Origin of the sequence: Rhizobium johnstonii 3841, from assembly GCF_000009265.1 — a bacterium.
In the GTDB taxonomy this organism is placed as follows: domain Bacteria; phylum Pseudomonadota; class Alphaproteobacteria; order Rhizobiales; family Rhizobiaceae; genus Rhizobium; species Rhizobium acaciae.
Genome location: NC_008381.1, coordinates 230,058 through 344,039, shown reverse-complemented (window position 1 = coordinate 344,039; position 113,982 = coordinate 230,058). Strand labels below are relative to the sequence as shown.

107 protein-coding genes and 8 pseudogenes (2 of these 115 running past the window's edge) are annotated in these 113,982 nt (G+C 61.0%); 36 read left to right on the top strand and 79 right to left on the bottom strand.

Annotation, left to right across the window (positions count from 1 at the left end; genetic code table 11):
- The 3 genes from RL_RS29070 to RL_RS29060 all read right to left on the bottom strand — a co-directional run.
- Positions 1 to 393: the 5' portion of a Rieske 2Fe-2S domain-containing protein gene (locus tag RL_RS29070; protein WP_041936834.1), read on the bottom strand. The gene continues 258 nt to the left of window position 1, outside the view; only the first 393 of its 651 coding nucleotides appear in the window; its start codon is at positions 391 to 393; its stop codon lies off the left edge, out of view.
- Between the two features lie 156 nt (positions 394 to 549).
- Positions 550 to 816 (bottom strand): acylphosphatase, encoded by a 267-nt coding sequence (locus tag RL_RS29065; RefSeq protein ID WP_041936852.1) that lies wholly within the window; start codon positions 814 to 816, stop codon positions 550 to 552.
- 161 nt (positions 817 to 977) lie between these two features.
- A complete protein-coding gene (locus tag RL_RS29060; RefSeq protein ID WP_011654358.1) occupies positions 978 to 1,862 on the bottom strand; it encodes a LysR family transcriptional regulator in 885 nt (294 codons plus the stop codon).
- A 114-nt stretch (positions 1,863 to 1,976) separates the two neighbouring features.
- On the opposite strand from RL_RS29060, the gene RL_RS29055 reads away from it, so the two are divergent.
- The 5 genes from RL_RS29055 (at position 1,977) to fhuB (ending at position 7,723) form a co-directional block, all read left to right on the top strand.
- Positions 1,977 to 2,609 carry a DsbA family protein gene (locus RL_RS29055; RefSeq protein WP_011654357.1) on the top strand — a complete coding sequence of 211 codons (633 nt, stop codon included), beginning with the start codon at positions 1,977 to 1,979 and terminating at the stop codon, positions 2,607 to 2,609.
- 85 nt (positions 2,610 to 2,694) lie between these two features.
- Complete coding sequence (locus RL_RS29050) at positions 2,695 to 3,597, top strand: MBL fold metallo-hydrolase (RefSeq protein WP_011654356.1); 903 nt, start codon at positions 2,695 to 2,697, stop codon at positions 3,595 to 3,597.
- A 469-nt stretch (positions 3,598 to 4,066) separates the two neighbouring features.
- Positions 4,067 to 4,861, top strand: a complete 795-nt coding sequence (locus tag RL_RS29045) for an ABC transporter ATP-binding protein (protein ID WP_041936833.1) — start codon at positions 4,067 to 4,069, stop codon at positions 4,859 to 4,861.
- 13 nt (positions 4,862 to 4,874) lie between these two features.
- Positions 4,875 to 5,753: an iron-siderophore ABC transporter substrate-binding protein gene (locus RL_RS29040; protein WP_011654354.1), complete on the top strand. Its 879-nt coding sequence runs from the start codon at positions 4,875 to 4,877 to the stop codon at positions 5,751 to 5,753.
- Entirely contained in the window at positions 5,753 to 7,723 is a 1,971-nt protein-coding gene (gene fhuB / locus RL_RS29035; protein ID WP_011654353.1) for a Fe(3+)-hydroxamate ABC transporter permease FhuB, read from the top strand. Before RL_RS29040 ends, fhuB begins: the two co-directional genes overlap by 1 nt.
- Before the next feature lie 225 nt (positions 7,724 to 7,948).
- Here fhuB and RL_RS29030 read toward each other — a convergent pair whose 3' ends face one another.
- The 3 genes from RL_RS29030 to RL_RS40875 all read right to left on the bottom strand — a co-directional run bounded on the left by RL_RS29030 (position 7,949) and on the right by RL_RS40875 (position 12,248).
- Complete coding sequence (locus RL_RS29030; RefSeq protein ID WP_011654352.1) at positions 7,949 to 10,093, bottom strand: TonB-dependent siderophore receptor; 2,145 nt, start codon at positions 10,091 to 10,093, stop codon at positions 7,949 to 7,951.
- Positions 10,094 to 10,383: 290 nt separating this feature from the next.
- Entirely contained in the window at positions 10,384 to 11,265 is an 882-nt protein-coding gene (locus tag RL_RS29025) for an alpha/beta hydrolase (protein ID WP_041936832.1), read from the bottom strand.
- 635 nt (positions 11,266 to 11,900) lie between these two features.
- Positions 11,901 to 12,248, bottom strand: coding sequence for a hypothetical protein (locus RL_RS40875; RefSeq protein WP_244432408.1), 348 nt, complete (start codon positions 12,246 to 12,248; stop codon positions 11,901 to 11,903).
- Between RL_RS40875 and RL_RS29020 the strand changes: the two genes are divergently transcribed.
- The 3 genes and pseudogenes from RL_RS29020 (at position 12,150) to RL_RS29010 (ending at position 13,113) form a co-directional block, all read left to right on the top strand.
- Complete coding sequence (locus RL_RS29020) at positions 12,150 to 12,356, top strand: ribbon-helix-helix domain-containing protein (RefSeq protein ID WP_244432407.1); 207 nt, start codon at positions 12,150 to 12,152, stop codon at positions 12,354 to 12,356. The two genes, RL_RS40875 and RL_RS29020, sit on opposite strands and share 99 nt — an antisense overlap.
- Positions 12,353 to 12,580, top strand: a pseudogene (locus RL_RS29015) (type II toxin-antitoxin system RelE/ParE family toxin); the annotation flags it as partial. The gene RL_RS29020 and the pseudogene RL_RS29015, both read left to right, overlap by 4 nt.
- A gap of 227 nt (positions 12,581 to 12,807) precedes the next feature.
- Positions 12,808 to 13,113, top strand: coding sequence for an alkylphosphonate utilization protein (locus RL_RS29010; RefSeq protein ID WP_011654347.1), 306 nt, complete (start codon positions 12,808 to 12,810; stop codon positions 13,111 to 13,113).
- A gap of 20 nt (positions 13,114 to 13,133) precedes the next feature.
- On the opposite strand, the gene RL_RS29005 is transcribed toward RL_RS29010, so the two are convergent.
- From RL_RS29005 to RL_RS40865, 5 genes and pseudogenes are all read right to left on the bottom strand, one after another.
- A complete protein-coding gene (locus tag RL_RS29005; protein WP_011654346.1) occupies positions 13,134 to 13,547 on the bottom strand; it encodes a hypothetical protein in 414 nt (137 codons plus the stop codon).
- Entirely contained in the window at positions 13,547 to 13,813 is a 267-nt protein-coding gene (locus RL_RS29000; RefSeq protein WP_011654345.1) for a type II toxin-antitoxin system prevent-host-death family antitoxin, read from the bottom strand. The genes RL_RS29005 and RL_RS29000 overlap by 1 nt, the downstream gene beginning before the upstream one ends.
- Before the next feature lie 209 nt (positions 13,814 to 14,022).
- Positions 14,023 to 14,492, bottom strand: a pseudogene (locus RL_RS40870) (hypothetical protein).
- 302 nt (positions 14,493 to 14,794) lie between these two features.
- Complete coding sequence (locus RL_RS28990; protein WP_011654343.1) at positions 14,795 to 15,046, bottom strand: hypothetical protein; 252 nt, start codon at positions 15,044 to 15,046, stop codon at positions 14,795 to 14,797.
- 41 nt (positions 15,047 to 15,087) lie between these two features.
- Positions 15,088 to 15,879 (bottom strand): hypothetical protein, encoded by a 792-nt coding sequence (locus tag RL_RS40865; RefSeq protein WP_041936831.1) that lies wholly within the window; start codon positions 15,877 to 15,879, stop codon positions 15,088 to 15,090.
- Positions 15,880 to 15,970: 91 nt separating this feature from the next.
- On the opposite strand from RL_RS40865, the gene RL_RS28980 reads away from it, so the two are divergent.
- The 6 genes and pseudogenes from RL_RS28980 to RL_RS38485 all read left to right on the top strand — a co-directional run.
- Entirely contained in the window at positions 15,971 to 16,327 is a 357-nt protein-coding gene (locus tag RL_RS28980; protein ID WP_011654341.1) for a hypothetical protein, read from the top strand.
- A gap of 377 nt (positions 16,328 to 16,704) precedes the next feature.
- Positions 16,705 to 16,854 carry a hypothetical protein gene (locus RL_RS40860; protein WP_244432397.1) on the top strand — a complete coding sequence of 50 codons (150 nt, stop codon included), beginning with the start codon at positions 16,705 to 16,707 and terminating at the stop codon, positions 16,852 to 16,854.
- Positions 16,855 to 16,883: 29 nt separating this feature from the next.
- Entirely contained in the window at positions 16,884 to 17,870 is a 987-nt protein-coding gene (locus tag RL_RS28975) for a UbiA prenyltransferase family protein (RefSeq protein ID WP_011654339.1), read from the top strand.
- Positions 17,867 to 18,571, top strand: a complete 705-nt coding sequence (locus RL_RS28970; RefSeq protein WP_011654338.1) for an HAD family hydrolase — start codon at positions 17,867 to 17,869, stop codon at positions 18,569 to 18,571. Before RL_RS28975 ends, RL_RS28970 begins: the two co-directional genes overlap by 4 nt.
- Positions 18,568 to 18,933 (top strand): GtrA family protein, encoded by a 366-nt coding sequence (locus RL_RS28965; protein ID WP_011654337.1) that lies wholly within the window; start codon positions 18,568 to 18,570, stop codon positions 18,931 to 18,933. The genes RL_RS28970 and RL_RS28965 overlap by 4 nt, the downstream gene beginning before the upstream one ends.
- Positions 18,934 to 19,090: 157 nt before the next feature.
- A pseudogene (locus RL_RS38485) lies at positions 19,091 to 19,592 on the top strand (transposase); the annotation flags it as partial.
- 200 nt (positions 19,593 to 19,792) lie between these two features.
- Here the strand turns inward: RL_RS38485 and RL_RS28950 are convergent.
- From RL_RS28950 to RL_RS28900, 10 genes and pseudogenes are all read right to left on the bottom strand, one after another.
- The gene (locus RL_RS28950) at positions 19,793 to 21,562 is read right to left on the bottom strand and encodes a cadherin domain-containing protein (protein WP_011654336.1); all 1,770 of its coding nucleotides are present in this window, start codon (positions 21,560 to 21,562) and stop codon (positions 19,793 to 19,795) included.
- Between the two features lie 381 nt (positions 21,563 to 21,943).
- A pseudogene (locus RL_RS28945) lies at positions 21,944 to 22,102 on the bottom strand (GNAT family N-acetyltransferase); the annotation flags it as partial.
- A gap of 435 nt (positions 22,103 to 22,537) precedes the next feature.
- Positions 22,538 to 22,837 (bottom strand): annotated as a pseudogene (locus RL_RS38480) (IS6 family transposase); the annotation flags it as partial.
- 181 nt (positions 22,838 to 23,018) lie between these two features.
- Entirely contained in the window at positions 23,019 to 24,416 is a 1,398-nt protein-coding gene (gene lpdA / locus RL_RS28930) for a dihydrolipoyl dehydrogenase (protein ID WP_011654335.1), read from the bottom strand.
- 5 nt (positions 24,417 to 24,421) lie between these two features.
- A complete protein-coding gene (locus RL_RS28925) occupies positions 24,422 to 25,651 on the bottom strand; it encodes a dihydrolipoamide acetyltransferase family protein (RefSeq protein ID WP_011654334.1) in 1,230 nt (409 codons plus the stop codon).
- Between the two features lie 3 nt (positions 25,652 to 25,654).
- Positions 25,655 to 26,668 carry an alpha-ketoacid dehydrogenase subunit beta gene (locus tag RL_RS28920; protein WP_011654333.1) on the bottom strand — a complete coding sequence of 338 codons (1,014 nt, stop codon included), beginning with the start codon at positions 26,666 to 26,668 and terminating at the stop codon, positions 25,655 to 25,657.
- 1 nt (position 26,669) lies between these two features.
- Positions 26,670 to 27,902: a thiamine pyrophosphate-dependent enzyme gene (locus RL_RS28915; RefSeq protein WP_011654332.1), complete on the bottom strand. Its 1,233-nt coding sequence runs from the start codon at positions 27,900 to 27,902 to the stop codon at positions 26,670 to 26,672.
- Between the two features lie 65 nt (positions 27,903 to 27,967).
- Positions 27,968 to 29,095 carry an acyl-CoA dehydrogenase family protein gene (locus tag RL_RS28910; RefSeq protein ID WP_011654331.1) on the bottom strand — a complete coding sequence of 376 codons (1,128 nt, stop codon included), beginning with the start codon at positions 29,093 to 29,095 and terminating at the stop codon, positions 27,968 to 27,970.
- A 16-nt stretch (positions 29,096 to 29,111) separates the two neighbouring features.
- Positions 29,112 to 30,299: an acetyl-CoA C-acyltransferase gene (locus RL_RS28905; RefSeq protein ID WP_011654330.1), complete on the bottom strand. Its 1,188-nt coding sequence runs from the start codon at positions 30,297 to 30,299 to the stop codon at positions 29,112 to 29,114.
- Positions 30,300 to 30,322: 23 nt separating this feature from the next.
- Positions 30,323 to 31,090 carry a 3-hydroxyacyl-CoA dehydrogenase gene (locus RL_RS28900; protein WP_011654329.1) on the bottom strand — a complete coding sequence of 256 codons (768 nt, stop codon included), beginning with the start codon at positions 31,088 to 31,090 and terminating at the stop codon, positions 30,323 to 30,325.
- 82 nt (positions 31,091 to 31,172) lie between these two features.
- On the opposite strand from RL_RS28900, the gene RL_RS28895 reads away from it, so the two are divergent.
- Positions 31,173 to 32,258 (top strand): AraC family transcriptional regulator, encoded by a 1,086-nt coding sequence (locus tag RL_RS28895; protein ID WP_011654328.1) that lies wholly within the window; start codon positions 31,173 to 31,175, stop codon positions 32,256 to 32,258.
- Here RL_RS28895 and RL_RS28890 read toward each other — a convergent pair.
- Positions 32,232 to 32,651, bottom strand: a complete 420-nt coding sequence (locus RL_RS28890) for a hypothetical protein (RefSeq protein WP_011654327.1) — start codon at positions 32,649 to 32,651, stop codon at positions 32,232 to 32,234. The genes RL_RS28895 and RL_RS28890 overlap by 27 nt on opposite strands.
- Positions 32,641 to 32,901 (bottom strand): type II toxin-antitoxin system Phd/YefM family antitoxin, encoded by a 261-nt coding sequence (locus RL_RS28885; RefSeq protein ID WP_011654326.1) that lies wholly within the window; start codon positions 32,899 to 32,901, stop codon positions 32,641 to 32,643. The genes RL_RS28890 and RL_RS28885 overlap by 11 nt, the downstream gene beginning before the upstream one ends.
- Positions 32,902 to 33,068: 167 nt before the next feature.
- Here RL_RS28885 and RL_RS28880 point away from each other — a divergent pair, with 167 nt between their 5' ends.
- Genes RL_RS28880 through RL_RS28860 form a run of 5 tightly spaced genes read left to right on the top strand, consistent with a single transcriptional unit; the run spans position 33,069 to position 38,980 of the window.
- Positions 33,069 to 34,214: an isovaleryl-CoA dehydrogenase gene (locus RL_RS28880; protein ID WP_011654325.1), complete on the top strand. Its 1,146-nt coding sequence runs from the start codon at positions 33,069 to 33,071 to the stop codon at positions 34,212 to 34,214.
- Positions 34,211 to 35,821 carry a carboxyl transferase domain-containing protein gene (locus tag RL_RS28875; protein ID WP_011654324.1) on the top strand — a complete coding sequence of 537 codons (1,611 nt, stop codon included), beginning with the start codon at positions 34,211 to 34,213 and terminating at the stop codon, positions 35,819 to 35,821. The genes RL_RS28880 and RL_RS28875 overlap by 4 nt, the downstream gene beginning before the upstream one ends.
- A gap of 8 nt (positions 35,822 to 35,829) precedes the next feature.
- Positions 35,830 to 37,695, top strand: a complete 1,866-nt coding sequence (locus tag RL_RS28870; protein WP_041936827.1) for an acetyl/propionyl/methylcrotonyl-CoA carboxylase subunit alpha — start codon at positions 35,830 to 35,832, stop codon at positions 37,693 to 37,695.
- Positions 37,695 to 38,147: a MaoC family dehydratase gene (locus tag RL_RS28865; protein WP_011654322.1), complete on the top strand. Its 453-nt coding sequence runs from the start codon at positions 37,695 to 37,697 to the stop codon at positions 38,145 to 38,147. The genes RL_RS28870 and RL_RS28865 overlap by 1 nt, the downstream gene beginning before the upstream one ends.
- Entirely contained in the window at positions 38,144 to 38,980 is an 837-nt protein-coding gene (locus RL_RS28860) for an HpcH/HpaI aldolase/citrate lyase family protein (RefSeq protein ID WP_011654321.1), read from the top strand. Before RL_RS28865 ends, RL_RS28860 begins: the two co-directional genes overlap by 4 nt.
- 34 nt (positions 38,981 to 39,014) lie before the next feature.
- On the opposite strand, the gene RL_RS28855 is transcribed toward RL_RS28860, so the two are convergent.
- The 5 genes from RL_RS28855 to RL_RS28840 all read right to left on the bottom strand — a co-directional run bounded on the left by RL_RS28855 (position 39,015) and on the right by RL_RS28840 (position 43,675).
- Complete coding sequence (locus tag RL_RS28855) at positions 39,015 to 40,469, bottom strand: efflux transporter outer membrane subunit (protein ID WP_011654320.1); 1,455 nt, start codon at positions 40,467 to 40,469, stop codon at positions 39,015 to 39,017.
- Between the two features lie 195 nt (positions 40,470 to 40,664).
- Complete coding sequence (locus RL_RS40290; RefSeq protein ID WP_165424025.1) at positions 40,665 to 40,841, bottom strand: hypothetical protein; 177 nt, start codon at positions 40,839 to 40,841, stop codon at positions 40,665 to 40,667.
- A 97-nt stretch (positions 40,842 to 40,938) separates the two neighbouring features.
- Positions 40,939 to 41,421, bottom strand: a complete 483-nt coding sequence (locus RL_RS28850) for a CBS domain-containing protein (protein WP_011654319.1) — start codon at positions 41,419 to 41,421, stop codon at positions 40,939 to 40,941.
- A 275-nt stretch (positions 41,422 to 41,696) separates the two neighbouring features.
- A complete protein-coding gene (locus RL_RS28845; RefSeq protein ID WP_011654318.1) occupies positions 41,697 to 42,986 on the bottom strand; it encodes a HAMP domain-containing sensor histidine kinase in 1,290 nt (429 codons plus the stop codon).
- Positions 42,987 to 42,988: 2 nt separating this feature from the next.
- Positions 42,989 to 43,675: a response regulator gene (locus tag RL_RS28840; protein ID WP_011654317.1), complete on the bottom strand. Its 687-nt coding sequence runs from the start codon at positions 43,673 to 43,675 to the stop codon at positions 42,989 to 42,991.
- Positions 43,676 to 43,883: 208 nt separating this feature from the next.
- Here RL_RS28840 and RL_RS28835 point away from each other — a divergent pair, with 208 nt between their 5' ends.
- Positions 43,884 to 44,984 (top strand): efflux RND transporter periplasmic adaptor subunit, encoded by a 1,101-nt coding sequence (locus RL_RS28835; RefSeq protein WP_011654316.1) that lies wholly within the window; start codon positions 43,884 to 43,886, stop codon positions 44,982 to 44,984.
- Positions 44,984 to 48,130 carry an efflux RND transporter permease subunit gene (locus RL_RS28830; RefSeq protein WP_011654315.1) on the top strand — a complete coding sequence of 1,049 codons (3,147 nt, stop codon included), beginning with the start codon at positions 44,984 to 44,986 and terminating at the stop codon, positions 48,128 to 48,130. Before RL_RS28835 ends, RL_RS28830 begins: the two co-directional genes overlap by 1 nt.
- A 660-nt stretch (positions 48,131 to 48,790) precedes the next feature.
- Here RL_RS28830 and RL_RS28825 read toward each other — a convergent pair.
- From RL_RS28825 to RL_RS28780, 10 genes are all read right to left on the bottom strand, one after another.
- Positions 48,791 to 50,212: a mandelate racemase gene (locus RL_RS28825; RefSeq protein WP_011654314.1), complete on the bottom strand. Its 1,422-nt coding sequence runs from the start codon at positions 50,210 to 50,212 to the stop codon at positions 48,791 to 48,793.
- Positions 50,209 to 51,225, bottom strand: coding sequence for a hydroxyacid dehydrogenase (locus tag RL_RS28820; RefSeq protein WP_011654313.1), 1,017 nt, complete (start codon positions 51,223 to 51,225; stop codon positions 50,209 to 50,211). The genes RL_RS28825 and RL_RS28820 overlap by 4 nt, the downstream gene beginning before the upstream one ends.
- A gap of 4 nt (positions 51,226 to 51,229) precedes the next feature.
- A complete protein-coding gene (locus tag RL_RS28815) occupies positions 51,230 to 52,048 on the bottom strand; it encodes a sugar phosphate isomerase/epimerase family protein (protein ID WP_041936825.1) in 819 nt (272 codons plus the stop codon).
- Positions 52,049 to 52,079: 31 nt separating this feature from the next.
- Complete coding sequence (locus RL_RS28810; RefSeq protein ID WP_011654311.1) at positions 52,080 to 53,942, bottom strand: GH39 family glycosyl hydrolase; 1,863 nt, start codon at positions 53,940 to 53,942, stop codon at positions 52,080 to 52,082.
- Between the two features lie 69 nt (positions 53,943 to 54,011).
- Positions 54,012 to 54,845 carry a 5-deoxy-glucuronate isomerase gene (locus RL_RS28805; protein ID WP_011654310.1) on the bottom strand — a complete coding sequence of 278 codons (834 nt, stop codon included), beginning with the start codon at positions 54,843 to 54,845 and terminating at the stop codon, positions 54,012 to 54,014.
- Entirely contained in the window at positions 54,845 to 55,903 is a 1,059-nt protein-coding gene (locus RL_RS28800; RefSeq protein WP_011654309.1) for an ABC transporter ATP-binding protein, read from the bottom strand. The genes RL_RS28805 and RL_RS28800 overlap by 1 nt, the downstream gene beginning before the upstream one ends.
- Complete coding sequence (locus RL_RS28795) at positions 55,903 to 56,952, bottom strand: ABC transporter ATP-binding protein (RefSeq protein WP_011654308.1); 1,050 nt, start codon at positions 56,950 to 56,952, stop codon at positions 55,903 to 55,905. Before RL_RS28795 ends, RL_RS28800 begins: the two co-directional genes overlap by 1 nt.
- Positions 56,942 to 58,075 carry an ABC transporter permease gene (locus tag RL_RS28790; RefSeq protein ID WP_011654307.1) on the bottom strand — a complete coding sequence of 378 codons (1,134 nt, stop codon included), beginning with the start codon at positions 58,073 to 58,075 and terminating at the stop codon, positions 56,942 to 56,944. Before RL_RS28790 ends, RL_RS28795 begins: the two co-directional genes overlap by 11 nt.
- 12 nt (positions 58,076 to 58,087) lie before the next feature.
- Positions 58,088 to 59,074 carry an ABC transporter permease gene (locus tag RL_RS28785; protein WP_011654306.1) on the bottom strand — a complete coding sequence of 329 codons (987 nt, stop codon included), beginning with the start codon at positions 59,072 to 59,074 and terminating at the stop codon, positions 58,088 to 58,090.
- A 102-nt stretch (positions 59,075 to 59,176) separates the two neighbouring features.
- Entirely contained in the window at positions 59,177 to 61,102 is a 1,926-nt protein-coding gene (locus RL_RS28780) for an ABC transporter substrate-binding protein (protein ID WP_011654305.1), read from the bottom strand.
- 192 nt (positions 61,103 to 61,294) lie between these two features.
- Here RL_RS28780 and RL_RS28775 point away from each other — a divergent pair, with 192 nt between their 5' ends.
- Positions 61,295 to 62,302, top strand: a complete 1,008-nt coding sequence (locus RL_RS28775) for a LacI family DNA-binding transcriptional regulator (RefSeq protein ID WP_003538646.1) — start codon at positions 61,295 to 61,297, stop codon at positions 62,300 to 62,302.
- A 90-nt stretch (positions 62,303 to 62,392) separates the two neighbouring features.
- A complete protein-coding gene (locus RL_RS28770) occupies positions 62,393 to 63,730 on the top strand; it encodes an alpha-L-fucosidase (protein WP_011654304.1) in 1,338 nt (445 codons plus the stop codon).
- A gap of 102 nt (positions 63,731 to 63,832) precedes the next feature.
- Here RL_RS28770 and RL_RS28765 read toward each other — a convergent pair whose 3' ends face one another.
- From RL_RS28765 to RL_RS28755, 3 genes and pseudogenes are all read right to left on the bottom strand, one after another.
- Positions 63,833 to 64,573: a hypothetical protein gene (locus RL_RS28765; protein WP_011654303.1), complete on the bottom strand. Its 741-nt coding sequence runs from the start codon at positions 64,571 to 64,573 to the stop codon at positions 63,833 to 63,835.
- Between the two features lie 215 nt (positions 64,574 to 64,788).
- Positions 64,789 to 64,884, bottom strand: a pseudogene (locus RL_RS39455) (hypothetical protein); the annotation flags it as partial.
- 49 nt (positions 64,885 to 64,933) lie between these two features.
- Positions 64,934 to 66,076, bottom strand: coding sequence for a M24 family metallopeptidase (locus RL_RS28755; protein WP_011654302.1), 1,143 nt, complete (start codon positions 66,074 to 66,076; stop codon positions 64,934 to 64,936).
- A gap of 121 nt (positions 66,077 to 66,197) precedes the next feature.
- Between RL_RS28755 and RL_RS28750 the strand changes: the two genes are divergently transcribed.
- Entirely contained in the window at positions 66,198 to 67,496 is a 1,299-nt protein-coding gene (locus tag RL_RS28750) for an alpha/beta fold hydrolase (RefSeq protein WP_011654301.1), read from the top strand.
- A 30-nt stretch (positions 67,497 to 67,526) separates the two neighbouring features.
- On the opposite strand, the gene RL_RS28745 is transcribed toward RL_RS28750, so the two are convergent.
- A complete protein-coding gene (locus RL_RS28745; protein ID WP_011654300.1) occupies positions 67,527 to 68,231 on the bottom strand; it encodes a GntR family transcriptional regulator in 705 nt (234 codons plus the stop codon).
- Positions 68,232 to 68,381: 150 nt separating this feature from the next.
- Here RL_RS28745 and RL_RS28740 point away from each other — a divergent pair, with 150 nt between their 5' ends.
- Positions 68,382 to 69,293, top strand: coding sequence for a dihydrodipicolinate synthase family protein (locus RL_RS28740; protein ID WP_003538660.1), 912 nt, complete (start codon positions 68,382 to 68,384; stop codon positions 69,291 to 69,293).
- 49 nt (positions 69,294 to 69,342) lie between these two features.
- Here RL_RS28740 and RL_RS28735 read toward each other — a convergent pair whose 3' ends face one another.
- The 5 genes from RL_RS28735 to RL_RS28715 form a co-directional block, all read right to left on the bottom strand.
- Positions 69,343 to 70,443, bottom strand: coding sequence for an ABC transporter ATP-binding protein (locus tag RL_RS28735; RefSeq protein WP_011654299.1), 1,101 nt, complete (start codon positions 70,441 to 70,443; stop codon positions 69,343 to 69,345).
- A gap of 9 nt (positions 70,444 to 70,452) precedes the next feature.
- Complete coding sequence (locus RL_RS28730) at positions 70,453 to 72,396, bottom strand: glycoside hydrolase family 127 protein (protein ID WP_011654298.1); 1,944 nt, start codon at positions 72,394 to 72,396, stop codon at positions 70,453 to 70,455.
- A gap of 26 nt (positions 72,397 to 72,422) precedes the next feature.
- On the bottom strand, positions 72,423 to 73,292 hold the full coding sequence (locus RL_RS28725; protein ID WP_011654297.1) for a carbohydrate ABC transporter permease: 870 nt from the start codon (positions 73,290 to 73,292) through the stop codon (positions 72,423 to 72,425).
- Positions 73,292 to 74,215 (bottom strand): carbohydrate ABC transporter permease, encoded by a 924-nt coding sequence (locus RL_RS28720; protein ID WP_011654296.1) that lies wholly within the window; start codon positions 74,213 to 74,215, stop codon positions 73,292 to 73,294. The genes RL_RS28725 and RL_RS28720 overlap by 1 nt, the downstream gene beginning before the upstream one ends.
- A gap of 84 nt (positions 74,216 to 74,299) precedes the next feature.
- Positions 74,300 to 75,547, bottom strand: coding sequence for an ABC transporter substrate-binding protein (locus RL_RS28715; protein ID WP_011654295.1), 1,248 nt, complete (start codon positions 75,545 to 75,547; stop codon positions 74,300 to 74,302).
- Positions 75,548 to 75,726: 179 nt separating this feature from the next.
- Here RL_RS28715 and RL_RS28710 point away from each other — a divergent pair, with 179 nt between their 5' ends.
- A complete protein-coding gene (locus tag RL_RS28710) occupies positions 75,727 to 76,743 on the top strand; it encodes a LacI family DNA-binding transcriptional regulator (protein WP_011654294.1) in 1,017 nt (338 codons plus the stop codon).
- A gap of 42 nt (positions 76,744 to 76,785) precedes the next feature.
- On the opposite strand, the gene RL_RS28705 is transcribed toward RL_RS28710, so the two are convergent.
- Positions 76,786 to 77,844, bottom strand: a complete 1,059-nt coding sequence (locus tag RL_RS28705; protein ID WP_011654293.1) for a LacI family DNA-binding transcriptional regulator — start codon at positions 77,842 to 77,844, stop codon at positions 76,786 to 76,788.
- 139 nt (positions 77,845 to 77,983) lie between these two features.
- Between RL_RS28705 and RL_RS28700 the strand changes: the two genes are divergently transcribed.
- The 5 genes from RL_RS28700 (at position 77,984) to RL_RS28680 (ending at position 84,385) form a co-directional block, all read left to right on the top strand.
- On the top strand, positions 77,984 to 80,305 hold the full coding sequence (locus RL_RS28700) for an alpha-L-rhamnosidase (protein WP_011654292.1): 2,322 nt from the start codon (positions 77,984 to 77,986) through the stop codon (positions 80,303 to 80,305).
- A 37-nt stretch (positions 80,306 to 80,342) separates the two neighbouring features.
- The gene (locus tag RL_RS28695; RefSeq protein WP_011654291.1) at positions 80,343 to 81,626 is read left to right on the top strand and encodes an ABC transporter substrate-binding protein; all 1,284 of its coding nucleotides are present in this window, start codon (positions 80,343 to 80,345) and stop codon (positions 81,624 to 81,626) included.
- A gap of 74 nt (positions 81,627 to 81,700) precedes the next feature.
- On the top strand, positions 81,701 to 82,579 hold the full coding sequence (locus tag RL_RS28690; protein WP_011654290.1) for a carbohydrate ABC transporter permease: 879 nt from the start codon (positions 81,701 to 81,703) through the stop codon (positions 82,577 to 82,579).
- Positions 82,576 to 83,403, top strand: coding sequence for a carbohydrate ABC transporter permease (locus tag RL_RS28685; protein WP_011654289.1), 828 nt, complete (start codon positions 82,576 to 82,578; stop codon positions 83,401 to 83,403). Before RL_RS28690 ends, RL_RS28685 begins: the two co-directional genes overlap by 4 nt.
- A 4-nt stretch (positions 83,404 to 83,407) precedes the next feature.
- Complete coding sequence (locus RL_RS28680; RefSeq protein WP_011654288.1) at positions 83,408 to 84,385, top strand: ABC transporter ATP-binding protein; 978 nt, start codon at positions 83,408 to 83,410, stop codon at positions 84,383 to 84,385.
- A gap of 125 nt (positions 84,386 to 84,510) precedes the next feature.
- On the opposite strand, the gene RL_RS28675 is transcribed toward RL_RS28680, so the two are convergent.
- The 3 genes and pseudogenes from RL_RS28675 to RL_RS41195 all read right to left on the bottom strand — a co-directional run.
- Positions 84,511 to 84,909, bottom strand: a complete 399-nt coding sequence (locus RL_RS28675) for a type II toxin-antitoxin system VapC family toxin (RefSeq protein ID WP_011654287.1) — start codon at positions 84,907 to 84,909, stop codon at positions 84,511 to 84,513.
- On the bottom strand, positions 84,906 to 85,157 hold the full coding sequence (locus tag RL_RS28670; RefSeq protein ID WP_041936822.1) for an AbrB/MazE/SpoVT family DNA-binding domain-containing protein: 252 nt from the start codon (positions 85,155 to 85,157) through the stop codon (positions 84,906 to 84,908). The genes RL_RS28675 and RL_RS28670 overlap by 4 nt, the downstream gene beginning before the upstream one ends.
- A gap of 183 nt (positions 85,158 to 85,340) precedes the next feature.
- A pseudogene (locus RL_RS41195) lies at positions 85,341 to 85,995 on the bottom strand (NAD(P)/FAD-dependent oxidoreductase); the annotation flags it as partial.
- Between RL_RS41195 and RL_RS40850 the strand changes: the two are divergent.
- Positions 85,995 to 86,081, top strand: a pseudogene (locus RL_RS40850) (RidA family protein); the annotation flags it as partial. The pseudogenes RL_RS41195 and RL_RS40850 overlap by 1 nt on opposite strands.
- 57 nt (positions 86,082 to 86,138) lie before the next feature.
- Here the strand turns inward: RL_RS40850 and RL_RS28660 are convergent.
- The 13 genes from RL_RS28660 to RL_RS28600 form a co-directional block, all read right to left on the bottom strand.
- On the bottom strand, positions 86,139 to 87,593 hold the full coding sequence (locus RL_RS28660) for an NAD-dependent succinate-semialdehyde dehydrogenase (RefSeq protein ID WP_011654285.1): 1,455 nt from the start codon (positions 87,591 to 87,593) through the stop codon (positions 86,139 to 86,141).
- A gap of 10 nt (positions 87,594 to 87,603) precedes the next feature.
- Positions 87,604 to 88,683 carry an ABC transporter ATP-binding protein gene (locus RL_RS28655; protein WP_011654284.1) on the bottom strand — a complete coding sequence of 360 codons (1,080 nt, stop codon included), beginning with the start codon at positions 88,681 to 88,683 and terminating at the stop codon, positions 87,604 to 87,606.
- Positions 88,680 to 89,480 carry an ABC transporter permease gene (locus RL_RS28650; RefSeq protein WP_011654283.1) on the bottom strand — a complete coding sequence of 267 codons (801 nt, stop codon included), beginning with the start codon at positions 89,478 to 89,480 and terminating at the stop codon, positions 88,680 to 88,682. Before RL_RS28650 ends, RL_RS28655 begins: the two co-directional genes overlap by 4 nt.
- A gap of 1 nt (position 89,481) precedes the next feature.
- Entirely contained in the window at positions 89,482 to 90,354 is an 873-nt protein-coding gene (locus RL_RS28645; protein WP_011654282.1) for an ABC transporter permease, read from the bottom strand.
- Positions 90,355 to 90,467: 113 nt separating this feature from the next.
- Entirely contained in the window at positions 90,468 to 91,478 is a 1,011-nt protein-coding gene (locus RL_RS28640) for an ABC transporter substrate-binding protein (protein WP_011654281.1), read from the bottom strand.
- A 44-nt stretch (positions 91,479 to 91,522) separates the two neighbouring features.
- A complete protein-coding gene (locus RL_RS28635; RefSeq protein ID WP_003538302.1) occupies positions 91,523 to 91,846 on the bottom strand; it encodes an NIPSNAP family protein in 324 nt (107 codons plus the stop codon).
- Between the two features lie 5 nt (positions 91,847 to 91,851).
- Entirely contained in the window at positions 91,852 to 93,315 is a 1,464-nt protein-coding gene (locus RL_RS28630) for an aldehyde dehydrogenase (RefSeq protein WP_011654280.1), read from the bottom strand.
- A gap of 4 nt (positions 93,316 to 93,319) precedes the next feature.
- On the bottom strand, positions 93,320 to 94,360 hold the full coding sequence (locus tag RL_RS28625) for an LLM class flavin-dependent oxidoreductase (protein ID WP_011654279.1): 1,041 nt from the start codon (positions 94,358 to 94,360) through the stop codon (positions 93,320 to 93,322).
- Positions 94,357 to 95,292 (bottom strand): flavin reductase family protein, encoded by a 936-nt coding sequence (locus tag RL_RS28620; protein WP_011654278.1) that lies wholly within the window; start codon positions 95,290 to 95,292, stop codon positions 94,357 to 94,359. Before RL_RS28620 ends, RL_RS28625 begins: the two co-directional genes overlap by 4 nt.
- A complete protein-coding gene (locus RL_RS28615) occupies positions 95,289 to 96,134 on the bottom strand; it encodes an alpha/beta fold hydrolase (RefSeq protein ID WP_011654277.1) in 846 nt (281 codons plus the stop codon). Before RL_RS28615 ends, RL_RS28620 begins: the two co-directional genes overlap by 4 nt.
- A 15-nt stretch (positions 96,135 to 96,149) precedes the next feature.
- Positions 96,150 to 96,752 carry an amino acid synthesis family protein gene (locus RL_RS28610; protein ID WP_011654276.1) on the bottom strand — a complete coding sequence of 201 codons (603 nt, stop codon included), beginning with the start codon at positions 96,750 to 96,752 and terminating at the stop codon, positions 96,150 to 96,152.
- Positions 96,753 to 97,168: 416 nt separating this feature from the next.
- On the bottom strand, positions 97,169 to 97,861 hold the full coding sequence (locus tag RL_RS28605) for a GntR family transcriptional regulator (RefSeq protein ID WP_011654275.1): 693 nt from the start codon (positions 97,859 to 97,861) through the stop codon (positions 97,169 to 97,171).
- A 197-nt stretch (positions 97,862 to 98,058) separates the two neighbouring features.
- On the bottom strand, positions 98,059 to 99,420 hold the full coding sequence (locus RL_RS28600) for an FAD/NAD(P)-binding protein (protein WP_011654274.1): 1,362 nt from the start codon (positions 99,418 to 99,420) through the stop codon (positions 98,059 to 98,061).
- 216 nt (positions 99,421 to 99,636) lie between these two features.
- Between RL_RS28600 and tauA the strand changes: the two genes are divergently transcribed.
- Genes tauA through RL_RS28585 form a run of 3 tightly spaced genes read left to right on the top strand, consistent with a single transcriptional unit; the run spans position 99,637 to position 102,346 of the window.
- Complete coding sequence (gene tauA / locus RL_RS28595) at positions 99,637 to 100,650, top strand: taurine ABC transporter substrate-binding protein (protein WP_028743212.1); 1,014 nt, start codon at positions 99,637 to 99,639, stop codon at positions 100,648 to 100,650.
- A gap of 56 nt (positions 100,651 to 100,706) precedes the next feature.
- On the top strand, positions 100,707 to 101,495 hold the full coding sequence (locus RL_RS28590; protein ID WP_011654272.1) for a taurine ABC transporter ATP-binding protein: 789 nt from the start codon (positions 100,707 to 100,709) through the stop codon (positions 101,493 to 101,495).
- Positions 101,492 to 102,346, top strand: a complete 855-nt coding sequence (locus RL_RS28585; protein WP_011654271.1) for an ABC transporter permease subunit — start codon at positions 101,492 to 101,494, stop codon at positions 102,344 to 102,346. The genes RL_RS28590 and RL_RS28585 overlap by 4 nt, the downstream gene beginning before the upstream one ends.
- Positions 102,347 to 102,370: 24 nt before the next feature.
- Here RL_RS28585 and RL_RS28580 read toward each other — a convergent pair whose 3' ends face one another.
- From RL_RS28580 to RL_RS28515, 15 genes are all read right to left on the bottom strand, one after another.
- Positions 102,371 to 103,138: a gamma-glutamylcyclotransferase gene (locus tag RL_RS28580; RefSeq protein WP_011654270.1), complete on the bottom strand. Its 768-nt coding sequence runs from the start codon at positions 103,136 to 103,138 to the stop codon at positions 102,371 to 102,373.
- 3 nt (positions 103,139 to 103,141) lie between these two features.
- Positions 103,142 to 103,450, bottom strand: a complete 309-nt coding sequence (locus RL_RS28575; RefSeq protein WP_028743214.1) for a hypothetical protein — start codon at positions 103,448 to 103,450, stop codon at positions 103,142 to 103,144.
- 11 nt (positions 103,451 to 103,461) lie between these two features.
- A complete protein-coding gene (locus tag RL_RS28570; RefSeq protein ID WP_011654268.1) occupies positions 103,462 to 104,043 on the bottom strand; it encodes an RBBP9/YdeN family alpha/beta hydrolase in 582 nt (193 codons plus the stop codon).
- Positions 104,044 to 104,113: 70 nt separating this feature from the next.
- Positions 104,114 to 104,263, bottom strand: a complete 150-nt coding sequence (locus tag RL_RS40285) for a hypothetical protein (RefSeq protein ID WP_003555674.1) — start codon at positions 104,261 to 104,263, stop codon at positions 104,114 to 104,116.
- A gap of 13 nt (positions 104,264 to 104,276) precedes the next feature.
- A complete protein-coding gene (locus RL_RS40280) occupies positions 104,277 to 104,453 on the bottom strand; it encodes a hypothetical protein (protein WP_003555675.1) in 177 nt (58 codons plus the stop codon).
- Between the two features lie 33 nt (positions 104,454 to 104,486).
- Positions 104,487 to 104,684 (bottom strand): hypothetical protein, encoded by a 198-nt coding sequence (locus RL_RS28565; RefSeq protein ID WP_028743215.1) that lies wholly within the window; start codon positions 104,682 to 104,684, stop codon positions 104,487 to 104,489.
- A gap of 11 nt (positions 104,685 to 104,695) precedes the next feature.
- Positions 104,696 to 105,256 (bottom strand): FMN reductase, encoded by a 561-nt coding sequence (gene msuE, locus RL_RS28560; RefSeq protein ID WP_011654266.1) that lies wholly within the window; start codon positions 105,254 to 105,256, stop codon positions 104,696 to 104,698.
- A gap of 177 nt (positions 105,257 to 105,433) precedes the next feature.
- On the bottom strand, positions 105,434 to 106,030 hold the full coding sequence (locus RL_RS28555) for a 2-hydroxychromene-2-carboxylate isomerase (RefSeq protein WP_011654265.1): 597 nt from the start codon (positions 106,028 to 106,030) through the stop codon (positions 105,434 to 105,436).
- Positions 106,031 to 106,085: 55 nt separating this feature from the next.
- The gene (locus RL_RS28550) at positions 106,086 to 107,123 is read right to left on the bottom strand and encodes an LLM class flavin-dependent oxidoreductase (RefSeq protein ID WP_032993185.1); all 1,038 of its coding nucleotides are present in this window, start codon (positions 107,121 to 107,123) and stop codon (positions 106,086 to 106,088) included.
- A gap of 7 nt (positions 107,124 to 107,130) precedes the next feature.
- Positions 107,131 to 108,066: an ABC transporter substrate-binding protein gene (locus tag RL_RS28545; RefSeq protein WP_011654263.1), complete on the bottom strand. Its 936-nt coding sequence runs from the start codon at positions 108,064 to 108,066 to the stop codon at positions 107,131 to 107,133.
- 67 nt (positions 108,067 to 108,133) lie between these two features.
- Positions 108,134 to 109,078 (bottom strand): ABC transporter substrate-binding protein, encoded by a 945-nt coding sequence (locus RL_RS28540; RefSeq protein ID WP_011654262.1) that lies wholly within the window; start codon positions 109,076 to 109,078, stop codon positions 108,134 to 108,136.
- Positions 109,079 to 109,170: 92 nt separating this feature from the next.
- Positions 109,171 to 110,946: an amino acid ABC transporter permease/ATP-binding protein gene (locus RL_RS41060; protein ID WP_011654261.1), complete on the bottom strand. Its 1,776-nt coding sequence runs from the start codon at positions 110,944 to 110,946 to the stop codon at positions 109,171 to 109,173.
- A gap of 37 nt (positions 110,947 to 110,983) precedes the next feature.
- A complete protein-coding gene (locus RL_RS28525) occupies positions 110,984 to 111,541 on the bottom strand; it encodes a GNAT family N-acetyltransferase (RefSeq protein ID WP_011654260.1) in 558 nt (185 codons plus the stop codon).
- Positions 111,538 to 112,737 (bottom strand): M20 aminoacylase family protein, encoded by a 1,200-nt coding sequence (locus RL_RS28520; RefSeq protein WP_011654259.1) that lies wholly within the window; start codon positions 112,735 to 112,737, stop codon positions 111,538 to 111,540. The genes RL_RS28525 and RL_RS28520 overlap by 4 nt, the downstream gene beginning before the upstream one ends.
- A gap of 17 nt (positions 112,738 to 112,754) precedes the next feature.
- Positions 112,755 to 113,982 carry the 3' portion of an LLM class flavin-dependent oxidoreductase gene (locus RL_RS28515; RefSeq protein ID WP_011654258.1) on the bottom strand. 122 nt of this gene lie beyond the right edge of the window, so 1,228 of the gene's 1,350 nt are visible here — the last part of the coding sequence; its start codon lies off the right edge, out of view; its stop codon occupies positions 112,755 to 112,757.

Sequence of the window (113,982 nt, the reverse complement as noted above, 5' to 3'; positions counted from 1 at the left end):
CAGGGGAACGAGGCCCTCAAGCCCCGGCGGCTTCGATGCGGGCGTGCCCACCGCCACCCAGATCACGCTGCCCGCTTCCTCGACGTCATGGGTGGCGACGCGGATAGTTTCCGGCGGCGTCAGCCCCGGATGGGCCGGAATGCGAAGACAGTTTCCGGCCTGGCCATAGCTCCAGCCGTGATAAATACAAGAAAGCGCCTCGCCACGCACGAAGCCGTGAGACAGGCGCATGCCGCGGTGCGGACAGCGATCCGCCGATGCCGATATGCGCCCCGAAGCGCTCCGCCACAGGGCAATCGATCCGGCTGCCGTCCAAGCCGGCATGACGGTTCCGACCGGCAAATCCCGGGAAAGGGCGACTGGCGTCCAAAAGCCCGTCGTATCGGAAGGCATGACTAGAATTCCCAAACAAAACCAAAAGCTTGCCGATCAAGTCCCGCGTCGGCGCCGCGGCAATTCCGCCGCAACCCTATCAGGTTTGCATAATTATTTCGCATTGGCAACATTGAGTAAATAATATGCACGGGTGAAAATACGTCACAGCCCGGACTAGGTCCTTTCGCCGCTGATCGCCGCTCGATCTATCCTCTCGACCCATACGTCGATAGGCCCGAGAGAGCATCCCATCTCCATCATGTCGATCAACTCCTCCGGCCCAGCAACCTCAAGTTCGATCCGCATGGAACTCATATGAGATATAGTGTGCGAGAGCCCAAGCTTGGCAGCGTGGCGCCGGATCCAGGGAACGAAGGAGGCAACCTCGAGATCCCCGACAATCGTCATCCGCTCCAGAAGGTGGCTTGTCTCTTGTCCCATGCTCGCCCTTGTTTTCCTACACCACAGCGCCTGAAGGAACTTGGGGAAGGGGTCATCGTCAAAAACGAGAATATGGCGTCGGAATTTCCTTTGCAAATCCCTGCGGCAACATACCAATTCCTGCCACCGTATACCTGCGCGTTGGCGCAGTCTGAGCCACGCTAGCAACTACCAGTCAGCATTGCGACAAAAGCCGTGACCTTGGGCGGACGAAACCGAGCTGCCGGATAGACGACATAAATTCCTCCGGCAGGCAGGGTCCAGTCCGGCAACAATCTTATCAGTCGGCCAGCCTCTATATGCTCTCCAGCCAGAAAATCCGGCAGGACGGATATGCCTGCCCCCGCAAGCGTGGCCGCGAGAACCGCAGGCGTCGAATTGCTCATGAGGCTCTGTTGCATCCGCACGGTTCGCCGGTCGAAATCGCCCTGAATAAACCTCCAGACCACCGGCTCCTTGAGGGCCAGGTTGGCGATAAACGGCTGGCCCGCCACATCCTCTGGGCTGTTCAAACTGAGCGTGGCGGAGAAGCTCGGAGACGCAACAAGAAACTGCCGGAACGAACCGATCCGTCTCGCTTGATAACTGGAGTCATCGAGCCAACCAACGCGGATTGACAGATCGATCTGATTGGCGAGCAGATCCATCTTCGTATCGGCGAGCAGAAGCTCGACCCTGCAAGCGGGGTACTTCTGGATAAAGGCCGCAGCAATCGGAGCGATCGTGCTCGCACCATAATCATTGGGCGCAGCAATGCGTAGCATGCCTGTCGGCTCAGAATTTGCGCGGGTGATTTCATCGACCGCGTCTCCGGCTTCGCGGAAAATTAAGACGCAGCGCGCGTAGAGAAGCTTGCCGGCCTCAGTCGGCTCGACGCGTCGTGTTGTCCGAAGAAGCAAGCTGGTTTTCAACTCAGCTTCCAGCCGCGCAACCTGCTGGCTGACGACCGTCTTCGTGATCGCGAGGCGCTCGGCAGCTTTGGTGAACGAGCCGGTATCTACGACGGCTGCAAAATAGGCCAGCCGATTTAGGTTGACAGCCTCCATAGCGTTCTTCCATTTGATTGTACGTTTTTGACATACATTCTGTCACATTTAACAATATTTATCACTCAATAGAAGTGCACTATCTGTTGTCCATCGCTTCAAGGATGGTCCGACATGCATCTTACCTATCTCTACGATCCGCTTTGCGGCTGGTGCTATGGTGCGGCGCCCGTGCTCGCCAAATTGGCCATGCTCGACAACCTCACCGTCGAGCTTGCGCCGAGCGGCCTCTTCGCGGGCGAAGGCGCCCGTCCGCTGGATGAACGCTTTGCTGCCTATGCCTGGCACAATGACCAGCGGATCAACCGGCTCACGGGGCAGGTCTTCAGCCAGCTCTATCGCGATCAGGTTCTCGGGGGCGCAGACGGTATGTTCGACTCAGCCCCTGCGACGCTTGGGATCATAGCCGTCGGGCTGACGCAACTCGACAGGGAAGGCGATGCCCTGAAGGCACTTCAAAGCGCTCGCTATGTTGACGGCCGCAATACCTCGGAGATCGCTGTCGTGGCCAACGTTCTCGATCAGGCCGAGTTTCCCGATGCCGCCGCTCGTGTCCGGGCTCCGGACGAGGCTCTGCTCGATATCTATCGCAAAAGGATCGGGAAGTCCCGCCAACTCATGGCTGCATTCCGGATGGATGGTGTCCCCGCACTTTTTATTGGCGAGGGCGATAGGCGCCGCATGCTGCCCAGCGATGCCCTATTCGGCGGCTTTGACCGACTTGCTGCCGAGCTTCAGGCGGCGTGATCGTTCATTTTCAGCAGACCATTCCATGAACCTACCGACAAACACTCGCAGCAGAAATCGAAACTGAAGATCATCGGAGACAACCATGTACTCAAGGAGAGAAATCATGAAAGCCACGCTCGCAGCCGGCGCGGTTGCCGTTTTTGCGCCTGCCGGCCTCGGCAACGCGACCGGATCAAAACTGGCGTGGAAGCACTTCCCCGCCGGTCAGAATGGCTTCTTTCGCGCTCCGACGCTGCTTACCGGCCCCAGCGAAGCATTGCTGATCGATGGCGGGTTCAGCTATCCCGACGGCCGTGCGCTGGCGGAAGCCATCAAGGCCACGGGAAAGACGCTGAACGCGATTTATGTCAGCCAGTCCGATCCGGACTATTACTTCAGCCTGAAGCCGGTCCTCGAAGCCTTCCCCGGCACAAAAGTGCTGGCAGCTTCCGATACGATTGCAGCGATCAAGGGCAATGTCGAGAAAAAGCTTGCCGTTTGGGGGCCGCAGCTCAAGGAGAACGGCCCGCAGACCCTTGCAGACATCGTCATGCCTGAAGCCTTCGACGCTTCAAGCCTCACAGTCGATGGTGAGACCGTCGAGATTGTCGCGGCCGAGGCAGGGTTAAGCAATCGCCGGTACCTATTCGTGCTGTCGCTGAATGCTGTTTTCGGGGGCGTCATGATCTTCTCGGGCGTTCATGTGTGGACGGCCGACACCCAGGCATCGGAGCAGCGTGCCGCTTGGGTGGCCACCCTCGACAAAATCAGCGCGCGCAAGCCGACGGTTGTCGTTCCCGGTCACATGATGCCAGAAGCGGCAACCGATCTGTCCGCTGTCGAACACACGAGGAGCTATCTGCTCGCTTTCGAGGAAGAAATCGCCAAGGCAGCCGATTCCGCCGCGCTGAAGGCCGCCATGGAAGCCCGCTTCCCCGGTCTTGGCATGAGCGTTGCGCTCGACATAGGCTCCAAAGTTGCCAAGGGAGAAATGAAGTGGGGCTGAACGGCCGATCTTCAAACTGATCCGAAGGGCCTGGGAGGGCCCTTCACCTCCAGAAAGGCCGCAAAAGTGGTGACGCAGTCTTCAGCACTTAAGTAGAGCTTACCCTCTGTCGTCGAAGTTCGACTGAAAGCCGATAGCGTGGTTCCATAATTCAGCTTATGCCATTTTACACAATCTATAATTGCCGCACCCTTCACTGGCCCGCCGCGAGAAATCCAGCAAATGACTACGAAATAACGATAATATCAAAACTTTCTTCAGGAAGATACACGCATGAGAGGATTCCAGGCTTTCCTCCTCCCCTTAGTCGCTTACAGAAGCCGGCACTGCCGGCCGAAAGCCGGGGCCGCCTGCACGAGGATGACGAGGAGCTAGTAGCCTGAGGACCAACAAAAATAGTTGATTGCCGCTCTCATCTTTAGTACCGACCTATCACCCGGTTAAAGGATGTCACGTGGCTATACTCCCGATGCAAGATCCGCCTCGAACGGCTGAAACTTTTGTCGCCGAAAATATCAGTCTTTTGATCGAGCGGAACGAAATTCTCTGCGACGTCAGCCTTAAGTTTCCGGCAGGAGAAGTTGTCGCGCTGGTCGGCCACAACGGTTCCGGCAAATCCAGTCTTCTCAAAATGTTAGCTCGCCAGCTTGTGCCGAGCACTGGATCGATCTCTTACGGGAACCAGGATCTGAGGATGTATAGCGAACGCGCCTTTGCGCGTTCGGTCGCATATCTGCCCCAGGACGTCACGACCGGAGCGGAAATGACGGTCCGCGAGCTTGTGGGATGCGGTCGTTATCCGTGGCACGGAGCGCTCGGCCGCTTCACCAAGAACGATGAAGAGAAAGTCGAAGACGCCCTTCGAGCCACGCATATCGAGACGTTCGCCGACCGTATCATAGGAACGCTATCGGGCGGCGAGCGGCAACGTGCCTGGATTGCGATGCTGATCGCTCAGGATGCTCGCTGCCTGTTGCTCGATGAACCGACTGCGGCACTCGACGTTGCTCATCAGGTCGAGGTGCTCTCACTTGTGCGACGCTTGGCGCATGAAGGTGGAAGGAGTGTCATCATCGTTCTCCACGACATCAACATGGCCGCTCGCTTTTGCGATCGGATCCATGCATTGAAACGCGGTCGCGTGGTTGCCAGCGGAACATCGAGCGCGATCCTTGCGCCGAACACGCTGCAAGAGATCTATGGGATCGACATGGATGTGATCTCCGCGCCCAACCTGCCCTATCCGCTCGCCTATGTTTGCTGAGGCCGGTTGTTCAATGGGGGTTTCGAGGCGCACCTTTTTGCAGTTCGCGGCGGCCTCGGTCATTCCAGCTCCGCTGTTTGCACAGTCGATGGGCCCAAGGATCGTCAGCCTCGACTACGGTCTTGCGTCCACTCTTTTATCCCTCGGATTGCCTCCAGTCGGGATTTCGGACCTCGCCGATTGGGACAGATGGGTTGTCGAGCCGCCGATGCCAAAATCCGTCGTCGATATCGGCAGTTCGTTCGAGGTCAATTTTGAAATTCTCGTCACGCTGAAGCCCGACATTATCTTGACCACACCTTACCTGGATGAGCTATTGCCCAAGCTTCAGTCGGTGGCGAAAGTCGTTCGGCTGGAAATCTTTACGCCGGGCATTGGACCTATTCTTCCCGCTGCCATCGCGGCGACGCGTAAATTGGCCGTTGAGCTTGGCCGTGAGAATGAAGCAGAGCAATTCCTCGCGCGCGCCGACGTCTTCTTTGCGCAATGCCGCAGTCGCCTCGTGGGCAAGAACCTGCCGCCGGTCGCCCTGGTGAATTTCATGGATGCCCGCCATGCCCGCATCTACTCGAGTCCCGGACTGTTCCACAATGTGCTCGAGCGCATCGGTGTCCGGAATGCCTGGACCAGAGCGTCGAATTACTGGGGCTTTGAAACGATCGGGATTGAAGATCTCTCCAAGGTCACCGATCCGGACGCGCGTCTGATCGCCTTTGACCCCCTTCCTCCGGACGTTCTTCCGAAACTCGCTCAGAGCCCGCTGTGGAACAGGCTTTCGTTTGCGCGTCCAGGCCATCTGTCGATTCTGCCGCCAGCCCTGATGTTCGGGATGGTGAACGAAGCCATGCGTTTCGCAGGCCTTTTGACAGATCTTCTGGAGAAGGACGCTTGATGGTTTCCCGCCGCGACAATATCGGGCCAGCAATAGTCTTCCTCCTCCTGTTGTGCGGTGGAGGCGTGGCATCGTGGTTTCTTGCCGCTCCTGCGCTGTCAGAAATCGCTCGACCGGATTACGATGTCACGCGAATGGTGTTCACCTATTCGACGCTTCCCCGTCTTGCGACGGCGCTGATTGCCGGAGCCGCGCTTGCCTTGTCCGGCGCGCTGTTTCAGCAGGTTTTGCGAAACCCGCTCGCCGATCCTACCACCCTTGGCGTGTCGGCGGGAGCAAATCTGGCGTTGGTGGTAACATCGCTGTTTCTCCCCGACTTGCTTGGCGCCGGCCGCGATCTTGTCGCTCTGATCGGCAGTGCGACCGCTGCTGCGATCGTCGTCAGCCTGGGGGCGCGCCGCGGTTTTTCGCCTTATTCGCTTGTTCTGTCGGGGCTGGTTCTCAGTCTTTGGTGCGGCGGCCTCGCTGCCATCCTGACCTATTTGAACCAGCGCTACCTCTCCAGCCTGTTCATCTGGGGCGCCGGCTCGCTGGCACAGCAAAGCTGGGTCATTCCCTTGTCGCTTCTTTGGAAGTTGGCTGTCATCGCCATCGGCTGCGCTTTCGTGATGAGACCGCTTTCGCTGCTCGATCTTGGCGAGAGCAGCTCCACGGCACTCGGCGTCAGATTGGTCCGGCTGCGTTTCGTTGTCCTCGCCCTTGCCGTAGCACTTGCTGCATTTGTCACGAGCGCCGTTGGGGTGATTGGTTTCATTGGGCTGGTCGCGCCGACGATTGCGCGATTGTCCGGAGCACGGCGTCCCGCGCAGCTCATCCTCTGGTCTCCCCTGATCGGCGCCGGACTGCTGTTCTTCGCCGACTCTATCCTGCAACTCGTCGCCGGCGGACTTGGTGATTTCTTGCCGACGGGGGCGGTAACAGCCATCTTCGGTTCGCCGCTGCTTCTCGCGCTCCTGCCGCGGCTGAAGATCCGTCATAGACTACAGCAATCGCCGGCGTTCAGACGGCCACGTCGATGGGATGGAACCCGATCGGTCATCATCGCGGCCGCCGGCCTGCTCGTACTGTTGATGGTCAGCGCTTTTCTCGGACGCGACATCAATGGCGGCTGGGCTTTTACATCAGGCGAATTTTCGGTCGATGTCCTTGCTATCAGGATACCTAAAATCCTCGCCGCCCTGACATCGGGCGCCATGCTTGCGGTCGCGGGCTCGATCCTTCAGCGGCTGACCGGAAACGAAATGGCAAGTCCCGAAGTTCTGGGAATCAGTGCCGGCGCGACCTTCGGTGTTGCAATTGCCCTGTTTGCCGTTGCTCCAGGGTTTTCCGGGCAATTTGGATTTGCCGTGGTCGGTGCGATCAGCGTTCTTGTTGTCATCTTCGTCAGCTCCCGGCGATCGGCGTTCGCGCCTGAACGAGTCCTGCTGGCGGGCATTGCTTTAAGCGCGATGGTCGATGCCGTCGTCGGCGTGTTGAGCTCGACGGGAGATCCGAGAGCAGTTCTGCTGATGCGGTGGATGAGCGGGTCCACCTATCTTATCGAGGGGTCGACCGCCGCAATGGAGGTGGCGCTCGGCGCCGTGCTGATTACCGTATCTTTCGCCGCTCGCCGCTGGCTTGACATCCTTCCGCTTGGGCCGTCGCCTTCGGCGGCGGTCGGTATACCCTTGGCGAAATCGCGATGTGCGCTTTTTGGCCTCGCAGGATTGTTGACGGCTGCCGCGACGCTCACGGTTGGCCCATTGTCATTCATCGGCCTCATGGGACCTCACCTTGCGCGGGAAGCGGGATTGGCGCGCGCGCTGCCGCAGATGGTCGGCGCCGCTCTGATCGGAGGGGGGCTTATGGTTGGAGCTGATTTCGTCGGCCGCACGATCGTATCGCCCTACCAGATCCCCGCCGGTCTCGTTTCCGCGCTCATCGGAGCGCCGTTCTTGATGCTGATGATGCGGAAGCGCGGTGCCAGCTGAGGGTTGCGCGCGCAGGGCCGTGGGTGTCATCGCGGTGATGAAAACCCGCCATTAATAGGAGCGTTTTTGCTCCGTCAGCCAAGATCCGCAGACAAGCGGTCATCCACGACGCCGACAACGGCAGGGACACCGGCGCGATAGTTCGGCTTCTTCGTGGACAACTGCTTCTTTCGACGCTCAGATTGCGGGCGCCGCCTTGATCGGACAAAGGCGGCGCCCGCCACTTTACCAGGAATACTTCAGCGTGCCGACGACCTTACGCCGATCGCCGTAGAACTCAGTTCCGTAATAGCTGGTGGCGAGATACTTATGGTCAAATAGGTTCGTTGCATTGACGGCCAGCGTCACGCCCTCGGTCACCTTGTAGCTGACCGCGGCATCAACCAGCGTATAGCTGGCAAGCGACACCCTATTTGCATCGTCTCCGTAGGTTTGACCGATATATCGGACACCTCCCCCGATCGTCAGGTCACCGCGCCATCCATCTCCCGGAATCGTATAATCGAGCCAGGCCGATGCCAGATGTCGCGGCACGCGGGAAGGCCGGTTACCGACATTGCCGCCTGTCCCGTCTTCGCGGATTTCAGCATCCCAATAGGAATAGGCAAGCGTCAGATTGAGCCTGTCGTTGATTGCGGCTTTCCCTTCAAGTTCGATGCCGCGCACACCAACCTTGCCAATCTGCTCCTGCACCAGAGGGCTGACATAGCTCGGCACATTGGTTTGGGTAAGATCAAACAGCGCCAAGGTGAAGAGGCCGTCAAACCCATCCGGCTGATATTTGAGGCCAACCTCGTATTGTTCACCCTGCTGTGGTTTCAACGATCCCGTCACAGCGTAGCCGTTTGCGGTCTGCGCGACGAGCGGTTGGAAGCTTTCCGAATAGTTCGCATAAGCTGCGAGATTCGGCGTAAATTTATACGTCAGTCCGGCCCGCTTGGTGAAAGCTGACGCCGTGTCGTCGTCACTTGTCCCGCTATCGAGGTAATCCGCAGTCGTGTGAACCTGGTCCCATCGTCCGCCCAGGGTAACGATCCATCGATCGTCGAACGTCAATTGCTCCTGAGCATAGATCCCGAGCGCCTGCTGCTTGACGCGCCAGTTCACGTAAGGCCCAAGGTTAATGCAGGAAAGACCGCAATAGACCGGATTATCAATATCGATCGGCCCCGCCGTGCCGAACAGGATGTTTTCGCGCGTATTGTCACTGGTGTAGTCGACGCCGACCAGCGTCTTGCTGTCGATCCCGTCCCATCCGGTATCGTACTGCAGCTGATTGTCGAAGGCGTAGCGGTTGGACATGCCGTCGACCGAGAACGCCGTTCGATTGGCCGTCGGATCCAGCGATGCGCCATAGACTTCGGCATAGTCGAGCTCGAGATGCGTATAGCGGGCATTCGAGCGGAAGGTCAGGTTGTCGTTGATCTCGTGCTCGAACTGATAGCCGATGTCGGTCTGCTCCGTATTGAAGCGATTGAAGTCCGGTTCGCCGAGGAAAGTGTCGATATCGATATTTGCGCCGGTCGGAACACCCCGCGCGCCCGTTCCATCGCGTTTATAATAATCGGTCAGAATGGTGAGCGAGGTGCCCTCTTCCGGCTTGATCGTCAGTGCCGGTGCAATGTAGGTGCGGTCGTCGTTCGAATAATCCAAGCCTTGGTCACCGTCCTTCGCAAGTCCGGTAAGCCGGTAGGTCCATACGCCATCGGCATCGATCGGGCCGCCGAAATCCGCACCCACCTCCTTGGTACCATCCCCATACGACGTGTAAACTTCACCATGCTTCTCATCCAAGGGACGCTTGGTGATTGCATTGACGAGTCCTCCCGGCCCGTTAAGGCCAAAGAGGGTCGACGTCGACCCTTTCAGGACCTCGACGCGCTGAAGACCATAGGGTTCGAGGCGGCTGGCGGTGAACCAGGCGGGAATACGCGCCGCCAGTCCATCCCGGTAGGTGCCAAGCGCCGTCTGATCAAAGCCGCGAATTCTTATATAATCGTAGCGATCGTCGTTACCGAACTCATCTGAAAAGACGCCGGCGGTATAAGCGACCGCCTGCTGAAGATTGTCCACATGACGCTCTTCCAACTCTTTTTGCGTCACCACCGACACTGACGCCGGTACATCGAAGACCGGAGTATCTGTTTTGGTGCCTGTGGCGGTATCCTTGGCAACGATGGTGCGATCAGGGCCAACCACACGATCCGACTTGCCGGTTATGACGATCGGGGCCAATTGCGTCGCCTCTTCCGCCGAATTGTCTTGTGCCCAGCCAATGCCCACCGATCCGAACGACACTGTCATCAAAGCGCTGCTCGCAATCAATCGGCTTGTGAACACACGCAACTTTCCCTGTAGTCCTACTGTCATATTATCCCCTGTCAGAGCATATCGAGCAGTGTGACGGCCGCCCCTCCGGCCACTGCAGCGATTCCGTTTACTAAAACAGGAGAATTGGAGTCAACTTAATAGTCACGCTTTTGTGACTATATTTGCTCCTGGTCGGGACCGTGAGGTTTGGGGACAACACGGAGAGAGGATGTAATCCTGAACGCCCCATCTGGCACTGACCTTGACGAGTGCACGCGCGAGGACGTTCGTCTCAAGGACGATCGTCCAACCGCCGGGTCTATTCACCGATGAAGCACTTGCAGAGAGCGTCACATGTCGGTCAAACTCTGGACAGCGAATGCGATGCCAACCGCGCGATTCACGGCCGCCGCAAGAACGGACATGTGGGTCTCGCCGGCATAAAGCTCGAATTCGGTACGCAATCCGTCGGTAGTGCCGTTTAATCGCTCCGCCATCTCCCGCGCCAGGAGGACGGTCCGTTCCGTCTTCCTCTTCTCCAGGCGTGCGGTGGCATCCTCGTTGCGGTACTGGAAGGGAGCCAGCTCATCGCCTTCGTATTCTCCGGCGGACAAATGCAGGAAGGGTGCATTCCCCGGTGCGTCTTGACGCTGCGCCTCGTTCTTGAGGATTTCACTGTTCTCCCAATAGATGGTTGGGCTGGCCGCAATCCAATTGGCAAACAGACCTGGACGCTCGAACAGGGCATAGAGAGTAAAGAGGCCGCCGAAGGAATGTCCGAAAAGCGATCGGCGCATCGGATCCAGGATCACCATCTCCGCAATCCGCGGTATAAGCTCGTTCTCGATGAAATCCACCAGCTTACCGGTCCCTCCGATGACAACCGGCGGACCACCCTCAACGAACGGCGGATAGGATTTGACCGGCGGAGGCCCCAGGTCCCAAGACCGGCGGAGCGGATCATAGGGCTCGTCGGAGGGGTAGCCGATCGCCGCGATCACCCCCCAACCGACATTCGTCCCCGTTGGGTAAGGTGCCTGCGTGACCAAGCTGGCGACTGCGAAGGGGAAAGTGGCGTTGCCGTCGGTCATGACGAGAAGCGGCCATCCTCCCGCAGGCGGTTTCTCCGCCGGAATGGAAAGGAATAAGCGATAGGGCTCGCCGCCCGCAGCAGGAGCCAGATCGAAAAAACACGTTCCGGGCATCGAATAGACGCTGATGGGATTGGTCATGAGAAAGTTTTCTGATGGTTGGGAGGATAGGGGAAGGGAAATTGATATCGGTGCTGTTCACCGGCAGGTTTCGAAGTTTTCCAAGGTCGGTGCAACTCTTTGCTGATATCCTGGCTTCCGCGAAAGCGCATCATGGCAGTCACGGTTCGAAGGTTTACAGAGGCTGATCTAACCTCGTCCGGGCATGATTTGAAGACCCGGAGCTATCGAGCCGCATTTCGATCCCACAGATGAATTCACAAGGGCCTCAATTCAATCATCTCCGAACACTGCTAAGCCGACGTCTGTTTCGTAGCTTTCCTGAGTTTGCAGCCCCTAGGCGGTAACGTGAACTACACGTCAGAGCCACCACTTCTCAAGCATCACGGCCGATGATGTCCCGAGAGGTAGTGTAGCTCGTTCGGTCGTCATCGGCTTTTTCCGGCATAATTTGACGGGCTGTTTCCGGACGGTAACGGGACTTTTTAATGCGCGAAATGTTCAAAAGGTTCTCAGCCGGCTGCACCAAAACGGCACCGGATTTTTGGAGTGATGCAGATGTTGGGAACATAAGTACTGCTGCCCGATCGCTTTACGGACAAGATGCGAAAACAGCGGCCGCCTGGTGCGCACTATGTGCGCGCTACGATGGTCGCTCAGGTGATTTCACCTTTTGGGTAGGCGTTTTCAAACATCTGGGGACGGAAGAGATTGTGGATTTCCAAAAGCAAAGGCAGGCTTCGCAATGACGCTGGAGGTATCTGAACGTGCGCGTTTAGCTTCGCGAGAGTAGCGAGCGCCTGCCTCGAGCGGTAACCTCCACCTGGATTTCTCGCCTTGCCAAATTTTGCCATGCTGGCTATTTTAGCCCAATGAGCACTATGAATATTTCGCTGCCGGATAACCTGAAGCAGTTCGTCGACCAGCAGGTCGCCGGGCGAGGCTATGGTACCAGCAGCGAATACGTCCGCGAGTTGATCCGTCACGACAAAGATCGGCAGCACTTGCGCAGTCTCCTGCTTGAGGGTGCTTCATTCGAGACGACCGAGCCGGTTGATGCCGCCTATTTCGATAGCCTGCGAGCCCGTGCCTCGCGGCAAAGCTCCAAGTGATTGCAAAGTCTATCGTTCCCCGCGAGTCGGCCCGCGGGGATATCGAGAATGCCGTGGACTACTATGCTCGCGAGGCTGGCGCTCAAGTCGCGATTAGCTTCGTTGACGCGCTGCAGTCGACATTTGGTTTGATCGCAAAGCATCCTTCATCGGGTTCATCGCGCTACGCATATGAACTCGGTTTGCCCGATCTGCGCAGCATGTCGCTGAAGGCTTTCCCCTATACCGCCTGGATCGGCTGAAGCTGCATCGCATCGCCGACCAGCACGATTTTCGCCCCTGCTTCTTCATTGGATGCGCAAGCAAAGGCCAATCGCTTCGTGCGAACTTGACGAGCTCACACGTTCAGCAGCGCCGCCCGAGTTGCGTTGGGCGGACGTCTGCGATAAGCGCCTTTGTACGCCGCTCCCGCACGGAAGGCGCCAAGGACTTCTGAGGAACCGAGACGAGCATGGCCGCTGAAAATGACGAATACATCTATGACGAAGTGACTGGCGAATGGCGTCCGGCTTCGGAGATGGCAGCATCCGCCAGTGGCGGTGACGCGGTCGTTCGAGACGCAAGCGGCAATGTTCTTGCCGATGGTGACTCGGTCACCGTCATCAAGGATTTGAAGGTCAAGGGAGCCGGCCAGACGCTGAAACAGGGCACCGTCATCAGGTCGATCCGCCTCACTGATAATCCCGAGGAGATCGATTGCCGCCATGATGGAATTAAGGGCCTCGTTCTACGCACCGAGTTCGTGCGCAAACGCTAATTCGAGTTCTCAGGGCCTGCTCAGCGGAATCGGCTGACCTCCGTGGCCGACTTGCGGCGACGGATGAATTCGCGCAGCAGCGGCAGGAAGAAGGCTTTGCTGAAGCGGCCGGTTGGCGGCTCAGGCTCAAGATAGAATGAATTTCCGACGATGTCGGTATTGAACTCATCGAAGATAATCCAAAGCCTGCGATCGGCATCGAGGCCGGCGCGGCGCTTTTCGATGGCCGGCACTTCCACAGCAAACCGCGACGCCTCCGGCTGCTTGGTGGTGATGGGAAAGAAGAGAACCAGATCCCCGTCCGGCCGCGGCATTCTCACGCCGACGGCCACCGGCCGCTCCTTGCGTCCTTCCGTCTCTCCACGCCCAGCCTCTCTCGCCCATAGATAGGGATAGCGTATGACGCTTGCGGTCTGGATCAGCTCGTAGTTCATCAGTGGCCTGCCTCGTCCTCGCCGGCGTAGGCCTCGACGGCGTTTTCGAACTCGGCAAACAGTTCATCGGGCATCGTTTCAATGGTCCCGGCGGTGCGCCGATCCGACTGCTTCATCAGCCGTTGGTAGTCTTCGATATTGAGGAGGACCAGTCGGGGTTTATTCCGCTGGGTGATGGTCACTGGATGGCGGAGGGCCTCGGCGATGATGTCGCCAGACTTACGGGAGAGGTCGCTGGTTGAATAGGAACCGCTTGACTTGGACATATGGGTTTCCTTGTTGCCGTATTTGTTGCAATATACAGCATTTCCAACAATGCTGCAAATTGCTGGTTTGAGGCGTTGCGGCCTTGCGCGGACGGGAATTGCGGCGCCCGCCATTGCCGCTCAGCTCACAACGGCTGCGGCGATCGCCAATTGTGAGGCGGGCGTCGTCCACCGCCTCTCAGCGTCTGAAGCGCCTTTTACCACGAGGATCAAATGGCGCGCACCGCATGAACGGGGATGCCAGTTTCCAGCGTGATATCCCTAATAATCCATGCCAGTGATCCGAATTCTTCGTCGGTCAACCCAACCAATGTCGGAAACCGGACTCGACCCCACCGTCATCGGCCGTCAAAGCGTTGATCCAACTGCCGCCATTGATGCGGTATTCGTAGGTGCCGACGTCGATTTCGAGATCATCCAGCAGATTGATGGTCAAGCGCCCAAAAATCTCGTTCTCGCCCTGCAGCTGATATCCGGCGAATTCATCCTCTCCGGTGAAAACACGTCGTTCCAATGCCATGATTACCTGTATCCGAGCGATTGCCGCGTCGAGCCCCTCAACCAGGCGATCATGAAGCTCTCGCGAGAAACCGCTGTCGCAACCGAAGCGGTTTGCGAGGACGACAAGCCGAAAGCCAGAAAGCTTGGCGCAGAGCATGAGGTTCTGATCGGTTGTCATAATGTGATCTCCTTCATCTTTGACGTAGATCGGCCACTCCCCGGCAAAGAGGGGTCGAGGACCGCGGACCGCGGCTTGCAAGCGGGGGAACCGATTTTGTCGCTTGCGGAAAAATTGGGGGAGACCGCGCCGTCCTTGACGCCGGATTTGGATCTTCCTTGTCCCAGGCAACGCCGAACCCGATCCTGAAGTCGATACTGCCGACCGCCCGCAGCTCGAAGGCTACAGCCTGATTTCCTTTGCCTGGATCGCAGGCTATAGGCTGACGTCCGCATCTTTGCCTGCCCACAATTTGTCCGCGATCAGCCGGTGCTGTTCCGCTGCTGCCCTATCTTTTTCCCGGAGCTGGAGTTCGCTAAGGCGGCGATGGGCCTGATATCCCGAAGAGGGTCGGCTTTTCTGAAGGCGATGGGCAGTCCCTGCGCAATTGCCTCTGCGCGAAGCGTGCCGGCCAGGTCGAACGTCTCTGCCAGCTGCGCCAAATTCTGGGGAACACGAAGACCAAACGGAAACCAATGGATGCTGAGGCGAGCAAAGCAGAGCTTGTTTGCCACTCCTCCGTTATCGACCGCCGACTTGCTCCCGAGCCTGGTGATTAGTGTTCACAAAAAGAAGAAGAGGTGATAGTTTTGCGCAAGCTGTGAACGACTTTCACGGTTGGGTCTAGACCGAGTGATCCAATTTCGCGGAGACGCTGATGCGCGCCTTCGTATCTGAAGGCAAAAACCAGATGAGGGCCAAGCTCGGGCTGTGGACGATATCGGGGCGTCAGCATCAACCACGCCTCGGTTGATGTCGGATGATGTCGCTCGGCTATCGCGGTCATCCTTATAGGTGGCGGCAAGATCAGATCGTAGCGTGCCATGATCGCGGCATAGCCCGCCGGTTCACCGCGCTCAGGCAGCGGCTGTCCGTGAAAATCCCTCACACTCTGCGTAGGCCATTCACGCGCTACAAGATCGGGACGGACGCGACCCATCGCCTCGCGGGCCCGTTCACCGAGCGCCTTTTGCGAGAACGCGGCGAGATCCGGCGTCCGGCGAACTAGTGGGCAGAATGCCGGCGTGCCCGGCAGATTGTTCGAGACCTTGTGCCGCGGAGATGGATCGCCTTCGGCTAGTGCATATTGCTGATCCGGGTCGAGGATCGTCACCATCCGCACCTTCCCGGGATCGGGAATATCAAGCTGCCGATCGGTCAGCCACTCGTACAGGAACCAGAGGCGGCGCGCGAAAGCGCCAGTTGGCGTGGCCCGGATGATAGCCTCGATCTCGTCAGTCTCAATGATCTGGAACAGAGCCGATAAAACCTGGAGATCGACGCGAGGTAAGATAGGGTGGCAATATGCAGCAGGCCGCGACAACTGAGTTGAACAGAAGGTTTTCATGAGCACGATCCTTCAAAGGACATCCCATTGCGGAAGAGGTGGTTTGCGTGTAGAGCAATTTATACTGACTTATATAACACAGTAAAATGGCATGACAAGAGCACTCAAGACTCAATGGCACAATCTCGCTTTTTCAGGCCTGATCCTGCATGAGATCCTCGATCATCCCCTCGACGATGACGAGACGCCTCAGGCAAGGCTGAAGCAGGTCGGCATGATGACGATCCTCTACAGCATGAACCAGGCACACCAGAAGCTAACGCTTTCCAGCATCATGGAAATTACCGCTCTGACACGCAGTGGCGTCAAGGAGACGGTGGATCTGCTGGTGAAGCGAGGGATGCTGGACGAGACGATCGTCAAGAATTCGATGGGGCGTGGAACGGCACGGCAGTTCGAGATTTCACGGGCGCTTCTGGAGAAATTGAGCTCCTTCGGAGCCGGCTAAGCAACCTATTTTAAGTGACGAGTTCTGATGCACCACCTCGGCGGCGGACATTAATCCATTCTGGAGTAAATTCTCAGGGCAAGTCACCGCAGTGCGGATCTCGCCCGTCTCATCCTCTCCCGGCCTTAACTCGCCAAGGCAACCATCGTTGCCGAACCGGAATATCTCGCGGAAGCCCTGCTATATTACATCAACGATCCGATATATCTGACCCGCGAGCAGAAATTCAGGACCTACGTCCGCTTCACCAAGAAGGGTCAGCTCGACGCGGATCTTGGAGAGACGCTGAAAACTAGCCAGGACCCGCGCGCCCAGACCCGGTCTCCAGTGGTAATCCTGATGCAGCACAAGCTGAAGAGAATAGTTCCGGACCAGATTTGCCGGGAGGGTTACAACTGGAGACCTTCCATGCCTCGCGCCAACAGATCGACGATTTCCTGTCGACGACGATGCTGCTCGCCGAATTCGGCCCTGCGAATTATTTCGAAACCTATGACGTGTATCTGTTGGACGGTGATCGGAAATAGACCGTCTGACGAAAAAGGAGGCGTCCGGCATGAACACAAGCTTGGGTGACCGCAGGGTGACCGCATCAGGCCGAGCGGGCTTGCGCGACTATATCGCCATTGCACGGCTCGATCACAGTACGAAGCATGTTTTCATCGTTCCTGGCATCATCCTCGCCTATCTTCTGCGGGGGGTCAGAACCGACGACCTGGCGTCCTCGATCCTGCTCGGATTTGTGACCGCGCTCTGCATCGCATCCGCAAACTACTGCATTAACGAGTGGTTCGACCGCGAGTTTGACCGGCATCATCCGACGAAATCGCAGCGGTCCGCCGTGCAATGCGCGATGAACGGCAGGCTGGTTCAGCTCGAATGGACCGTGCTGCTCATCGTCGGCCTGGGCTGCGCCATCCTCTCGAGCAAACTTCTGTTCTTCGTCGCCTGCCTGTTTGCCATTCAGGGGATCCTCTACAATCTCGATCCGATCAGAAGCAAGGATAAGACCTATCTCGACGTCATCTCAGAATCGATCAATAATCCGATCCGCTTGGTGATCGGCTGGTCAATGATCGACCCAACGAGCCTGCCGCCGGGATCGATCATCCTGGCCTACTGGTTCGGCGGCGCGTTCCTCATGGCGGCCAAACGCTTATCGGAATATGACGAGATCGTCGCGTCGCATGGCAAGGAGTTGCTGTCGCGCTACCGGGCGAGTTTCGCCAAGTATACGCAGGTATCGCTGACCGCCTCCTGCATTGCGTATTCACTGTTTTCGATTGCCTTTCTGTCCGTCTTCCTGGTCAAGTATCGCATCGAGTACATGCTCGTCTTGCCCTTCGTCGTAGCCCTGTTCACGGCCTATTTCGTGATGGCGACGAAACCGGGCTCTACGGCGCAGAAACCGGAAAAGCTGTTCCGCGAGCCCGGCCTGATCGCGATCGTCGCGGCCCTGGCGGCGGCCTTCATCTTCGCGACATTCGTCGACATTCCGCTTTTAGTGACGCTGACCGAACAGCATTACATCACCATCCGATGATCGCGAGGAATATCGACTGGGGCAGTATCCGGTTCGTCGTCTTCGACGTCGACGGAACGTTATACAACCAGCGCATGCTACGCCTTCGAATGGCCGGCGAATTGATTGCTGATGCAGTGGCGAGAGGCAGCCTGACCAATCTGCGTGTGCTACGCGCATACCGCTCCTTGCGTGAAGCCATCGGCGAGGGGGAGATCGACGATTTTCAGGCGAGCCTGATGACGCGAACCGTCGCGCGAACCGGCCAGCCAGCCGAAAGGATAGAGGCAATCGTCAGCGAGTGGATCGAGCGCCGTCCGCTCGCCTATATCGCATCCTGCCGGTATGATGGGCTGGTGGAGTTGTTTGCCGGGCTCAGACGGCAGAACAAGTCGATCGGGATTTATTCTGATTATCCTGCCGACGAGAAGCTGCAGAGGATGACATTGTCTGCCGATTACATATTGGCCGCAAGCGATCCCGGCGTCGGCATCCAGAAGCCTGATCCGCGCGGCCTGCAGTTGCTGATGCAGCGCGCCGGCGTCGGCCCGGCGCAAACCGTTTTGATAGGCGACAGGCCCGAGCGGGATGGCATTGCGGCGCGCCGCGCCGGTGTCATGCCGCTCATTCGCTCCGACGGGCCACGGGAGGGCTGGCTGACCTTTTCGACCTATTCGGACCCTGTGTTCGCAGCGCTGCGGGCAGAGGAAGCGTCCGGATGATCTTGTCAAAGGCTATCCGCTATGTGTTCACCGGAGGGCTGGCTGCGTTCGTCGACCTCACGGTGTTTCGTGGCCTGCTGGCGTTTGGCGTGCCCCTCGGGCTCTCGGCGACATCGAGCTGGCTGATCGCGGCCGCCGTCAATTACAGCGCCACCAGCCGCTATGTCTTCAATCAGGCAACAAGCCGGAAGCGCGCTTCACTGTTCCTGATCGGCGCACTGCTCGGCCTCTCGATCAATGTCTTCGTGACGTTGATCCTCGTGCAGCAGGTCGGGCTCTCGCCCTTGTGGGCAAAGCTTTTCGGCATCGGCGCGGCCTTCGTCTTCAATTTCCTGATAAACCTTCTCTGGGTGTTCAAGTAGGGCCAGCGAGCGACGGCGCCATATCTTTCCGTCCTTTGAAGGACGGTGCCTAGAATAAGAGAAAGTTCAGCGGAGCCTTGTTGGAAGGCTTGTTGGACAGCGGCGCAATATGAACCATGCCTGAGATAAGCGTCCGCCAGCAGCATCTAATCAATATGTGCTTAATGTCCCCTTCGGAGAGATAGTGTTGAAGAACTCCGCGTTGCCGATGCACCTCGACAGCGTGCGCACGCAGCTAAAGCCCTTGTATAGCGGCACTGGCCGGCCGTCGGTTGATCCTGATTGATGATGCGGATGCTGATCATCGGCTACTGCATGGGCATCCGTTCGGAGCGGCGGCTGTGCGAAGAGGTCCATCTCACTCTGGCCTATCGCTGGTTTTGCCGGCTCGATCTGGATGGGAGGGTGCCCGATCATTCCAGTTTCTCCGAGAACCGGCATGGCCGCTTCCGGCAAAGCGACATCCTGCGTCATCTGTTCGAGACGGTCGTGGAGCGCTGTCTTGCTCACGACTGGTCGGAGCCGAAGGGTTGGCCGTCGATTCCAACCCGATCGCCGCCGACGCCAATAAGCAACGTTCGGTGCCCGGCACGGAACGGGAGGTCAAGGACGACGCCAGCCGCTCGGTTCGGGAATACCTGTCCGTCCTTGATGACGCTGGAGTGCGCCCAAGTCCCCGGGCGCAAGAGAGTGTCTTTCTTGCCGCAGTGTCATTCACGGCGCGGACGCACCGTGGCTGGATTCCTGTGACAAGCACAGGAATTGGTAAGAAAGATTGGGGGGGGCAGACCTATCCCTTCGCAACGCATCCAGAGACGATCACAACGCATCTCCGCGCCTGACGGCAATCCAGTCGCAGTTAGATCAACGCCTCATGCGACAAGCTCGAAAAGGACGGCTCGAAGACGTCCTTCACGGCCACCGTGAAATCGTGGCTCGTGGCGTTTCCAGCAGCGTCATAGGCTTCGGCGGTGAAAGTCAGGCTGTGGGTGCTTTCGAAATCGATCGCCGCCTTTGTCTGGATCTTGTTGCCGACGAGCTTGAAGATGCCGTCAGCATCATCCGTCAGCCGCCACTTCACCACGCTGCCCTCCGGATCGACCGCCGAGAGAAGGCCGACCGAAGTGCCGATCGCGATATTCTCGGAGACCGAGCCGCGCGAGAAGGCGAGATTGGTCGGCGCCTTGTTCACAGGTACTTCGTTGACGTCGAGCACGTTGATCGTGATGTCCTTTTCGACCGTGACCTTGCCGTCGGAGACAGCCACCTTGATCGTGTACGACTTCGCCGTCTCGTAATCCAGAGCCTTGGAGGTGACGATGCGGTTGCCGTTGATCCGGAAGTGATCGTCGGCGCCGTCGATCAGCTTGTAGGTGAGTTTGTCACCGTCAGCATCGTGAGCGCTGAGTAGGCCGAGGGTGGTCCAAGTTGGGGTGCTCTCGGAGACAGAGGTTTTCGAGAGCTGGAGATTGATGGGTGCGGCATTAGCGTCGGGCGTGAAGGTTCCCTTGGCGAAATCGTAGACGCCGTCGGCAAAGCGCACGAATTCGACGTCCGTCAGCGTGTCCTTGCCCTCCAGGGCGCTCGTCAGAATGTGATCGCTGTTGTTCAATGCGAAGGAATAATTGACGAAATTACCTGAGAAGATCGCGGTATCGATGCCGGCGCCGCCATTGATGGTGTCGTTGCCGGCGCCCCCGGTCAACTTGTCATTGCCGGCCTTGCCATTGATGATGTCGTTGCCGCCGCTGCCGTCGAAAATGTCGTTGCCATCGGTGCCTGTAAACTCGTCGCTACCACCGCCGGTCTTGACGTCAACGCCAGAGACATAGCCGGTAACGAAAGCCCCGCGATCTCCCAGTTCGTCGGAAAGATCGAGGTGGGCGCTGTCTGTCACTGCCAATGCGGGGTTAAAATTGTGGAACGGATCGGTCGACCACACGATCGTGTCAAAGCTTTCGAACTGCGCGCTTGAACCGGCAACCCAATATCCCACCGTTTCAAGGACTTCAATGTTCTTGATCGTCAGGCCTCTTAGCTCAGAGGCTTGGAGAGTATCGATCCCCGCGCCGCCGTCGATTGTTCCGGAGCCCTGCCCCTTCACGCTTATGGCATCGTCGCCGTCGCCCGCGTTGATGTCGAAGACCTCAGGGTTACGGCCGCCGGCGTCACCATCGGAAATCGTATCGTTGCCCAAGCCGCCTCTGATGACGTCATTTCCGACGTCGTCTATAATCTGGTCATTGCCGTCACCACCATTCAGAATATCATTGCCATCTCTGCCCGCGAGCCAGTCATTGCCATCACCGCCGTCAAGCGTGTCATTGCCATTACCGCCACGAAGCAGATCGTTTCCGGCGCCCCCATTCAGCGTGTCTGCGCCCTCGCCGCCATCGATGTTATCGTTGCCTGCGCCTGTTGTGATCGCATTGTCGCCGTTTGAGCCCGTCACATTCGCGGAGCCAGAGCCCAGTTCGTCAGCAAGATCAACCGTCCCGGAATCGGAGATGACCAGATTGACCGAGAGGAGAGGATTGATTTCGGAATTGCGGATGACGTCGTAAGATTCGAACTCGGCGCCGGTCTTGGTGATCGTTGCGCCGTTCGTATTCAGAATATTCAAGGCCATATTAAACTTTCCAAAAGATGCGTTGTATTCTATGAAAATGAGAAATCCTCAGTAGAACTGTTCTTGCAGCTTCAACGGACGACAACCCCCTGCGGATCTATGCCAATCCCCGATTAGGTTTTCAATGCAAAATTGTGCATTTTCATTGCTTTTTAATGAAAAACTAAGGATGAAATACTGGGAAAACGAATTTTAATTTGAGAACTCAAAACCATGGTTTGGTTTCTCAATAGCATTATCTTTCATTTTCGGATGGGGATTCTCTCGCGAAAGTTGTGCTTTCAGCGAGTTCCTTGATAGTGCTGCGACACGCGACCATTCGCGTCACTATCGCAGGTTGGTGTTGGCTTCGACTTGTTCAGGCTCTCCGCGCGGGAAACCTCACATCAGCTTGATGAGGCCCGCCTCGGTCGGGGCAAATCCGCAGGCGCGATAGACGCCGGTCAGGTGCGGCCCGAAATCGACATGCAACCACTCGGCGCCGCGCTTCCGCGCAACCCGCGTCGCTTCCCTCAGCCCCGTGGCGATCTCCTGCCGCTGCGTTGGGAGGTGCGGACAAATTCTTGGAGTGAATTTTGGATGCTGATTGACACGGGAAAGGTGCGGTCGAGGCTTCCCCAGATCAGCAAGAGGGGCGGGAACGAGCGGACAGGCTGCGAATAGCCGTTCGGCAGAGCGCCATCGACTAGCACCAGCGCGTCTATATTGCTTCGCCCGACCGAAGCGGCCGAGGCGATTTGCGCGCCAAGGGAAATTCCCAAATTCCGATCTTACCGCCAGAGCGCGGTTGCCCCTTGAGATAGGCGACTACGCCCTGAACGGCCAAGATCCAGCCCGACAGTTGCTGCTCGGAATAGGCGATCCGCGTTCCCGCCTCACTTGTCGTGGCAATGGCGTCGAGGTCGCCCGGCGACAGCACATGAACGAGATAGGCATCCAATCCCGCTGCCTTGAACGCCTGCCCGATCTCGTCATGTCCTGGTCAACGGCACGCCAGAGCCAGTGTTTGCGGCCGGCGATGGAAACTACCACCTCGTCCAGATGCCAGACGTCCCGGCCCGACGGCCGTCGGCGGCGGATTTGCTTCGCGTAGGCCGGTCCGAATTTCCGACCCCATCGCCGGATCGTTTCATACGAAACGACGATGCCGCGCTCCAGCAGCAGTTCCTCGACCAGCCGCAGGCTCAAAGGAAATCTGAAATACAGCCACACCGCGTGCGCGATGATCTGTTGCGGGAAACGGTGACGCTTGTAGCTGATGGCTGAATTCTTCATCCCACCATCTCCACACCCCACTCACTGACAGCAGGTTTATGTGACAACACCGAACTGAACGAAACTAGCCAGTCTGTTGCTTGGGACGAACGGAGACCGTCGAGAAATTCGATAATCATCGCGGGACGGTTTCCCTGCTCAATTTTTTCGGAGATTGCCACCTTTCATACAGGACTCCGGCTCAGATATGCAGAGCGCTTCCCAAAGCCTTTAGCGCCGCCTCCATCACCGCTTCGCTGCGGGTCGGATGCGCATGGATGGTGCCGGCGATGTCTTCCAGGCGCGCGCCCATCTCGATGGCGAGCGCAAAAGCCGCCGAGAGCTCGGAGACCCCCGCCCCTACAGCCTGCAGGCCGAGCACGAGATTGGTATCGGCCCGGGCCACGATGCGAACGAAGCCTTCTTCGGACAGCATCGTCATTGCCCGTCCGTTGGCGCTGAACGGAAACTGGCCGGTGCGGATTTCATAACCTTGCGCCTTCGCGTCGGCCGGCGACAGGCCGGCGCTGACGATCTCCGGGTCGGTGAAGCAGATGGCGGGGATGCATCGCTTGTCCCAGGCCCGCTTCTTCCCGGCGATGATTTCCGCCACCATCTCGCCTTGCGCCATGGCCCGATGGGCAAGCATCGGCTCGCCGGTCACATCGCCGATCGCATAGATGCCGCGCATCGAGGTGCGGCAACGGTCGTCGATCCTCAGATAAGGGCCGGCACGATCGAGATCGAGCTCTTCGAGACCGGATCCTGCGGTTCTTGGACGGCGGCCGACGGTGACGAGGATGCGGTCCGCCGGCAGGCTCTCGCGGCGGCCATCAGCCGCTTCTACGATCAGAGCCTCCCCGTTGTCGGCAAGGCCGATCGCCTTCGCGCCTGTCAACAGCCGGATACTGCCTTCAGTCAGCTTGCGCATGACGGGCCGCACCAGTTCGGCATCATATTGCGGCAGCACCTGCGGCGTCGCCTCGACGACCGTCACATCAGACCCCATTTTGGAAAAGGCGGTCCCGAGCTCCAGCCCGATATAACCGCCGCCGACCACGACGAGTTTTTTCGGCAGCTCCGTCAGCGACAGCGCCTCCGTCGAGGAAATCACGCGGCCGCCGAAAGGCAGGTTCGAAAGCTCCACCGGATCCGAACCGGTGGCGATCACCACGGTCTCGGCGCGGATGATCTGCTGGCCGGTTTCCGTCTCCACCTCCACCGTCTTGCCGTCGCGGAAATGGGCTCGGCCGTGGACGATCTTGACCCGCGCCTTCTGCAGCAGCCCCGAAACACCGCTCGTCAAGCGGCCGACGATCCCGTCCTTCCAGGCAATCGTCCTGCCGAGATCGATCGAGGCGCCCTCGACGCGAATGCCCATCGGGTTTTTGCCGGCAAGCATCTTTTGCGTCGCATCGAATTCCTCGGCCGCATGGATCAACGCCTTGGAGGGAATGCAGCCGACCGTCAGGCAGGTGCCGCCCGGCTTGCCGGCCTCGACGATAACAGTATCGACGCCGAGCTGCCCGGCGCGAATGGCGCAGACATAACCTCCCGGACCGGCGCCGATGACGAGGAGCTTGCAGACGATCTCTTTCATGGATCTCAGCCTTCGATAAAAATGAGCGCAGGCGTTTCGATGAGCGTGCGGATGCGCTGCACGAAGTTTGCCGCATCCCAGCCGTCGATGATGCGGTGATCGAAGCTGGAGGAGAGGTTCATCATCTTGCGCGGCACGAACTGCGCGCCGTCCCAGACCGGTCGCGTGGCGATCTTGTTGACGCCGATGATCGCCACTTCGGGACGATTGATGATGGGTGTCGAGACGATGCCGCCAAGCGCGCCCAGCGAACTGATGGTGATGGTGGAGCCGGAAAGCTCATCGCGTGTCGCAGTACCCGATCGCGCCGCTTCCGCCAGCCGGTTCATCTCGGCGGCGCAATCCCAGATGCCGCGGGCTTCGGCATGCCGCACCACCGGAACGGTCAGACCGGCCGGCGTCTGCGTGGCGATGCCGATATGCACGGCACTGTAGCGCGTGATGATGCCGGCATCGTCGTCGAAAGTGGCGTTGACGTCAGGCTGCTCGGAAATGGCCTTGACCAGCGCCCGCATCAGGAAGGGCAGAACCGTCAGCTTCGGATGATCAGCCCTGCGATCGCCGTTCATGGTGGCGCGCAACTCTTCGAGCGCGGTCATATCCACTTCCTCCACATAGGTGATGTGGGGAATACGCGAAGTGGAGAGCACCATCTTCTCGGCGATACGGCGGCGCAGGCCGGTCAGCTTGATCTCCTCGGTCGCCGTCTTCCTGGCAAAGCCGTTCTTTGCCGTTGCAGGCGCGGTTCCATGGCCTAGGAATTGCTCGATATCCTCGCGCAGGATGCGCCCGGCCGGTCCGGTCGCCTGCACCTGCCTGAGATCGACACCGCTCTCCCTGGCGAAGAGCCGTACGGAGGGAGCGGCAAGCGGCTTTTCCGCCGGCGCAGGCGCAGGAGTTGGCGCTGCCGGAGCGGGTTTTGCAATCTCGGCCTTGGGCGTTTCGGCAATCGGCGTCTGCGAAATCCCTACGGGCTGAACCTCGTCGACATCTCCCGCCGTCTCGATCCGCACCAGCGGAGCCTTGACCGCGATACGGTCTCCGACCTCGCCGGCAAGCCAGGTGACTGTGCCATTGACAGGAGACGGAATTTCCACAGTGGCCTTGTCGGTCATGACGGCGGCGATCACCATGTCCTCACGGACGGGATCTCCCGTCTTCACATGCCATTCTACGATCTCGGCCTCGGCGACCCCTTCCCCAACATCGGGCATCTTGATGATGAATTCGCCCATGGCTCAGGCCTCCATGACTTCGGCAAGCGCCCGCCCGACACGGCCGGGACCGGGGAAATAGTCCCACTCCTGCGCATGCGGATAGGGCGTGTCCCAGCCGGCAACGCGCACCACCGGCGCTTCGAGATGATAGAAGCAATGCTCCTGCACCAGCGCCACCACCTCGGCGCCGAAGCCGGATGTCAGGGTTGCCTCATGCACGACGACGCAGCGTCCCGTCTTCGAGACCGATTTGACGATGGTATCGAGATCGAGCGGCAGCAGGCTTCTCAAATCGATCACCTCGGCATCGATGCCGGCATCCTCGGCCGCGGCAAGCGCCACATGCACCATGGTGCCGTAGGCGATCACCGTCACCGCCGATCCCGCGCGCCGCACTTCGGCCTTGCCGATCGGGATGGTGTAATGGCCATCGGGCACCTCCCCGAGGTCATGTTTCGACCAGGGCGTCACCGGCCGCTCGTGATGGCCGTCGAAGGGGCCGTTATAGAGGCGCTTCGGCTCCAGGAACATGACGGGGTCGGGATCCTCGATCGCCGCGATCAGCAAGCCTTTGGCGTCATAGGGATTGGAAGGCACGATCACCTTCAGCCCGCAGACATGGGTAAAAAGCGCCTCCGGGCTCTGGCTGTGCGTCTGGCCCCCGAAGATACCGCCGCCGGTCGGCATGCGCACGACGATCGGGCAGGTGAAATCGCCGTTGGAACGGTAGCGGATGCGCGCCGCCTCCTGCGTCAGCTGGTCATAGGCGGGATACATGTAATCGGCGAACTGAATTTCGACACAGGGTTTCAGCCCATAGGCCGCCATGCCGATCGCCGTGCCGACGATGCCGGATTCGCTGATCGGCGTATCGAAGCAGCGCGTTCTGCCGTATTTTGCCTGCAGGCCCTGTGTGCTGCGAAAGACGCCGCCGAAATAACCGACATCCTCGCCGAAAACGACGACATTGTCGTCACGTGCCATCGAGACGTCCATGGCGCTGCGCACGGCCTCGATCATCGTCATTCTGGCCATATCAGTACCCCGCCTTCTGCCGCTGGCGGCGGATATGCGGCGGCATCTCGGCATAGACGCCCTCGAAAATGTCGCGCACCGAAGGCCTGCCACCGGCATGCAGCGTGCCATGCGCCTCTGCCTGGCGCTGCGCCTCGATCACCTCGTCCATGATTTCGGCCTCGGCCTGCACATGCCGTTCCTCCGACCATGCGCCCTTGACGATCAGATGTTTCTTCAGCCGCAGCACGGGATCGCCGAGCGGCCAGGCCTCCGATTCCGTCTTGGGCCGATAGGCGCTCGGATCGTCGGAAGTTGAATGCGCGCCGACGCGATAGGTCACGTATTCGATCAGTGTCGGGCCGAGATTGCGCCGCGCACGCTCGGCCGCCCAGTGGGCGACGGCATGGACGGCGAGATAGTCGTTTCCGTCGACACGCAGCGCCGGAATGCCGAAGCCGAGGCCGCGAGCCGCGAAGGTGCCGGAGCCACCGCGGGCAATGCCCTGGAAGGTGGAGATCGCCCACTGATTGTTGACGATGTTAAGAATAACAGGCGCCTTGTAGGTCGAGGCGAAAACGAGCGCCGAGTGGAAATCCGATTCCGCCGTCGATCCGTCGCCGATCCAGGCGGCGGCAATGCGGCTGTCGTTCTTGATCGCCGAAGCCATCGCCCAGCCGACAGCCTGCACATATTGAGTGGCGAGATTGCCCGAGATGGTGAAGAAGCCGTGCTCCTTGGAGGAATACATGATCGGCAGTTGCCGGCCGCGCAGCGGATCGCTCTCGTTCGAGTAGATCTGGTTCATCATCTCGACCATCGGATAGTCGTCGGCAATCAGCAGGCCGGCCTGGCGATAGGTCGGGAAATTCATATCTCCCTTCTCGAGCGCCTTTCGGAAGGCGCAGCTGACGGCTTCTTCGCCGAGATGCTGCATGTAGAAGGAGGTCTTGCCCTGCCGCTGCGCCATCAGCATGCGGGCGTCGAAGGCACGCAGCTTCATCATGTCGCGAAGCCCGGTCAGCAACGCCTCGTCGGAGAGCGACCCGGCCCAGGGGCCGACCGCCTCGCCCTCGCGGTTCAAAACGCGGATGATGGAATAGGCGAGGTCACGGATATCTTCGGATGCGACATCCACCTCCGGCCGCGGCACCGACCCGGCCTTGGCAATCTTGACATTGGAAAAATCAGGCTGACCGCCCGGGCGGACGGCGGGTTCGGGGACATGCAGGCTCAAACGAGCGGAATCCACCATGTTTTTTCTTTCCTCCCTTTGCCGGCCTTGCTCCCCTCCTCCGGAAGCAGGGCCGGATGTGGTGCTTAGAGATTGCGGGCGATCACCATGCGCTGCACGTCACTCGTTCCTTCATAGATCTGGCAGATGCGCACATCGCGGTAGATGCGCTCGACCGGATAATCAGCCATGTAGCCATAGCCTCCGTGGATCTGGATCGCGTCGGAACAGACGCGCTCGGCCATCTCGGAGGCAAAGAGCTTCGCCATCGAGGCTTCCGACAGGCAGGGCAGCCCAGCCTCCCTGAGCGAGGCGGCATGAAAAACAAGCTGCCGCGCCGCCTCGATCCGTACCGCCATATCGGCAAGGCGGAAGGCAACGGCCTGATGCTCGACGATCGGCTTGCCAAACGCGATGCGTTCCCGGGCATAGTCGCGCGCCGCCTCAAAGGCCGCCCGCGCCATGCCGACCGCCTGCGCCGCAATGCCGATCCGCCCGCCCTCGAGATTGGCGAGCGCAATGCGATAGCCCTCGCCTTCCGCACCGAGCCTGAGTTCTGCCGGAATGCGCATGCTGTTGAAGGCGATCTGGCAGGTATCGGAGGAATGCAACCCAAGTTTTTCCTCGACGCGGATCACTTCGTAGCCCGGCGTATCGGTCGGCACGATGAAGGCGGTGATACCCTTCTTGCCGACATCGGGATCGGTGACGGCAAAGACGATGATGACGTCGCCGTTCTTTCCCGAGGTGATGAATTGCTTGGAGCCGTCGAGCACGTAGTAATCGCCGTCACGCCGCGCCCGGGTCTTCAGGTTGGAAGCATCGGAACCGGCCTGCGGCTCGGTCAGCGCAAAGCCGCCAATCCATTCGCCGCTGGCCAGTTTCGGCAGGAAGCGCTGCCGCTGCTCCTCGGTGCCGAATTTCAGGATCGGCACACAGCCGACCGAACTATGCACGCTCATGATCGTCGAACACGGTCCGTCGCCGGCGGCAATCTCCTCCAGTGCGGCGGCATAGGCGACCACACCGGTATCCGACCCGCCATAGGCTTCCGGCACCAGCATGCCGAGCAGCCCGAGTTCACCCATTTCCTTCAATTCCTCGCGCGGGAAGAGATGCTCCCGGTCGCGTTTGGCCGCCCCCGGTGCCAGCCGGTCGCGGGCAAAGTCGCGGGCGAGATCTGAGATCTGCTGCTGGAGGTCGGAAAGGATCACCTGTTCTCTCCCTTTCCTATTGCCGCTCGATGGCGACAGCCGTCGCCTCGCCGCCACCGATGCAGAGCGCGGCCATACCGCGCTTCAGATCGTATCGCTCCAGTGCGGCAAGCAGCGTCACCAGGATGCGGGCCCCCGAGGCGCCGATCGGATGGCCGAGCGCGCAGGCGCCGCCATGCACATTCACTTTTTCATGCGGCAGGTTGAGATCGCGCATCGCCGCCATGGCAACGACGGCGAAAGCCTCGTTGATTTCGAACAGATCGACCTCCGACAGCGGCAGGCCGGTGCGATCGGACAGTTTCTGCAGCGCGCCGATCGGCGCCGTGGCGAAAAGATTGGGCGCCTGTGAATGCGTGGCATGGCCGAGGATAGTCGCAAGCGGCTTGAGGCCGCGATGCTCCGCCTCGGAGCGGCGCATCAGCACCAGCGCTGCCGCGCCATCGGAAATCGAGCTGGAATTGGCGGCGGTCACCGTGCCGCCCTCGCGGAAGGCGGGCTTCAGCGTCGGGATCTTATCCAGCTTCGCTTTTCCGGGCTGTTCGTCGCGGCTCGCCACCTGCTCGACTTTGCTCGATTTCACCGTGACCGCCGCGATCTCACTGTCGAAACAGCCTTCGGCAATCGCCTTCTGCGCCCGCGCCAGCGAGGCGATGGCGTAGCTATCCTGCGCCTCGCGCGTGAACTGATAGGCCTCGGCGCAATCCTCCGCGAAGCTGCCCATCAAGCGCCCCTTGTCATAAGCATCCTCCAGCCCGTCGAGGAACATGTGATCCACGACACGCCCATGGCCGAGCCTGTAGCCGCCACGGGCCTTGTCAAGGAGATAGGGCGCATTGGTCATGCTTTCCATGCCGCCCGCGACCGCCACCGAGGCGCTGCCGGCGGCGATCAGGTCATGCGCCATCATGACCGCCTTCATGCCCGAGCCGCACATCTTGTTGACGGTGCTGGCCGCGGTCGCGAAAGGCAGACCGGCATGGATCGCCGCCTGGCGCGCCGGCGCTTGCCCCTGCCCTGCCGGCAGTACACAGCCGAAGACGACCTCCTCGATCGTCGCAGCCTCGACGCCGCTCCGCTGCAGCGCCGCGCGGATCGCCGTTGCTCCGAGTTCCGGCGCTGTCGCCTCCTTCAGCTCTCCCTGAAAGCTGCCAATTGGGGTGCGCGCCGCACCGACGATGACGATGGGATCCTGCAATGTCATGTTTCCTCCTCTGGGCAACGCGCTCAGCGCGCGCCCATCCGCAATGCGCCGTCGAGGCGGATGACCTCGCCGTTCAGCATGTTGTTTTCAAAGATATGACGCACCAGCCCGGCAAATTCCGCCGGCCGGCCGAGCCGCGGCGGAAAGGGCACGCTCTTGCCGAGTGCTGCCTGAACCTCGGCTGGCATGTCAGCCATCATCGGTGTCTCGAAAATGCCGGGCGCGATCGACACGACGCGAATGCCGTGACGTGCAAGCTCGCGGGCGATCGGCAAGGTCATCGCCGCCACCCCGCCCTTGGAGGCGGCATAGGCTGCCTGGCCGATCTGGCCGTCGAAGGCTGCAGCCGAGGCCGTATTGACGATGACGCCGCGTTCGCCTTCCGCATCCGGCTCGGTAGTCTGGATCGCTGCGGCGGCCAGCCGGATCATGTTGAACGTGCCGATGAGATTGATGCCGACCGTGCGCGCAAAACTCTCCAGCCGATGCGGCCCGTCGCGGCCGATCACCTTTTCGGCCGGCGCCACGCCCGCGCAACTCACCAAACCGCGCAGGCTGCCGAAGGCTTCGACGGCAGCGGCAACCGCCGCCGCCCCCTCCTCGCCATCGGTTACATCGGCCTTGACGAAGCGGGCATCGCTTCCGAATTCCCGGGCGATTTCTTCGCCCGCTTGCATATTGAGATCGGCGATCGTCACGCGCCCGCCGGCCTCCACAAGCGCGCGCACTGTTGCCGCACCCAAGCCGGAGCCGCCGCCGGTCACGATGAAACTTGCTCCACGGATCAGCATAAATCTCTTCCTCCCTGCCGACCGCGCCCCCTCCAAGCGCAACCGACGGATACGATTCTATTCGCTCCACCTATTGCAAGCGATGACAGAACTGCTCCATAATTTCGGCCAGTTTTGCCATAGCGAGGATAGAATGGCCGAGATCGAACGACGCATGATCGCGCCGGGCTTCGTGGAGGAGGCACTCGACAGCCTGCGACGGCTCGGCAAGCCGACGGCGCCGATCCTTGCCCGCGTCGGCCTGGCATCTCCGGTCGATCAGCCGGTTTCGGCAGAAACCTATGGCGCGCTCTGGCTGGCGATCGCCGCCGAGCTCGACGATGAATTCTTCGGCATGGGCGCACGGCCGATGCGCAGCGGCAGCTTCACGCTGCTCTGCCACTGTGTGCTGCATGCGCCGACGCTGGGTCAGGCGCTCCGCCGGGCGCTGCGCTTCCTCGATGTCGTGCTCGAAGATCCCCGGGGACGGCTCGTCATCCGCGACGGTCTGGCCGAGATCGAACTCAGCGACGCCGGCGGTCCGCGTTCGGCCTTCGCCTACCGCACCTATTGGATCATCCTGCACGGCATCATCTGCTGGCTGGTCGGCCGGCGCATTCCGATCCGGCTCGTCGATTTCCGCTGCGCGGAACCCAAACAAGGGGCCGACTACCGGCTCTTCTTCGGCGCCCCGGTGCGTTTCTCGCAAGCCATCAGCCGGCTCGGCTTCGACAGTGCCTTGCTCGACCTGCCGGTGGCGCGCAGCGAACAAGCGCTCAAACAGTTCCTGCGCGGCGCGCCCGCCAATATTCTGGTGCGCTACCGCTACGATGCCGGCATCGCCGCCGCCGTTCGAAGGCGACTGAATCTGGCCACGCCGGCTGCCTGGTCGAGCTTCGCCGAGCTTGCCGCCGATATGCGCATGCCGCCCTCCACGCTCCGCCACCGCCTGCACGACGAGGGGCAAAGCTATGCCGCCATCAAGGACGACATCCGTCGCGACCTCGCCGTCGAACTGCTGCTGAACACGTCGATGACCATCGGTGAGATTGCCGTGCAGCTCGGCTATTCCGAGCCGAGCGCCTTCTTTCGGGCGTTCCGGAAATGGATGGGCAAGAGCCCCGAGGTCTTTCGCCGAGACGGAGCGGAAATCGAGGGCATGTCAATCGAATCGGTTGACCCGCCCTGACTGGCCACGCGCTTTCGCGAACATGGCGGCAATCTTCATCATGAAGGACTTGCTGAAGCGACCAAGAACCGTCTGATGAGGCTCGATGTACCAGGATCGCTCGACGATATCGTAATTGTATTCGTCGACGACGATCCAACTCTGTTTGAGATCACCGAGACCGGCGCGCCGGCGTTCGATATCGGGAATTTCCAGGGCAACCCTTCCCACCTCCGGCGGCTGTGTGGTGATTGCCAGAAGGACGAGATGGGTGTTTCCATCGCTCGTACTGCGGATCGCGATGACGACACAGACTGGGCGCTGTTTGCGCCCCTGGGTCTCACCACGCTGCTGTTGCCATGCCCAGAGATAGGGATAGGTTATCACCTCGCCAGGACGAAACTCATGGTTCATCGTCGTAGCTTTCACCGCGCGCCAGCCGCTCAATCGCCTCGTCGAACAATTCGGCATGCTCGTCCGGCATCTCCGAAATGTGATGGGCACGACGCGGGTCCCCGCCGCTGCGCATCCGCTGATAGTGCTCATAGCTCATCAGCACGAAACGTGGCTTGTTGTGGCGGGTGAGAATAACAGGCTCGCGACTCGCAACATCGGTGACATCACCAATCTGTTTATTGAGATCACCTGTCGTGAACTGTCGCATGATTATCTCTCCGGTTTAATTTCCATATATTCCATATTTTACATATTTTCAAGAAAATGACGCTCACGCGCCCTCGACAAGAATTCGCAACGCTCTCCACCCGCATCATTCAAGGGCACTTTGACCCCGCCGCAACCCGCGCTACATATTTCACCGGGAGGAGTGCCATGTTTGATTTTTCGCTCGGCGAAACCGCGGACGCGATCCGTGAAACGACGGCCCGGTTTGCCGCCGATCATATTGCTCCACTGGCTGCGGAGATCGACGAAAGCAACACGTTTCCACGCCAGCTCTGGCCCGAGATGGGTGCGCTCGGCCTGCATGGGATCACCGTCGAGGAAGAATTCGGCGGCGCGGGTCTCGGTTATCTCGATCATGTCGTCGCCATGGAGGAAGTTTCGCGCGCCTCGGCCTCCGTCGGCTTGAGTTACGGCGCCCATTCCAATCTCTGCGTCAACCAGATCCGCCGCTGGGCCTCACCGGAGCAGAAGCGCCGCCATCTGCCGAAGCTGATCTCCGGCGAACATGTCGGTTCACTCGCCATGTCGGAAGTCGGCGCCGGTTCCGATGTTGTCTCCATGCGGTTGCGTGCCGAGAAAAAAGGCGACCGCTATATTCTGAACGGCACCAAGTTCTGGATCACCAACGCGCCGCATGCCGATGTGCTTGTTGTCTATGCCAAGACCGATCCCGCAGCCGGCCCCAAAGGCATTTCCGCCTTCATCATCGAAAAGGGCCTGCCCGGTTTCAGCGTCTCGAAAAAGCTCTCCAAACTCGGCATGCGCGGCAGCGATACGGCCGAACTGGTGTTCGAGGATTGCGAGGTGCCGGCCGAGGCGCTGATGGGCCGGGAGGGAGAAGGCGTGAAGATCCTGATGTCTGGCCTCGATTATGAGCGTGCCGTGCTTGCCGGCGGGCCGCTCGGCATCATGCAAGCCTGCCTCGATGTCGTGCTGCCCTATGTGCGCGATCGCAAGCAATTCGGCAAAGCGATCGGCGATTTCCAGCTGATGCAGGGCAAGATCGCCGACATGTATGTGGCGCTGAATTCGGCGCGCGCCTATGTTTATTCCGTCGCCCGCGCCTGCGATGCCGGCCGCGCGACGCGCACGGATGCAGCTGCTGCGATCCTCTTTGCCAGCGAGAATGCCGTGAAAGTGTCGCTGGAGGCGATCCAGGCGCTCGGCGGCGCCGGCTATACCAAGGAATGGCCGGTCGAGCGCTTTTTGCGCGACGCCAAGCTTTACGATATCGGCGCCGGCACCAATGAGATCCGCCGCTACCTGATCGGCCGGGAGCTCATCGCATCATGACGGTGATTTCGACTGCGATCGACCGCGACGGCGACAGCTTCAAGGCCAATGCCAGCAAGAACAAAGCCCTGATTGACGAGCTCCACAATCGTTCGGCGAAAGCCCGCGAGGGCGGATCGCAAACAGCGCGCGAGCGCCATACCGGCAAGGGCAAGCTCCTGCCTCGCGATCGTATCCAGCTGCTCATCGATGCCGGCAGCCCGTTCCTGGAGATCGGCACGCTGGCCGCCAACGGCATGTATGATGACGAGGCGCCGGGCGCCGGCATCATTACCGGCATCGGCCGCGTTGCCGGCCGCGAGGTGATGATCGTCGCCAATGACGCGACGGTGAAGGGCGGCGCCTATTTCCCGATGACGGTGAAGAAGCATCTGCGGGCGCAGGAGATCGCCATGCAGAACAGGTTGCCTTGCCTCTATCTGGTCGATAGCGGTGGCGCCAACCTTCCGCATCAAGCCGAAGTTTTTCCCGACCGCGACCATTTCGGTGCAATCTTCTACAATCAGGCGCAGATGTCGGCCGAAGGCATTCCGCAGATCGCCTGCGTCATGGGAAGCTGCACTGCAGGCGGCGCCTATGTGCCTGCCATGTCCGACGAAACGGTCATCGTGCGCAACCAGGGCACGATCTTCCTCGCCGGCCCGCCGCTGGTGAAGGCCGCGACCGGCGAGATCATTTCGGCCGAAGAGCTCGGCGGCGCCGAAACCCATGGCCGCCGCTCCGGCGTCGTCGATCATGTCGCCGAGAACGACGAACATGCGCTGCTGCTCGTGCGCGATATCGCAGCCACTCTCAACAGCGTGAAATCAGTCGATATCGACCTTCAGCCGCCACGGCCGCCGAAACTCGATGCCGAGGATCTCTGCGGCCTCATCCCGGAGGATGTGCGCTCGCCCTATGATGTGCGCGAGGTCATCGGCCGGATCGTCGATGGCTCCGAACTGCATGAGTTCAAGCCGCTCTACGGCACCACGCTGGTCTGCGGCTTCGCCCGCATCTGGGGCATGCCCGTTGCCGTCATCGCCAATAACGGCGTGCTGTTTTCCGAAAGTGCGCTGAAGGGGGCGCATTTCATCGAGCTTGCCTGCCAGCGCCGCGTCCCTTTGCTGTTTCTGCAGAACATTTCCGGTTTCATGGTCGGCGGCCGCTATGAGGCCGGCGGTATCGCCAAGGATGGGGCAAAGCTGGTGACGGCGGTGGCAACCGCCACCGTGCCGAAGGTCACCGTCATCATCGGCGGCAGCTTCGGCGCCGGCAATTACGGCATGTGCGGCCGCGCCTATCGCCCGCGCTTCCTCTTCACCTGGCCGAACAGCCGCATCAGCGTGATGGGTGGCGAACAGGCGGCCTCGGTGCTCGCCACCATACGCCGAGACTCCATGGAGGCGCGCGGTGAGAATTGGCCTATTGAAGAGGAGGAAGCCTTCAAGGCGCCGATCCGCGCCGGCTACGAGGCCGAGGGCAATCCCTATTATGCAACGGCTCGCCTCTGGGACGACGGCATCATCGATCCGCGCCAGACCCGGGATGTGCTGGGCCTTGCCTTTTCCGCCTGCCTGAATGCGCCGATCCCGAAAGGGCCGCGCTTCGGCCTGTTCAGGATGTGAGGCGCGGTATGATGGAAAGCCTTCTCATTGCCAACAGGGGCGAAATCGCCCGCCGCATCATCCGCTCGGCCAAGATGCTCGGCATCCGCACCATCGCCGTCTATTCCGAAGCCGATGCCGGCCTGCCCTTCGTCAGGGAGGCGGACGAGGCGATTGCCATCGGCCCGGCGCCGGCGCGCGAGAGCTATCTCTCTCAAACCCGCATCCTCGAAGCCGCCCGCAAGAGCGGCGCCGCTGCGATCCATCCCGGATACGGCTTCCTCTCGGAAAATGCCGACTTTGCCGAGGCAGTGGAGAAGGCAGGCATCATCTGGGTCGGCGCGCCCCCCGCTGCCATCCGGGCGATGGGCCTCAAGGACGCGGCGAAGGAATTGATGCAGGCATCAGGCGTGCCCGTGACGCCCGGCTATATGGGCGCGGACCAGAGCGAAGAGAGGCTGGCGGCCGAGGCAGAAAACATCGGTTATCCCGTGCTTATCAAGGCGGTCGCCGGCGGCGGCGGCAAGGGCATGCGCCGCGTCGATCGCCCGCAGGATTTCGCCGAACTTCTCGCCTCCTGCCGCCGTGAAGCGGCGGCCGCCTTCGGCGACGACCGCGTTCTGATCGAACGTTATATCGCCAATCCGCGCCATATCGAGGTGCAGGTTTTCGCCGACATGTTCGGCAATTGCGTTCATCTCTTCGAACGTGATTGTTCGCTGCAGCGCCGTCACCAGAAGGTCATCGAGGAGGCCCCTGCCCCCGGCCTCGAAGCCGCTACCCGGGCAGTGATCTGCGATGCGGCGGTAAAAGCCGCAAGAGCGGTCAACTACGTCGGCGCCGGCACCGTCGAATTCATCGCCGATGCCTCGGAAGGCCTTCGCGAAGATCGCATCTGGTTTATGGAGATGAACACCCGCCTGCAGGTGGAACACCCGGTCACCGAGGCAATTACTGGCGAGGATCTGGTGCTCTGGCAGTTGAAGGTCGCTAGCGGCGAACCGCTGCCAAAAATGCAGGACGAGATCGCCATGAACGGCTGGGCCTTCGAAGCCCGGCTCTATGCCGAAAATCCTGCCGCCGGCTATCTGCCCTCGACAGGCCGGCTCGACCATCTGCGCCTACCTGACACAATCCGCGTCGATAGCGGCGTCGATCAAGGGGATGACATCACCGCCTTCTATGACCCGATGATTGCCAAGATCGTCACCCATGGGCCGAACCGCGAAGCCGCACTTTCGAAGCTCGCAGCCGCCTGCGCCGGCATTGAGATCTGGCCGGTCAAATCCAATGCCGGCCTGCTTGCCCGCATCGCCGTCGATCCGGATTTTCGCGCAGCTCGGATCGATACCGGCTTTCTCGACCGTCATGACGACAGGCTTGTGGCGACGGAGCCGAGCGAAAGCGCAATCGATAGCGCGGCGACGGCGCTTTTAAAGAACACGGATAGTGATCCCTGGACCGCGTTGACCGGATTCCGCATCTCCGGCGCGGATGACAAGAGGGTGCGCATCCGGATCGGCGATCACCTCCATTGGGGGCAATCACGTCCGGAGCTTGAGGCAAATACCGTCGCGATCGGTGAAACCACGGTGCTTTTCGACGCCGGCAGTGCCTGGCCGATCAGCCTGCCCGTGGCGAGCGAAGTCGAGGCAAGTCAGGGTGCCGGCGATGGCGCGATCCTTTCGCCCATGCCCGGCCTCGTCATTTCGGTGGATGTCGCCGACGGCGATCGTGTCGCCAAGGGGGACCGTCTGCTGACGGTTGAAGCGATGAAGATGGAACATTCTTTACGCGCACCCTTCGACGGCATCGTCGAAAAGCTGCAGGTTTCCTCGGGGATCAGGGTCTCGGAAAACCAGCTGGTCGTCAGCATTGTGAAGGAGGAGGTTTAATGGCTGGCCGTTATTTCGACGAGTGGACGGTCGGCGACCGCATCGCCCACGACATCCGCCGCACGGTCACCGAGACCGACAATCTGCTGTTCACGACGCTTTCCCACAATCCGCAGCCGCTGCATCTCGATGCCGACTATGCGGCCGGCACCGAATTCGGCCGGATCGTCGTCAACGGCACCTTCACCTTTGCGCTCACGGTCGGCCTTTCGGTCGGCGACACCACGCTCGGTACGCTCGTCGCCAATCTCGGCTATGACAAGGTGACGATGCCAAAGCCGGTCTTCATCGGCGATACGCTGCGGGTGGAAACGGAGGTGATGGAGCTGCGTCGCTCGAACTCCCGGCCCGATGCCGGCATCGTCACCTTCCGGCACATCACCCTCAACCAGCGCGGCGAGATCGTCTGCCAGTGCCTGCGCACGGCGATGCTGAAGGTGAAGCCGTCATGAGGCTGCGCTCGCTGCTCTTCATACCCGGTGACCGGCCGGAGCGTTTCGAAAAAGCGCTCGCCTCAGGCGCCGATGCCGTCATTCTCGACCTGGAAGATTCGGTTGCGCCCTTAAACAAGCCGAAAGCGCGCGAGAGCGTGCACGAGTTCATCTTGCATCATGCCGGCGAGACCCCTCTCCTGATCCGCATCAATCCCCTCGCCTCGCCAGAATTCGAAAGCGACCTTGCCGCTTTGAGCGGCCTTCATCCTTTTGCGATCGTGCTGCCGAAGGCCGAGGGTGCCGCTTCGGTGCTGAAGCTCGCAGGCTCTCTTGCATCCGCAATTCCCATCTTGCCGATCGCAACCGAAACGCCATCGGCGATCTTCGAGATCGGCAGCTACCGGGATGTCTCGACCAGCCTCTGTGGCCTGACCTGGGGTGCTGAGGATCTGCCTGCCGCGATGGGGGCTACGACCGCGCGCAGAACGGATGGCCGCTACACGCCGCCTTACGAGCTTGCCCGCTCGCTCACGCTGTTTGGCGCCCATGCCGCCGCCGTTCCGGCAATCGACACCGTCTATCCCGATTTCCACGATCTCAACGGTCTCAGGGCCTATGTCGGCCGAGCCCGGCGCGACGGCTTTTCCGGCATGATGGCCATCCATCCGAGCCAGGTCGAAGTGATCAATCACGCCTTCACGCCGGACGCATCCGAGGTCGCCTGGGCAGAGAAAGTCGCCGCCGCCTTTGCCGCCAGGCCGGACGCGGGCGTCATTCAGCTTGACGGACGCATGCTGGACTTGCCGCATCTCAAGCTTGCCCTCCGCATCCTGGAGATATCAGGCCGATAGGCCGCGAGCCGCTCGCTTGACTGTCTTCGGCCAATTAGTCTGACTTCGCCATTCGCTCCGGAGCATTCTGCCCTTGTTCTGTCAGGTAGCCGGCGCCGATGGCGACGTAGAGATCCACATAGTCCTTGGCAACCTCCTGCACGGTGGCTGCAAGGCTTGCCTGGGCATCGGAGACCGAACGTTGAGCGTCCAGGACGTCAAGCAGCGACGAGGCGCCGTCTTTATAGCTTGTCGTTGAAAGCGCGAGTGATTCCTCAGCCGTCTGCACTTGCCTGCGCAGCGGCGCCAGTGTCTGCGTGTCGCGGCGAACCGCCGACAGCGCGTTTTCCACTTCTTCGACCCCGTTCAGCACCGCCTCTTTCCAGGCGAGATATTGGGCCTTGGCATCGGATTTTTCGATATCGACATTCGCCCGCAATTTGCCGCCGTCGAAGATCGGCAGGTTGAGCGTCGGTCCGAACGACCAACTGGTCATGGTTCCGCCGCTGGCGCCCGATGATTTGACCCAGCTCGGCGAGATCGAACCGGAGAGCGAGATCGATGGATAAAGCTGGGCTTCGGCAGCACCGATATCGGCGACGGCCGCCGCCAGGTCGCGTTCTGCCTTGCGGATATCGGGACGGTTGCGGATGAGGTCGGCCGGAATGCCGGCTCGAATGTCGCCGCGGAAGACCGGCTGGCCTGTACTCCTCTGCAGCTCATTCATCAACGAGGCCGCCGGCATCCCGAGCAGCAAGGCGATGTGGTGAGCCGAAACGGTGAAGCTCTGTTCGAGACCAGGGATGTCGGCCTTCGTCGACTGAACAAGGCCTTCGGCCTGAACGACGTCAAGGCGAGAGGCCGCACCTGCCTTGAGCTGCAGTTGCGTGAGTTCGTAGGTCTCCTGACGGGATTTCAAGTTCGCCTGCGAAAGCGCGATGCGCTGCTGATAATAGCGGGCGTCGACATAACTGGAGACGAGGTCCTTCAGAAAGGTGAGCTTGGCATCGTCGGCCGTTGCATAGGCGGCCCCAAGCGAGGCGATTGCACTCTCCTTGGAGCGACGGTACTGGCCGAAGAAGTCGAGCAGCCAGGAAAGGCTGGCCTCGCCGCCTGTCGTGTTCTTGGTGCCGATGGTCGTACGCTGCGAACCCTTCTCACCGTACACGGTGTGTGATGCGCCGACATCGAGGCTCGGCAGGCCACCGGCACCGGCAACCGTAACATTGGCGGAAGCCGAATTGATGCGCTCGAGCGCCTGCAGGACATCAAGGTTCTCGCTGAGGCCATGAGCCACCAGGCCGTCGAGCTGTTTGTCCCGATAGGCCGTCCACCACTGCGCCGCCACCACATCGCCGTTGCTCTTGCTCCCGCCCTCTTGGAATTTGGCAGGAAGCGGCATCTGTGGGGGAGCGTGATCCGGGCCGCTGACGCAGCCCGCAAGCAGAAGCGTGATCGCCGATGCGGCGTAGCGGAGCGATGATGTTTTCGTGCAGAGCGACGGACTCACTGGCGAGCTTTCTGAACCGGGATCGTAGGTTCAGGCTTAGCGGCGCCAACGTTAATGGCTGTAAAGACACTGTAAAGTTGGGTAAAATCCGGGTCTCGTCGCACATCTCGGTTCAGCAGAGCTGCGCGGCCTCGTCCTCAACGAGGAAGAGCTGCATCGAGTCCGGATGGAAGGAAGGCATCGCCATTTTCTCATTCATGCCGCGAGCGCGTCGGGAAGATAGCGAAGATGCACCGGCAGCTTAGTCGCGATCTCCTCGTCGGTCAGATCGTCGAGCGGCTCCAGGGCGCTGCCCGCCTTCCACCAGCGAACTATCGCCTCAAATCGACAATGCAGATGCTGCTCAACATGAGAGGCATCAAGGCGTGCCACCCCTACGCCCCGCTGATTTTTGTCGTGCCGCTGCTGTTGGTCGCCGACCGGCCGCTGCGCTGGTGGATGATGGGGTCCGGCCGACCAGCTTCCGGTGCTAGTCCGTCGGCTCAAGCAAATCGTCCAGTTTTTCGACGACGGCCCGAACCACGTCGGCGCGGCTGACGATGCCAACCAACACGCCGTCACGCAGGATAGGGACGCGCTTGATCCCATGTTTCAGCATCAGATCAGCCAACTCCGCAAGCGAGGCTTCCTCACCAGCGGAGATGATGGCCGTGTGCATAATCTCGCGGACGTGCTGCTGGTTGAGGCGGATTTCGGCGAGGAACTCCGGGGCGAGCGTCTCGCCTTCCGCCAGCATGCGTAGCCATTGCGCCCGCTCACTTTGAAACTGCGAGCCGAAGTGGCGCATCACGTCGCCTTCGCTGACCAATCCAAGCGGCCGGTTATCGGCGTCCACCACCGGTACGGCGGTGACGTGATGGATAAGCATGCACCGGGCGGCCTCGGCCACGGTGGCCTCAGGCGACACCGTAACTAAATCCGTTGTCATCATCGACTTGGCGGGGATCGTCATGTGTAAGGCTCCAGCTAGAAGAGCATGCACGATACCGGACCGGCTTGGCGGCCGCCTTGACCTACCGCAATGTGCGATGGCGCGGTTGCCGCCCTTCGCGACCGTCGCGCCCCGATGGTGATGTTGTCAATGATGATTGCAAACGCACCCATGCCGGTGACGCGGAACATCCGGCGCGAAGTTTCAAAAGCAAAGCTTCGGCGCCCGCCTCCCTCGCGCCCGTCGTTTTTACTTCGGGATGACCGACCACCGCCTCAAGCTTCGTCGAGCGGTCCTCAGGCGTGTTCGTCCGCCAAGCCATAGGGTATCGGCTTCCTGGGAAGCTCCAGGGTGATTGCCAGGCCACCTGTATCAGGCAATGACGCATACACACGCCCACCGTGGCGTTCGATGGCCTGCCTGGTGATTGCCAGACCAAGGCCGTATCCGCCTCTTGGCACGGCCTCTGTCCCACGTGAGAACGGCTGGAAGATCCGTTCGAGTTCGTCCCGCCTGACACCTGGCCCCTGATCCGTGACGCAGATTTCGAGGCGGTCGGCCGTCGCCTCGCAAGCTACTGATATGCGCGAATGCTCGGCCGTGTATTTGACGGCGTTGCGCACGACGTTTTCGAGCGCCCTGTAGACCAGCTCACCTTCGACCTCGGCGCGGAAGGTGCCCTCGACACTGGTTGTGATCGAGACCTCCCGTGCCTGGGCTTCGAATGCCGCGTCGCTGAGGATTTCGTTCAGGAGTTCGATGACATCAAGAGTGTGCGTTTTCAGCGGCCGGCTGGATCCGGCAGTCAACCTTGCAAGCGTCAGAACTTCGCCGACCAGGGCATCAAGCCGTTCGACCTCTCGGTCCATGCGGTCCAGCATGGCGGCGAGTTTCGCCGGGCTCTGCCGGAGGACGCCGACAGCGGCCTGCAGGCGGGACAAAGGCGAACGCAGTTCGTGTGAGACATCATGGAACAACCGCTGCTGCGCATCCTGCAGCTCCTGAAGCCGGGCGGCGCTGGAATCGAAATCATGTGCAAGCGCGGTAACCTCGTCCTTTCGGCCGGCCATCTTGTCACCAATGCGGAAGTCGAAGCGGCCATGGGCGAGCGCGCTCAAGCCATCGCGCAGATGAACGACGGGACGAATGAGGTATCGGGCGAGTGCGCCTGCCGATATCGTGCTCGAAATCAGGATCGTGAGCCATGGCAAGAACGGGCCGAAGTTCTCGAAGGTGAACGTCGCCAGGACCGGCAGGGAAATCTGATAGCAAACCCCGTCCTCCTGGACGGATCTTGTGTCGACGGTCTTTGGAACCGCACAAGCATCGGCTTTCGCAGTTTTGGAGATCGTCAGACCAGCCGGTAGCGTCTCTTCATTTGTGCGCACGAAATGCGCGGCGGCATCTTCGCCATCTTTGGCGAGCACGTTTGCGGTGAGGTTCAGGGCGATCGCTCGCCGCTCTTCCTCCAGTTCGCGCGCAAAAGGAACCTCTTGGAGAAAATTGACGAGCAGGATGATCACGCCGACTGTCGCCGCCATCGTCAACCAGATCGTCGTGAAGAATTTCCAGAAAAGCCGGGGCATGGTCAGTCCACGAGAAGTTGATAGCCCTGGCCGCGAACGGACTGGATCCAGGATTGGCCGTCCTCCCTCAGTCCGAGCTTCTGACGAACGCTGCTGATATGGACGTCGATACGGCGATCGAATGGGGTGAGCGGCTTGCCGAAGGCCCGCTTCGAAATGTCCTGCTTCGACACGAGCTGGCCAGCGCTGCGGGCGAGGACCTCGATCAGGCTGAATTCCGTGCCGGTCAGTTCCAAGCTTTCGCCGCGCCATTCGGCGATCCTGCTGCCCGGATGAATCACGAGTTTTCCCGCCCTTATCGTGTCGGTCGAAGTACCGGCCGCCGGCTGTCCTGCCCGGCGGAGGATAGCGCGCAGTCTCGCCGCAAGTTCGCCCGGCGAGCATGGCTTCGGCACATAGTCGTCGGCGCCCAGATTGAGACCCGATATCCTGTCGACGTCATCGCCCCTTGCGGTCAGCATCAGGACCGGGACCTGGCTGAGCTTCCTGATCCTCTGCAGAACCTCGATCCCGTTCATCCGAGGCATCATGATGTCGAGCACGATAATATCGACCGTATTGCCGGCCGCCGCCGCAATGGCGGCGCGCCCGTCCGTATCCGTGACGACGTCATATCCTTCTTCGACCAGATATTCCTGCAGAAGCGTCGTCAGCTCGGCATCGTCGTCGATGAGGAGAACCTTGTTCATTCACTTCGTCCGTCATTGATCCGGGTAAGCCATACAGCACAAACTCAGCCGCGCGACCGGGTTTTACCTAACTTAACACTAACTTGACCGCACTTAACGTTCACCCCGTTACTTATCCTGCGATGACATCACCGCGAGCCAGGATCGGGTTGCCTCCACATGAGCCGCAATCCTTCATCGAGTTGGCACAGCTCGGGAAAAGGCACCAATGCCTTCGACCACAAGGAATGCATCGTTGAGAAAACCGCCCAGAATATTCGCTGCCGCTCTTGTTGCGGCAGCGCTCCTGCTTCCCCTGCGCAATGCCATGGCGGATCAATCCGCCGCACCCGCCCTGACCGTCTCGCTGGTGACGCCGACGCAACGAGACTGGCCGGAAACCGTTCCCGCAAGCGGCTGGCTGAAGCCCTGGCAGGAAGCCATCATCGCTTCCGAGACGAGCGGCCTGCGCGTAACCGAAATCCTGGCCGACGTCGGCTCCGTGGTCAAGAAGGGGCAGACCCTTGTCCTGATGTCGCAGGACAGCGTCCAGGCCGACCTTCGCAAGCAGGAGGCGGCCGTCGTGACCGCTCAGGCAAACCTGACAAAGGCGAAGGCCAATGCGGACCGGGCTCGGCAGCTCCGCTCTTCGGGCGCCCTTTCGGATGAGAAGATTGTCGAATATTTCGCCGACGAACAGACGGCGACGGCAAGTCTTGCGTCTGAAGAGGCGGCGCTCGACAGCCAGAAGATCAAGCTCGACCAGACGACCGTCACGGCCGTCGACGACGGCCTGGTAACCTCGCGATCGGCCGAACTCGGCGCGGTCGTCTCGTCGGGCACTGAATTGTTTCGCCTGGTCCGCCAGCAGCGGGTCGAATGGCAGGCCGAGGTTTCGGCCCGCTATCTCTCACGCATCTCGGAAGGATTGCGCGTCGACATCGACGGGCCGGACGGGCGTCCCATTCAGGGCAAGGTAAGGCTCGTCGGACCTTCGATCGACACCAATACAAGCCGGGCGATCGTCTATGTCGCGCTTCCCCAGGACGTTCAGCCGCGCACCGGTCTTTATGTCACCGGCACCATCGAACTGACGACCACGCCGGCGCTGACGGTTCCGGAGACAGCGATCGTTTTCCGTGACGGGATAAACTATGTCTTCACGGCCGGCGAGGACAAGCGGGTAAGACGGGTGCGGGTCGAGACCGGCCGCCGCGCCGACGGCGAAGTCGAGATCGTCTCCGGCATAGATTTCTCGGCGAGAGTGGTGACGTCGGGCGGAGCGTTTCTGTCGGACAACGATCTCGTGAAGATTGCGGGAGAAGGTTGATGAACTTTTCCGCATTTTCGATCCGCAATCCCGTACCGGCGATCCTGCTCTTTGCGATGCTTGCCGTCGGCGGTTTGCTGGCCTTCAAGCAGCTGCCGGTCCAGAACTTCCCCGATATGGACCTCCCGACCATCAAAATTACCGCGACGCTCGATGGCGCCGCACCGGCGCAACTCGAGACGGAGGTCGCCCGCACGATCGAGGACAATCTTGCCTCGCTAAGCTATCTCGACCACGTCACCACGACGATAACCGACGGCACGGTGTCAATCAGCGTCTCCTTCAAACTGGAGAAGGACAGCGAAACGGCCCTGAACGAGGTCCGCAACGCCGTGGACAGCGCAACGGCCGATCTGCCGGCGCAGATGCAAACGCCAAGCGTCACCAAAGTCACCGTACAGAGTTCGGCGCTAGTCACCTATGCCATCCGGTCTGCCGTCCTCAATGAAACCGAGCTCTCCTGGTTCATCGACAACGATCTGACCAAGGCGCTCCTGTCGGTACCGGGCGTCGGACAGGTCAATCGCATCGGCGGTGTCGACCGCGAAGTTCACGTCGACCTCGATCCGACGACGATGGCCGCATTCGGCGTGACGGCGACCACTGTGTCGGCGCAATTGAAGTCAGTTCAGGCCGATACGTCAGGTGGCCTTGGGGAGATTGGCGGCACCCGTCAGACATTGCGCACGCTCGGTGCGGTGGCGTCGGTCGATGCTCTGAAGGAGCTCAGAATTCCCCTGGCCAACGGGCAGCAGGTTCGCCTCGACGATGTCGCATCCGTCACGGACAGCTTCGCGGAGCGGTCCTCGATGGCCTATCTTGACGGCAAGCCGGTGGTCGCAGTCGAGATCAAGCGCTCGAACGGATTTTCGGACAGCAGTGTCGCGGCCGACGTCGACGAGGCGATGAAACAGTTCGCAGCCAAGCATTCCAACGTGCAGATCGAGGAGGCCTACAGCACGCTCGGGCCGATCATCGACAATTACGATGGTTCGATGCACATGCTGTACGAAGGCGCGATCCTGGCGATCATCGTCGTCTGGCTCTTCCTTCGGGACTGGCGTGCGACGATCCTGTCGGCCGTGGCGCTGCCGCTGTCGGTCATACCGACCTTCCTCGTCATGTATCTGGCCGGCTTCAGCCTGAATGTCGTCACCTTGCTGGCGCTGTCGCTCGTGGTTGGCATCCTTGTCGATGATGCCATCGTCGAGGTCGAGAACATCGCTCGCCACCTGCAGATGGGCAAGCGGCCGATCGACGCCGCTCTGGAGGCGGCCAACGAGATCGGACTCGCCGTCATCGCGACCACCTTCACGCTGGTCGCGGTCTTCCTGCCGACGGCCTTCATGAGCGGCATACCGGGACTTATATTCCGCCAGTTCGGTATCACTGCCGCCGTGGCGGTCCTCGTCTCGCTCGTCGTCGCACGGCTGCTGACGCCGATGATGGCCGCCTATTTCATGAAGGCCCATCCGAGCGAGGAAAAGGACGGCCGCATCATGCGCGCCTATCTGGCAATCGTGAAAGCCGCGATGAACCGCAGGAAGACCACGGTGGCCGTGACTGCCATCGTCGTCGCACTTTCGCTGGCCACAATCCCACTCCTGAAATCCGGCTTCCTGCCCGCGTCCGACGACGCGCGAGCCCAGATCACGCTCACCATGCAGCCGGGTGCTACTATCGAGCAGACGGACGCCACGACCACGAAGGCCGCCGATATCATCGGCAAGCTCCAGGACGTGACACATGTCTTTTCCTCGGTCGGTTCCGCATCCTCGGGCGGGGGCCCCGACTCCAGCACCACGAGCAGCGTCGGATCCGCCACGATCGTCGCTGTGCTGCCGCCCATCGGCGAGCGTGACCGCAAGCAGTCGGAAATCGAAAACGACATCCGGCAGGCTCTCTCGGTCCTGCCCGGTGTGCGGGTCGCGGTCGGCGGTGGCGGCAATGGTACGAAGCTGGAGATCACCCTTGCCAGTGACGATGCCAATGCGCTTGACAGCGCAAGCACGGCGCTTGAAGAACAGCTCCGCACGCTGCAGGGCATCGGCGCGGTGACATCGACCGCAGCCAGGCAGGCGCCGGAAATCCAGATCACGCCAGACTTCGCGCGCGCAGCAGCGCTCGGGGTGACCTCGAGCGCCATCGCCGAAGCCGTGCGCGTGGCGACGGATGGGGAATACTCCGCCGATCTGCCAAAGCTCAACCTGCCGCAGCGCCAGGTTCCGATTGTCGTTCGCTTCAGCCCCGAGACACGCACGAAGCTCGACGACATCAAGAACATGCGAGTGGCAGGAACGAACGGCAATGTCGATCTCGGATCGATCGCCGATATCCGGATCGGCGGCAGCCCGTCGGAGATCGACCGCATCGACCGGATGCGCAATGTTACTCTTTCCGTCGAGCTCAACGGCCGCATCCTGGGCGACGTCAACCGCGAGGCGCAGGCCCTGCCGGCGCTTCAGCATCTGCCGTCGGGCGTCACTCTCGTCGAGCAGGGCGAACTTCAGCGCAGTTCGGAGCTGTTCCAAAGCTTTGGCCTTGCAATGGCCATCGGGGTGTTTTGCATCTACGCGATCCTCGTCCTGCTTTTTCACGACTTCCTGCAGCCGTTCACGCTTCTGATGGCTCTGCCGCTCTCGCTCGGCGGCGCGCTGGTGCCGTTGGTGGTGACCGGAACCAGCTTCTCGATGTCGGCCGTCATCGGGCTGCTCATGCTCATGGGCGTGGTGACGAAGAACTCCATCCTTCTCATCGAATACGCGATCATGTCGCGCCGTCAGGGCATGCCCCGGTTCGATGCCCTCGTGGATGCCTGCCACAAGCGCGCACGACCGATCATCATGACCACGATCGCCATGGCATGCGGCATGCTTCCGGTCGCGCTCAGCCTGACGGGTGGCGATTCCAGCTTCCGGCAGCCGATGGCGATTGTGGTGATCGGCGGCGTGATGATGTCGACGCTGCTCAGCCTCGTCGTCATCCCTGTCATCTTCACCTTCGTCGACGACCTCAACGAAGCGCTCAAGCGCCTCGTTCACCGGACCGGGCCTGATACCGCCGACTCGGAGCCACAGGCATCCAACGATCGAGCAGCGATCGCCTTCAAGCCCGAGCTTTCGAAGCGGGGGCAAGGCCAGAGATGACTGCTTTTGGCAAGTTATGCGCAAGATGGCCGCGCCCGATACGGGCCACACCGGCGGCTTTCATGGCAACCTCTTCGGTCGAATTCCCTCCCCCGGAACGAGACCGCGGGACGTATCCCCCCGCAGGCGGCCTCGTGCCGCCTGCGCGTCCTGCATCTTCTGGAAGCGATAGTCCAAGCACTTATCACGCTGGCTGCAGTTGCCCACGTTCCTTTTGGCCGCATACAGCTTTCCGCCAGCAGCGCACCTTGCGTGCCTCGCAGAACCTTTACCAAACTTTACACTTCCTTAACCGCGCTTAACATCCACACAGCTATTAGAGTTCGACCTCAGTTCAATCCGGAGTGTCGTTTGTCCAAGGCACATCGAAATATTCTGCATTGCCGCCTCGCGGAGCGGAAAGTCATATTTGCGGAGATTTGGCGGTGGTTGCTGAAGCTTGATTCAAAGAATTATATCTCAATTGCTGCTTGCTTAAGTCCCGGGATCCAATCAGGCCGCGCAGAAAACCTTCGAATAGAGCGTCATGCTCTACTGGAAGACATTTCAATTGGAGGAACGGGGTGATTGATGCTCCGGGTGATCGGGGCATGTTTGCCGGACAGACCGAACAGTTCGACAGGGCAGCACGCCCTATCTCATGCTGAACATTGCCGGGCGTCATGACATTGGCGTCATCGCTTCGAAATCGGGCAAGGCGCCGCTTGCGTAGCCGACCGCCCCGAGCGAAGCGATGGCGATCCGGCCGTCGCGGATCGACAGCAGCGGTCCGTCGCCACCCTGCTCATAGAGATCGGGATGGGCCGCGGCAAAGCGCAATTTCTCGGCCTGAGGCGCACCCTGCATGCCGGCGACATAATGATGGCCGTTGCGCTCGACATGGGAGAGGCCGAGCAGCGAGACCAGCGCCAGATCCTGCTGCACGGCAAGCCCGGCCTGGCAGGTCAGATCCTCGCCCGAGAGGAACAGTCCCGGCGCGGTTCCGGTTCTGATGCGGATCGCCTTCATGAGCGAGCGGTAGATGCCCTTGCAGGTTTTCGAGGAGACGCCGGTATAACCGAGCCGCCTGGCGGCGGCGAAGGCGCCGTCGCCGTCGTCGCTCTCATCGATCAGGAAGGGCAATTGCGCCGCCAGGTCCCCCAGCGGCGTTTCCATGGTGATCGCGCGCGAGAACGGCTGTTCGACAAAGGCAATGGCCGCACGCAATCTCGCGAGCCGTGGCCTCGCCTCGATTTGCCCCAGCAAGGCGGCAAGCTGTTCGGGGGCGCCAAACTGTTCGTTGCCGTCGACCGTCACCCGATAGTCGGGCAGGCGGTCCAGCACGGCGGCGATCCGCGTCAGGCGGTCGATATCGGCATCGATCGTGCCCGAAAGCTTGATCTTGAACCAGCGGTTGCCATAGCGTGTTATCACCGCCTCGAGGCTTTCCGGCAGGCCGTCACCGACGGGATCGACGATATCGCCCTCGGTGATCGGATCGACAAGCCCGATCGTATGCCGGGCGGAAATCGCGCCGGCAGGGCGAAGGCCGGCGAGCATCGCCGAGGCAGCGTCCGCATCGATATCGCCGGGCAGCATGGGGCCACCGATGCCGACGAGATTGCCCCGCACCGCCTCGAAGAAGGAAATGCCGGCAAGACGGCAATAGGCATCGAGCGCGGCGCGGGCGATGAGCGAAGGGCCGAAACAGGCGGCCAATGGATTTCCAGGCAGGCGCCGCACGGTCTCCATCTCGTTCAGGCGGGCGGCGGCAAACAGTGTCGCCAGCTCAGACGGTTCGAGCGAAGCAGCCGCAGCGGTATGGATCGAGGTGCGCAACTGATCGACATTTTGCGCCGGCGTGAAGGCCGGGTTCTTGTCGAACCATTTCGGCACCATCATCTCGGCGGTCGCACCAAGGCCGGTTCGCCCCTCTTCATCCTCGACGCGGACCCTGAGGAAGGCTTGCGGCGCCTTTTCGAGGGTAGCCGCACCAAAGCGGAACGGCAGGCGCAGCCTGATATCGCGCTCGAAAGCGTCGATCTCGATCACTCTGATTCGCGGCGCCGTCACGGAGCCTCCAATGTTTCTGTCCACGATCATGCCATCCGGTCGAGCATGGCGCGCGACACTTCGTGCTGGAGCGGTTCCCGGCGAAGCAGCCGGCCGATCTCGTCCACCATGGCCTGCCCCTGGGCGAGATGCGCCTCGTTTGTGTGGCCGGCAGCATGCGGCGAAATGGTGACATTGGCGAGTGCAGGGTCGCGAAAGGGACTGTCCTGAGGCAGCGGCTCGTTATCGAAGACATCAAGAGCCGCTTCGATACGGCCGGAGCGGATCTCGGCGAGCAGCGCCGCCTCGTCGACCAGCTCCGCGCGCGCCGTGTTGATGAACAGCGTACCGGGGCGCAATAGCGCCAGTTCGCGGGCGCCGATCATGCGGCGCGTTTCGGGCAGGACGGGCGCATGCAGAGAGACCATGTCTGCCTGGGCCAGCATATCGTTCAGCCCGGCTCTGAAAACGCCAAGTGCCGCAGCCTCGCTATCGTGGAGAAAGGGATCGACAACCAGCACGCGGCAGCCGAAGGGAACGAGAAGGCGCATGACCGCCCGGCCCACATATCCGGCGCCGACGATGCCAACCGTTCTGGAGCCCAGCAATTTCTGCGGCACGGCCGCGCGGACGTCGAGCCATTCGCCGCCGTTGCGCAATTGATGATGCAGCCGATGAATGCCGCGCATGGCGAGCAGCGCTTCGGCGACGACGAACTCGGCAACCGAGGCGGCAATTTTCGAAGCGGCATGGGTGACGCGAATGCCATCGTCGAACAGACGGGCGGGAACGAGTGTGCGGACGCTGCCTGCCGAATGGGCGACGAGGGCGAGTTGCGGATGGCGTTGGCGCGCGGCGGGATCGAAGGGCGGCGTGCCCCATCCGGTGAGGCACGCGACAGCGCCGTGCAGCAGTTGGTCGACATCGGTGGCGTCGATTGCGGCACCGGTCGGCCAACGCACCTCGCCAAGGGCGTTCAACTGGGCAATCGCCGCATCGTCCAGCATCATCCGGCGGGTTCTTTCGGTCAGCAGTACGGCGATAACGGGAGCCTGTTCGTTCATGGTTCTACTCTTTCGCTGCGGCGACCAGGCGCCGGAAATGAGCAAGATCAGCTCGGACCTTGTCGAGCGCCTGCTCACGGGAGACGCGGTATTGGGAATGCATCGAGAGCACGCCGGTAAATCCGGTGGCGACCAGATGCGGGACGATTTCGTTCCAGGGCACCATGCCTTCGTCGAGCCCGTACCAGTCGGAATGCCAAGCGCGCTGGCCATGGGATCCGTAAGCGCCTGGAAACCAGCCGCTGTTCTTGACGCCCATGCAGCAGAACCACGGATCGAGGATATCGAGGGTCAGACGCCAGTCTTCGCTTCCCTCGCGAATGATCTGATTGGCGGGATCGGGATAGGCGCCGAGCCGGATCGGATCGCGCCCGGCCAGCAATTGCACGGCAAGCGCGCCCGAACTGTGCAGGGTCCCGCCGTGAAGCTGGATGGTCAGCTTGATGCCGAAGCGGTCGGCCAGGCGCTCGAAGCCGTCGAGATCGCGCCGCGCCTCATCGACCTGGACCCGCCAGCGCCGCGACGGGTCGTAGCGCCAGAAGCCAAGCCTAATCTGCCCGATGCCAGCCTCGCCGCAACAACTAAGAAGCCGGGAAGCGGCATCGTCGGGCCGGGCGGAATCGATGGTCGCCATCGAGGTGCGAACACCGGCAGCGGCAAAGAACTTTACCGCATTGGCGATCCCCTCGGGCCTGTCAGGGGAAACGGCATGGCCATCGCGAATAAGGAGATCGGCGCAGTCGAACCCCAAACCGGCCGTGATCTCGGCTGCCTTCTCGAGCGGCAGACCTTCCAGGGTCTTGGTGAAATAGGCGATATCCATTGATCTTATCCCAGACGGAAGGCGCTGTTCATCAGCGGGAGAGACAAAGCTCGCTGCGGCGACCGAATGCATCGCGGGCGCGCACCGCATAACGCACGCCCTGCGGCGGCGACATGTGCAGGAATGCCGTCGAGATCAGCGGCGCTGAACTGACCTTTTCAAAAGCCGCGCCATCGGTGCTGACCAGGACATCGTAGAAGATGGCCGGGCTGGCATCGCCGGCAGCCCAGAACAGCATGCGCTCCTCCCGACCGCCGAGGCCGAGATAGCGTTCGACGACAAGGCCGCTCGGTGCCGCCGGTGGCACGCCGATATCGGGAACGACAAGCACCTGCGTCAGCGACGGCAATGGCACATCCAGGTCGACACTGATCCGGCCTTCGTCGCACGCGACGACGCTGATCGGATGCAGCAGGGCGGGCTCCTGCGCGCGGCGCATTTCGGCAAACTGCGCTTCATCAGGTGCAGGCGGTGCGCCGACCGGCTCGAAGAGCCCACGCGGGTTGCTTTCATCGTGCTGGGCTTCCCAGACCTCCATCGGATTGGTGAATTCCTCGTCGATGCGCAGCAGGCAAAGCGCGTGGCGGCCGGGAACCAAGCCGCTCACCTCGAGACGGACGGCGGTCCGGCCCGAGCGGTTGATGGCATCGACGCTATGGATGAGGCTGATGGAAACACCGCCGCCCGGCAGCCGCGTCGGCAGGATCGCCAGGCCATCCTGGTCGGGCGCAAGCGGCGGTTCGGCCGTCACCTTGCAAACGGTATCGCCAAGCGTTGCCAGCAGTTCCATCGATGTGAGGCCGGGCTTCTTGATGATGTCGAAGGGCGGCGCCCTGTCGACATCGGTGACCAGCATATCCAGATTGGTCTTGTGCTCCCACTGCGCCTTGGTGAAATTGCGCGAACCGAAATAGGCAAAGATCGTGCGCTGGCTCCAGCCGCCGATAAAGGCGTGGTCATTGCTGAGGAAGGTGAAATTCGCCGCTTTCGGGGCGATGATGCGCCGGTCGTGCTGTTCGATGATGCGGGCGATGATACCGGCGTAATAGGCTTTGCCGTGCCAGCTATGATGATCGCTCCAGCCAAGCTGCGGATCGCATTCATCGTTGACGATGGGCAAGCCCGCCAGGCGCGGGTGATGCTCCTTCAGATAGTCGACGACGAGCAAAGTGCGGTCGACGATACCGTTGGTTTTCGGGGTCAGGTCTTCCTTGCTGCCGTTGACGCCCTTTTCGTGGATCGAGATGTAATCGATGCGCGGCGGGCCGTCATCGCTGAGGCAGCTCGTGCCGCTGTCGCAATGGGCCATCAGGGCGCGAAAGATCGGCGAGAGCGTGCGGGCGGTTCCGGGTCCGCCCATCGGCAAGGTGGGATCGATGGCATCGAGCCCCGCGACGCAGGCGTCGTAGTAGTTGGTGTAACCCTTGATCCCGTAGGTCCACCAGCCGGAGTCGGCCTCGTTCGTCGTTTCGAAATACCATGTGCGCAATTCGTCCATGCCGTAACGCGCGCCATAACGGTCGACCGTTGCCGTCACGAGATCCCGCCAGCGCCTGACCTGATCCATGTCCTCATAGTCGGTGAACAGGCCGGATGGGTTGCCCATCAGTTCGAAGAACGGCTTCAGGCGGTGTTCGATCATCACGTCGAGCGCGCGGTCGAGCAGCGACCAGTCGTAGCCGACCTCGCCCTTCGCGCTCAGCAGATTGTAGAGATAATGCACCCGCAGGAACTTGATGCCCTCATTCGGCAGGCCACCGATATAGGCAAGCATCTGGCGCATCTCGGGCTCGAGCAGCAGCTCGGCCGGCGAAAAGCCGGTGCCGCGCCAGAACCGGTTGAACGGGCGTACCGCTTCACTGGCATCAACGCTTATTCGCGTACGTTCACGCATGGGTCGTCTCTCCTTGGGCGGAATTTTGGCCGTACGCCGCAATGCCGGCGCACGAGGCCAGGAGCCGGATTATTTGAACTTGTCGCGCATCGCGTCGATGCCGGGGATGGTTTTGGTCAGATGCTGATGGGCGGGATCGAAGCGCTGGATCAGCCCGCGGCGGTGCTTGCCGACAAGAATGGTGAAGATATAGCCTTGGTGCCCCGGCGAGGTGACCGTCGGGTGGTAACCCCGGTCGACCAGGACAGTGTCGCCGTTGCGGGTCATGAGGATCTTGACCGGACCGTCTTCGTCATAGGTGATCTGGCTGCCGAAACCGGTCTCGGGCTGGAAGCGGTAATGATAGAGTTCTTCGTGCCGGGTCTCGACATCGCCGTCTTCCGTATCATGCTTGTGGGGGGGATAGCCGGACCAGCACCCCTCGCCGGCATAGAGTTCACTCACCAGCAGGTTGCCGCAGCGTCCGTTCTGCCGTTGGCCGAGCAGGTGGACGATCCGCCGCTGGCTGTGGGTGTCAGACGAGCCGACATTGACCGCATCGACCTCATCCGGCGTGATGCGAAACGCGGCGTAACGCGTGTCGCAGAGGCCGCCTGCAATGGCGACTTCCGCCGCCGCGCCACGAGCCGATATCCGGACATTGGCGCCGACGGGCGCGTAAACCGAGTCCGCATCGCCTCCCCAGATATCGGCTCGCCGGCCCACCGCTTCGAACATGATGCCATCCACCTCGATATCCACCTGACCCGACAGCACGACGTAGAGGCTTTCGTGCGCGGGCAGCCGCCGGATGTCCTGCTCGTTGGAGGCGAGCGTGACGAGATCGAAGTAGATGAGATCGAGCGTCGTGGAGGAGGTATCCACAATGGGACGCTGCTCGGAGCGTGGAATGAATTCGGGCATCAATTGAACTCCGGAATTATACGATCGGCAAAGGGATTAAGCGTCAGGGATTCGGCGTAGTGACAGGCCACTGCGTGCCCATCGGCTGTGACGGTGCGTAAGCCGGGCACCTCCTGCTTGCAAAGCTCGGTGGCGTAGCGACAGCGAGGATGAAATGCGCAGCCGGGAGGCGGATGGGCGGGATCGGCAACCTCGCCCGCCAGCCGAATGCGCTGGCCATGGCGGCGCATCCGCGGATCGGCAATCGGCACCGCCGAGAGCAGCGCTTCGGTGTAGGGATGGAGCGGGCGCGAGAAGATCTGCTCCGTCGGCGCCTTTTCGACGACCCGGCCGACATACATGACGGCGATATTGTCCGAGATGTGCCGGACGACCGAGAGGTCGTGGGCGACGAAGAGATAGGTCAGGCCGAACTGTTCCTGCAGATCCTGCAGGAGGTTGATGGTTTGCGCCTGCACGCTGACATCGAGCGCCGAGACGGCCTCATCGGCGATCACCAGGCGCGGATTGGACGCCAGCGCCCGGGCGATGCCGATGCGCTGTCGTTCGCCGCCGGAAAACGCGTGCGGATAGCGGTGCATGTATTCGGGCCGCAGGCCGACGCTCTGCATGAGGTCAGCGACCCGGTGCTCGAGCTCCCGGCCCTTGGCGATGCCGTTGACACCAAGGACCTCGCCGATGATGTCGATGACCGGAAGGCGCGGATTGAGCGAAGATTGCGGGTCCTGAAACACGATGCGCAGGTCGCGATGGATTTCGTCGAGCGCAGAACCCGACAACGCGGCGAGATCGACCGTGCCGCCGCTGCGGCTGCGATAGCGGATTTCGCCGCTCGTCGGCTGATAGATGCGCAGCACCGTGCGGGCAAGCGTGGACTTGCCGCAGCCGGATTCCCCGACAATGCCGAGTGTTTCGCCATCCTCGACACGAAGCGAAACGCCGTCGACTGCCTTGACGTGTCCGACCACACGCCGGAATGCGCCCTTGCGAATGGGGAAATGCATCCTGAGATCGTTCAGCTCGAGCAGCGGGCTTGGTTGCGTCATGGGATCGGCCATCATCGTCTTCCTTCGTAAAGCAGACAGCTGGCGACATGCCCGTCGCCGATGGCGACGGGCTGTGGATCCTTTTGGTCGCACAGGCCCGCCCTTGCCTCTTTGCATCGGGGATGAAAGCTGCAGCCTGGGGGCCGATTGAACCGCGAGGGCACCATGCCGTCGATGATGGCGAGCCGTTCGGTGGGTTGCCCATGCATGCGCGGCACCGATTGCAGCAGCGCCTTGGTGTAAGGATGAACAGGCGCGTGGAAGATCGTGTCGACATCGCCTGCCTCCACCACCCGGCCGACATACATGACGACGACTTCGTCGGCGATTTCGGCCACCACGCCGAGATCATGGGTCACGAACAGCACCGAGAGCCCGAATTCTGCCTGCAGCGAGGCGAGCAGATCGAGGATATTGGCCTGGGTGGTCACATCGAGCGCCGTCGTTGGCTCGTCGGCGATCAGCAGCTTGGGGCGGCAGGCGAGCGCCAAGGCGATGCAGACGCGCTGGCGCATACCGCCGGAAAACTGGAAGGCATAGTTTTCCATACGCTCGGCCGGCCGCGGGATGCCGACCAGAGCCAATGTCTCGATGGCATGTTCGCGCGCCTCCTTCTTTCCCATCTTCAGATGCAGGCGGATCACCTCGACCATCTGGTTGCCGATCGTATGAACGGGGGAAAGGGCCGCCATCGGCTCCTGGCTGATCAGGCCGATCTGGGCACCGCGGATCGCCCGCATGCCGTGGCCGCGCGGATCGAGCGCCGCCAGGTCGACGGAGGCTGCTGCCGGATCCGGCCGGTAGCGGATGGCCCCCGAGACGATCCGCCCTCCCCTGGGAACCTGGTTGAGGATCGAGCGGCCGGTGATGCTCTTGCCCGAACCGGATTCGCCGACGACGCAGACCGTCTTGCCGCGCGGGATGGAAAAGGAGACGCCGTCGACCGCCTTGATGGTGCCCGCACCCCCGAAGAAATGGGTCCTGAGATCATCGACCTCGATCAGCTGGTCGCGATCCCCGTGCCGGCCGCCGGCCGCGGCAAAATTGGGATCAGTATTCATAGGGATCTGCAGCATCGCGTAATCCATCACCGAGGAAATTGAGGGCGAGCACGGTGATGATCACCGCGAGACCGGGAAGAAACAGCCAGGGTGCGCTCGAGACGGCGAGAATGTTCTGCGCCTCCTGAAGCAGCACGCCCCAACTCACCACCGGCGGGCGCAGGCCGATGCCGAGGAAGGAGAGCGCAGTTTCTGCGAGGATCATCGTCGGGATGGCGAGCGTCACCGAGGCGATGATGTGGCTCATGAAGGACGGAACCATGTGCCGCCAGATGATGCGCATCTGCGAACAGCCGTCGAGACGGGCGGCGATTACGAAGTCTTCCGTCTTGAGCGACAGGAAGCGGCCGCGCACCACCCGCGCCAGGTCAGTCCAGCCGATCAGCGACAGGATGATGGTGATCCAGAGATAGACCAGGAGCGGATCGGCGCTGATCGGGACGGCAGCCACAAGGCCCATCCACAGCGGGATGGTCGGGATAGAGTTGATGAGCTCGATGGAACGCTGGATGACATCGTCCACCCAGCCGCCGTAGAGCCCCGAAATGCCGCCCAGGATGATGCCGAGGATGAGGCTGATTGCCACCCCGATCAGCCCCACGGACATCGAAACGCGCGTGCCGTGGACCGTCCGGCTGAAGACGTCGCGACCGAGGCGATCGGCACCGAACAGGTAGAATGGTTTCCCCATCTCGATCGGACCGATCAGGTGCCGGTCGAAATTAAACAGCCCCCAGAGCCGGTAGGGTTCGCCCTTGACGAAGAAGCCGAGGGGGATGACGACGGCCGGATCGGCCACATAGTTGCGGCTGAGCGCGATCGGGTCAACTTTCATCGAATAACCGTTGACGTAGAGCGGATGAAACTGCCCGGCCGCGTCGTAGCCGGCGAACTTGATCTGCTGCGGCGGCGCATAGGTATAGCGGGAATCGTAGGTCTGCGATGAAACCGGGGCGAGAACCTCGGCAAACAGGGCGACCAGGTAGATCAAAAAGATGACGACGCCTGCCGCCAGCGCCAGCCGATGGCGACGGAAGCGGCGCCAGATGAGCTTCCACTGCCCGGCGACCGCGTCGGAATTCTGGATCAGTTCAGGTGATAGCGCGATGGCTTGATCGGTCATTGATATGGTCCTTCAGCCGTTGCGAATGCGTGGATCGAGCCAGGCGAGCAGCAGGTCCGAGATCAGCGTGCCGATCAGCGTCAGCATGCTCATCAGCAGGATGAACGTGCCGGCCAGATACATGTCCTGGGCAAAGAGGGCGTTGAGCAGCAGTGGCCCGGTGATCGGCAGGCTGAGAACGATGGAGACCACCACCGAGCCGGAGACGAGGTGCGGAAGTACCCAGCCGACAGTCGAGACGAACGGGTTGAGCGCCACCCGCACCGGATATTTCAACAGCAACCGGATTTCGCTCAAGCCCCGGGCGCGGGCCATGTCGACATAAGGCTTGTTGAGCTCGTCGAGCAGGTTGGCGCGCATGATCCGGATCAGTGCTGCGGTGGCGCCGGTGCCGAGAACGACGACCGGGATCCACATATGCGAAATGAGATCGCCGAGCTTGGCCCAGCTCCAGACCGCATTGATATAGGCGGGCGAAAACAGCCCGCCGGTACTTTGGCCGAAATACTGTGCCGAAACATACATCAGCACCAGCGCCAGCAGGAAGTTCGGGATGGCAAGGCCGAGAAAGCCGAAGAAGGTGGCGACGTAATCTCCCACCGAATATTGCCGCACGGCCGAATAGATGCCGATCGGAAAGGCCACCGCCCAGACGAAGAGCAGTGTGGTGACCGAGACCACCATCGTCAGGCCCATCCGGGCCCAGATCAGCTCGCTGACCGGCTTGTTCCAATCGAGGGATTGGCCGAAATCGCCGCGCAACAGGATGCCGCTGATCCATTTCCAGTATTGGACCGCCCAGGGCTGATCGAGGCCATAACGTTCACGCAGGCCGGCGATGACCCCGGGATCGATCGTTTCGTTCTGGGAGGCCAGACGCGCCGTCATCGCGGTCAGGAAGTCGCCAGGCGGCAGCTGGATGATGATGAAGGTCACGACGGAGATCGCGAACATCATCGGGATCATGTAAAGCAGACGTCTGATGATGAAGCCGGCCATGGTCAAGCTCCTTCAATCGGCAATCGCCGATCGGATGATTGGGACTGGGCTGGTGTCGATGGGGTGGCGCCCGTGGACGCCATCCCTGTCCGTCGCGTTCCGTTATTGCTGGTAGTAGAAGGTCTCGGGCTTTGCCGGCCCCGGCGTCATGTAGAACGATGTGCTGGGAATGACCTTAGGGACATTGCGCATATTGGTCTTGACGATGCCGACGCGGTCCGGCTCCAGGTTGGTGCCGATGACGTAGAATTCGTCGCGGGTGATCGCCAGCAGCTCCTTCATCGCGGCCAACTGCTTTTCGAGAGTCGGCGCTTCCTGCACCTGCCGGTAGAGATCCATCTGCTTCTTGGCAGCGGGGCTCGGTTCTTGCGCGTTCGGATCCTTGGGGTTCTGGTAATAGAGGCCCCAGGCCGTCGCGAAGCTCGACTCGTATTCGTGCGGGAAATACCATTTGGGATCGAGCAGGCCGAGGAAGTCGTAGCCACCGCCGCCAACCCATCCAAGGCCGTCATTCTCATTGTTCTGCAGGCGGGAGAAGATCAGCGAACGTTCGGCCGGGCGGGGCTGCATGTCGATGCCGACGGCCCGCCAATAGCGCTGGATCATCTCGAGGGCGTCCACCTGGATCGGGCTTCCGGTCAAGGCGTCGATCGCGAAGGTGATCCGCTTGCCGTCCTGGCCGAGGCGATAGCCTTCGGCGTCATGTTTGGTAAGGCCGGCCTTGTCGAGATACTGATTGGCGAGATCGACATTATACTCCAGATACTGCGTCGCCATCTTCTCGTCGTAGAGCGCAGTGCCTTCACGCGGTGCTGCCTGATAGGGCTTGGCTTGTCCGGCATAGATCAGCTGGTTGAGCTCTTCGCGGTTGATGGCGTAGCTGAGGCCGATGCGGAAATCCTTGTTGGAAAAGACAGCGCGCAAGGCCGGATTCTTGTGGGTCTGGTTCAGGGTGATCAGCAGGGCGTTCGACCACGCCGGCCGGGCGATAAACAGGCCATAGCCGCCTTTTTCCTGGTTCTGCACGATCACCGTGCGGGCGTCCGTCGTCTCGATGAAGCGGTTCTGCATGTCGATTTCGCCGCTGATCGCCTTCAGGATGATTGCCTGGGTATCCTGCATCACATCAATGGTGATGCGATCGAAGTAAGGCAGCTGGTTTCCTGCGGTATCCACCTTGGCATAATATGGATTGCGTTCTCCAACGACCTGGGTGGTGCCGTTATAGGGTGCGGTCAACACCCAGGCATCGAGCGTTGGACGGCCGAGATCGCGCCAGCGGCCGGGAAAGCCGATCTTGTTATTGAAGAGCTGGACCCAGTCGGTTGCGCCGGCCGCCTTCACCAGCGCGTCGATGCCGTCGGGATTGAAATCCTTGTGGAATTGCTTGAGGTAGTGCGCCGGCGCGGCCGCCAGAATATCGGAGCCGCGAACGGTGGCCATATTCATCAGGAACAGGCCGTTCGGCGCGGCAAATTTGAAGATGACCTTGTCGTCGGCGAGCTTTTCGACCTTGACGGTCTCTCCGCCCGCGGTCAGCCAGTTGGGTGCGGCAGGGGTGATCTTGGTGTTGCGAAGCACGTTCTCGTTCCACCACACAAGATCGTCCGCGGTAAAGGGCTCGCCGTCGGACCAGCGTGTGCCTTCCCGCAAGGTGAAGGTATATTCGGTGGCGTTATCATTGACCTCGACGCTCTTGGCAATATCGGGGATCACTTCGGTCCATTCCGGATTCCAGCGGACCAGTCTCGTATATCCGATCGAACGCTCGATCTCGCTGTCGCCACCGCCAAAGGTGGCGGTGCGCCAGGTGCCGCCATAGGTACCGACCGATTCAAGCGGAGTGAGTACCAGCGGCTCCTTGGGCAGCCGCTTTTCGACCGCCGGCAGTTTGCCGGCGTCGACCAGCGCCTTCAGTTCCGGCGACTCCTCAAAGCCGAATGCGACACCGGCCCAGCCGGCACCCATGAGGATCGCCGCGGCAACGGTCGAGACAACCTGCCGTCTTAAGATTCTGACGTGTTGCATTCTTTCCTCCCAATATTCTGCTTAGGTTATCGTTAACGTATTCTCCTCTTTCTTTAACGTTATCGTTACCGTTAAATCTTGTCAAAGGGATTCTCATGGCCTTATGCGTGACTTGAGTAGCCTTGGCTTTCCCGGAAATTATGCTAGTTATCGTTATCGTAACTTCCTGCCTATCCTAAAGAGACGACCCAATTGAGCCGCCCCAAAGAGCCAGAATCCAAAATAACCATTGCCGATGTCGCCCGCGCCGCAGGGGTGTCGCCGATGACGGTATCGCGCGTGCTCAATGATCGGGGCGGAGCCAGTGCGGAGACCAGCCAACGGATTATTTTAGCGGCGAGCGAACTCAATTACCGGCCCAATCCGTTTGCGCGCGGATTGCGGTCCGATCGATCGAAGGCCATCGGCCTTCTCGTTCCCGACATCACCAATCCGTTCTTTCCCGAAGTCATCAGGGGAGCAGAGGATGCCGCGAGCGCTGCCGGCTACAATCTGCTTCTGTCCAATGTCGTCGAAAACAGCAAGCGGGAGGAAGAACTCATCGAAACGCTGCTGCGGCACCGGGTCGACGGGATCATCGTCTGCAGCCCGCGGCTGCCCGACGCCGCCCTGCACAAGGCGCTTGCGCCCCACCGCGCCGTGGTGCTCATCAATCGCGAGGCGCCCAACGAGGTCGCCGGGACGATTGTCACCGACTACGAGACGGGAGCGTCGCGTGCCATCGACCATCTGGTCGAGCGCGGGCGCCGCAGGATAGCGATCATCGCTGGGCCGCGCAGTTCGTTTGGCGGCAAGAGCCGTCTTGTCGGCTTTCGCAAGACGCTGGCGGCCCACGGGCTCAAGGCGCAAGGCATCGTTTACTGCGATCCGACCGCGGCCGGCGGGCAAACGGCGGCCGCGCAATTGCTGGCGGAGACGCCCGGCATCGATGCCCTTGTCTGCTACAACGACCTCAATGCGATAGGCGCCATGAAGGCCTGTCGGGCCGCCGGCGTTTCAATCCCCGGGCAAATCGCCCTGATCGGTTTCGACGATATTCCGACTGCCGAACTGCTGTCCCCGGCGCTCACCACCTTGCGGGTGCAAAAACGCGAAATGGGGGAGGAAGCCGTGCGTTTGCTGCTCAGCCGCATCGCCACCAGAAATCGCCAGCACGGTATCGTCATCGTGCCCGAACTCATCGTCCGCGAAACGACCTGAACGCCCCGGAGCATGATGCCGAAAAGTGTGAGCGGTTTTCGGACGACATCATGCTCCAATTCTTAAAGTTTGGAACAGGAGGAATTTCCGATGGACATCAACAATCTGCAGTCACTGGCCCTGCCTGAGGAGAAGAAGGCCTGGTTCGTTCACGACCGCTTCGGCATGTTCGTGCACTGGGGGCTTTACGCGTTGCCGGCACGCCATGAATGGGTCAAGAGCCGTGAAGAACTGAACGACGCCGACTACCAGAAATATTTCGATCACTTCGATCCCGATCTCTACGACCCTCGCGAATGGGCGAGACGCGCGAAAGCTGCGGGCATGAAATATGTGGTGCTGACGACCAAGCACCATGAAGGCTTCTGCCTCTGGGATACCAAGGCGACCGACTTCAAGGTGACCAACACGCCTTATGGGCGAGATCTGCTCGGTCCATTCGTCGACGCCTTCCGTGCGGAGGGCCTGAGGATCGGGTTCTACTATTCGCTGATCGACTGGCATCATCCCGACTTCACGGTCGATCCGCGCCACCCGCAGCGCAATCATGCCGATGCGCTGAAAATCAACGAAGGCCGGGACATGCAGCGTTACGCCGCCTTCATGCGTGAGCAGGTCCGCGAGTTGCTGACCGACTTCGGCCAGATCGACATCATGTGGTTCGACTTCAGCTATCCGCAGTGGAAGCTCGGAGACCTGGTTGGAAAGGGCCATCAGGATTGGGAAAGCGAGAAACTCGTGCGTCTGGTGCGCGAGCTTGCCCCCGATATCATCATCAACAACCGGCTCGATCTCGCCGGCTTGCAGCCCGATATCGTCACGCCGGAGCAATATATGCCGCGCGCCCGGCCGCTGCGCGATGGCAGGCGCGTCGTCTGGGAAGCGTGCCACACGCTGAGCGGTTCCTGGGGCTATCACCGCGACGAGGATACCTGGAAAAGCACGGAACAACTGGTGCAGATGCTGGTCGGTACCGTTGCCATGGGCGGCAATCTGCTGATGAATGTCGGGCCGACGGCGCGCGGCACGCTCGACCACCGCGCGATTGCAGCCCTTGCCGCTTATGAGGAGTGGATGGCGCTGCACGAGCGCAGCATCGTCGGCTGCACCCAGTCCGACTTCACCGCGCCGGCCGATTGCCGCCTGACCCAGAATGGCGATCGCCTCTATATCCACCTCTTCAACTGGCCCTATCGCCATCTGCATTTCGATGCGCTGGCGGGGAACGTCGAATATGCGCAATTCCTGCATGATGGCAGCGAGGTCACCTGGCTGAGCCCGTCCGCCAATACCTTGTGGGCGAACACTCAGTTCCCCGTCGGCGATGATCAAATGACATTCGTCCTGCCGGTGCGCCGACCTAAGATCGTCGTTCCGGTCATCGAGGTCAAGCTCAAGGCGGGGAGCACCTCCGGCATTCAGGATTAAAGGGCGACGGATGGTCGCGCAGCTGAGAAAGATTGCCTGAGCGGGCGGGGCTGCCCGCACAGATAAACGGCTCCGTCGGCCCCGCCATACACCGACAGTGGCTTACGGATTGGCTTCGGTGGTTTCCACGAAAAGCTGGTTGAGCTGTTTCATCTCGAGCGCATGGGCGCGCTTTCTGAGGGCGGCTGCCTGTTTGAGCGTTGCAAGATTGTCTGTTGTCTCGATGAGGTGAGCATCGGCGACCAGCACCTCCGCTTCAATCCTTCCCTGCTCTCTCAATTGCCAGACATCCCTGACGCGAAATTGAACCATTATCACGCCGAAAAGTGCCACGAGCGCGGAAGCGGTCATTGGCAGCCAATTGGGGACAACCGGGCCATAGGCGGAAAACAACGATGAGAGACCGCTCAAAACGATGATCCCCAATGTGAGAAAATTCCAGAGATATTGATTGACCTTGGAGGAGCGCGCATAGCCGTTTCGATGTGTTCGAAGGTCACGCAAAGCCTGCCTTTTGATCTCGGCTGCGTCCGATGGAAGCATGCTTTCGGCCGTCTCCTGCTCGATCTCCCGCCTTGCCGCCAAAATCACGTTGATGACGGCGATCGTGATCCCGAAGGTAATCATGAACCAGGCGATGTAGTGCAAAGGGACGTCGTCGAGAATGACGTTTGACAAAAACTCAGGTTGAAAAAATTCAATTAAAGCACCAATCGATATCAAGAATATAGACAGGGCAACCACTGCTACCGAAAGCATTGCTGCTATATTTCTATATCTGCCAGTGAGCGTCATTTTCTGCAGTTGCGCGTGGTCATACCCCTCCTTTCTGAACAAATCCATCATCCTATCCTCGAGACTATAGGGTTAACCATAGTCAACCTTTTACCATGCGAGAAAGCAAGTAACGTTTGCGAAGTAATACTTTACGGATCGAATTGCCGACAACCCTTGCAATGTGCGGGCCGGGGCTGCCTCCGCCTCTTCAATCCGGTCGCTTCAGGTATGCTGATCGCCAGCGGCCGGTCGAGATCGCGGGCAATATATTGCTGGATCTGTCAGACGATCTGCGCGGCGTGAGCGATCGCCAGCCGGTCGGCCTGCTCGGCATCGCCAGCCTTGATCGCGGCGACGATCTCCTCATGCTCGCCCAGCCTGACAGTACTTGAAAACCGGCGCCGCCTGAGCGGGCACGGGGCCCGCTCAGGAGAATGGCTCGGTCGGCCCCGCCGCCGGATTGGTCAGCCAGCGTGGTCCCTCGGCGGTCATGTACATATGGTCTTCCAGCCGGATCCCGAATTTCCCGGGGAAGACGATCATCGGTTCGTTGGAAAAACACATGCCGGCGGCAAGCGGCGCGTCGTTGCCGCGAACGATGTAGGGTTCCTCGTGGATCTCGAGCCCGAGGCCATGACCGGCGCGATGCGGCAAACCTGGCAGGCGATAGTCGGGGCCGAGGGAGTGTTTGGAAAGCAACTTGCGGGCCGCATCGTCGAGGCTCGAGCAGGCGGCGCCGATCCGGGCTGCGTCGAAGACGGCCTGTTGCGCCTCGCGCTCGATCCACCAGGCCCGTTCGAACGCGCTGTTGCCGCCCTCCAGCATATAGGTCCTGGTGATATCGGAATGATAACCGTCGATCCGGCAGCCTGTATCGATAAGAATGACGTCGTCGCGACCAAGAACCTGATCGCCGTCGGCGCCATGCGGAAGCGAGGTCGCCGCGCCGAAGGAGACGATGCAGAATGTCGAGCCGGCATCGGCGCCGGCCTGGCGATGCTGCCGGTCGATGAAATCGACCACCTCGGATGACTTGATGCCCGGCTTCAAAAGCCCATGCACTTGCCTGTGGACGTCAAGCGTCAGGTCCATCGCATACTGAATGAGGGCAATCTCCGCGGCCGATTTGATGCAACGCAGGTTGCGGATCAGCCGCCCGCCATCGGCAAGCCTCGCTGCACCCATCTCCGCTGCCAATGCATGATAGAAGAAAAGCGGCAAACCATCGTCGAGGGCAAGTCTGCCGCCCTGAGCAACAAGGCGGGCGATGAGAGCGGCGCTGCTCTCCTCCTCTTCCCAGACCAGAATTTCCCCCGGCAGATGCGGCAGCGTTTCGACACGGCTACGCTCGAACCCTGGAACGATGTAGGAAATGGTCGCGGGCGTGACGAGCGCGCCGAGGAACCTCTCGCTCGGATGCCAGACCAGCCCCGTGAAGTAATGCAGGCTTTCGGTCGGCCCAAGAAGCACGCCAGCCAATCCTTCGGCTTCGATCATTTGCCGAAGCCTGGCGAGGCGGGTCTGCCGTTCATCCTCAGTTATGCGGGGTACCCTATGCTGCCACGACATGTTGTTTTCCTACTTTTCCTCAGCTTCCAGATCGATGAAGCCCTCGCCTTGCAGCCAGGATCTTGAACCGACACTAATGCCGCTGTAGGCAATATGTCGACATGAAAATGAGGAGATAGCGATGGCGGTCGAATACACCATACCGGGCATGCTGATACGCGATCATATGGTCGACGCTCCCCTGGATTGGTCGAATCCGGAGGGGGAGACGATCCGGATTTTCGCACGCGAAGTGTGCGATCCAGCCCGCCGCCGCGAAACACTGCCGTTGCTGGCTTTCCTTCAAGGCGGTCCTGGCGGAAAATCGCCGCGGCTGAGCAACGGTGGGCCGCCATGGCTTGCCGAAGCCCTGAAGACGCACCGCGTTGTCCTGATCGACCAGCGCGGCACCGGGCGCAGCAGCCGGATCGAAAGTGCGACGATGGAGCGTTTTGCGGACGGCAGGGCCGCAGCCGACTATCTCACCCTCTTTCGTGCCGACAGCATCGTTGCCGATTGCGAACATCTGAGGAAAACCGTCTTCGGCGGCGGGCGCTGGCAAACGCTTGGCCAGAGCTATGGCGGCTTCCTGACACTTACCTATCTCTCGAAGGCGCCGGAGGGACTTTCCGCCTGTTATGTCACCGGCGGCCTTGCCGGCCTTGGGGCGACGGCCGATGATGTCTATCGGCGCACCTACCCGCGCGTCACCGAAAAGAACGCCGCCTATTACCGCCGTTACCCCGGGGATGCCGAACGCATCGGCCGGATCGCCGACTATATCGAGACCAACGAGGTGCGGTTGCCCGATGGCGATCGCCTCTCCGTTCGCCGCTTTCAGACGATCGGCATCGATTTCGGCATGGCGCCGGGTTACGAGAACATCCATTGGCTGGTCGACGAGGCTTTCTCCGGCCCCAATGAAGACCGTCTCTCCGATTGCTTCCTCGCGTCGGTGATGTCGCTGACCTCCTATGACGACAATCCGCTCTTCGCCGTTTTGCAGGAAAGCATCTATGGCCAGGGCCGGGCGCCGACTGCCTGGGCGGCCGAACGCATCCGCGCCGAGCATCCGGCCTTTGCCGGCGACCGGCGGCCGCTGCTATTGACAGGGGAGATGATGTATCCCTGGATGTTCGAGGAAATTCGCTCGCTTAGGGCCTTCAGGGCGGGTGTCGAGGCGCTGGCCGCATATGAACGCTACGAGCCGCTCTATGATCCGGCACGCCTTGCGGCAAACGAGGTGCCGGTGGCTGCGGTTATCTATCATGACGACATGTATGTCGATGCCGGGCTTTCGCTCGAAACGGCGCGCCACGTCGCCAATGTTCAGGCATGGGTGACCAACGAATTCGAGCATGACGGTGTTCGCCAATCGGCGGCTGTCCTGCGCAGGCTGATAACCTTGGTCAGGGAGCAGGGCGGCCCCCTCGCCTCCTGAGCCGAGAGCGGTTCAATTGCTCTCGTCGCGTCAGGACATGCTGATCGCCACCGGCCGGTCGAGGTCGCGGGCAATATATTCCTGGATCTGGCGGACGATCTGCGCTGCGTGAGCGATCGCCAATTGGTCGGCCCTCTCGACGTCGCCGGCTTCGATTGCGGCGATCATCTCCTCGTGTTCATCGACATACTGGCGCGGCAGACGGTCGTCGAAGGTCGAATAATACAGACGAAGAATACGCCGGCCCTCATCGAGCAGCCTGGCGAAGAAGGCCGTGTAATAGGGATTGCCGGCAAGTTCGGCGATCGCGACGTGAAATTCGCGGTTCGCCTCGATCATCGCATAGGCATCGCGCCCGGCAACGGCTTCGGCGAAGTCCTTCTGATGCCGGCGGACGGTCTTCATGATCTCGCCGTTTCGCCGTTGCGCCGCGCCGCGCGTCGTCACCCGGTACATCAGCGTCAGCGCTTCGAAATAGGTGGGCAAGCTTGCGAAATCGATCGTCGCAACGATCGTGTTCCTGTTCGGCAGCGTCGTGACGAGCCCGTCGGCTGCGAGCCGCAACAGCGCCTCGCGAATGGGAGTCCGCGACATCCGGAAACGTTCCGACAGCCGCACCTCGTCGAGCGGACTGCCGGGTTCCAGCGCCATCGACAGGATTTCCTGCCTGAGCGTCACATAGACGCTCTGCGTGCCAGAGCCGCGCACCCGCACATTTTCCGCGTCGTTCCGCATTCGTCCGCCCTCGTTCGTTAGAGCCTTGTATTTCGTTTCGGCCGATTCTCGCAATGTCGGTCGTCGGGGGCCTCAAATTTGTAAGCTCACATCATTGAATCTTGTCGACAGTTTGTATATAAGGCAACCAGTTTCAACGAGGCTCGATCAATGACCACAGGATGGAAGGGCGTATTTCCCGCCGTAACGACACAGTTCAACGATGATCTTTCCGTTGATTTGCCCTCGACCCAGCGCGTCCAGGACGCGCTTGTAAACGATGGCGTCAACGGACTGATCGTCATGGGCACATGCGGCGAGAACAATTCGCTGGACCCGGAGGAGAAGCGCACGATCTTGAAAGCTGCCGTCGAGGTCGTCAACGGCCGCGTTCCCGTGGTGACGGGCGTGTCCGAATTCGACACGCGCCGTGCCGTCGCCTATGCTCGCGACGCCGAAAAGCTCGGCGCTGACGGCCTGATGCTGCTGCCGGCCATGGTTTATGTGCCGAAACCCGAAGAGCTGATCGCGCATTTCCGCACCGTCGCCGAAGCGACCTCGCTGCCGATCATGCTGTACAACAACCCGCCGGCCTACCGCGTCAATATCGGCGCCGATGTGCTGAAGGTGCTTGCCGATGTGCCGAACATCAAGGCGGTCAAGGAAAGTGCGCCGGATCCGCGCCGCTTCACCGATCTCATCAATGAATTCGGCGATCGTTTCGATATCTTCGCCGGTCTCGACGACGTCGCGCTTGAAGGCCTGATGCTCGGCGCCAAGGGCTGGGTCTCGGGCTTGACCAGCGCCTTCCCGGAGGAATCCGTGCAGCTCGTTGCCGCCGCCGAACGCGGCGACTGGGAAGAGGCCCGCAAGATCTATCGCTGGTTCATGCCGCTTCTGCACCTCGATGCCGAACACGATCTCGTGCAGTCGATCAAGCTTGCCGAGCAGATCATGGGCCGCGGCTCCGAGCGCGTTCGCATGCCGCGCCTGCCGCTTTCGGGCGCCCGCCGCGCCGAAGTCACCGCCATGGTCGAGAAGGCCGCTGCCACGCGTCCTTCGAAAATCCGCCAGGCTGCCTGATCAACGAGGCCGGCGACCCCGCGGTTGCCGGCCTTTCCGTGTTTGCGGTTCAGGCAAGCGCCAGCGACCGGCCGGTCGCCGGATCGAACAGATGCATCCGGTTCATGTTGAACGAGAGCGGCATCGTCGACATCGGCCTGGGCCCGCTCTCGGGATCGATGCAGGCGCAAAGGCTTGCCTCGCCGATGCCGAAATAGACCATGGTCTCCGGCCCGAGTGGTTCCACAAGATCGATCTTCGCTTCGATGTCGGCATAACCAGGACGGGCCTGGCGCTCGGTGATCGATTCCGGCCTGATCCCGAACACGACTGATTTACCGGCATGGCTGGCATAGTCGCCGGCGCGCGCCTCGGGCACTGGAAGCTCGCTGCCGTCAGTCAGTTTGACGACGAGGCCCTTCTCTCCTGATAGCAGCGTCGCGGACAGGAAGTTCATCGACGGTGAGCCGATGAAGCCGGCGACGAACTGGCTGACCGGCCGATGATAGAGTGCTTGCGGCGGTCCCGCCTGTTCGATGATGCCGCCATTCATCACCACGACACGATCCGCCATGGTCATCGCCTCGACCTGGTCATGCGTGACGTAGACGGTCGTCGTCGGCAACAGCTGGTGCAGCCGCTTGATCTCCGTGCGCATCTGCACGCGAAGCTTGGCATCGAGGTTGGACAACGGCTCGTCGAAGAGAAAGACTTTCGGGTTCCGCACGATCGCGCGCCCCATCGCGACGCGCTGACGCTGGCCGCCCGAAAGCTGGCCCGGGCGCCGGCCGAGCAGCTCGCTGATATGCAGGGTTTCCGCCGCCCTGAGGATACGCGCGTCGATCTCGCTCTTGGCGAGCTTCTGCTGCTCCAGGCAGAACGAAATATTCTCCCGCACCGTCATGTGCGGATAGAGCGCGTAGTTCTGAAAGACCATGGCGATATCGCGTTTGCCCGGGCCGAGCCGGTTGACGACCTGGTCGCCGATGACGATCTCACCGCCGGTAATGTGTTCGAGACCCGCAATCATGCGCAATGTCGTCGATTTTCCGCATCCCGACGGGCCTACGAAAACGACGAATTCATTGTCTTCGATGTCAAGGCTGATGCCGCGCACGGCCTCGTAGATGCCATAGGATTTGACGATGCTCTTGAGTTCCAGCCGTGCCATGGTTTTCTCCTAGACCTCCTGCAACCAGATCGCCATCGCTCCGGGCTCGCGATTGGCCCAGAGGTGATAGGGGATCGCCGTGAAGGGCCGCTCCTTCAGCGAGGCAGGCGCGGTGCGATAGAGCGCATTCTGCCAATCGGTTATATCGGCTTCGAGCGCGGTGCCTTCGAGGACGGTCGCTCCGCCGAGAAGCGCGGCATCGTAACGGGCAGAAATTTCCTCAGATGCCGGCAGGCGGAGCCGCTGCGGCTCGCTGCCGAGGTCCGTCTCCTCGATGCAATAGACGACAGGCCCGCGCCGCAGCGCGACGCGTCCGCCGTCTTCGGCAACGGCAGGATGTGCGTAGATGCGCTCGACCGGCATCGAGAAGCCGATGCGGACCTCGTCACCATTGCGCCATTCCCTTGATATTGCGGCATAACCCTTCGTCACGCATTGATCGAGATCGACGGCAACGCCGTTGACCGAGATCTGCGCCTGCCTGCACCACCCGGGGATGCGAAGACGAAGCTGAAACCGGCTTGGCCGCTCCACGGCGAACCGCAGGCTGATGTCGCCATCCCAGGGATATAACGTCTCCTGGATCAGGCGCACGAAGCTGTTGCCGACTGTCAGCTCGGCGGAATTGGTGCCGTAGAGATGGACGGCGAGCTGATGATCATCAGTCGAATAGAAATATTGGCCGAGCGACGTGATGAAACGGGCAATGTTGGTCGGGCAGCAGGGGCAGTAATGCCATTTCCACCGGCGGTGCTGCCCGTGGCTTTCAAGGACGTTCTCATAGAAATAATGTTCGCCGTCGCGCGAGATGCCGGACAGCGCGCCGTTGTAGAGCACCGTTTCCAGCCTGTCTGTGAACTTGCTGTCGAGATCGACCTGCGCCATGCGATGGCTCCAGAAGCCGAGCGCGACGGCTGCGCATGTCTCGGCATAGGCCGTCTCGTTCGGCAGGTCGAATTCCCGGGTGAACCCTTCATTGGATGCCGATGGGCCAAGGCCGCCTGTCACGTAGAGCTGGCGGCCGACCAGATTGTCGAAAAGCCGATCGCAGGCCTCCTTCAATGTCGGATCGTCGTTTTCATGGGAGAGATCCGCCATCGCAGAAAACAGGTACATGGCGCGGACCGCATGGCCGACGACCTGGTGCTGGTCGCGCACCGGCATATGGGCCTGGCTATAGGCATATGTCTTGTAGACGTAATCATCAGGGCTCTCGCCGCGCTTGCGGGCCTCTTCATCGTAATATGAGGGCATCCGGCCACGTTCGTCGACGAAATAGGTCGCAAGCTTCAGATGCCGCGGATCGCGCGTCACGCGATAGAGCTTGACCAGCGCCAGCTCGATTTCCTCATGGGCATCGTAACCTCTGAGCTTTCCGGGCTCCGCACCGAAGGTGGCGATGATATGGTCGACGGCGCGGATCATCACGTCGAGGAAGCGACGCTTTCCCGTCGCCTCGTAGTAGGCGACGGCCCCTTCCAGCAAGTGGCCCATCGAATACATTTCGTGAAGGTCGCGCAGATTGGTCCAGCGCCTGTCCGGCTCGCGGCGAATGAACCAGCTGTTGAGGTAGCCATCCGCCATCTGCCCTTTTTCGAGCTTTTCGACGATAGCATCGATCTTCGCCTCGAGCGCAGCATTCGGGTGAACCTTCAGCGTGTAACTTGCGGCCTCGATCCATTTGCCGAAATCGGAATCGAAGAAATGCTGCATCGACAGTCCGCTCGGCTGGATCGGGCGCACCAGCGGCCCGGCCGGCTTGTCAAAATCGAGCACCTCGAGGAAGCCCTCCTCTTCCAGCCGCTTGTGCTGCGTCGGGATGGTGACGTTGCGGACCGTCTCCGTCCAGCTCTGCCAGAAACCGCCATCGAATACGACACCGGAATGTTCGGCAGGCCTGTATCGCTGCCGTCCCGCAGCACGTGCCGGTTGAAAGCGAGGTGAGCTGGTCATGAAGACTCCTGAGCGGACGAGCGCTGTTACTTCACGGCGCCGGCCGTCAGGCCGCGCACGTAATATCGTTGCAAGAGAAGGAAAAGCAGGATGCAGGGAACCATGGTCACGGCGATGCCGGCCTGCAGCGCGCCCCAGTCGATGATGCCATAGATGCCCGACGAAACATTCACCAGCATGATCGGCAGCGTGAACTTGTTCTGATCGGACAGAAAGATGAGGGCGGCGAGGAATTCGTTCCAGGAATTCAGGAAGGCGAACATCGCAACGGTAGCGACACCGGGGAGCGCGATCGGCAGCATGATCCGGCGCAGGATCGTCGCCTGCGACGCGCCATCTATCCGCGCCGCTTCGATCAGCGCCTTCGGCACCGCGTCGAAGGCGTTGCGCATCATGAAAACGGAAAAAGGAAGCTGGAAGGTCACGTAGATCAGCACCAGGCCGAAAAGATTGTTCTGCAGCCGGAAGACTTTCAGGATCAGGAAAAGCGGCGTCAGGATCGACTGGAACGGGATCATCATCGTTGCCATGATCAGCACGAAGAGCAGCGACTGGCCGGGGAAGCGGAATTTCGAAAAACCGTATCCCGCCGGCACAGAGACGAGCACCGTCAAAACTACCGTTCCGGCGGCAATCAGCACTGAATTGCCGGCATAGACGTACCAGCCGGCGCCGACATGTTCGAGACGGCGGTAATTCTCAAGCGAGAATGCTTTCGAGAAGAGCGCTGCCGGATCGGCAAGTGCTGCGGCCGCGGGCTTGAAGGAATTGGCGAAGGACCAGACGATCGGCATCACGAAGAAGACGGCAAAGACGCATGCCGTCAGAACGAAAGCGAGATAACCGAGCCGCTCGCTCACCGGCTTCGCTGCGAGATTGCGGTTGAGCCGTTCCATCAGCCCTCCTCCGGCCGCTGGCGCAGCAGGACGAACTGGATCGCGCTGATCGCCACCAGCACGACGAGCAGGGCAAAGGAGATCGCCGAGCCGTAACCGAGACGGTAGGATGAGAACGACGCGAGATAGATCGAGAACACCGCCGAGATCGTGCTGTTCTCAGGGCCGCCTTGGGTGATGATGAAGAACTGGTCGAAGGCCAGCATCGATGAGGTGACGTTGAGGACGAGCGCCAGCACCACCGAGTTTCTCATCAGAGGCAGCGTGATCCGGCGAAAGCGGCTCCAGACGCTGGCGCCGTCGATCTTGGCGGCTTCGATGACGTCGTTCGATATGCTCTGAAGGCCGGTCAGGAGGATGATCATCGTGAAGCCCGCTGTTTTCCAGACGACCATCAGGATGACGACGCCGAGTGCTGGCCAGAAACTTTCGAGCGGCCTCGGCGCGCTATCGATGATGCCCGCGCCGCGCAGCAGCTGCGCAAAGACGCCGCTATCGGGATTGAGCAGCCACATCCACAATGTCGAAGCCGCCCCGAAGCCGATGACAACAGGCATGAAATAGATCGTGCGAAAAAAACCGGCGATCCGCAGCGGCCGGTCGACGAGCAGCGCCAAAGGAAAGGCCACCAGGAAAATCGCAGCCGTGACCAGCACAGTGTAGAGCAGCGTGAAGCCCAGGGAATGCCAGAGCTGGGTGTCGCCGATCAGTTCGGCATAGTTGGAAAGGCCAATGAACTTCGTCCGGCCGAGAAGCGGCCAGTTGTAGAAGCTCATCCAGACCGTCATGACAAGCGGCACGAGGAAAAGCACGACGATGAACAGCAAGCCCGGCAGGATGAAGGCAAGGCCGAGCCAACCCTTCGGCTCGGGCTCTCCGGTTGCGTCTGCGCGCCTCCGGTTGCGAAGTGTCGAGGATATCACCGCAACTCCTCCTTCCGTTTGAATGTCGAGATGTGAAGGGAACGGCAGGGCATCCGTGGATACCCGGCCGAAGCCCCGTCGGACTCAGTTCGGATTGGTGCGTTCGAGGATGCGGGTGAAGTCGGCCTGCGTCTTGGCGATCGTCCCGTCGACATCGTCGCCGAAGATCGTGCCCTGGATCAGATTGAGGAAGGGACCGGTGCGGCTGACGAAGAGTTCATCGGACGAAAAAGTGTAAGGCGTGCGCGCCTTGGCGAGGATATCGTAGGCAACGAGATTGCGCGGGTCGAATTTCGCATAGGCTTCCGCGGCAAGGTCCGTGCGCGACGGCATCCCCGATTCCTGGGTGATATAGACCTGCTGCTCGGGCTGCATGTAGAAATTGACGAAATCGAGCGCGACCTTCTTCTTCTCTTCGCTGATGCCCTTGATGAGGGACAGCGTATCGCCGCCGGCAAAGCTCGATGCACCACCCTTCGGCCCCGGGATCGGTGCGACGGCGAATTTCACGTCGGGATATTTGCTGGTCAGCAGATTGACGATGTAGGAACCGGTCATCAGGATGCCGACCTTGCCCGAGGCGAAGGCTTCGACGGCATTGTTGCCGTTGCCGGAACGCGAGGTCGGATGGATGGCACCGGCCTTCCACATATCGCGATAGGCGGCAATGGTCTCGCGCAGCGCCGGCGTATCGACGGTAGCACTACGGCCGTCATCGCTCAGCACATCGGCATTGGCGGCCCAGAGATGCGGCAGGAAGTCGTAGATCAACCAGCTTCCCGAATTGGCGACGAAGTAGAAGCCATAGGTCTCGTTGCCGAGCGCGGCGATCTTCTTGGCATCGGTGGCAATCTCCTCCAGCGATGCCGGCGCCTTGTTGGGATCAAGGCCGGCCTTGGTGAACAGATCAGTATTATAAGCAATGATCGAGGCATCCGGCAGGGCCGGCACGCCGTAGATCTTGCCGTCATAGGTGGCGAGGCGGATGTGCGACGGGCTCATGGCGGAGGAATAAGGCAGGCCCTTCACGAAGTCGGAGATATCCTCGAGACCGTCCGCGGCGGCAAAGGTCGGGAGATAGATCAGGTCGAGCACGGCACCGTCAGGAGCCGCGCTGCCGGCAATCGCCGCACCCAGCTTCGGCACCATCTGCTCTGCCGTAATCTGGGTAACGTTGACCTTGTCGGAGTGCGATGCGTTGTATTTGTCGGCCAGTCCCTGAAGGACGGCGCCAGAGGACGTGCGCACCCATAGGGTGATTTCTTCGGCGCTGGCGAGAGAAGAGCTTGCCAGCAGCGCAAGAGCAGTGATCGTTGTTTTCAGTCGAAGCATGCTTGTTCCCCTTTTTCTCGTTCAGGCCTCAGGCCTTCGGACGAAACGGACGTTAAATCAGAATTTTTTCGATGTCGACAGTCTGTGTGCATAAATCTGACGTGCGATTGATAAAACCTTTTAACAGCTCATTTTTTTCTGCTAAAAGCTTTTATCATGGATCGAAAACGAGGCAGATCTTGAAGAATACGGGCGATCGGAGACGGACGATTTATGACGTGGCAAAGGCTGCGGGCGTCAGCATTTCGACGGCGTCAAACGCACTGAACGGCACCGGCCGGACAAATGCCGAGACGCGCGAGCGGGTTCGGCGCGTGGCAGAAGAGATCGGATTTCGGCCTAATGCACTCGCTCGTGGGTTGCTAAGCAAGCGAAGCCATGCGATCGGCATGCTGACGAACGACACCTATGGCAGACTGACGCTGCCGATGGCGGCAGGGGTATCGGAGGTACTGGTCGATCACGGCGTGTCGGTCTTTCTCTGCGCCACGAACAATGATCCAAGGCTCGCCCAGTTGCACCTGGAGGCGCTTCTCGACCGGCAGGTCGACGGCATCATATTTACCGCGACGCGCCTCGACCTCGAGCCGCCAGTCCAGCTGTCCCGCTTGCCGATACCCGTCGTCTACGTCTTTGCCGAGGGGCCGGCTGACAGCGTCACCTTCTTTCCGGATGACGAACAGGGCGCCCGCCTCGCCGTCGATCACCTGAAAGAGCTCGGTCGATCGCGGATCCTCCACATCACCGGGCCGAAGGATTATCTGGCCGCTCGCATCCGTGCCCAATCCTATCTCGACGCCTGCGGCGACGGTGCCGAAGCGATGTTCGGCGACTGGTCGGAGGAATGGGGTCACGAAGCCGTCCAGACGGTCTTTGCCCGGCCCGGCCCAAAACCCGACGCCATCTTCTGCGGCAGCGACGAGATCGCCCGCGGCGTCATCGACGCGCTGCGCGACCTTAATGTGGAGATTCCCACGGATGTCGCCGTGGTCGGCTTCGACAATTGGGAGGTCGTCGCACGGCAAACGCGCCCGCCGCTGACCACCATCGACATGGAGTTGAAGGAACTGGGCCATCGCGCAGGCCTCGCAATCCTCAGCCTCTCCAAGGGTGAACCGGTCCCTGCCGGCATCACCCGATTGCCGTGCCGCCTGGTCGTGCGGCAGTCTTGCGGCAGCCCCCTTCAATCCGACTGAAAACGACGGCAAGCAACACAGGCAAGCCGGCCGTCGTCGCTATTATCTGTCCGTGGAATTGCCGAAACGGGTCAGACTGTTGCGGCTGACCAGCGACGGTATCTGGAAAATATGCTCGGAAGCGGTGCGGCCTTCTATTCTCGAAATGAGGGCCCGGGTTGCGACCTGACCGAGCTCCCTGCCCGACTGATCGATGCTTGCGAGATTGACGAGGCCGAGTGCCGCGGTCGAGGAATTGTCGTATCCGATGACGGCGAGATCTTCTGGCACGCGCACGCCCATCTCCATAGCCAGGCTCAGAAGGGTGATCGCGTCGAGATCGCTCCAGCAGAACACGGCGCGCGGCCTGTCCTTCCTCGATAGGAACTTTCGCATCACCTCTTCCCGCTTTGGCGAAGCAATGGGAATTTTGCTGATCGTCGGCGAGGAGCCGAGCCCGCCACGCTGCATCGCCCGGCGAAACCCAATCTCACGCTGGCGGACGACGGAGACCGCGTGCCCCTGGCGCTCGCCAAGGCTGAGCATTTCGATGTCGCGATAGCCGCAGGCAAGAAGCGCTTCCACGGCGATCTCCGCCCCGCGCTGATCCTCGGCATTGACAGTGTCGAAGGCCGTAGCGCTGGCATCGTGGTAACCGACCGCGACGATCGGTATCTGGACCGCGAAGGTTGCGAGGATCTCCGAGGGCAAGCGCGGCGCAACAAGGATAAGGCCGTCCATCTTGTAGTCGATCATCGACTCGATCAACGACGTCTCCAACTGCACACGCGCATCGCTGACGCCGATCATCGCCTGGTAGTGCGAAGGCCCAAGCACCTCGTTCACGCCGGCAATCACCTCCGGAAGGAAGGGATTACGGATATCGATCAGGAGCACGCCGATGGTGAAACTCCGGCCACGCAGCCCTCTAGCTGCCCGCGAGGGGCGATAGGCGAGTGTCTCGATGGCATCGGTTACCCTTGCGCGCAGCGCATCACTGACGCCATAGGCGTTTCGCATCACCTTGGAAACCGCTGCGACCGATACGCCTGCGTGAGTTGCCACGGTCCGGATCGTCACGCGATCGTTTCGTTGCGGCTTTTGTTTTTCTTCGATTGACATGAAATCTCTGGCTTGCTGCGGATCGTCAACATCGCCCGCAGAATCACCATGGCAGACTGGCAACGAAAATTCTATTGCGCTTCCGAAGAAAATGTAGAACGTTATATGGAGAACGTTCTACATTCGTCGGGAGGACTTGATGAACTTTCAGCCGGCAGCCATCAGCGGCAACCTCGTTTCGCGTACCTGGTCCGGGGATATGATCGCGCCGCTATCGGATGGCGGTCAGGGAACGGCCGCAAGCTTCGTCTCCAAAACGTTCGAACATGATGGCACCAAGCTTCCCGCAGAGCTCTTTATCTCCGCACTTGGTCTCTACCGCTGCTTCATCAACGGCGTTCGTGTCGGCAGCGACCTGTTGACCCCAGGTTGGACGAACTACGACGATCGCCTTGCCTATCAGCGATATGATGTCTCGAATCTGCTCAAGCCGGGCCTCAACCGCATCGAGATCTGGCTTGCCGACGGATGGTACCGATCGCCTTTGATGTGGGGCGCCCAGGCGATCCCGAACTGCTGGGGTGACAGGATCGGCGCCATTGCGGATCTGATCGGAGCTGATGGCACCGTTCTTTCCACCGACACCACATGGCGAAGCGGTGTTCTGCCGATCCTGAGGTCGGGGATCTATTTCGGCGAAATCTATGATGCCCGCCAGGAAAACTGCGTCGAGACCCACGGCACCGAGAAGCTGGCCTTCGACAAGGCGCTGCTTGTCGCGCATGAAACGGCTGCGGTGCGGGAGTTGCGGCCACTCACCGCTGTGGAAAACTGGACCGACGATGAGGGCAGGACGATCTATGATTTCGGCCAGAATGCCGGCGGCTACATCAGATATACGGTCCGGGGCACTGCCGGCGCCGAAGTCCGGGTGGAGCATTCGGAGGTACTCGGTCCCGACCGTCATTTCGACAATCGTAACTATCGCACGGCCGCGGCACATACCGTCTACACGCTGCGGGGAAACGGCGACGAGACCTACGCACCGCATTTCACCTTCCACGGCTTCCGCTATGCCAGGGTAACGATCAAGGGCGATGCGAAGATCCTCGCAATCGCGTCCATCCCGATCTCGTCGGTGCCCGAGCCTGCCGGCGGTTTCACCTCGGGCAATGCATTGGTCAATCGCCTCGTCGAAAATACCATCTGGTCGCAGCGCGCCAATTTCGTCGAGGTGCCGACCGATTGCCCGCAGCGCGACGAACGCCTCGGCTGGACGGGCGACGCCCAGGTCTTTGCCGCAACCGCATGCTGGCTGAGCGACAGCCAATCCTTCCTGAGAAAATATCTGCGCGATGTGATGGCTGATCAGCGCGAGGATGGCGCCGTCTCGCATTTTTCGCCGGATCCGACGCGCTTGCATCCGGCCAATTTCCCGGGCTATGCCGGCTCGACCGGCTGGGGCGATGCGATCGTCGTCATTCCCTGGGTACTCTATACCCATTACGGCGACCGGGCCGTCCTGTCGGAGTGCCTGGAGTCGATGGTGCGCTGGGTCGATTTCGTCTGGTCGATCTCGGATGGCCCGCTCGTGCGTCCGCCGTCGCGTTGGGGCGACCGCGGCTTCACCTTCGGCGACTGGCTGCAGCCGGTCGGCGACAATCGAAAGCCTCGCCCGACGATCGCCGACGATTGCGCGGCCACGCTCTACCACTTCATCTCGACCGACCTTCTGGCAAGGATCGCGGCCACTCTCGGCGAGCATGCGCTTGAAGAGAAGATGAAACAGCGTGCAAACGAGATCCGGCGGGCATTCACCAACGAGTTCATCACGCCGGCGGGACGGCTCGCACACAATGACCAGACGTCCTATGCGTTGGCCTTCCTTCACGACCTGATACCGGCGGAGCACAGGCAAGCCGCACAGCAGCATTTCCGGCAGGTGATCATCGATGCCGACTATAAGATCGGCACCGGCTTCATCGGCACGCCGGCCCTGCTGCCGGCCCTGACGAAGCTCGGCATGGACGATCTGGCCGAAAAAGTCTTCCTGCAGGAGGATGTGCCGGGCTGGCTCTACCAGGTGTCGAAGGGAGCGACGACGATCTGGGAGCGCTGGGATTCCATGGCGCCTGACGGCACCATCTACGAACCCGACATGAACAGCTACAACCACTATGCCTATGGCGCGGTCTGCCAATGGCTGTTCGAAAGCGTCGCCGGAATTTCGCCGAGCCCGAGCGCACCCGGATTTGCCGAGGTCATTGTCGATCCGGCGCCGATCCCGTCCCTTTCGCCGGTTTCGGCCTATCATGATATCAGCCAGGGACGCATCGAGGCCGGCTGGCACTGCGACGGCAAAAAGGTCACCTATGTGCTGACCCTTCCGGAGGGCTGCATCGGCTGGTTCCGGCCCGGAAAACGGCATCAAAACCCGTCGCTCAACGGAGAGCCCGTCGTCGAGGAAGCCGTTCTTGCCCCGGGAACGCACCGACTGGTCTTTTCCCTACCCAATTCCTGAGGAGCATACACGTCACACCGTTCAGAGGAGGAACGTCATGACACATCGGATAAAGCTCATTCTTGTGGGCGCGTCGGCGCTTTTGGCGCTGGTCGCGGCCGGTCCGTCGCATGCAGACACCACGCTGTCATTCCTGATCGACAATAACCCGGACACCGTCGCGGCGGCCGAGGCACTGGTTGCCGCCTATCAGACAAAGGCGCCTGACGTGACGATCGAAATCGAGCCGCGGGCAGGAGGTGGCGAGGGTGACAACATCATCAAGACGCGCCTGGCGACGGGCGAGATGTCCGATGTTTTTCTCTATAATTCCGGCTCGCTGCTCCAGGCGCTGAAACCCGCGCAGACGCTTGTCGATCTGAGCGGTCTTGCGTCGCAGGCGAAGGTGGACGAAGGCTTCAAGTCGGTCGTCCGCGCCGACGGCAAGCTCTACGGCGTTCCCTTCGGCACGGCGATGGCGGGGGGCATCCTCTACAACAGGAAAATCTACCAGGACCTCGGCCTGTCAGTTCCGAAGACATGGGCGGACTTCATGGCGAACAACGCAAAGGTCAAGGCATCAGGCAAGGTCGCCGTCGCGCAGACCTATCGCGATACCTGGACCTCGCAGCTGTTCGTTCTGGCTGACTATTACAACCTCCATGCCGCCGTGCCGAACTTCGCCGCCGACTACACTGCCAACAAGGCGAAATACGCAGAGACGCCGGCGGCCATGAAAGGCTTCGAACGGCTGAAGGACGTTCACGACGCCGGCCTGATGAACGAGGATTTCGGCGCGGCAAGCTATGACGATGGCCTGAGAATGGTGGCAACCGGCGAGGCAGCGCATTATCCAATGCTGAGCTTCGCAATCGGCGCGCTCAAGCAGAATTATCCCGAGAACCTCGCAGATGTCGGTTTCTTCGCGCAGCCGAGCGACGACGCGGCGACGAATGGCCTGACGGTCTGGATGCCGCCCGCCCTCTACATTCCCCTTACCAGTCAGCACGCAGAGGAAGCGAAGAAATTTGTGGATTTCGCAGGAAGCGTCGAAGGCTGCAAGATCATGGTGGAAACCAACACCGTGCAAGGGCCTCCCTTGATCGACGGCTGCGGTCTGCCTGCCGACGTACCGCCTGCGGTGAAGGACATGCTTCCCTATTTCGAGGCCAAGGACAAGACGACCCCGGCGCTGGAATTTGTTTCGCCGGTCAAGGGGCCGGCTCTCGAGCAGATCACCGTCGAAGTCGGCTCCGGTATTCGCCAGCCCGCCGACGCGGCAAAACTCTATGACGACGACGTGCGCAAACAGGCAAAGCAGCTCGGCCTGCCCAACTGGTAGCGGTCTTTCGGGTCAATTAACCTCGCTCCTGAAGGGGCGAGGTTCCACCCGATCGAAGAGGTAGTGAGGTAGTCATGACAGAGACACGCCCCCGCTCGCGCAAATCGCCCTACCCGCTGTGGTTTTTTATTCCGGCCGCAATCATCTACGGCGTGCTGTTTCTGGTTCCCACCGTATCCTCTCTCTGGTTCAGCCTCACACGCTGGGATCTTTCGACCGCCGAATTCATCGGGCTCGAAAACTTTCAGCAGTTCTTTTCCGAACCATTTCTGGTCAAGGGACTGGTCAACACGCTGATCTATGCCGTGACGACATCCGGCCTGAAGACGGTCTGCGGGCTGCTGCTCGCCGTGCTGTTGACCAGCAATATTTTCGCTCGCGGCTTCCTGCGCACGCTGGTCTTCTTTCCCGTCCTGGTCTCGACGATCGGCATCGGCATCACATTCACGGTGATGATGCATCCGACCAGGGGCATCATCAATGTCACGCTCGAGACGCTCGGCATTCCAGGACCTGGATGGCTCACCAATCCGGCGCTGGCGCTTTTTTCGGTGGCTTTGGTCGATGTCTGGAAGGGTGTCGGCCTCGCCACCTTAATCTTCATCGCCGGACTTGCCGCGATCAGCCCCGATTATTATGAGGCCGCAAGGATTGACGGGGCCACGCGTCTCCAGCAATTTTTCCGTATCACCCTGCCGCTCGTGCGTCCCGCCACTGTCATCGTGGTGACATTGTCGTTGATCGGCGGGCTTCGATCCTTCGATCTGATATGGGCCATGACCCGCGGCGGGCCTGGTTTCTCCTCCGATGTAATCGCATCGGTCATCTATAAGCAGTACCAAGCGGGTTTCTACGGCCTATCGACGGCCGGAAACGTCATCCTGTTTGCGCTGATCGCCGTAATCATCCTGCCATTCACCCTGTGGTTCAACCGGCGCGAGGTCGAGGAATGAGAAGCGTCCGCCCTTACGTGACCGGCGCGATAGCCCTTGCGGTGGCGGCCGTCATCTTCGTCATGCCTTTCGTTTTCGTCGCTCTCCAGGCGGTCAAATCGAAATCCGAAGCCTCTCGCCTCGATTTCGAATTGCCCGAGCATTGGCTGTTCTGGGACAATCTGATCGCCGTCTTCAAGGCGCGCGACTACCAGCTCGCGCTCGCCTATTTCAACTCCACGCTGATCACCGTGGTCTCCGTCACGATCCTGATCCTGCTGTCGGCGATGGTCGGATATGTGATGCAGCGCCGCAAGACCGTCTGGAACAGGGTGGCCTCCGTTGCCCTGTTCATGGGCCTGATGATGCCGCCGGCCGTCGTGCCCACCATCGGCCTCCTGCAGGAGATCGGTCTCTTCAAGACCATGACCGGGATGATTTTGATCCAGGTCGCCTATAATCTCTCTTTCTCGACCTTGCTCTGCCGGTCGTTCATCTCGACCATACCGCGCGACCTCGACGAGGCGGCGCTGATCGATGGCGCCAAGCCCCGACAGATTTTCTTCAGAGTGATCCTGCCGCTGCTGAAGCCGGTGACCGTCACCAACATCGTCGTGCAGTCGATCGCCATCTTCAACGATTTTACCAACCCGCTCTACTATCTTCCCGGCAGGGAGAACGTGACCGTGCAGCTGACGCTCTATAATTTCCAGAGCATGTACACGAGCCAGTACAATCTCCTCTTCATGAATATTCTCCTCGTGACGATCCCGCCGCTGATCGTCTTCATCTTCTTCAACCGACAGATCGTCGCGGGCATGACGGCCGGCGCAGTCAAAGGGTAGCAGAATGGCTGAGCTCACTCTCAAACAGGTTCGCAAGAGCTTTGGCGCCCTCGAAGTCATCAAGGGGATCGATCTGGAGGTTGCCTCCGGCGAGTTCGTCGTTTTCGTCGGCCCGTCTGGATGCGGAAAATCGACGCTGCTGCGCATCATCGCCGGCCTCGAGGAAACGACGTCAGGCGCGCTGACCATCGGCGGCAAGGACGTGACCTATGCCGAACCCTCCGAGCGCGGCATTGCCATGGTGTTCCAGAGCTACGCGCTCTACCCGCATATGACCGTTGCCGAGAATATCGGCTTCGGCCTTTCACTCGCCGGCCGCCCAAAGGCGGAAATCGCTGCCAAGGTCGCGGCGACGGCCGAAACGCTACAGCTCACCCAGTTGTTGGAGAGAAAGCCGAAAGCACTCTCCGGCGGCCAGAGGCAGCGCGTCGCCATCGGCCGCGCGATCATCCGCGATCCCAAGGTCTTCCTGTTCGACGAGCCGCTCTCCAATCTCGACGCTTCGCTCAGAGCCCAGATGCGCCTTGAGATCGCCGATCTCCACGCCCGCCTGAAATCGACGATGATCTATGTCACCCACGACCAGGTCGAAGCCATGACGATGGCGGACAAGATCGTCGTCCTGAACGGCGGCGCGGTCGAACAGATCGGCAGTCCGATGGAGCTCTACCGCAATCCCGCGACACCATTCGTCGCCGGCTTCATCGGCAGCCCGAAGATGAACCTCTATGGAGGAGAGATAGCGCGGCGAATGAACTGCGCGACCTACGGCATTCGCCCGGAACATATCAGGCTTTCGGAAGGTGCCGGGCAATGGCAGGGCGGGATCCGGCATGTGGAGCGGCTTGGCGCCGACGCGATCCTCTACCTCGACATCCCCGAGCTCGGCGAGATGGTCGTGCGCGCCGAAGGCGAGACGCCGTTTGCGCCTGGTATGACGGTCTGGGCAAATCCGGTCGAGGGAGCGGAACATCGGTTCTGAAGCCAACGCCCGTCCGTCGTCTCAGCGTTGAAACGTTTGCAGCCGCTCAGTATCGGCCTGATCGGGACCGCGCCCAGGCTAGAGCCTTCCTGCTCCCTCCTACCCGCTCATGAGCCTGCGGAATTTCAGACGAGAAGACGCGCGGGTTGGCCTTGGCGGCTTACCAGTTCGACCGCCTGCTTGTCGAAAGATACGAAGCTTTCGCCGCCAAGCCATGCTCCCTCATGAGCAATCACGCCATCTGCAAAATCGCCACCCGCCTCCAGCATGGCCAATCCTGCTTCGACCGCAGGACGGTTCATCGCCACATTGCCCGCGTTGAGCAGGTCTTGGATCGTCTGTGAAACATCTTCCTTTGATAGTCTAGCTCCTCGACGCAGTATCCAGACCAGTTCACACAAGCTCGGCAGGGAAACCGCGATCAGCGATGCTTCCTTGAGGAGCTTTGCCGCTGCCCTTCCCTGCTCGGCATCATCCTGCAGGACGGCTCGAGCAAGAATGTTGGTATCGACTGAAACTTTCATTCCTCGCCGGCCCAGCCCGAAGCCGCGATTTCGTTCATCTCTTCGATGGTCAACGGCTTTTTCATCTTGCCAGCATGCCGACCGATAAAGTCGTCGATGGTCCCCGCTGGACGGGCAGCCTTTACCCGCAGCTCGCCCCCAGGCAGCTTGTCGAATTCGATCCGCTCCCCCGGCTTGACCCCAAGATGCGTCAGCAAATCCCGTCTCAGCGTGATCTGCCCTTTCATTGTGACGGCAAGGGAAGCCATGGAAAATCTCCTTCTTTAGTCAATACCAAAGTAATGGAATTTTTCCTTACATTCAAGGTTCGAGTGATAGGGACTTTGCCTTCACTTTGCCTTCACTTTGCCTTCACTGGCCTTGTTCGTGCGTGGGCTCACTCCAACCGAAGAAGGAGCGCCAACACGTGAGCCGCCTTCTATGCGCCCGGCTTAGAACCGGTCGGGACGCAGAGGCGCCAGATCGACAGCCGGGCGCTGTCCCGCGACCAGCTGGGAAACCAGATAGCTGGTCAAAGCCGACAGCGTCAGACCGAGACGATCACCAGAAGTGAACCCGGCATGGACGGGCGAAAGCCCAGCCACTCGTCGCTGCCGTGCCCGGCCGCCGGCAGGAGCATCTTCACGCCGTCACGGATCGTCGCGGTCCGCCTGGGGTTCAAGGGAGTGGCAAGCCCGCCGAGTTCGACCGTTCCGGCCGCGCGCAATCCATCGGCCATCGGCACCATGTAGAAGCCGTGTTCGGGATAGCAGACCGGGCGCGACAGCAAATGGCCCGCTTGCGGGAACAGGACATGATAACCGCGCTCGGTGTCGAGCAGGACGCGATCGCCGATCGATGCCGTAAGCTTGCGCGAATGGGCGCCGGCGGCCACGACCGCATGGTCCGCAGGGATTTGCTTGTCCGCGATCCGCAGGCGCAGATGCCGTTGTCGCGCGGCTCGATCGCCGAGACCTCGGCGCGGACGATTTCCCCTCCGCCGTTTATAACAGCCGCCGCGAGCGCGAAGGCGAGTTGCCTGGGGCTGGAAAACACATAGGCGTCACGGAACAGCACGCCCTTTTGATAGAGCGGCGCAAGATTAGGCGCCGGCGCGCGCCACGGTCGAAGCAAGGCTCGCCGGACCAGAATTCGCCGTCGAGATCGGCATCATCGCAGCGGTCGGGAACTGACGGGTCCGCGCCTGTCGTCATGTCGCCAGCGCGGATAAACCGCAAACATCGACCAAGTCAGGCAATACCACCCAGGCATACATATTTAAGTTCGGTATATTCGTCCAATCCGTGCCTTGACCCTTCGCGACCGAGACCTGACATCTTCACGCCGCCGAACGGGGCCTCAGCCGTCGAGACGAGACCGGTATTGACGCCGACCATGCCATATTCGAGCGCTTCGGCCACACGAAATACCCGCGACAGATCGCGGGCGTAAAAATACGAAGCAAGTCCGAATTCGGTGTCGTTTGCCTGTTCGATGACGTCTTCTTCGTCGCGGAAACGGAAAAGCGGTGCAAGCGGCCCGAAGGTTTCCTCGCGCGCGACCTGCATGCCGGCAGCAACGTCGCGCAGGATCGTCGGCTCGAAGAAATGGCCGCCGAGCGCGTGGCGTTTGCCGCCTGAAACGATCCCGGCACCCTTTGAAACGGCATCGCGGATATGGCTTTCGACCTTGGCGACGGCATTGTCGTCGATCAGCGGGCCAAGCACGACGTCACGGTCGAGACCGTTGCCGACCTTCAAGCCCGAAACCGCCGCGGCGAGCTTGGCGGCAAACGCCTCGTAGACGCCGTCCTGGACATAAAGGCGATTGGCGCAAACACAGGTCTGGCCGTTGTTGCGGAACTTGGCGATGAGCGCGCCTTCGACCGCAGCGTCGAGATCGGCGTCGTCGAACACGATGAAGGGTGCATTGCCGCCAAGCTCGAGGCCGAGCTTTTTGATCGTCGGCGCACATTGCCGGTAAAGCAGTTCGCCCGTCCGGGTGGAGCCGGTGAATGTCAGAACCCGAACGTCACGGCTTGCCGTCAGCACCCCGCCAATTGCCGCTGCGTCACCCGTGACGATGTTGAGAAGCCCCGGCGGCAGGCCGGCGCGCTCACCGAGAACGGCGATCGCAATGGCGGAGAATGGCGTCTGCAGCGCCGGCTTGAGAACGACGGCACAGCCGGCGGCAAGCGCGGGGCCAATCTTGCGGGTGATCATCGCGTTCGGAAAGTTCCAGGGCGTGATCGCCGCCACTACGCCTGCCGGCTGGCGAAGGACGAGGATCCGCTTGTCCGGCTGATGTCCTGGTACGACCTCGCCGTTGATGCGTCTCGCCTCCTCGGCGAACCATTCGATGAAGCTCGCACCATAGGTGATCTCTCCTTTGGCTTCGGCGAGCGGTTTTCCCTGCTCCAGCGTCAGGATCATCGCCAGATCGTCGCGATTTTCGATCATCAGCCGGTGCCATTTCTTGAGAACGGCGGCGCGCTCCCCGGCGGTCTTCTTCGCCCAAAGCTTCTGGGCGATAACCGCGGCGCGGATGGCATCTTCCGTTTCCGCGGCGCCGAGGTCAGGCACCACCCCCAGCGGCTCGCCTGTCGCCGGATTGCGGACCGTGGCCGCCTTGCGGCCTTCCGCTTCGATCCAGCGATCGGCGATGGGGCATGCCTGACGGAACAGCGAGGGATCATTGAGCTTCATATGACAACTTTCAACAGAATACGTGAGCGGCACCGGGATCGAAATTCAGATGGACTATATCTCCGCGGCTGAGCCCCGCGATAGCCTCGTGACCGAACGGCAAACGAACCGCCAGCGCCTCGCCTGTCGCCGTCTCGGTCGAGACGTGAATATTGTTGCCGAGGAAGGTAATGTCGCTGACCGTTGCGGCAAGACCCGCTCCTGCTGCCTGGTTTCGCGACAACCGAATGCGCTCCGGCCTCAGCATCAGGGCTGCCCTCGTCCCGGAGGTTCCTTTTCCATGCACCGGAATATGATTGAAGACGCTCCCGCCGCCAAGCGAAATGGTGGCCTGCCCATCGGAGGATGACAGCAGGTCGCATGAAATGAAATCGCTGTCGCCGATGAATTCTGCCACGAAGCGGGTCCGCGGATTGGCGTAGAGTTCCGGGCCCGTCCCGATCTGATCGATGACGCCCTTGGAAAAGACGGCGATCCGGTCGGAGAGCCGCAGCGCCTCCTCCTGGTCGTGGGTGACGTAGAGGATCGTCACTTCGGTCTGCTGGTGGATCCGGCGTATCTCATGCTGGATTTCCTCGCGCAGCTTCTTGTCGAGCGCCGACAGCGGCTCGTCCATCAGAAGCACCGGCGGATCATAGGCAAGGGCTCTGGCAAGGGCGACGCGCTGCTGCTGACCGCCGGACATTTGCGCGGGCTTGCGATCCTCGAAGCCTTCGAGCCTGACGAGGCGCAGCATCTCCTTCACCTTGCTGTCGACCTCGGCCTTGGACTTGCGCCGGACCTTCAGCGGAAATGCGATGTTTTCGCCCACCGTCAGATGCGGAAACAGGGTGTAGCGCTGGAACACCATGCCGATGTTGCGCTTGTGCGACGGCGTGGCGAGCAGGGTCTTGCCCTCCAGCGTGATGTCGCCTTTCGTCGGAGTTTCAAAGCCGGCCAGGATGTAGAGGGTCGTGCTTTTCCCGGATCCGGACGGGCCGAGAAAGGTCAGGAACTCCCCGCGCCGTACGTCGAGATTGACGTCGTGGACAGCGACAACCGGGCCGTATTCCTTGCGTATTCCGCGGATCTGAAGGAATGGTTCTTTCATTGTTTCAGTACCTTACGCACGACGGCAACAAGCGCCATCAAGAGGATCGTCAAAAGGATGAGAAGGGTCGACGCCGCAGCGACAACCGGCGTCAGGTCCTGCCGCAGCGTCGCCCATACTTTTACCGGCAGCGTCTGCAGGGTCGGGCTGGACATGAAGATCGCCACCACCACCTCGTCCCAGGATGTCAGGAACGAGAAGACGGCCGCCGAAAACAGCCCATGGCTGATCGCCGGCAGGGTGACCCTGATCTTTGCTTCCAGAGGCGAGGCGCCGCACAGAACCGCCGCATCCTCGATCGATTTGTCGAAGCCTTCCAGCGCACTTGAGATGGAGAGGATCGAGAAGGGCAGTGCGAGAACCAGGTGCGAAATGACGAAGCCTACCAACGTGCCGCCAAGACCAATCCTCAGGAAGAAGGCATAAAGGGCGACCGCAAGAACCACGACGGGAAGGATCATCGGCGTCAGGAACAGCGCTTTCAGCGCATCGCGGAACAAGAACGAACCGCGCACCAGCCCGAAGGAGGTCACGAGCCCGAGCAGCACCGACAGGATCGTCACGATGACCGCGATCTTGAAGCTCGTCCAGGCCGATTCCAGCCAGCGCGGATCGGCAAAGAGCTCGCTGTACCATTGAAGCGTCCAGCCGGGCGGCGGAAAGATCAGCCATTGCGAGGAGCCGAAGGAGAGCGCCGCGATAAAGACGATCGGCAGCAGCAGAAAGGCTGCAGTCAGAAGCGTGATCGCCAGCAGGATGTATTTCCACCAGCCGAGGCGGTCGAAATTGAGCAACATGTCAACGCCCTCCCGGGTTTTGGTTGCCGAGGAAGCGCAGCTGCACGGCATAAAGCAGCAGGGTCACCACGAGGAGAACCAGCGCCGCAGCACCTCCCATTCCCCAATTGACCAGCGACTGCACGAATTGCGCAATCAGCTCTGCGAGCATCATGTTCGCAGTGCCGCCGAGAAGCGACGGCGTGACGAAATAACCAAGCGACATGACGAAGACCATAAGGGCGCCAGCCGCCATGCCGGGCATGGCCAAGGGCAGCAGGACACGGGTCAGGCACTGCCACCGATTGGCGCCGCAAAGTGCTGCCGCCTGCAGGGTCGACGGGTCGATCTTCTTGATCACGCCGTAGAGCGGCAGGATGATGAAGGGCAGCATGATATAGGTCATGCCGATGGTGACCCCGGTCAGGTTGTTGACCAGTGCCAAAGGTTTGTCGATCAGCCCCATTCCGATCAGCATCTTGTTGATGAGCCCCGTCCGCTGCAAAAGCACCATCCAGGCATAGGTGCGGGCCAGCAGGTTGGTCCACATCGACAGGAGCAGGATCGCAAAGATTACCGAGGTGAGGCGCCCGGGCATGATTGCCAGCGCCCAGGCAACGGGAAATCCGATCAGCAGCGAAATCGCGGTGACGAGACCCGAGACGATGAAGGTGTTGGCGAAAATCTTGAGATAGGTCGCGGATCCGATCAGCTGCGCATAGTTTCCAAAGCCCGGCACCGGTTCCAGCACGCTGCGCAGCAGGAGTACCGCCACCGGCGCGATGAAAAAGATCGCCACGAAGGCGAGCGCCGGAAGGACCCCCCCAAACCCTGTTGCCTTGCGCGCCTTTGGCAGGGGCGCAATTGCAGCGGAGGCATCGCTATATGTCGACATGACAGTCCTTCCCACCCGTCAATTTCCACAGGCGCCGTGGCCGGTCAAACGGGCACTGGCGCTGCGGGAGGCACGGCGAACATTCGCCGTGCCCATCCGTCTCAAGTTTCAGGCTATTTCGCCTGCCAGGCGTACCACTTCTCGCCGATGGCATCGCGATTATCAGCCCAGTAGTTCATGTCGGCATTCACCTGGCTGGCCGTCTGCTGATCCGGCAGGGTCTTGGCCGTCTCCGGATCCATCAGCTTGGCCGAGTCAACGTTGATTGGCGCATATCCGGTGGCTTTTGCAAGGGCGGCCTGCGGTTCGGCCGAGGTCGCCATTGCAATGAACTTCATCGCGGCTTCCACGTTCGGCGAACCCTTCGGCACGACGAGCGAATCCGCAGCGGTGATGTTCTGTTCCCATGAGGTCTCGGTCTTGATACCGCTCGCCGCAAGCGCGGTCATGCGGCCATTCCAGATACTGCCGAAGGGAGCCTCGGCGGATGCCAGAAGCTGCTGCGACTGTGCACCGCCCGACCACCAGACGATATCCGATTTGATCGTATCGAGCTTCTTGAAGGCGCGGTCGAGATCAAGCGGATAGAGCTTGTCGGCGGCCACGCCGTCGGCAAGCAGCGCCGCTTCGATCACACCAGGAGCCGACCACTTGTAGAATGTGCGCTTTCCCGGAAACTTTGCCGTGTCGAACAGGTCAGCCCATGTCTTCGGGCAGGCGCTGACGGCATCGGCATTGCAGCCGATCACGAAGGAATAATAGAAGCTGCCGACCGAATAGTCGGTCACGAAGCGCGGATCGAGCTTGGATTTATCGATGACGGAGAAATCGAGTTTCTCGAGCTGGCCATTCTTGCCGGCCTGGGCGGCATAATCGCCTTCGACGTCGACCACGTCCCAGGTGACCTGACCGGCCTCGACCATCGCCTTGAGCTTGCCGTAGTCCGTCGGTCCGTCCTGTACGACGGTGATACCGGTCTTCTCCGTGAACGGGCTGGCCCATGCAGCCTTCTGCGCGTCCTGGGTCGTTCCTCCCCAGCTCGAAAAGACCATGTTGTCGGCGTGCGCCGGTACGGACACAGCCACGAATGCGGCGACCGCCGCGACAGCAAATGTTGTTTTCATGTTCCCTTATCCTTGTTCTGGTTTGTCCTGTATGCCTTATGCCGTCAGTGCGCCTCGCTCCTGGGAGAAAAGTTAGCTGGCTTCATAATCTTGTTTTCCGCCACCTCGATCAGATCGCGGATCTTGGGCAGAAAGGCCTGCCATCGGGGATCGGCCAGAAGCCTCTGGCGCCTCGCCTCCCGGTCGTCCAGGCTCGCAAAGGCCCAGATGTGGACGATCTCGTTGATCGTTCCGATCTCCGAAAAGAAGTAACCGACGAGCGTGCCGAGATGGCTCTTCTGGATCTCGATCCCCTCTTCCTCGACGACCTTGAGATATTGCGGGATGGTGCCGTTCTTCAGCCGGTAGGTCCGGATTTCGTAAAACATCGGCGCTACCTCATCACAAAGGGATCGGGGATCGGATCGTCCGATGTCCTGAGCCAGATCGTCTTGGTACGGGTATAGTCGAGCGCCGCGGCCATGCCGCCTTCCCTGCCATGGCCTGACAGGCCGAAACCGCCGAACGGCGCGATCGGCGAGACGGCGCGGTAGGTGTTGACCCAGACGATCCCGGCACGCAGCCCCTTCATCAGCCGGTGCGCCCGGGTGAGGTTCTGGGTGAAGACGCCGGAAGCCAGGCCATAACGGGTATCGTTGGCGAGCCGCAGCGCCTCGGCTTCCGTCTCGAACGACACGACGGACAGGACCGGCCCGAAGAATTCCTCTGTCAACGAGGGCGAGGCGACATCGTCGCAATCGAGAATCGTCGGCGGGAAATAATAGCCTTCGCCATCAATCTTGCGCCCTCCCGTGACGAGGCGGGCGCCGCTTTCGATCGACTTGGCGACGAGGGCGCCGATATTGTCCTGCTGGCGCTTGGTGGCAAGCGGGCCGACTTCGGTCGCCATATCGAGTGGCGCGCCAATACGGATCGCTTCCGCCTTCTCGCGCAGCAGGGCGACGAATTTATCCTTGATACTGCGTTCGACGATGAGGCGCGATCCGGCAACACAGCTCTGGCCTGTCGCGGCGAAGATGCCTGCGACCTGGGCATTGGCCGCACTTTCGAGGTCCGCATCGGCAAAGACGATGAACGGCGACTTGCCGCCAAGTTCAAGCGAGGTGGAGGCGAGGTTTTCGGCCGAGTTGCGCACGACGTGCCGGGCGGTTTCAGGGCCGCCGGTAAAAGCGACGTGGGCGACCTTCGGGTGCCGCCCGAGGGCGGCGCCGCAGGAGGCGCCGAAACCGGTGATGATGTTGACGACGCCGGCAGGAAAGCCTGCCTCGTGCACGAGACGCGCAAATTCGAGAAGTGGCGCCGGCCCGTCTTCCGAGGCCTTGACGACCATCGTGCAGCCGGCGGCGAGTGCCGGTCCGATCTTCACCGCAGACAGGAACAGCTGGCTGTTCCACGGCACGACCATCGCAACGACGCCGATCGGCTCGCGGCGAAGCCAGACATCCATGTCGGGCTTGTCGATCGGCAGGTAGGCGCCTTCGATCTTGTCGGCGATGCCGGCATAGTAGCGATAGTATTCGGCGACATAAGCGATCTGCGCCGATGTCTCGCGGATGATCTTGCCGGTGTCGCGCGTCTCCAGTTCAGCCAGCACCTGCGCGTTGGCAGCAACCAGGTCGGCCAGCTTGCAGAGCAGCTTGCCGCGTTGGGTGGCCGTCATTTTCGGCCAGGCGCCGTCGTAAAGTGCCCTGTCGGCAGCGTCGACAGCCCGACCGACATCGCCCTCGCGCGCTTCGGGCATCTCCGCCCAGACCGCGCCGGAGGCGGGATCGATGCTCGCATAGCTGGCCTCGCCATCTGAAAATTCGCCGTCGATGTAGTGCTGGAAACGCCGCATGGTCTTACTCCTGAAATGCCGGCATGACCTCGGTGATGAAGCGCTCGAGCGACGCCTTCTTGCGCTCGAAGCTCATGCCGGTGTCGATCCAGAAGGAATATTCGTCATAGCCGAGCGCTTCATACGCCTTGAGCCGGGCGATGACGGTCTCAGCGTCGCCAACGACATTGTTGGTGCGCATGACCTGGTCCGACAACATCGCATTTGCTCTGATCTGTTCGTCCGGGATCCGTTCGATCAGACCCTGGGTAACCGGCTTCTCATTCTTGAACCAGGCGAAGAAATAATTGTAGTAGACGCTGAGTTCATGGGCGGCCTGGGCGACATCGTCCTCTGACGAACCGACATAGGTATGGCGCAGCAGCATGATCTTGGGCCGCTCGATCTCGGGATTCTTGGCGCAGGCATCGTTGAAGCGCTCCATCAACGACTGAACCTCGTCGTCGCCCTGCCAGAGCGGTGTGACCTGGACGTTGCAGCCGTTGGCGACGGCAAATTCGTGCGAGTTCGGATCGCGCGCCGCAACCCATATGGGCGGGTTCGGCTGCTGCAGCGGTTTCGGCGCCGACGTGGTCGACGGAAACTTGAAGAATTCCCCGTCATGGGCGTAGTCGCCGGCCCATATGCCTTTGACCGCCGGGATGAGCTCGCGCATGCGCTGGCCAGCACCCCAGGCATCGAGACCGGGCAGCAGACGTTCGTATTCGAAGGAATAGGCCCCCCGCGCGATGCCGATGTCGAGTCGTCCATCGCAGATGATATCGGCCATGGCCGCCTCGCCGGCGAGTTTGATCGGATGCCAGAAGGGGGCAATCACCGTTCCCGTCCCAAGCCGTGCCCGCGATGTGCGGCGCGCGAGATCAGCAATGGTCACGAACGGATTGGGCGCGATGGTGAAATCCATGCCATGGTGCTCGCCCGTCCAGATCGCGTGCATGCCGCCCTTGTCGGCGATCTCGCAGAGCGCGACGAATTCCTCGTAGAGGCTCTTGTGGCTTTGGCTGGCATCGAGCCGTTCCATATGGACGAAGAGGGAGAACTTCATGCTTTTGCGTCCTTGACTGGAATTGGGTGAACAGTGCCGCCGGTCTCGTCGCCGAAATAGACGCCGAAATTGCCGATCGAGCTTTCCATCGCAAAACGGTTGACGATATCGGCAGTCGAACTGGTCTTGAACTTTGCCGCAACCAATGCGTCAGGCTTCAGGAACCTGCCGCCGGCAGGCTCGCCCTCTCCGGCAACGGCGTGATAGACGATGTGCTGCTTGCCGTCGCTCTTGCCCTCATAAACCGAATAGAGAAAGCCGATGCTGACTTTCAACCCAGTGAGCGTTTCCAGGTATTTTTGCAATGCCTCGGTCGGGCTGCCATCATGGGCGTCGACGCTTGGCAGGGAGAGCACATCCTCGCCGAGCAGCAGAACTTCCCCGCGGCGCTCGACAACGGCTGCAAGTTCCATATTGCCTTCGCTTGCCGCCGACACTGCCTTGCTTGCCAGCGTCGGCGTGAAATAACCGCCACGCGCATAGCCGAGACCGTTGCGGCCGCTATTGTCGAAAGCTTCGATGCGGCCCATCAAGATGACGTGGTCGCCAGCCTCGATGACCTCTTCCATGGCGCATTCGAACCAGGCCGCCACGTTCGAGAATATCGGGCAGCCTGCCGATCCCTTCGCCCATTCGACCGCCGCAAACCTGTCCTCGACCGGGCGTGCAAAGGTGTTCGACACGTCTTTCTGCGTTTCCGAAAGCACGTTGATCGCAAAATGCTGCGCTCCGGTCATGATGGCAAAATTGCGCGACGTCTTGGCAAGGCAGACGAGGAGAAGCGGTGGATTGAGCGAGACCGAGGTGAAGGAGTTCGCTGTGAAGCCGATCGGATGTCCTTCCCCGTCGCAGGCGGTGACGACAGTCACCCCGGTCGGAAAAGCCCCGAATGCATCTCGCAGTGCTCTTGGGTCGACAGTCTGGATTGTCATCGTTCATCCTCCCCGAACGACAGCCACTCAGCGAGCAGCGAATTGACGATATCAGGCGCGGTCAGGTTCACCATATGACGATGACCTTCGACGATGCGGGCGTAGCCCCGCGGCGCAAGCTCTGCCATTTGCGTCGCCATCAAGGGCGTCGAGTTCGGATCATCGGACCCCGTCAGAAACAGCGCCGGACCAGCCACGTCTTTCCAGCCGTCAGCATAGGTCTCGTCTCCTCCCGCGAAGGCGGCGTAAGCGACGGCATATCCCTGGGGATCGACGAGGTTCAGCCATTTTCGCGTCAATTCACGCGCGGTGACGCTGTCTGCATCATCGCCGAACCAACGGGCCAGAGGGCCTTCCTTGTCGACGCCCGACATCGGAATGGCGGCAGCGCGCGCGAGCACGGCGGCCTTTGCCTCAGGGTCACGCCTGTAGACGCCGTTGAGGTAGGCGACACGGCTGATACGCTCGCCAAAGGTCGCGGCCGCCCCTCCTGAAACCAGTGCGCCCATCGAGTGCCCGGCAACATTTGCGGTGTCGATTGCCATCTCGTCGAGAAAGCGTCCGAACCAGGCGACGAACTCCTCGAGCCGGCTGCCCGCCGGCAGCTTTGCGCTCTCCCCATGTCCCGGCATGTCGACGGCGATGACGCGATGGCCTGCAGACAGGAATGCGATCTGCGGCGCCCAGGCCTCGAGCCGCATGCCGACGCCATGAATGAGAACCAGCGGCTCACCGCTGCCGGCCTCGTGATAGGCCGTCCCGCTTGCCGTCTTCTTTCGCGGCAAGGCACCGGCGGCGTTTGTTGCTGCAGCGGTGCGTGTGGTCGATCCGGCTGTCAGCATCTCAGAGCCGCTCCCTCAAACGCCCGCAGGATTGGCAACGTCCTGCCCCAGGTCTTTCAGATCCTGGTACCGGTCGCCGATGCGGTGATGCGGGCGCCCGCCTATCGAAGCACCAAGAGCCACGACGATCTCGTCGGCAGCAGGCGCGTCGGGGATCGATGTCTGGATGGTCAGATAGTGCGAACGTCGGCCTTCATCGTTCTTGTCCATCAGCGGGATCATGATCGGCGCGTTGGCCGGACCGCGTGTGTTGCAGAAGGCGAGATACGACTTGGCGCCGACGGCTTGGCGATAAAAATTGCCGAAACGCAGCGTGTGGATAAGCGCGGACCCGTGTTCGATCTCGCCGTCCAGGCCGACGACAGCAGACTTTCCATATCCCTCGACAGCATCGCCGGACCCGACCGCATCGATGATCATCTTGGTCAGCAACTCGCCGAGCACCGGAGCGCCTGCGTGAATTTCGGGCTTGAGGTCGTCGACGAAGCCGCGACCGGCCCAGGGATTCTTCACGACCGCGAAGGCGGTAAACAGCTTCAGCGGAACCGCCGCGGCCTTGCCGCCTTCGATCAGCGTCGTTTCGATCTGCAGTCCCGTCTTGCGAATTTGAATGGCCATCGAGCACCTCATTTCTCAGTATCGTATTATGGTATACCATAATATATAGGTGTCAAGTTGGTTCCTGAGAGGACCCAGTTCAGGCAGAGGCGGAGTTTTCAATTTGGCGCGCGCTCACTCTCGACTCTGCGGGCAGCGCTTTCTTCCCATTCAGCGCGTTGTCAGCTGACAAACGGCATGGCGGCGCCCCGCGGAGGCAGGCCGAGTCCAGAAGTCACGGTCATCCCAGTTCATGGTGCCGCCTTATATATTACTTAATATGGCATACCATCACATTGGACAAAGTTGGGTGTCAAGCGCGGAGTATGGATTCCGCTAAATTGCACGGAACATCATCGCGAATGGAGTGATATCGGCAGCTTAGAGGAGCGCTTTGCCAGGGCGTGCGGGGGGAACCGTCAGGACTTCGCTCGTGCTTAGTCGGCAGGCTTCTTGGCGGATAGCACCGCTTCGGCAATCGCGCTTGCGGCGGCGACGTGATCCATCGCGGCCCGGTAAGCCCCCTCGCCGTCGCCGCGGCGGATGGCGTCGACGATCTTCGACATCTGCAGCGGCCCTTCGATGCCGCGTCTCTCCGTCTTGATCGTCATCGAGCGCAGGTGGTTTATGCGCACGGTGAGGAGATTGACGACACCCCAGGCAACGTTCCTGTCAACCATGGTGAACAGGGTGTGATAGAAGGAAGAGGTGTTCGTCAGCACAGCCGCCATGTCGTTGTCACGGTAGCTGTTGCGGATCCCGGCCAGCGACTCCTCCAGCGCAGCGACGATCTCCGGGCTGCGGCGCTCCGCGCACAGCCGCGCCGCCATGCCTTCCAGCGCGCCACGGATCTCATAGATCTGCTTGGCTTCGTCGATGTCGAGCTGCGCGACGATCGGCCCCTTGTTCGGCAGATTGGCGACAAGCCCTTCCGATTCCAAATGCCTCAGAACCTCGCGCACGACTGTTCGGCTGACGCCGAGCTGGGCGCAGAGGTCACGCTCGACAAGGCGATCTCCGGGACGAAAATATCCGTTGACGATGGCTTCGCGGACCTTGTCGAGCGCCAATTCGCGCAAGGTCTTTGCAGGACGCTCGACTCGAATTGCGTCCTTCAGAGCACCGCTCATTGTCTACCTCAGTGTTGGACTTTGCACGCTCAACTTCCGCCGCCGCGGCCGAATGCAAGAATCGTATTATGGCGTACCAGATACTGTAGCTGTCGGCGGCCGGCAATTCAACAAGCGCCGCCGACCTATAGCGCCGCCCGTCTTTTCAGACGCGCAAAGGACGCTCTAGCTTTGATCTGCTGCCGACACGTCGGGAGCTAGCCTCTCGAAACAATCTCCTCGACCACGACTTTGGCCTGCACCCGGATATCCGGAACGGCCGTGATCTCCCAGAATTGTCCTGCCGTCAGGGCGCCGACCGCAAATAGTCGGGCCGGCGAGATACGGGACGGGGCTATCACCTCGGAAGCGGCATCCACCTGGATCCCAAGACCAAGAGGATCGGGGACGATCAACTCAAAGCGACTCATTTCCTTCAAAAGCGGTGAATGACTGATCCCGGCCCGCTCCATTCCCGTGCAGTTGACGAGCCAGTCCGCCCTGATCTCGGCGATCTCGCGCGTCGCTCTGACCCTGTAGCTGGCAACGAGCCGGCCCTCCTCGGCCCCGAGCGATTTCAGGAAGCCCGCGTGGAAACGAACGGTTCCGTCTAAGACCAGCTTCTCAAACCTGTCGAACACGTCAGGCGCGACCCGGTGACGATGGATGTTCCACCAGGGAAGCGCATGCCTGAGGAAGCGTGCCCGCTCCTTGCTCGAAAGCCGTTGCCAGAGAGCCTGCGTTGCAGGCCTCAGACCGTCCATCACGGCTCGCCAGTCGGCAACCGTCCTGCTCTTTCCCCGCAGGGTCTTCAATATGCCGCTGATCGTATCTGGAAGCGTCTCGACGTCGATCGGCAGAGGTGCTGGCGGCTTCCACGCGTGTCCGAGCGGTGCGAGCCCCCGCCGCGAAAGCACATCGATCTTGCCGGCGTGGCCATGGGCGCGAAGCGCGAGCACCTGATCGATCATCGTCAGGCCGGATCCGAGGATACACACCGCATCGGATGGTGCGACGCGCCTCAGCCACGAAAGTCGCCACGGGTTCTCGACGATGCGCGATCGCAGCAATGGCGGGACGCCGTCCGGAGCGACCGGCAGGGTTGCGTTCCCGACGCCGAGGCACAGCACCACGTTTTTGCCGGCAATCTCGTCGCCGTTGCCGAGATGGAAGGCCAGCGTGCTGCTGTAACGTTCCACGCATCCCGCCGCCTTGGCCTTGATGAAATCGACCCGGCAGCGGCCGTCCCGTTTTCGAAGCAGCCGCGCAAGCGTATCGCGGACATAAAGACCGTAATCGCTGCGCGAGGCGAAATCGCCGGCCTGCAACGGGCGTCCATGGCTTTTCAGCCAGTCGACAAAATCGTCGGGTTGATGCGGCAACAGGCTCATGCGGCCGGCGGGAACATTGAGGCGATGGAGATAGAGCTCCGTTCGGTACGCCGTCCCGCGGCCGAAGCCAGGATCGTCGCCGACGACGGCGACCTTCGCCGAAGCGGGAAGCTGCTCGATGAGATTGCAGGTAACCGCGATCGCTGAAAAACCGGAACCGACCACAATAACATCATATGCCAAATGCATTCTCCCTGAAGCTCAGAGCGTCATCGAGACATTTCGTCATTCAAGCCCAATGTCGCTCGCCGGTCCCTGTTGATCGCACAAGCGGCAGAATCACGAAACAATTATCTCTATTGTCTATAAATATAGTTTGTTATTTCTCCCGCTAGCCCCTCCCCAACCATTACGCTTTTGAGGGTGAGATCAAGGGCCGTCCGGCCCTGAACAAAGGGGCTCAAGATGAATTTCAGGAATTTGGTTGCCGCGATCGCCGTCGGCGTCGGCACTTTTGCAACGGCTGTTGTCGCCGAAGCGGCGGACAAGAAGGTCGTTGTCGCCTATCAGACCGACGCCTTGCCATCTTCCGTTGCGATCGCCAATGGCGAATTCGCCAAGGAGACGGGATACGACATCGACTTCCGCAGGTTCAATTCGGGCGCCGAAATCTTCGCCGCCATTGCCTCCGGCGACGTCCAGATCGGCTATGTCGGCTCCAGCCCATTTGCGGCAGCAGTGTCACGCGGTCTCGAGGTCAAGGCCTTTTACCTCGCCTCCATCTCGGGCATCGACGAGGCTCTCGTCGTCCGCAACGGCTCCGGTATCGAAAGCCTGAATGATCTGAAGGGCAAGAAGCTTGCTGCCGCGCCGGTATCCACGGACCACTATCAGCTGCTGGCGCTGATCAAATCGCTGGGCCTGACCGAAAAAGACGTTCAGGTCTTCGCCATCCCCCAGCCCGAAATCGTCGCCAGCTATAATCGCGGCGATATCGATGGCGGCTTCGTCTGGGATCCGGCGCTCACCGAACTGAAGAAGAACGGGAAGGTTCTCGTGACCTCCAAGGACGTGGCAGACAAGGGTGCACCGACATTCTCCGCCTGGGTCGCGGCCTCGAAATTTGCTGCCGACAACCCGGACTTTCTGAAGGGCTTCGCTTCGGTCATCAACAAATACTACGCATCCTTCGCATCGGACAAATCCGCCTGGGGTCCCGACAGCGACAACGCCAAGTCGCTTGCCAAGCTTCTCGGCGGGACACCTGACCAGCAGGCCTCGGCCCTGAAGAACCTGACGCTGCTGACGCCTGAGGTTCAGGCATCGGATGCCTGGCTTGGCGGCGGCGAAAAGGCGGGTGCCGGCAAGATTCTCAAGGACACGGCATCGTTCCTGAAGGAACAGGGCAAGGTTTCCGATGTACAGGCGGATTACGGCGCCTTCGTCAGCGCAGATGCCCTCACCGGCGTCAGCAACTGATCCTCCCCAGCGCCGGCGCGGCTTACCGCGCCGGCATCGAACTTGCGAGCGGCAACATGCTTAAAGTCGATCACGCCAGCGTTTTCTTCGCAGCCCGCTACGGGCGGACCGTTCACGCGCTCGATCGCGTTTCCTTCGATATTCCCGAACGGGGCTTCGTCGTCGCACTCGGCGCTTCGGGATGCGGCAAATCAACCCTTCTCAACGCGATTGCCGGCTTCCTTCCGCTTTCGGATGGCCGGATCACGCTCGATGGCCGCGCGGTCGAACAACCCGGCGCAGATCGTGGCGTCGTTTTTCAGAAAGATTCGCTGCTGCCTTGGAAATCGGTGATCGACAATGTCGCGCTCGGTTTGAAATTCGCCGGGGTCAAGCGCAGGGAGCGCCAAGCGCGCGCCCTGGAGCTGCTCCGGCTCGTCGGTCTCGACGAATTCGCCGGCGCTTTTCCCTACGAGCTGTCGGGCGGCATGCGCCAGCGTGTCGGCATCGCACGGGCTCTGGCAACAAATCCCGACATCCTGCTGATGGACGAGCCGTTCGGCGCACTCGACAGCCTGACGCGCGAGCAGATGCAGGAACTGCTGGTTTCCATCTGGGATAAGACGGCAAAGAAGGTCTTCTTCATCACGCACTCGATTGAAGAGGCCTTGTTCCTGGGCACGCAGGTCCTGGTCATGTCACCTCGACCGGGGCGCGTCGTTGCACGCTTCGATCTGGATTTTGTTCGCCGCTTCGCCGAAACCGGCGACGCCCGATCAATCAAGGCGTCACCGCAATTTGCCGAGCTGCGCGAGGAGATCCGCGCCATTCTCCACAGCACCGAAGACCTCAGGAGCGCCGCATGAGCGATATAGTGCAGGCACCGCCGATTGCGGCGGGTAGCGAGGACCATCAGGTCAAGCTGGTGAAAATGGCGGGCTTTGGAGCCGGCGAGAAATCGACGGTGGCCATCAGCATTGCGACAGCGCTGGCCATACTGCTGCTGTGGTGGGTCGTCTCTGCGCTCGGTGTCGTTCCACACTTGTTTCTGCCGCGTCCTGACGAGGTGCTGACACAGATCGGCGCCATCTATCGCGACGGTTACGCCGGAGCGTCGCTGTCCGCGCATGTTTTTGCAAGCCTGTTCCGCATCGTCGTCGCCGCCCTCATCGCCGTCTCCGCCGGCATCCCGCTCGGATTGCTCATGGGGCTGAACCGATGGGCAAAAGGGGTGCTCGACGCGCCGATCGAGTTTTACTGGCCGCTTCCGCCGCTCTCCTACCTGCCGCTGATGATCATCTGGCTCGGCATTGGCGAGACGTCGAAGATCACGCTGCTGGTGCTTGCGATGTTCGCACCGATCTGCCTCTCGGCCCAGGCCGGCGTCCGTGCGCTGCCGATCGAGCGCGTCAATGCCGCGCGTTCGCTGGGCGCGAGCCGGCTGCAGCTCTTCCTTGATATCGTCCTGCCGTCGGCCCTGCCCGAGATCCTCACCGGCATTCGAATTGCGCTCGGTGTCGGCTGGGGTACGCTGGTTGCGGCTGAATTGATCGCCTCCACGCGCGGGATCGGTTTGATGATCATGTCGGCTTCACAGTTCCTGGCGACCGACGTCGTCTTCGTCGGTATCGGCATCATCGCGATCTGCGCGTTCACCTTCTCGGCCGCCATCCGGTTTCTGGAGGCGTACCTCGTGCCCTGGAAGGGCAAGCTCTGACCGGAGGGCGCCAGGGAGCGATATTCAGTGGCTTCCTGCCGCGGCGTTCAGCCCGTGTATGGCGACGAGCTCGGCTGCGACCAGCTTCTGAAGCCGCCATAAATTGCGGTCCCGGATGCCACGTTCTTCCAGATGTTTCACCGTCAGATACAGATACTCGGCGCAGGAGCCCATGTGTCCGCAGGCTCTCGCAAGCACCTGCGCCACCGTCTCCAGCGGCAATTTGCGGGAAACACGCTCGCCTTTCGGACCAGCCCAAAAGACCAGCGCGCGCACCAGCCCATGTGCGGTCGCGACCGGGATCCAGCGAACCGTCGCTGCGTCTTCGATCGTGCCGACCTCACGGCGGATCAACCGCCGAATCTGGCCAAGGCGATCATCATCGGCAAGCCTGAAGACGATGCCGTTGCAACGTCCACCACGATCAAGTGCCATCATCAGTCCCGGCTGGGACCGCGTTCCCCGCCAGCGGGTCATCTGCAGGCAGAAGGAGCGATGCCACCCTCTTGTTGCGCCATGCTGCGATTCGACGGCGTCGAAGTCCGGCTTCCATATCAATGATCCATAGGCGAAGATCCAAAGCGGGGCGCCGGTAGACTCATGGAGAAGCCGGTTGGCGAGCATCTCCACCTCGGCTTCGGTCAGCGGTTTTCGATGTGGCTCGGGGCCGACATCGATCGCGGGGCGAAGGCTCAGCGATACGAGCTCGTCCGTCAGAGCCATTGTTGATCCGGTCATCAAGAGTTTGCTTCCCCGGATCGTCACCAGCTTATGCTCCCGGATATCCGTCATGCGTCAGTGCACCGTAAATCTGGCCGCATCGGCCTGGCGCCGCTGCAGGCTGCGTATCAGCATCGCGGCCTCCCTGACGATTGCCGAAAACGTCGCATCATCGGCCTCTGCGATCCTTCCCGTCATCTTGCGGATGATCGTCGTCAAATGAATGATGGAATGGCGATGCTGCGGATCTTCCGATCCCATTTCGGTATCTGCCATGGCGAGCAGCGTCTGCACCAGCCGCTCCATGGTTTGGCGGCGCCGGGTCCTCGGGTCGGCATTCGGATCTTCGCTAAGGCGCAGCAGGTCGGCGACAATGTCGGACATGGCGATACCACTCACATAGCAAAGGCCGGCGGCATGGAAACGACATGCCTTCGACCGCGCGTTTGCGTCTTCAAGCCCTCCAGCAATCGGTAGCCGTTGCGCCAGCGGCCAAAGCCGCTAGCGACATTGATGTGCCCGGCAAGGCCGATATTCCGGGTCTCTGCGTTCCACAAGCGGCCGAACAGGGTCAAGCGATCGACCGTCATGTAGGCATCGTTCATGCTGCCGACGACGATGCTCTGAAAGGGCAAAGGCGCCGTCGGCATGGCGCCAAACGAGATAAGCCCGGGATGCAGGTTTTCCGTGACCGGCAGATCGCATGGAGCAACGAGCAACGCTCCTTTGACGCGACGGGCCGCACTTCGCCCGGCCAAGCGGGCGGCAAGCAGGCAGCCGAGACTATGGGCAACCAGATAGGCCTCGCCGGCCTCTTCAAGCGCGCCTTCCAATCGCAGCAGCCAGTTGTCAAGGTTCGGATGGTCCCAGTCGTCCTGAGCGACTAGACGACTGCCCGGGTGATCCTGCAGCCAATGCTGTTGCCAATGCCCTTCTCCCGAGCCGAAAAGCCCGGGAAGAATAAGTACGTCGATCATCTGACGGCTTCCTCTCTGAAGCTGCGCGTCGGTCTTTTTCCCGATCGGGGCAAACATCGGACATCACTCATCAGATCCACCCGATCACCAGGGCGAACAGGAATGTGAAAGAGCTGACGATCGTGCAGATTCCGGCCGCATGCCTGAAATGCGGCATGACGCTGCCTTCCGCTCTTCTCGCACCGTGCCGACGCAGGTCGGTCTCAACGACAATCGCCATCACACAATTCTCCTCAATACCAAAGGCCGGGCATCGCGCCCCAATAGTGGAGTTCGTATTCGCGGGCGGACCGGTCGCGCTCGTCGTCCCGCGCACGCAATCCGTTTACAGGCTCGTGCGCAGCCGGCGTCTTCGGCTCTAGCAGCCGGCCAATCGTGAGTCTTAGCCAGAAGTGGAAGTCAAGCTTCATGCGAACCTCCTGTCAGGAACCGGTATTCTTCGGTTAGGAAATCAGCGAATGACGTTGTGCATTGGCTAGAAGAACGTGAAGCGATGCCGTCGGTCCATAGAGCATCAGCAGGCGGTTCTCCTCGCGTTTGGCGAGACGATAGCGCCGGGCGAATTCGAAGACGCTCCACAATTGCTCGCTTGGCCCAGGCCTTTCCACATCGGTGATCGTTGCTTCCTGAGATCGAGTCATGGCGACGATCCTTACTCGGCTGCCGCCAGGGCCGGGTTTGCGCCCGGAAAGAAGGCCGCCAATTCGCCGATCACTTCGTTGATGCGGGCCAAAAGCGCGTCGGATGAGACCGCATAGTCTGTGAAATCGCGATCGGACGCATAGACGGCAGTCGGTAAGGTGTGGGCCATGAAAAAACCAAACAACGGCCGAAGCTGATGCTCGACCATCAACGCGTGCCGGTCACCGCCGCCGGTCGCCGTGATGACGATCGGCTTGCCCCGAAGTTCGTGGGGATCGATCAGGTCGATGAGGTGCTTGAAATGGCCGGGATAAGAGCCCTTGTAGGTCGGCGAGCCGATGATCAGGGCATCAGCCTGCACGATCTCGTCGATGACATGCCTGGCCTGCGCGTCGAGATCCTTGCGCCACAAGGCGCTGCCCAGCGACGGACCGACATCATTGAGATCATAGGTCTTGCTGGTAAATCCGTAGCGAATGCTCGCACGTTCGGCGACGTGCCGCACAAGTGCCAATGTCTTCGATGGACGGTTGAAGCTGCCAGCGATGCCGACGAGTTTGAAACCTGACATGGTTTTTCCTCTCTTTGCGTTGCCTCAACTATTGTCTACAAAATTGATAGATTAAAGGAACGTGCGTCTCTCCTTGTTCGCCTGGTTGAAAAAAACGTTCACCGCTGTTCCGGCACGCATAGGCTGCAAGCCGACCACCATCGACATCTGCGACCTCGGGACGCTGCAATTCCAAGCCTAAGGCTTGTCGCCGTGAAGATGACGTTCGAGGAAGGGCAAATTGTCCTGCCCCCAATAGATCTCGCCGTCAAAGACATATGTGGGAAAGCCGAAGACGCCGCTGTCGCGCGCATGCACGCGGTCCGCCGACCATTTGTTCTGGACATCGTCATCGGCTTGTCGTCTGAGGAGTGCTGCGCCATCGAAACCTGCTGATGTCACGATCGCTTCGCGCACATCGGGCTTGCCGATATCCTTCGCCTCGCTCCAGAAGGCGTGCTGCAGGGCGCGGGCAATGCCGATCCAATCCTGTCCGTCGAGGTAAGCCGCAATCACGAAGAGGGACGCTGGCGTCGGATCGCTCAGATCCGGGCGATGTTCGAGCCGCAGTTCCTTGCCGCGCAAGCGCGCCCAGCGCTTGAGGTCCCGCGTCCAGTAGGCGCGCCGGATCTCCGGGCGATTGCGCGAAAAGATACCGCCATTTTCCTCGACCACCGTCGTCAGATAGGGCGTGATGACGACGTCGTTCTTCGCCGCAAGTTCGGCGAAGGCATCGAAGCCGATATACGACCAGGGCGAGCCGATCGAAAAGAAATATTCTACCGATTTGGTCACTGATGAATGTTCCCTGTGAGGTGATTGTTCTGGCGTCGAATAGACGACGGCATTTTCAGGAAGCGGCGCGGATGTCGGATGGCGCTTTCCATCCGAGCTCCGGTGCGATCAGCGTCGCGAAGTCGTGGAGAATCTGGCGATACTGCTCGTGCTCGAACTCGTAAGGGAGCTCCAGCCTCAACTCGCTGACCTCGGGCAGGATCGGATCGGCAAAAAGCTGCGCCAATATCTCCTCCGATGTGCCGACGACATCCCGGGCAAACAAGGTCCGCCGCTCGCCCTGCGGCGAAAGCGTCCGCTCATGACGGCCATTGGCATAGTCTCGATACCGGCGGCGCGTTGCGGCATCGGCGCTATCGAAAGGCACGATGACGCGCCCCAGCGCGACCCGGCGCTGCGTTTCGGCGCCGCGATGGGTTTCGATCAATCGCGATTGCGCGATGAAGAAATCATCGGTCCCCTCGCCCGTTATCACATTGCCGGTCAACAGATTGAAGCCATTGCGGCCGGCCCATTCGGCCGAGCGCTGCGATCCGCCGCCATACCAGATCCGGTCGATCAGGCCCTTGGCATAGGGCTGCAGCCGCGGCCGCTGCGGGCCGAAGGGCGTCTTGATCAAGGTCTGCTCGTCGCCGAGATAGCTGCCACGCAGATTGTCGGCAAAGCGCAGCACGCGATCATGCGAGAAATCGAAACCCGTCCAATCGCCGTCGAAGACGAGCGGGGCAATCAGGTCTGCGTGCAACGGTCGTCCGGCGCTGACACCGATATTCAGCCGTCCGCGCGACAGAACATCGACGGTGGCGAGGTCTTCGGCCAGCCGGTAAGGGCTCTCGTAGCCGATCGGGATGACCGCGGTTCCAAGCTCGATCCGGCTGGTTCGCTGCGTCGCCGCCGCCAGGAAGGCGCTGGCCGAAGAGATTCCGGGCTCCAGGTGCCGCTGGCGGACCCAAGCGCTGTCGAAGCCCAGATCTTCGCCATATTGCAGCTGCTCAAGCGTCTGCTCCAATCCCGACAACGGATCATCGTCGGGATAGTTGCCGGGGGTGAGGAAGCCGATATGGCTGATGGATATGTTGCCCACTCGTGTCATCCGATGATCAGTATTTCGGCAGGCCGGGCGGGTTGGTCTCGGATGCCGGCAAGGCTTCCTCGGAAAGATGCCAGTGGTCAAGGATTTTTGCGTAGGTGCCGTCCTTGATCAGGCCGTTGGTGGCAACAGTCAGCGCATCGGCCAGTCCGCTTCCTTTGCGGGTGGTGATCGCGACATCCGAGCGATCCGGCCAGCCGGCGCTCAACGTGCCGACACGCTTGATGTTCTTGTCGCGCGTGGCGATGAAGACGAGCTGTGCATGCGGCTGGACGATGACATCGGCCCGGCCGGACCGCAGCGCGAGGAGGCTTGCCGCCTCGTCGTCGTAATATTGCAGCTCGATCGGCTTCAGGCCGGCGGCAACATCTTCCTCGCTCCACTTCACCAGGATGCGCTCCTGGTTGGTGCCGGCCCCGACGATGATCCTGAGGCCTGCCGCATTCTTGGGCTCCTTGATCGAGGTCACAGGGCTGTCGGATTTGACGAAGAAACCATGCAGGCCCTGGCGGTAGGTAGAGAAATCGAACTTCTCCTTGCGCTGCTCGGTGACCCCGACATTGGAGATGACGGCATCATACTTGCCCGAGGCGAGGCCGAGCGGCCAGTCGATCCAGGCGACCGGCACGATCTCCAGCGTCAGGCCGAGGCTATCGGCGATGGCATAGGCATAGTCGGGATCTGCCCCGACCACGGTCTTGGCATCCGTGGCATAGGTCGCAAGCGGCGGGCCGCCGGGACTGACGGCGATAGTAAACTTGCCTGGTGTGACGAACTTGAAATCCTTCGGGATTGCGGCAATCGCCGCATCGTTCCTGGCGGCGTGAAGCCGGCCCGGCTGCTCTGGGCTGAGGTCGAAATCCTCGGCTGCATGAGCTGCGCCGTAGCAAAGGGCAGACGCCATGGCGGCAATCAGCAGGGTCCGGAATGCCGGAAAGGCAATCATGGTTTTTATTCTCCAAACTGTCAGGCAGGGTGGCCGGCAGCAATGCCGCCGGCCCTATAGGTACTGATCAGGAGCCGCTCTTCGGCAGGCCCGGCGGGTTGGTCTGGGCCTTGTCGATCGCTTCGGGACCGAGGTTCCAGGTATCGAGGATCTTCCGGTAGGCGCCACTGGCGATCAGGTCGTTGACGACATCGGTCAAGGGAGCAGCCAGGCCGCTGCCCTTGCGCGTGGTAACGGCAATTTCGGCCGTGATCGGCCAACCGCCGCTGACGGTGCCGACAAGCTTGGTCTTGTCGTTGATCCCCGCCGAATAGGCCTGCGTTGCGTTCACGCTGAAGACAGTGTCTGCTCTGCCGGACTGAACGGCGAGATCCTTGACCGCGTCGTCGTCATAATATTGCACCTCGATTGGCTTCAGGCCGGCGGCGACGTTCTCACGATCCCATTCCAGCAGGATTTTCTCCTGGTTGGTGCCGGCATCGGTAATCACCTTCAGGCCGGCAATATCCTTCGGCTGCTTGATCGCCGCGATCGGGCTATCGGCCTTGACGTAGAAGCCAAGCTCATCCTTGCGGTAGGTCGAGAAATCGAACTTCTCCTTGCGTTCTTCCGTGACCGTCACGTTGGAAATCACCGCGTCGAACTTTCCGGAGGTCAGCCCCAGCGGCCAATCGGCCCAGGCGACCGAAACCAACTCGAGCTTCAGGCCCAGGCTGTCGGCAATGGCCTGCGCCAGATCGACGTCATAACCGATGACGGTTTTGGAATCGGAGGCATAATCATGCAGCGGCAGATTGCCGCTCGAGCTGATGCCGACGGTGAAGACGCCGTTTTCGACGAACTTGAAGTCCTTGATTTCGGCAATGCGTTTCTCGTTCTTTTCAACCCGCAGCCGGTTCGGCTGCTCAGGGCTGAGATCGAACTTCTGCTGCGCCTGCGCGGAACTGAAACCGATCGCGGCCATGGTGACGGCTCCCGCTATCAGAAGCCTTGCCCTATCTGTAAATGTCATGCCCCTTCTCCATTTCATCTTTAGGTTGTGGTTATTGTTATTCGGCCGGAGCAGCCCGTCGCGGCCCGGCGTTTCGCCAGCGCTGTTTCGCGCTAGAGAACCTTGGCGAGGAATTCCCGCGTACGGGGATGTTCCGCTTGTGCGAAGATGCGGGCCGGGGGCCCGGCCTCCAGGATGCGGCCGCTGTCCATGAAGACGACCGTATCGGCAACTTCGCGGGCAAAGCCCACCTCGTGGGTGACGATGACGAGCGTCGTGCCGGTGCGGGCAAGCTCCTTGATGACGTCGAGCACTTCGCCGACGAGCTCCGGATCGAGCGCCGATGTCGGCTCGTCGAAGAGCAGCACCTTCGGGCGGAGCGCCAGTGCGCGGGCGATCGCCACACGCTGCTGCTGGCCGCCGGAGAGCTGGCGCGGATAGGCGTTAATCTTGTCGCTGAGGCCAATGCGTGCCAGCAGCTCCTGCGCCAGCTGCACGGCGTCCTCGCGGCCGACACCGCGAACCTGGATCGGTGCCTCGATGAGGTTTTCGAGCACGGTCAGATGCGGGAAGAGATTGAAGCTCTGGAAGACCATGCCGATATCGGCGCGGCGTTTGAGGATATCCTTCTCCTTGAGCTCATAGAGCGTGTCGCCCTTCCTGTTGTAACCGACGAAATCGCCGTCGACCGAGATGAAACCCTCATCGACACGCTCCAGATGGTTGATGGCGCGCAGAAGCGTCGACTTGCCCGAGCCGGATGGACCGAGGATGGCGGTCACGCTGCCGGCGGGAAGGCTAAGGTCGACGTCATCGAGCACTTTCAGCGAACCGAAGCTTTTGGAAATGCCGTGAATGCGCACCGCGCCGCCAGCGGCCCGCAGCGTCGCCGCATCCTGGAAACCGATCTTGCGCACGGTGTCGGTCGCCGTCTCGAGGACAGGCAGCGGACGGCGGAAACGCTCAAAAAATGCCTGGAAGGGCAGCGGCGTCGGGTTGCGCACGGCGCCTTTGGAAAAATAGCGTTCGATATAGCGCTGAGCGATCGACAGTACCGTCATGATGATCAGATACCAGACGGTCGCGACCATCAGCAGCGGAATGACTTCGAGATTGCGGCGGTAGATCACCTGGACCGTGTAGAAGAGTTCCGGCAGCGCCAGCACGTAGACCATCGAGGTGCTCTTCGCCAGTCCGATGAGTTCGTTGAAGCCGGTCGGCAGGATCGAGCGCATGGCCTGCGGCAGCACGATGCGGAAGGCCTGGCGGCGGCGCGGCAGACCGAGTGCGGCGGCCGCCTCCAGCTGACCATGATCCACCGAGAGAATACCGCCGCGCACAATCTCGGCGAAGAAGGCCGACTGGTTGAGCGTGAGGCCGAGGAAGGCGGCGGCAAAGGGCGTCAGCAATTGCACTGTCGGATAGTCGAGGAAGACGGTATCGGTGAAGGGAATGCCGATCTTGATCGTCTCGTAGAGGTAGCCGAGATTGTTAAGGATCAGCAGCAGCACGATGACCGGGATCGAGCGCAGCAACCAGATATAGCCCCAGGAAAGACCTGAGAGCAGCGGCGACCTGGAAACGCGGGCGAGCGCCAGAGCGGTTCCGAGGATGGATCCGGATATGGCGGCAAGCACGGTCAAAAGCAGCGTCCTGCCGAGACCGACGAGCACTGGTTCGGCAAAGAACCATTCAGCAAAGACGCCCCAGCCCCAGCGCGGATTGGTGAAGATGGAATAGAGCACGGCGGTGATGACGACGGCGGCAAAGATCGTGCCTGCCAGGCGGCCCGGATGACGCGCCGGCACGATGCGGTAACGGGAATAATCCTTCGATCCTGCCGTCCTGCTGCCGGGGTCGATGCCGGCGAAATCCGTTGTCAGCGCCATTGTGCTTCCCTTTTATGATTGTCGGTCTTTGCCGTTTTCAGAAATTTGCGCCGGCCACCCGCAGGCGGGGTTCGGCATCTTCGTGAGCAGGCTCAGCGAGATGGGTGATGTCCTTCTCGAAGGGCAGGCTCTTGTAGATCTCGGGATCAACGGAGGTGTCGAAGAGAGCGGTGTAGCCGTAGTTCAGATAGAGGCCGACGGCTTCGGGCTGGCGAAAGCCGGTCGTCAGGTAGATGCGGGAATAACCTTGGCGGGCGGCCTGCGCCTCCAGTTCCACCAGCACCTTGCGGGCAAGGCCCTGACGGCGCAGATCGGAGCGCGTCCAGATGCGTTTGAACTCGGCCGTGCGTTCGTCATAGTTCTTGAAAGCGCCGCCGCCGATGGTTTCGCCACCACGGATCAACAGGAGAAAATTGCCGTGAGGCGGCGCAAAGGCTTCGGGAGGATAACGGTTCAACTCGGCCGCAGCACCTTCGGCATTGAAATAATTGCCGTAGCGGCTGTCATATTCGTGGATCAATTCATCGATCAGCGGCTTGGCGCGCGGGTCGAGAGGGCTGGTATAGAGAAACGTATCGCTCATATCGTTCATCACCCGTTGTCATCAGTGAGGAAGGTTTCGGCGAGCCGCACCCAGTAACGGGCGGCGGGCGCAATGATCGCGTCGTTGAAATTGTAGTGGGCATTGTGGAGAGGAGCGCTGTCGCCATTCCCGACGAAGAGGTAGCTGCCGGGATTTGCCTGCAGCATGAAGGCAAAATCCTCGCTCGCCGTTCTCGGCCGGAAATCCTTCTCGATTGCCGCCGGGCCGAGTGCGTCAAAGGCGACGCGCCTGGCAAACTCCGTTTCCCCAGCGTGATTGACCAGTGCCGGAAAGCCGAGGCGGTAATTCACATCCGCCTCGGCGCCGAAGCTTTCGGCCTGGGCCCGGGCAAGGGCTGGAATGCGCTCTCGCAACAGCTGGCGGACCGTCTCGCTGAAGGCCCGCATGGTGAGCTTCATCTCGACGCTCTCAGGGATGACGTTCGAGGCGGACCCGGCATGGATCGAGCCGACGGTGGCGACCGCCATGTCCTGCGGGTCGACATTGCGGGAAACGACGCTCTGCAAGGCGGTGATGAAGGAGGCCGAGGCAAGCACCGGATCGACGGCGCGGTGCGGCTCGGCGCCGTGGCCGCCCTTGCCGATGATCTTGATTACCGCCTGATCGACCGAAGCCATGGCGGGGCCGCTAACGAAGCCGAATTGACCCGCGGGAACACCCGGCCAGTTGTGGAGCCCGAAGACCGCGTCGACAGGAAAACGTTCGAACAGGCCTTCCGAGATCATCTTGCGGGCGCCGGCGCCGATTTCCTCGGCGGGCTGGAAGATCAGCCGCAGCGTGCCGCTGAAATTGCCGCTTTCGGCGAGATAACGGGCGGCGGCGAGCAGGATCGACGTATGTCCGTCATGGCCGCAGGCATGCATGACACCAGGATTGCTGCTGGCATAGGCAAGACCGGTCGCCTCCTCGATCGGCAGCGCGTCCATGTCGGCGCGGATGCCGATCCGCTTTTTGCCATCGCCGCGCTTGAGGGTGGCGACGATGCCGGTTCCGGCAATGCCCGTCGCCACCTCATAGCCCCAGGAGGAAAGGTGGGATGCCACAAGCTTGCTGGTTCTGAGCTCCTGAAACGCGAGCTCCGGATATTGGTGCAGGTCGTGGCGAAGCGCGATGATCTCGTCGAGATAGGCGGCGATACCTTTCTCGACCGGATCGTTGCTGTGCGAGTTCTGAGCGATGATGTTCATTGCGGTTCGTCAGCGCCTCAGGCGCCGACAGCCTTTCCGCGCTCGACCTGGTCCGCGCCCGCCGCATAGCGGCTTTCGCGGAAGGGCAGGCCGAGATGGTCGCGCAGCGTCTCGCCCTTCAGGACCGGATCGAAATAGCCGCGTTCCGTGAGGATCGGCAGAACGTATCTGGAGAAGTCGTCGAAGCCCTCGGCGATGACAGGGAAACCGAGGATGAAGCCGTCGGCGGCGCCATGATCCACCCAACGGATGATCTCGTCGGCGATGTGTTCCGCCGTGCCGATGAAGGCGGTGCGCGGCGTTGCGGAATCAAGCGCGACCTGGCGGAGCGTCAGGTCCTTCTCCCGCGCCGTCTTCTTGATGCGGTCGGTGGTGGCGCGGAAATTGTTCCTGCCGATATCGCCGAGCTCGGGGAACGGCGCGTCGAGCGGATAGACGCTGAAATCATGATGATCGAAGAAGCGGCCGAGATAGAGTAGCGCCTCCTCTGTCGTGACGAGGTTGCGGATCGCCTGGTACTTGGCGTCCGCCTCTTCCTGCGTCGCTCCGACGATCGGTCCGATTCCCGGATAGATTCCGACTTCCGCGGCACTGCGGCCCTGGGCAATTACGCTGTCCTTGAGCTGGCGATAGAAGGCCTGCGCCTCCTCGAACGGCCCGCCATTGGTGAAGACCGCGTCGGCATGCTTGCCGGCAAGCCTGATGCCCGAGTCCGAGGCGCCCGCCTGAAAAACGACGGGCTGGCCCTGCTTGGAACGGCCGATATTGAGCGGCCCCTCGACGCGGAAGAAACGGCCCTTGTGGTTGAGGCGATGCATCTTCGTCTTGTCGACAAAGACGCCGGTCTCACGGTTGCGGACGAAGGCGTCGTCGTCCCAGGAATCCCACAGGCCCTTGATCGCATCGATATAGTCCTCGGCGATCTCGTAGCGCAGTTCGTGTTCGGGATGTTCGCGGCTGTAATTGCGCCCGGAACCCTCTAGCGGCGAGGTCACCGCATTCCACCCTGCCCGGCCGCCGCTGATGAGATCGATCGAGGCGAACTGGCGGGCGATGGTGAAGGGATCACTGTAGGAGGTCGAGACCGTGCCGACGAGGCCGATTTTCGAGGTCGACGCGGCGAGCGCCGAGAGAATGGCGATCGGCTCGAAGCGGTTGAGGAAATGCGGAATGGACTGTTCGTTGATGTAGAGCCCGTCGGCAACGAAGGCGAACGCGATGCCGGCCGCCTCCGCTTTGCGCGCC

Coding starts and splice junctions, on each gene's coding strand:
- RL_RS28885 (WP_011654326.1), bottom strand. CDS start 32,901: ATGCGACAGTTCACGACAGGTGATCTCAATAAACAGATTGGTGATGTC.
- RL_RS28840 (WP_011654317.1), bottom strand. CDS start 43,675: ATGAACAAGGTTCTCCTCATCGACGACGATGCCGAGCTGACGACGCTT.
- RL_RS28850 (WP_011654319.1), bottom strand. CDS start 41,421: ATGACGATCCCCGCCAAGTCGATGATGACAACGGATTTAGTTACGGTG.
- RL_RS28695 (WP_011654291.1), top strand. CDS start 80,343: ATGACACATCGGATAAAGCTCATTCTTGTGGGCGCGTCGGCGCTTTTG.
- RL_RS28625 (WP_011654279.1), bottom strand. CDS start 94,360: ATGAAGTTCTCCCTCTTCGTCCATATGGAACGGCTCGATGCCAGCCAA.
- RL_RS29010 (WP_011654347.1), top strand. CDS start 12,808: ATGGCCGCTGAAAATGACGAATACATCTATGACGAAGTGACTGGCGAA.
- RL_RS28520 (WP_011654259.1), bottom strand. CDS start 112,737: ATGAACATCATCGCTCAGAACTCGCACAGCAACGATCCGGTCGAGAAA.
- RL_RS29065 (WP_041936852.1), bottom strand. CDS start 816: ATGGGACAAGAGACAAGCCACCTTCTGGAGCGGATGACGATTGTCGGG.
- RL_RS28780 (WP_011654305.1), bottom strand. CDS start 61,102: ATGCAACACGTCAGAATCTTAAGACGGCAGGTTGTCTCGACCGTTGCC.
- RL_RS28620 (WP_011654278.1), bottom strand. CDS start 95,292: ATGACAATCCAGACTGTCGACCCAAGAGCACTGCGAGATGCATTCGGG.
- RL_RS28790 (WP_011654307.1), bottom strand. CDS start 58,075: ATGACCGATCAAGCCATCGCGCTATCACCTGAACTGATCCAGAATTCC.
- RL_RS29030 (WP_011654352.1), bottom strand. CDS start 10,093: ATGACAGTAGGACTACAGGGAAAGTTGCGTGTGTTCACAAGCCGATTG.
- RL_RS28865 (WP_011654322.1), top strand. CDS start 37,695: ATGGCTGGCCGTTATTTCGACGAGTGGACGGTCGGCGACCGCATCGCC.
- RL_RS28835 (WP_011654316.1), top strand. CDS start 43,884: ATGCCTTCGACCACAAGGAATGCATCGTTGAGAAAACCGCCCAGAATA.
- RL_RS28635 (WP_003538302.1), bottom strand. CDS start 91,846: ATGTTTTACGAAATCCGGACCTACCGGCTGAAGAACGGCACCATCCCG.
- RL_RS28685 (WP_011654289.1), top strand. CDS start 82,576: ATGAGAAGCGTCCGCCCTTACGTGACCGGCGCGATAGCCCTTGCGGTG.
- RL_RS28570 (WP_011654268.1), bottom strand. CDS start 104,043: ATGATCGACGTACTTATTCTTCCCGGGCTTTTCGGCTCGGGAGAAGGG.
- RL_RS28610 (WP_011654276.1), bottom strand. CDS start 96,752: ATGGCCATTCAAATTCGCAAGACGGGACTGCAGATCGAAACGACGCTG.
- RL_RS28690 (WP_011654290.1), top strand. CDS start 81,701: ATGACAGAGACACGCCCCCGCTCGCGCAAATCGCCCTACCCGCTGTGG.
- RL_RS28740 (WP_003538660.1), top strand. CDS start 68,382: ATGACCACAGGATGGAAGGGCGTATTTCCCGCCGTAACGACACAGTTC.
- RL_RS28745 (WP_011654300.1), bottom strand. CDS start 68,231: ATGCGGAACGACGCGGAAAATGTGCGGGTGCGCGGCTCTGGCACGCAG.
- RL_RS29025 (WP_041936832.1), bottom strand. CDS start 11,265: ATGACCAATCCCATCAGCGTCTATTCGATGCCCGGAACGTGTTTTTTC.
- RL_RS28860 (WP_011654321.1), top strand. CDS start 38,144: ATGAGGCTGCGCTCGCTGCTCTTCATACCCGGTGACCGGCCGGAGCGT.
- RL_RS28650 (WP_011654283.1), bottom strand. CDS start 89,480: ATGTTGCTCAATTTCGACCGCCTCGGCTGGTGGAAATACATCCTGCTG.
- RL_RS28795 (WP_011654308.1), bottom strand. CDS start 56,952: ATGAATACTGATCCCAATTTTGCCGCGGCCGGCGGCCGGCACGGGGAT.
- RL_RS28750 (WP_011654301.1), top strand. CDS start 66,198: ATGGCGGTCGAATACACCATACCGGGCATGCTGATACGCGATCATATG.
- RL_RS28605 (WP_011654275.1), bottom strand. CDS start 97,861: ATGAGCGGTGCTCTGAAGGACGCAATTCGAGTCGAGCGTCCTGCAAAG.
- RL_RS28735 (WP_011654299.1), bottom strand. CDS start 70,443: ATGGCACGGCTGGAACTCAAGAGCATCGTCAAATCCTATGGCATCTAC.
- RL_RS28815 (WP_041936825.1), bottom strand. CDS start 52,048: ATGGATATCGCCTATTTCACCAAGACCCTGGAAGGTCTGCCGCTCGAG.
- RL_RS28645 (WP_011654282.1), bottom strand. CDS start 90,354: ATGTCGACATATAGCGATGCCTCCGCTGCAATTGCGCCCCTGCCAAAG.
- RL_RS28655 (WP_011654284.1), bottom strand. CDS start 88,683: ATGAAAGAACCATTCCTTCAGATCCGCGGAATACGCAAGGAATACGGC.
- RL_RS28575 (WP_028743214.1), bottom strand. CDS start 103,450: ATGTCCGACATTGTCGCCGACCTGCTGCGCCTTAGCGAAGATCCGAAT.
- RL_RS28830 (WP_011654315.1), top strand. CDS start 44,984: ATGAACTTTTCCGCATTTTCGATCCGCAATCCCGTACCGGCGATCCTG.
- msuE (WP_011654266.1), bottom strand. CDS start 105,256: ATGTCAGGTTTCAAACTCGTCGGCATCGCTGGCAGCTTCAACCGTCCA.
- RL_RS28700 (WP_011654292.1), top strand. CDS start 77,984: ATGAACTTTCAGCCGGCAGCCATCAGCGGCAACCTCGTTTCGCGTACC.
- RL_RS28545 (WP_011654263.1), bottom strand. CDS start 108,066: ATGATTGCCTTTCCGGCATTCCGGACCCTGCTGATTGCCGCCATGGCG.
- RL_RS41060 (WP_011654261.1), bottom strand. CDS start 110,946: ATGGCGCTGACAACGGATTTCGCCGGCATCGACCCCGGCAGCAGGACG.
- RL_RS28785 (WP_011654306.1), bottom strand. CDS start 59,074: ATGGCCGGCTTCATCATCAGACGTCTGCTTTACATGATCCCGATGATG.
- RL_RS40280 (WP_003555675.1), bottom strand. CDS start 104,453: ATGAAGCTTGACTTCCACTTCTGGCTAAGACTCACGATTGGCCGGCTG.
- RL_RS28925 (WP_011654334.1), bottom strand. CDS start 25,651: ATGGGCGAATTCATCATCAAGATGCCCGATGTTGGGGAAGGGGTCGCC.
- RL_RS28565 (WP_028743215.1), bottom strand. CDS start 104,684: ATGACTCGATCTCAGGAAGCAACGATCACCGATGTGGAAAGGCCTGGG.
- RL_RS28675 (WP_011654287.1), bottom strand. CDS start 84,909: ATGAAAGTTTCAGTCGATACCAACATTCTTGCTCGAGCCGTCCTGCAG.
- RL_RS28615 (WP_011654277.1), bottom strand. CDS start 96,134: ATGCTGACAGCCGGATCGACCACACGCACCGCTGCAGCAACAAACGCC.
- RL_RS28980 (WP_011654341.1), top strand. CDS start 15,971: ATGACAAGAGCACTCAAGACTCAATGGCACAATCTCGCTTTTTCAGGC.
- tauA (WP_028743212.1), top strand. CDS start 99,637: ATGAATTTCAGGAATTTGGTTGCCGCGATCGCCGTCGGCGTCGGCACT.
- RL_RS29050 (WP_011654356.1), top strand. CDS start 2,695: ATGTACTCAAGGAGAGAAATCATGAAAGCCACGCTCGCAGCCGGCGCG.
- RL_RS28975 (WP_011654339.1), top strand. CDS start 16,884: ATGAACACAAGCTTGGGTGACCGCAGGGTGACCGCATCAGGCCGAGCG.
- RL_RS28890 (WP_011654327.1), bottom strand. CDS start 32,651: ATGAACCATGAGTTTCGTCCTGGCGAGGTGATAACCTATCCCTATCTC.
- RL_RS29000 (WP_011654345.1), bottom strand. CDS start 13,813: ATGTCCAAGTCAAGCGGTTCCTATTCAACCAGCGACCTCTCCCGTAAG.
- RL_RS28870 (WP_041936827.1), top strand. CDS start 35,830: ATGATGGAAAGCCTTCTCATTGCCAACAGGGGCGAAATCGCCCGCCGC.
- RL_RS29040 (WP_011654354.1), top strand. CDS start 4,875: ATGGGGGTTTCGAGGCGCACCTTTTTGCAGTTCGCGGCGGCCTCGGTC.
- RL_RS40285 (WP_003555674.1), bottom strand. CDS start 104,263: ATGGCGATTGTCGTTGAGACCGACCTGCGTCGGCACGGTGCGAGAAGA.
- RL_RS28600 (WP_011654274.1), bottom strand. CDS start 99,420: ATGCATTTGGCATATGATGTTATTGTGGTCGGTTCCGGTTTTTCAGCG.
- RL_RS28810 (WP_011654311.1), bottom strand. CDS start 53,942: ATGCGTGAACGTACGCGAATAAGCGTTGATGCCAGTGAAGCGGTACGC.
- RL_RS28630 (WP_011654280.1), bottom strand. CDS start 93,315: ATGCGGCGTTTCCAGCACTACATCGACGGCGAATTTTCAGATGGCGAG.
- RL_RS28725 (WP_011654297.1), bottom strand. CDS start 73,292: ATGGAACGGCTCAACCGCAATCTCGCAGCGAAGCCGGTGAGCGAGCGG.
- lpdA (WP_011654335.1), bottom strand. CDS start 24,416: ATGAAAGAGATCGTCTGCAAGCTCCTCGTCATCGGCGCCGGTCCGGGA.
- RL_RS28880 (WP_011654325.1), top strand. CDS start 33,069: ATGTTTGATTTTTCGCTCGGCGAAACCGCGGACGCGATCCGTGAAACG.
- RL_RS28580 (WP_011654270.1), bottom strand. CDS start 103,138: ATGACGGATATCCGGGAGCATAAGCTGGTGACGATCCGGGGAAGCAAA.
- RL_RS28755 (WP_011654302.1), bottom strand. CDS start 66,076: ATGTCGTGGCAGCATAGGGTACCCCGCATAACTGAGGATGAACGGCAG.
- RL_RS29055 (WP_011654357.1), top strand. CDS start 1,977: ATGCATCTTACCTATCTCTACGATCCGCTTTGCGGCTGGTGCTATGGT.
- RL_RS28540 (WP_011654262.1), bottom strand. CDS start 109,078: ATGACATTTACAGATAGGGCAAGGCTTCTGATAGCGGGAGCCGTCACC.
- RL_RS28765 (WP_011654303.1), bottom strand. CDS start 64,573: ATGGATTTGTTCAGAAAGGAGGGGTATGACCACGCGCAACTGCAGAAA.
- RL_RS29045 (WP_041936833.1), top strand. CDS start 4,067: ATGCAAGATCCGCCTCGAACGGCTGAAACTTTTGTCGCCGAAAATATC.
- RL_RS28845 (WP_011654318.1), bottom strand. CDS start 42,986: ATGCCCCGGCTTTTCTGGAAATTCTTCACGACGATCTGGTTGACGATG.
- RL_RS28900 (WP_011654329.1), bottom strand. CDS start 31,090: ATGCTGATCCGTGGAGCAAGTTTCATCGTGACCGGCGGCGGCTCCGGC.
- RL_RS28705 (WP_011654293.1), bottom strand. CDS start 77,844: ATGTCAATCGAAGAAAAACAAAAGCCGCAACGAAACGATCGCGTGACG.
- RL_RS28670 (WP_041936822.1), bottom strand. CDS start 85,157: ATGGCTTCCCTTGCCGTCACAATGAAAGGGCAGATCACGCTGAGACGG.
- RL_RS28680 (WP_011654288.1), top strand. CDS start 83,408: ATGGCTGAGCTCACTCTCAAACAGGTTCGCAAGAGCTTTGGCGCCCTC.
- RL_RS29060 (WP_011654358.1), bottom strand. CDS start 1,862: ATGGAGGCTGTCAACCTAAATCGGCTGGCCTATTTTGCAGCCGTCGTA.
- fhuB (WP_011654353.1), top strand. CDS start 5,753: ATGGTTTCCCGCCGCGACAATATCGGGCCAGCAATAGTCTTCCTCCTC.
- RL_RS28730 (WP_011654298.1), bottom strand. CDS start 72,396: ATGACCAGCTCACCTCGCTTTCAACCGGCACGTGCTGCGGGACGGCAG.
- RL_RS28875 (WP_011654324.1), top strand. CDS start 34,211: ATGACGGTGATTTCGACTGCGATCGACCGCGACGGCGACAGCTTCAAG.
- RL_RS28905 (WP_011654330.1), bottom strand. CDS start 30,299: ATGACATTGCAGGATCCCATCGTCATCGTCGGTGCGGCGCGCACCCCA.
- RL_RS28800 (WP_011654309.1), bottom strand. CDS start 55,903: ATGGCCGATCCCATGACGCAACCAAGCCCGCTGCTCGAGCTGAACGAT.
- RL_RS40865 (WP_041936831.1), bottom strand. CDS start 15,879: ATGAAAACCTTCTGTTCAACTCAGTTGTCGCGGCCTGCTGCATATTGC.
- RL_RS28590 (WP_011654272.1), top strand. CDS start 100,707: ATGCTTAAAGTCGATCACGCCAGCGTTTTCTTCGCAGCCCGCTACGGG.
- RL_RS28660 (WP_011654285.1), bottom strand. CDS start 87,593: ATGAAGCTCAATGATCCCTCGCTGTTCCGTCAGGCATGCCCCATCGCC.
- RL_RS28585 (WP_011654271.1), top strand. CDS start 101,492: ATGAGCGATATAGTGCAGGCACCGCCGATTGCGGCGGGTAGCGAGGAC.
- RL_RS28550 (WP_032993185.1), bottom strand. CDS start 107,123: ATGACACGAGTGGGCAACATATCCATCAGCCATATCGGCTTCCTCACC.
- RL_RS28950 (WP_011654336.1), bottom strand. CDS start 21,562: ATGGCCTTGAATATTCTGAATACGAACGGCGCAACGATCACCAAGACC.
- RL_RS28640 (WP_011654281.1), bottom strand. CDS start 91,478: ATGAAAACAACATTTGCTGTCGCGGCGGTCGCCGCATTCGTGGCTGTG.
- RL_RS28965 (WP_011654337.1), top strand. CDS start 18,568: ATGATCTTGTCAAAGGCTATCCGCTATGTGTTCACCGGAGGGCTGGCT.
- RL_RS28970 (WP_011654338.1), top strand. CDS start 17,867: ATGATCGCGAGGAATATCGACTGGGGCAGTATCCGGTTCGTCGTCTTC.
- RL_RS28920 (WP_011654333.1), bottom strand. CDS start 26,668: ATGGCCAGAATGACGATGATCGAGGCCGTGCGCAGCGCCATGGACGTC.
- RL_RS28895 (WP_011654328.1), top strand. CDS start 31,173: ATGACAGAACTGCTCCATAATTTCGGCCAGTTTTGCCATAGCGAGGAT.
- RL_RS28715 (WP_011654295.1), bottom strand. CDS start 75,547: ATGCTTCGACTGAAAACAACGATCACTGCTCTTGCGCTGCTGGCAAGC.
- RL_RS28820 (WP_011654313.1), bottom strand. CDS start 51,225: ATGAACGAACAGGCTCCCGTTATCGCCGTACTGCTGACCGAAAGAACC.
- RL_RS28915 (WP_011654332.1), bottom strand. CDS start 27,902: ATGGTGGATTCCGCTCGTTTGAGCCTGCATGTCCCCGAACCCGCCGTC.
- RL_RS28805 (WP_011654310.1), bottom strand. CDS start 54,845: ATGCCCGAATTCATTCCACGCTCCGAGCAGCGTCCCATTGTGGATACC.
- RL_RS28770 (WP_011654304.1), top strand. CDS start 62,393: ATGGACATCAACAATCTGCAGTCACTGGCCCTGCCTGAGGAGAAGAAG.
- RL_RS29005 (WP_011654346.1), bottom strand. CDS start 13,547: ATGAACTACGAGCTGATCCAGACCGCAAGCGTCATACGCTATCCCTAT.
- RL_RS28825 (WP_011654314.1), bottom strand. CDS start 50,212: ATGATCGTGGACAGAAACATTGGAGGCTCCGTGACGGCGCCGCGAATC.